Raw genomic sequence first — 115,343 nt, 5'->3', positions numbered from 1 at the left:
TGCCGGTAGGGCAGCAACCAGTAACAGTCCAATTAATGCCATTTCACGGCGCTTCAGCGCGTTCTCCAGCTGATGCGTGCGGCGGGCGTAGATAAACACCAGCAGACCCGGTGCGTACAGCACTACTGACAGCAGCAGATGCATCGGCCCGGAAGCATACAACAACCACAGGCCGTAAATACAGGCTCCGACACCCACGACATAATGCGCCGGGCGTGTGGCAATTTTTAACAGATACGCACCCACTAAGAAATAGGGTACCAGAATCATCTCCGAGGCGATGGTCAGCAGGGTGTTATAGTCTGAACCTGTGAGCCAGATCAGCACCAGACAGACCTGAACGCTGATGTTGGTCAGCCAGAGCGATGCCGACGGCGCGCTGTTTTGGTTTTGACGGGCGAACAGACGTGGAAACGCCTTGTGCGTCGCGGCCAGGAAAGGCACTTCAGCCGCCATGATGGTCCAGCTCAGGTAAGCGCCGCAGACGGAGACGATTAGCCCTGCGGCAATCACCACGTCGCCCCAGGGGCCGAGCATTTTCACCATCAGGCCCGCCATTGACGGGTTACGCATTTCAGCCAGTTCAGGACGCGCCACCACGCCCAGCGACAGCAGCGTGACCAGCAGATAGACCCCCAGCGCGGCCAGAACGGCCAGCAGCGTGGCGCGGCCCACGTCGCGTTTATTCCTGGCCCGGGCAGAAACCACGACCGCGCCTTCAACGCCGATGAACACCCACAGGGTAATCAGCATCGTGTTTTTCACCTGCTCCCAGACGGGAACGCCCAGCGCAACGCCGCTGAAATCAAGCTTAAACACGTCCATACGGAACGCAATGAAGGCCAGAACGATAAACAGGCCGAGCGGAACCAGCTTCGCGAGCGTCGCCACCAGGTTGATGCTGGCGGCCGTTTGTACGCCACGCAACACCAGCCAGTGGACGAACCACAGCAACACCGAGGCGCCCACTATAGACTGCCAGGTATTTCCGTCGCCAAAGAGGCGCAGCTCAGGCGTATCGGTAAAGAAACTGAGCGCCGAGAAGACGATCACCAGGTAGGAGACGTTGGCGATAACGGCACATAGCCAGTATCCCCACGCGGAACAGAAGCCAATCAGCTCGCCGAAACCTTCACGCGCATAGGTGAAAATGCCGCCGTCCAGATCCGGGCGAATGCGGGTGAGCAGCAGCATCGCGAAGGCCAGCAGCAGTATGCCGACGCCCGTAATGCCCCAGCCAATGATGAGCGCGGAAGGGCTGGCAACGGCCGCCATATTTTGCGGCAAACTGAATACGCCTGCACCCAGCATTGAGCTTAAAACGAGTGCAGTCAGAGCACTCAGGCCAAGTTTCTTTTCCATTGGCTTCCTGTTATGAAAGGTCAAAATCCAGAATAATTATTTCGCTCAGGCGCATAAAAATGGTGGATCACACTAAGGCGCGGGATTTTACGGAGTGTAACGAATGCATGCAATGACGTGAGCCAGAAATTCAAAAAAAGTAACAAAAAAAGGCGGCATTGCGCCGCCTTTCGTCAACGATTTTGTTACTTGTACAGATCGGCGCTGATGGTCACGTTGTTACCACGTTCCTGCCACTGGCGGGTGATGTGGTAGTACTTCGCCCCTTTCTTCGCCGCACGCTTCGCGACCTGGTAAGAGACTTCCGTCATGTTGCCGTAGTTGCCGGTAAACTTGATGCTGTCGAACGGCACCATCTGCGCTGCAGTGGCGTTGTTCAGCTCTTCAATTTTGGTACCGTCCGGCAGCGTAACGGAGTAACGGCCACCTTTCGTGGACTGCGTTTCGAAGAAACGGCCCACTTCAGCGCTTGGGGCTGCCGTCGTTGCTACGCCTGGAATTTCAACTTTCTTCGCTTCTTCGCCGCCTTTTGCTATTGCCGCGCGACCTGCTTCTGAATTCGCCGGGATGGCATCCGGGCTCTGCAGAACACGTTTTTTCGCATCTTTTTTATAGATGAACGCGGTAATACGCTGGTTGCCACCCTGGTTAGCATCGACCTGACGCACGATGAAGAAAGAGTAGGCCCCTTTCTCTTTCGCGGCTTTGGTGATGGCATCGTTCACTTCAGGCTGGCTGCGATAGAAGCCCTGAACGGTGACGGTGTCGTATGGTTCCAGCTCAATCGCCTGATCTTTCGGCAGTTCAACAACACCGTTGATCACGCGGTTTTTCGGTGCGTCAGCTTTTGGCGCATTGTCTTTGAACAGCGCGATCGTCACGCGCAGGTTACCGCTGTTGCCGTAATCGGACTGGTCAACGACATAAAACGAGGCCGCCCCGTTTTTATCAGCGGCTTTTGATGCAGCGGCGACGGCGTCGCCAATAGAATTATAACGACCCACAATGACCGTATGGTCAAAAGGTTTTAACGCTGCCGCTTGCTCCGGCGTTAACTCTGTTGCGGCATTCGCAGACAGGGCGGTCGCGGAAAGAAGTGCGGACGCCAGGAGTGTGTTCTTAAGCTTCATAAAAATGATCCTTCGCCTTGCGCAAACCATGTACTGGTATTGTTGTTAATTTGAGACGGTCCCGATTATTGCATTTAAAACCCGTCGCTGTCTGCGCCATTTTTCACTGCCTGTGCTTACTGAATCACCGAATTCGATAACATTTAGTGATATGTTGAAAAAACAGGCGTTTGACAAGTAAAACTGATAAAGCATATGACTTTTACAAGTTAATTTAATGTTAACAAGTTGTTCTGTTATGGCGCTATATCATGTTTTTACCGCTTCGCTTGCGCGATTTATCGGTTCTGGCAGTGAATTTAAGGTAAATATCACTGTCAGTGACGCCGATCGCTTATTTTTCACAGATAAAGTAAGAAATAGTGTTTTCTGGCGGTAGATCACGGGCGCTATTTTCAGTAGGTTATAGACAGTTTGTTACTGTTTTATTTTCCGGGGTTAATCATCTCTCGTCGCTCGCGCGATGGCGAAAATTGATACAAACCGCGGGCATTTATCGATAAACCATCATCAAAAACCGATGGAAGGGAAAACTATGCGTATTGGGGTACCAAAAGAACGGTTAGCCAATGAAACCCGCGTAGCGGCAACACCGAAAACGGTGGAGCAACTGCTTAAACTGGGTTTTACGGTCGCGGTTGAAAGCGGCGCGGGCAAACTGGCGAGTTTCGATGACGAGGCCTTTATCCAGGCTGGCGCGGAAGTGGTCGACGGTGCTGACGTCTGGCAGTCGCCGGTGATTCTGAAGGTCAACGCACCAGAAGAGAGTGAGATTGCGCTGCTGAATCCGGGAACGACCCTGGTGAGCTTCATCTGGCCTGCGCAAAACCCGGAGCTGATGGAGAAGCTGGCGGCCCGTGGCGTGACCGTGATGGCAATGGACTCCGTGCCGCGCATTTCGCGCGCGCAGTCGCTGGATGCCTTAAGCTCCATGGCAAACATTGCTGGCTACCGCGCCATTGTTGAAGCGGCCCACGAGTTTGGTCGCTTTTTTACCGGTCAAATCACCGCCGCGGGTAAAGTCCCTCCGGCGAAAGTGATGGTGATTGGCGCAGGCGTGGCGGGCCTTGCCGCAATCGGTGCGGCAAACAGCCTGGGCGCTATCGTACGCGCCTTTGACACCCGTCCTGAAGTAAAAGAACAGGTCCAGAGTATGGGCGCCGAATTCCTTGAGCTGGACTTCAAGGAAGAAGCAGGCAGCGGCGATGGTTACGCGAAGGTAATGTCCGAAGCCTTCATCAAAGCCGAAATGGAACTCTTCGCCGCTCAGGCGAAAGATGTCGACATTATTGTCACCACCGCGCTTATCCCGGGTAAACCGGCGCCGAAGCTGATCACCCGTGAGATGGTTGACTCCATGAAGCCGGGCAGCGTGATTGTCGACCTGGCCGCCCAAAACGGCGGTAACTGTGAATATACCGTTCCAAATCAGGTAACCACGACCGCTAACGGCGTGAAGGTGATCGGCTATACCGATCTGCCGGGCCGTCTGCCAACGCAGTCTTCTCAGCTCTACGGCACTAACCTCGTTAACCTGCTGAAGCTGCTTTGCAAAGAGAAAGACGGCAACGTCACCGTTGATTTCGACGATGTGGTGGTGCGCGGCGTCACGGTGGTCCGTGAAGGTGAAATTACCTGGCCTGCGCCGCCTATTCAGGTTTCTGCTCAGCCTCAGGCGGCAACGAAAGCGGCACCTGAGCCAAAAGAACCTGCCAAACCCGCTTCTCCATGGCGCAAATACGCGATCATGGCGCTGGTGATTATTCTGTTCGGCTGGCTGGCTGACGTTGCGCCAAAAGAGTTCCTCGGCCACTTTACCGTCTTCGCGCTCTCCTGCGTCGTGGGCTACTACGTGGTGTGGAACGTCTCCCATGCGCTGCATACGCCGCTGATGTCGGTAACCAACGCCATCTCCGGGATCATCGTGGTGGGGGCGTTACTGCAGATTGGTCACGGCGGCTGGATCAGCTTCCTGAGCTTTATCGCGGTGCTGATCGCCAGTATCAATATTTTCGGTGGTTTCACCGTGACTCAGCGCATGCTGAAAATGTTTCGTAAAGGCTAAGGGGTAGCATATGTCTGGAGGATTAGTGACAGCTGCATACATTGTTGCTGCAATCCTGTTTATTTTCAGTCTGGCGGGGCTTTCCAAACACGAAACGTCTCAGCAGGGTAATAACTTTGGTATCGCCGGGATGGCGATTGCGCTGATTGCCACCATCTTCGGGCCGGATACCGGCAACGTGGCGTGGATCCTGGTGGCGATGATCATCGGCGGCGCGATTGGTATTCGCCTGGCAAAACGCGTTGAAATGACCGAGATGCCGGAGCTGGTTGCTATCCTGCACAGCTTCGTGGGTCTGGCGGCGGTGCTGGTGGGCTTCAACAGCTACCTGTATCACGAGCCGGGTCTGGAACCGATTCTGGTGAACATCCACCTGACGGAAGTGTTCCTCGGTATCTTCATCGGTGCGGTGACCTTCACCGGCTCTATTGTGGCGTTCGGCAAACTGCGCGGGAAGATCTCCTCTAAACCGCTGATGCTGCCAAACCGTCATAAGCTGAACCTCGCGGCGCTGGTTGTGTCGTTTGTTCTGCTGGTGGTCTTCGTGCGTACCGAAAGCGTGGGCCTGCAGGTACTGGCGTTGCTGGTAATGACCATCATCGCGCTGGCGTTCGGCTGGCACCTGGTGGCGTCCATCGGCGGTGCGGATATGCCGGTGGTTGTCTCGATGCTGAACTCCTACTCCGGTTGGGCGGCAGCGGCGGCAGGCTTTATGCTGAGCAACGACCTGCTGATCGTCACCGGTGCGCTGGTGGGTTCTTCCGGTGCGATACTGTCTTACATCATGTGTAAGGCGATGAACCGCTCGTTCATCAGCGTTATCGCCGGTGGTTTCGGGACCGATGGGTCTTCTTCCAGTGCGGATGAAGAAGTGGGTGAGCACCGCGAAATTTCTGCGGAAGATACCGCAGACATGCTGAAAAACTCGCACTCCGTGATCATCACTCCGGGCTACGGCATGGCGGTGGCGCAGGCGCAGTATCCGGTTGCGGAAATCACCGAGAAGCTGCGCGCGCGGGGCATCAAGGTTCGGTTTGGTATTCACCCGGTGGCAGGGCGTCTGCCAGGCCACATGAACGTACTGCTGGCGGAAGCGAAAGTGCCATACGACATCGTGCTGGAAATGGATGAGATCAACGATGATTTCGCCGACACCGACACCGTGCTGGTCATTGGTGCTAACGACACCGTTAACCCTGCTGCACAGGACGACCCGGGTAGCCCAATCGCCGGTATGCCTGTTCTGGAAGTGTGGAAGGCGCAGAACGTGATCGTCTTCAAACGCTCCATGAATACCGGCTATGCCGGGGTTCAGAACCCGCTGTTCTTCAAAGAGAACACCCACATGCTGTTCGGCGATGCTAAAGCCAGCGTGGATGCGATTCTGAAATCACTGTAAGTTGCGTTGAAACGAAAAAACCGCCGAATTCGGCGGTTTTTTTATTGCCGGGTGGCGCTGACGCTTACCCGGCCTACGGTTTTGTAGGCCCGGCAAGCCTGCGCCGCCGGGCGTCAGGCGTTAATCGTCTTCAGGATCGTCCAGCTCAACCGGCGTCTGATACTCATCCGGCTTAATGACCAGCAGGTCGCAGCGCAGATGGTCGATCACCTGTTCGGCGGTATTGCCGAGGAAGGCGGCAGAAATACCGGTTCGGCCAATGGTGCCCAGCACCACAATCCCCGCCTGCAGGTGTTCCGCCAGGTCCGGGATCACCTCTTCAGGCAGGCCTTTTTCCACGTGGGTCATTTTCTCATCGATGCTGAATTTCTGGCGCAGCGCTTTCATGGCCAGCAGATGCTGACCGCGGATCGCGTCGTTGTACACGCTCGGGTCAAATTCAGGCAGCTCAATGGCAATGTTAATCGGGGTGACCGGATAGGCGCCTACCAGATGCACTTCGGTATGATTCACCTGGTCAGCAAGCTGGATGGTCTCCTTCACCAGCTTCTCGTTCAGCGAATTGTGGTAATCCTCTTCGCTCGCGAGGTTTACCGCCACAACGGCTTTCCCGCCTTCAGGCCATGGCTGGTCTTTCACCATCCAGACCGGGCAAGGGCATTTGCGCAGCAAGTGCCAGTCGGTCGGAGTGAAGATCACGGATTCCAGCTTGTCGTGCTGGTGCGCCATCTTCAGCAGCAGGTCGTGCCCACCGGCGACAATTTCCTGGATGATGGCTTCGAAAGGTCGGTTATGCCAGACCACTTTAATATCAATGGGCACGCCCGCTTCCAGGTAATACTTCGCCTGTTCACGGATCCACGCGGTACGCTGGCTGATGACGCCCTGACGCATAGCGGTGCGCTCGTCAGGCGACAGAAGGGTGGTCATCTCATACGAGAAGTCATAGATCGGCAAAAACGCTTTGATTTTGCCACCAATCCGTTGATGTAAATACACAGCACGTCGTAATGCCGGCTGATCGTCCTGATTCGGATCGATAGCTACCAGCATGTTTTGATACTTGGCCATACAGGTCTCCTTACTACTGTCACCACAGTCTGTAATTAAAAGAGTAACCTATATATCCTGAATGAAACAGAGGGGAGGTTTTGCCAGATCAATAATTCATGAAAATTTATCAGAGGAAAAGTACCGTCGTCGTCACCGCGATAAACGCAATAAACAGCAGCACCATCACCGCTATCGCAAAGGTCGTGGAGTCCTGGACGTAGGTTTTTTCTTCCCCCTTCATCGGACCGACAAGCATGATCCAGATGAAGATAAAGGTCACAGAGGCAATCACGACTGAAACGAAAAACAAACTTTCTCTCAATTCATAACCTCAACGAGAACCTTTCGGGCGCTGTGTGGGGACGTGCTACGGTGAAAATTTCTTGAAACGGAAGTGATTATACCAGACCAATAAATCACAAGAATTTATGGTCTGGTCATCAACATGCGGAGAGTTACGCCACGTTGCGGGCGTGCCCGGCAAGAACGGCAAGCGCTTCACCGTTTTCGATAGTGATGTATTTACCTTTAACGGCCAGCATCCCGCTTTTCTGGAAACGGCCCAGCAGACGGCTGATGGTTTCCACGGTCAGGCCCAGGTAGTTGCCGATATCGCCACGCGTCATCGTCAGACGGAATTCACGCGGCGAGAAGCCACGCTCGGCGAAGCGGCGGGAGAGGTTGTAGATAAACGCGGCCAGGCGCTCTTCTGCGTTCTTTTTAGAAAGCAGCAGAATCATGTCCTGATCGCCTTTGATCTCACCGCTCATCAGACGCATCATCTGCTGACGCAGGTTAGGCATCTTACCGGACAGATCGTCCAGGGTTTCAAACGGGATTTCGCAAACCATTGAGGTTTCGAGTGCCTGAGCAAAGCTCGGGTGATGGCCCGTGCCGATGGCATCAAAGCCCACCAGGTCGCCCGCCAGGTGGAAGCCGGTGATCTGCTCATCACCCTGTTCGGTGATGGTGTAGCTCTTGATGGTGCCAGAACGGATAGCATAGAGCGATTTCAGTTCGTCTCCCGCTTTAAACAGCGTCTGCCCTTTCTGAATAGGCTTTTTGCGCTCGATGATATTATCAAGCTGATCGAGTTCATGCTCATTCAGGGTAAACGGGATACAGAGCTGGCTGATGCTGCAATCCTGGCAATGGATAGCACAACCGCCAGACTGAATGCGTCGTATAATTCGCTTTTCCGGGATCATAGGTTTGCTCAAGCCTTAATTGATATTGGTCAATTTTAACATCTTTTTGGTAAGTACGTAAGCCTGACAAACCCTCAATAAGGACAAGAGACGGCAACGTGTCGCCATCTTCTTGAAATTCCACAGCTTGATTATGGATTTTTAGCCTAACCGGTAGAAAATTAAGCACAAAAAGCCTGGGAGCTAGAGCAGGAGATACCCTTCGTGACGCAGCAACCACTCTTTGCGCTGCACGCCGCCGGCATAGCCTGTCATGGTGCCGTTGCGGCCAATGACGCGATGGCACGGCACCACGATGCTGACCGGGTTAGAGCCGTTAGCGGCACCCACCGCGCGTGCGGCGCCTGCGCGGCCTAGCTGTTCCGCGAGCTGGCCGTAATGCATCACCTGCCCGCAGGGAATGGCCCGCAGCGCCTGCCACACTTCGCGCTGAAAAGGGGTGCCTGCCGTGGCGGTTGGCAGAGTATCGATGATGCTGAGATCGCCTTCGAAGTAGGCCGCAAGCTTGTCGCTCAGCCCGCCCGGGTTGGTGGCGCGGATACGTTCATACCCCTGCGCGCGGTAGTGAACATTGAGCAGTTCTTCCATCCGGTCGCTGTGCTCTTCCCATTCGACGGCGCGCAGGCAGAACTGCTCGTCCGCGATCACCCACAGCGGCCCGAGCGGCGTCGCAATCTTATCTTCGAGTAATCTCAGCATCCTCATTCCTTTAGTTCAGCCTCGGGTAAATCCCCGGCCCAATCGGCAGGCCGACAAGATACCATGCCACCAGCATCACCAGCCATACCCCTAAAAAGATAAGCGGGTAGGGTAAAACCAGCGAATAGTAGGTACCCAGTTTGGCCTCGGGTTTATAGCGCTGCAGGAAGCCTAAAAACAGCGGAACAAACGGCGAAACCGGCGCCAGCGGAATCACCGAGGAGTCCGCGATGCGGAACAGGATCTGGGCAAACGCAGGATGAAAACCCAGCATCATAAACATCGGTACGAAGATCGGGGCCAGAATCGACCAGATGGCGGAGCCGCTGGCGATAAACATGCACAGCAGGGATGACAGCAGCGCCAGGCCGACAAACGCCGGTACGCCGCTTAGCCCGGCCGCCTCCAGCGCGTCGGTCAGGCCCACGGCCATAAACTTGCCCATGTTGCTCCAGTTAAACATCGCCACAAACTGCGCCAGCGGGAACACCATCACGATAAATCCCGCCATCTCTTTCATCGGCTCGATCATCAGCTGCGGCAGATCGCCCTGACGGCGGATCTTACCGGTCGCGATACCGTAGGCGAGCGAAACGACAAAGAAGAAGAGGATAATCAGCGGCACGATGCCCTGAATAAACGGCGACGGCAGGACGGTATGTTTAACCGGATCGCGCAAGATGCCGTTTTCCGGCACCACCATCAGCGCCACCAGCGCGATAAAGGCCAGCGAGACAACGCCCGCCACGCGCAGGCCGAAGCGCTGCTCTTTGCTCAGGGTTTCCAGCTTTTCATCGCTACGGCCTTCCCATTTACCCAGCCGCGGCTCGATGATTTTATCGGTAATCAGCCCGCCGACAATCGTCAGGACAATCACTGAGCTCGCCATAAAGTACCAGTTGTCGATCACGCTGACGTGCATGGCCGCATCAATGGTCTTCGCCGCCTCCGTGCTGATGCCAGAGAGCAGCACGTCGGTGGTGACGATCAGCAGGTTAGCGGTAAATCCGCAGCCCACGCCCGCAATCGCCGACAGCAGGCCCGCCACGGGATGACGCCCGACGGCGAGGAAAATCAGCGCCCCCATCGGCGGCATGATCACCAGCGCGGCGTCGGAGGAGATATGGCTGAAGAAGGCGATAAACAGCACCATATAGCTCGCGTAACGCGCGCTGACGTGAGAAGCCATCTTCACCATTAATGCGGGCAGCAAGCCCACGCGTTCAGCCAGCCCGGCGCCCAAAACCAGCGCCAGAATGGCGCCCAGCGGGGCGAAGCCGCTGAAGTTTTTGATGACGTTGGGTAAAAACCAGTGCAGCCCGTCAACGCTGAGCAGGTTTTTCACCGCCACCAGGCTGCCGTCGGCCGGGCTGCGCACGCTCACGTCAAAGGCGGAGAGCACGGCGGTGGCGACCATTAAAATCACAATCAGATAGATAAACAGCAGGAAAGGGTGCGGCACTTTATTGCCGATCCTTTCAACCCAGCCATAGAGCTTACCGGATGGGGAATGCGAAGGTATGGATGACATACTCATGGGCGTTCCTCGGGAGTGTTGTGTTGTTGTGTTGTTGTGTTGTGTTTTTTTATTTTAAAGGTGACGGTGTCACGCCCTGTGGGATCGGACACACGTACGGTTTTTCTTGTATTTGTTGTTCGAACTCTTCACGGCATTTTTTCAGCAGCGCCGCGTCCTGCAGCAGATTGAGCGCGGTTGCGCCCATCACTTTTCCGGCCAGCCGCATGCCTTTGTGGGCAATGGAGGTACGGCCCTGCGCCACCAGTTGCCAGGTGTGCAGCGGCGTGCCGACGGTAAAGCAGGGGCTGAAGCACTGGGCGACCGGCATTTTCCAGCTGACGTCGCCCACGTCGGTTGAACCCGCCAGCACGTTGTCGGTGATGGCATAGGGCGCGACTTCATCCACCAGCAGTGTCTCTTGATGACGCCGGGCAAAGGCTTTACCCGCGTCACCGCCCGTCGCGGCAATATTTTTCAGGCTGTTTTGCAGATCGTTGGGCGTCAGGGTGGCGCGGATTTCGCGGGCGAAAGCGCGTTCTTCCTCCGTCCAGAGCGGCGTGCCGTAGTGCTGCAACGCGCGATACATCGCCGCTTCAAGCGTGCGGTTCGGCAGGTAGCTGGAGCAGGCTTTATCAAAGCGGCACTCGACGGTGGTTTCAGTCATCATCGCCGCGCCCTGGGCGATTTTTTCGATGCGTTCGTAGATCTGCTGCGCATCGGCCATCTCCGGGGCGCGGATCAGGTACAGCACCTCCGCCTGCGCCTGCACCACGTTGGGCGAAATCCCGCCGGTGTCGGTGATGGCGTAATGGACGCGCGCTTTCTCAATGATGTGTTCGTTAAGGAAGTTGGTGCCGGTGGTCATCAGCGTCACGGCGTCGAGCGCGCTGCGTCCCAGATGGGGGGAGTTGGCCGCGTGTGCCGCCACGCCGTGAAAACGCCAGGCGGCCTGAATATTCGCCAGCGTGCTGACGTTAAACATCCCGGCGAAGGCTTCCGGATGCCAGGTGACGGCGGCATCAACGTCATCAAACAGACCTTCGCGCACCATAAAGGTTTTCCCGGAGCCACCTTCCTCGCCGGGACAGCCATAAAAACGCACCGTTCCGCTGCCGCCGTGCTGCTCCAGCCAGCTTTTCGCCGCCACCGCGCCCGCAAGCGCTGCGGTGCCTAAGAGGTTATGCCCGCAGCCGTGGCCGTTGGCTCCCGGCGTGTCGGATTGCGCCGTCGCGCAGTGCGCCTGCTGGCTTAGCCCGGCCAGCGCGTCGTATTCGCCCAGCAGGGCGATGACCGGTTTCCCGCTGCCGAAGCTGGCGATAAAGGCATTTGGAATACCGCCGGCCTCGCGCGTCAGCGTGAAGCCCTCGGCCTCAAGCTCGCTGGCCAGCCGCTCGGCGGACCGGAACTCTTCAAAGCGGGTTTCAGGACGATCCCAGATCGCGTCGGCAATATCGGTTAACGTCCGACATCGCGTGTCGATCGCATCGGCAATAAAATCGTAGTTCTCCTGCATTACACACCTCGCGTCCACGGGAAATTGAGCGCAGTTCGCGCCAGCGTTTCAATGGCAATCGCCATGACCTGCTCATCGAAGTCGAATTTTTCGTTGTGATGTCCGGCGCTCAAATCCGTGCCGAACACCATATAGGACGCCATGCCGCCGTTCTCCTGCACGCGGGCCATCATCAGCGTGGCGTCTTCGGAACCCGCTGGCGCTTTCACCTTGTCGATGGCGTGAATAACCCCGGAAACCTGGCTCGCCTGTTCGCGCAGGTAATCCACCCACGCCGGTGTCGGCGCGCTGGACGTCGCGGCACCCATCAGGCGCATCTCAGCGCGCACGCCGTAGAGCGCCGCTGCGCCGGTAATGACCGCCTGCGCGCGTTCAAAGACGTACTGATTAATCGCTTCGCTTTCACCGCGGGTTTCAACCTTTATCAGGGCATTGGCGGGCACTACGTTGCGTCCGCTGCCCGCCTGCATCACCCCGACGTTCACCCGGGAGGCGCCGTCGCTGTGCGGGGCGATGCTGTGCAGGGCGAGGGCGGCCTGCGCGGCGGCGAGCAGGGCGTTACGTCCGTCCTCCGGCTTACCGCCCGCGTGTGCGGCAACGCCGGTAAAGTTCACGTCGAACTTGGTGGTGGCCATAAAGTTATCGCTGCCGCAAATCACCGTTCCGGCAGGGACGCCGGTACCAATATGGATGGCCGTAAAATAGTCCACGTCGTCCAGCGCCCCGGCGGCAACCATGGCGCGCGCCCCGCGAGTGCCTTCTTCGGCTGGCTGGAAGATCAGCTTGATGGTGCCGTTGAGCTGTGCGTCATTCTGCTTAAGCACCTGCGCCAGCCCCAGACCAATAGCGGTGTGGCCGTCGTGCGCGCAGGCGTGCATCATGCCCGCGTTGCAGGAGGCAAACCCGTCGCGGAACGGGCGATGGCTTTCATCCAGCGCTTCGCTTAAGTCAAGGGCATCCATGTCGACGCGAAACGCCAGGGTCGGTCCAGGGCGGCCGGTATTGAGGGTCGCCACAATGCCGGTAAACCCGCCTTCAAACGGCGCCAGCCATTTCTCAGGCGCGCCCTGCGCGCCCGCGCGGGCAAACTCTTGCGCCAGGGTAGCGGCATCGGGCAGCCCCATCCGGCTTTCGGCATCGACGACGTCGCGGCCCATCGCCAGTTCGTAGCCCAGCGAGTCGAGGATTTCCGCGACTTTCGCGGCCGTTCGAAACTCTACCCAGCCGGATTCCGCAAAATGGTGAAAATCGCGACGCCATGCGCTCAGCTGCGGGGATAGTGTCTGGATGTACTGCGCCAGTGTGTCCATATCTGTTCCTGTCATCATTAAAATATGTGAACTGCTTCACGCTGTGATAGATTTTACTTATCACTAACCGATTTTTCACAGTTTTAACCGTTCAGGAATTACCCTCGCACATCCCTTTCCATTAAAGTAGATGACAGTTTCTTTACTCTGATAAACAACGGTTATCGGTCGGGCTATGACATTCCAGATTAAATTTCATCAAATCCGGGCGTTTGTTGAGGTAGCGCGTCAGGGCAGCATTCGCGGTGCCAGCAGGACGCTGAATCTTTCCCAGCCGGCGAAATCCATCAAAGAGCTGGAGGAGGGCATGGCGGCGCAGCTTTTCGTGCGCAGGAGTAAGGGCGTCGCGTTGACCGAATGCGGTGAGGGTTTTTACCAGCGCGCCAGGTTGATTCTGGAAGAGCTGCGCGCGGCGCAGGATGACATCCGTCAACGGCAGGGGGAGCTGGCCGGGCAGATCAACATCGGGATGGGGGCCAGCGTTTCACGCACGCTGATGCCCGCCGTTATCACCCGCTTTCATGCGCAGCATCCGCAGGTCAAGGTGCGGATTATGGAAGGGCAGCTGGTATCGATGATCAATGAATTACGCCAGGGCGAGCTGGACTTCACCATCAACACCTATTATCAGGGACCTTACGACCAGGAATTTACGTTTGAAAAGCTCTTCGAAAAACCGTTTGCGGTATTTTGTCGGGAGGGGCATCCGGCAATGGGGGCAACGTCAATTAATGAACTCCTGCATTATAACTGGACAATGCCGACGCCGCGGGGAAGTTATTATAAGCAATTAGAGGAGGTATTTAGCAATCGTTCGCAAATACCGCGAATTGGTGTGGTTTGCGAAACATTTTCTTCCTGTATTAGCCTGGTCGCGCAAAGTGATTTTTTAAGCATATTACCGCAGGAGCTAGGCTGTGACCCGCTGCTGGCGCACCGTCTGGTCATGCTGCCGGTTGTCGAATCGCTTCCTAAAGCAACCTATTATTTAATTCAGCGCCGTGATTCACGTCAGACGCCCCTTGCTGAGTCATTAATTACGCAGTTCAGAAGGGAAGCGAGAAAAATAATCGTCGCGTGAAATGCAGATTAAAAAAACAGGATCTGCCCGACATCAGACAGACCCTATAGTACACACAGCAGTGCGTCCTTTCGCCAATCCTGGGTATTATTTCCATGAGGCAGGTATATTTAGGTATAACACCTTTTCTGAAAAATGAAAGGCGGGCGAGTGATTGATTTCACGAAATTTTAACATAAATCACGTATTTTACCTTTGCTGAAATTTTAGTTAAGTCTGATTTAAATCTATTTAATAATTACTATATATATTCATCAGGTTAATATTATTGCCGCGCATTGCCCCGTAACGGTGATTGAGGCCGGTCTCTGGCGCAGGTATAGTACAGTCCTCAGATGTAGCCGGAGGATGTCCATGAACCCTGACGACAAATCATTTTTTCTTGACGCCATGGAAGATGTCCAGCCCCTGAAGCGCTGCGCGGATATTCACTGGCAGCTCAGCCGCAATACGCGGACGCGCGAGGAAGTGGATAGCGAACAGCTGGATAACTTCCTGACGCTGGATTTTCTTGACATGCTTCCCCTGGAAGAACCGCTGGCGTTCCAGCGCGAAGGGGTACAGCAGGGCGTTATCGATAAGCTGCGCTCGGGGAAATATGCCCGCCAGGCCAGCTTAAACCTCCTGCGCCAGCCCGCCGAACGCTGCCGTCAGATGCTCTATTCTTTTATTCGCCAGGCCGGACGCGACGGGTTACGCAATCTGATCATCATTCACGGGAAAGGGCGCGAGCAGAACTCGCATCCCAACGTGGTGCGCAGTTATCTGGCGCGCTGGTTAACGGAGTTCGAGGAAGTGCAGGCCTTCTGCGTGGCGCTGCCGCATCACGGCGGCAGCGGGGCATGTTATGTTTCACTGCGAAAATCGGATGGGGCAAAACGGGAAAACTGGGAGCGGCACGCCAAGCGCAGCCGCTAGCGGGCGATCTCCTCGCCCGCCGGTGACTCAGAACGTTTCCCAGTTGCTGTCGGTGGCGGCGGTTGTCGTCGCCGGGCGCAGCAGCTGTGGCGTTTTCAGACTGGCGGGGCGTGGGGCGACCGCTTTTTCTTTGCCGTTCAGACGAAACGCCGCTACCGCCTGGCGCAGCTGCTCGGACTGATCTTCCAGTGCCGCAGCCGCCGTGGCGGACTCCTGCACCAGCGCGGCGTTTTGCTGCGTCACGCTGTCCATCTGCGAAACGGCCAGGCTCACCTGCTCAATACCGCGGCTCTGCTCGTCAGAGGCTGATGAAATCTCACCCATGATATCGGTCACGCGGGTGACGGCGGCGACAATTTCCTTCATGGTGGTGCCAGCCTCGCTAACCTGCTCAGAACCGGTATTCACCCGGCTGACGGAGTTCTCGATAAGCCCTTTGATCTCTTTCGCCGCCTGCGCGCTGCGGCTCGCCAGCGTACGGACTTCACCTGCAACAACCGCAAAACCACGGCCCTGTTCCCCGGCGCGTGCCGCTTCCACCGCGGCGTTAAGCGCCAGAATGTTGGTCTGGAACGCGATGCTGTCGATCACGCCGGTAATATGCGCAATTTGCTGCGAACTGTCGGCGATTTCGTTCATGGTGCGAACCACGTTGTCCACGACGTGACCGCCGCGCGCGGCCGTTTCAGAGGCGTTTTTCGCCAGCAGCGTGGCCTGACGGGCGTTATCGGAGTTCTGTTTAACCGTCGCGGTCAGCTCTTCCATGCTGGCGGCGGTCTCTTCGAGCGAGGCGGCCTGCTGCTCGGTGCGGGCGGAAAGATCGTTGCTTCCCGCGGCAATTTCGCCTGCGCCGGTGTAGATGGAATCCGTACTTCCCCGTACGGCGCTGACGGTGGTCACCAGCGACTGCTGCATCTCATGCAGGCCCGCGGCCAGCTGGCCCATCTCATTGCGACCGGAGATAGCGATCTCCTGCGTCAGGTCACCCCCTGCAATGGCGCGAATATGGTTCATAATGGAGTGGAGGGGTTTTAACAGCAGGTGCTGTAAACCCTGCCAGATGACCACCAGAACCGCGATAACGGCCAGCAGAATCGCCGCCAGCGTCCACTGCATCTGCGTGAAGCTGCTCTGGTTCTCTTCGGTTGCGGCCTTCAGCAGGGTGTTGTTTTCGGCGCGCCAGCGGTTATAAACCGCCTCCATCTCGTCCTGCGCCTGCTGGGCGTCCAGATCGCCATAGGCCTGGTAGTTGTCGGCACGCAGATACTCAATCGATAGGCGCATCACTTCGTGCATCTGGTTCCAGGATTTCTGCATCTCGTCGGTTAATGCTGCCTCCTGGCCGTTAACCTGCGGCAGCTTCTGCCACTCTTTGTTATAGGCTTCGGCTTTTGCCAGCGAGTCGGCTGCGGTGCCAAGCAGCTTATTGATCGCCGCAAGGGAAGCCGGATCGCGCTGGTTTTTCAGGTAGCGGATCGCCACCCGGGTGACGGTGACGCGCGTTTTCACCAGCGTGTTCACGCTGTCGCTCAGGCTTTCCTGCTGGGCATTGAGCACGCCGGAATTCTGGAAGTTATGGCGATCGTTGCTGACGGCAGAGTAGAACAACCCTCCCGTGACAACTTGCAGCAGACAGAATATGGTGAGGGCAAAGATAATACCGGTAATCACGTGCAAATTTTTCAGCATAGCGGTCGTCCGTTAGAAAGGATGCAGAGGTACACCAATACTATCGTCGTATAGAATTTAAACTTTAATTTAACTCGCGCTTAACTAAGGGCTCCGGTGAGGAACCTGTTGTAAATCCGGATCATTTTTATGAGGAAGGTTAACATGAGCAGCATTGATAAAAGCGGGACGTACGCGCTCGGGACGCGGACGGTAAAACGACTGGGCTACGGTGCGATGCAGCTCGCCGGGCCGGGCGTCTTTGGTCCACCGAAGGATAAGCAGGCCGCGCTGGACGTGCTGCGCGAAGCGGTGGCGGCGGGGGTGAACCACATTGATACCAGTGATTTTTATGGTCCCCATGTCACTAACCAGCTGATCCGCGAGGCGCTTCACCCTTACCGGGACGATCTGACGCTTGTCACCAAGATTGGCGCCCGTCGCAACGACAAAGGTGCCTGGCTGCCGGCCTTTTCCGCGCAGGAACTGACCCAGGCGGTGCATGACAACCTGCGTAATCTGCAGCTGGACGTGCTGGACGTGGTGAATCTGCGGATCATGTTTAGCGCACACGGGCCGGCGGAAGGGTCAATTGCTGAACCGCTCTCCACCCTGGCCGAATTACAGCAGCAGGGGCTGGTGCGTCATATTGGCCTGAGCAACGTCACGGCCACCCAGGTTGCGGAAGCCCAGAAAATGGTTCCGGTGGTGTGCGTGCAGAACATGTACAACATTGTGAACCGGGGTGACGACGCGCTGGTGGATCTGCTGGCGCAGCAGGGGATCGCGTATGTGCCGTTCTTCCCATTGGGAGGCTTTACGCCACTGCAATCTTCCGGGCTGAAGGCCGTCGCGGATTCACTGGGCGCAACGCCAATGCAGGTTGCGCTGGCATGGCTGCTGCAGCGTTCCCCGAATATTCTGCTGATCCCAGGCACCTCTTCCGTAGCGCATCTGCGGCAAAACCTCGCGGCGGGGGAGCTGCGTTTGCCGCCTGAAGCACTGGAAACGCTGAATTCGCTGAGGGATTAAAAGTGACACGCGCAAAGCCTGGAGGGTGCTTCCGGCTTTGCGCGCTTAGGCTCCTGTCTGACTTTTCTGCCTGTGAAGCGCTAACGCTTCCGCCACAATCTCCTGCTTGCTCTTACGCGTCTCAAAGGCGGTGGTTCTGATGTACTCCATCAGATCGGGATCGATGCGGGCGCTCAACATCCTGAGATCGGCCTCCTTTGCCAGACCGCGTGCAACACGCTTGTCTGGATAGTCACGGGCGGGCATGGAAAATATTCTCCAGTAAGTCTTGTTAATTCGTTCGGTAAAATATGCTTTTATCTGACTTAAAAGTCAATGTGTAGTTATTTCATAGTGATGTTATTTTTTATAAGTCATAAACCAGATGACTTTTATATGACTTGTGCTGTCAGGCCTGTTAACGGCGGGCAACGTTGCTAAATTAAAACCGCTCAAACTTCAACGCGTTTGGGTTCGCCTTTGGAAATGACCTTGATCCTTGTCCATAATCCGTAATACTGTATTTATATACAGTATCTGGCGAGAAAGGCATTATGGACACTCTCTTTTCTTATCACCCAAAACAAGACATTGAATTACCTTTGTTTTTAGAACGCGTTGCCTGTGGTTTCCCCAGCCCGGCGCAGGATTATGTGGAGGATCGTCTCGATCTTAACCGGCTGGCAGTCAGACACCCCAGTGCGACCTATTTTATCAAGGTGAGCGGAGACTCCATGATTGGGGCGGGGATCGGCGATGGCGATCTGCTGGTGGTCGATCGTTCGTTAAATGCCGAACACGGTGATATCGTCGTGGCGTCGGTCGCCGGTGAGTTTACGGTGAAAGAGCTACAGACCCGTCCGGTTCTGAGACTTCTGCCGCATAATGCCCGCTATCAGCCGATTACCTTTCAGTCCGAAGAGGAGCTGCAGATCTTCGGCGTCGTCACCCACACGCTCAAAACGCATAAACATGTTCGCGCTGGTTGATGTGAATAGCTTTTACGCCTCCTGCGAGCGGGTCTTCCGCCCCGATCTGCAGGGGAAACCCATCGTGGTGGTGTCCAATAACGACGGCTGCATTATTTCGCTGTCGCGGGAGGCAAAGCAGTTCGGCATAAAAATGGGTGAGCCGTATTTTAAATTCAAAGAAAAGCTATATCCGTCAAAAGTTTACGTCTTTAGCTCGAACTATGCGCTGTATGCCGATCTCAGCAGTCGGGTCATGCAGACGCTGACCGATCTCGCCCCGGCAATAGAGATTTACTCCATCGATGAAGCGTTCGTGAACGTTTCAGGGGTCAGCCACTGCCTGTCGCTGGAAGCGTTCGGTCACCAGATGCGCACAGAGGTCTTTAAAAATACGGGCCTAACCGTTGGCGTCGGTATTGCCCCGACCAAAACCCTTGCAAAGCTGGCCAACTATGCGGCGAAACGCTGGGCCAGCACGGGCGGCGTGGTCGATCTCTCAGGCCGCGAGCGGCAGCGTAAGCTGCTGGAAAAGGTTCCGGTAGAGGAGGTGTGGGGCGTAGGGCGGCGCATCACGAAAAAGCTCAACGCTATGGGCATTACCACGGCGCTGGAGCTGGCGGAAGCGTCATCCTGGGTCATCCGCAAACATTTCAACGTGGTACTGGAACGTACGGCCCGCGAGCTGCGCGGTGAGCCCTGTCTTGATCTGGAGGAGTTCACCCCCACCAAGCAGCAAATCATCTGTAGCCGTTCGTTTGGACACCGTATTACCCAATATGAAGAGATGCACCAGGCTATTTGCGCCTACGCGGAACGCGCTGCGGAAAAACTGCGCGGCGAGCATCAATACTGTCGTTTTATCAGCGTATTTGTGCGCACCAGCCCGCACGCGGATAACGAAATTTATTACGGCAATCAGGCTTCTGTCACCCTGATGACGCCCACCAATGACTCGCGCGATATCATCCGCGCCGCCACGGAGGCGCTGGGGCGTATATGGCTCGACGGCTATCGCTATATGAAAGCCGGGGTCATGCTGGCGGACTTTTTCAGCAGCGGCGTCGCCCAGCTTAATTTGTTTGACGATAATCGCCTGCGCGCCAACAGCGCGGCGCTGATGGAGATGATGGACAGCGTAAATCATTCCGGTAAAGGGAAGATATGGTTCGCCGGGCAGGGTATTGAGAAATCCTGGGCGATGAAGCGTGAGATGCTGTCACCGGCCTATACGACGCGGTACGCCGATTTGCCGGTGGCGAAGTAGAGGATGGTTGCGTTATTTCTTTTGCACCAACCAGGTTGCCGCAGCCGCCAGCGCGCCGATCAGCGGCATTTCGCCCGCTCCGGCCAGGAAGTTATAGCGATCGATCTCATTATTTTTACGGATATCCGCAAGGCGGGTAAGCGCCTCTTTTTCATCCGCTGCGCCAATCTCCTCAAACTGTTTTTCAAACCCCTGAGCGATGAGCTGAGCGGCCGCATCGGTGTTTGCGCTCTCGATCGCAATCAGGTTCGGGCCTTTTTGGAAAAAACGGTAATCCGGCATAAGTGCTCCAGAAAGAGGAGGATACGGTAAAAACACTCTATTCCTGGCGGTTAAAAAATGCACGTGATTTACTGCGGAAACAATCAGTTTTTCTTCAGTATTTCAGGCAGTAACTGCTCGATCACGCTGACGACCTTTCTGACGCGCTGCGGAATAAAGCGGGCATCAGGATAGACGGCGTAGAGGAAGCGATCGGGTAACCGCCAGTCGGGCAGCACCGGTACCAGCGTGCCCGCCTGCAGCGCCCTGGCCACGAGCGGTCGCTGCATGCCGCCGATACCGATGCCTGATTCCAGCGCCTGCAGCAGCGCGTCGCTGGTGTTGGCACGGAAAACGGTATTCACGTTGACCTCGACCGTTTCCTCGTCGGAAATCAGGCGCAGGGGGGCATCCAGCGGAATACCGCTGAACCGTACGTGTGGCAGCGTCGCCAGCTCGCTGACGGCGTGTACCGCCTGAAAACCGGGAGCGGCAAACAGCGCGGCTTCAATACGCGCCAGCACGCGAGCCGCGTGCGCCTGCGGAGGCTCGCTGCCCAGCCGTATCGCGACATCCACGCCCTCCGTCACCAGATCGGCAAGGCGGTCATCCAGGGAAATCATCAGCTGCAGTTCGGGATGCAGGTGCTGCAGCGCCTGCAGATGCGGCAAAAAAATCTGCCCCAGGCCGCTCGGCAACTGGACATGGACGCGTCCCTGAACGCGATGGTCGGCAGGATGTAAACGCCTCTCCGCTTCCCCCATGGCGTCCAGCACAAGCTGCATATCTCGCCGGTAACGTTCACCCTGTTCGGTCAGCCTCATCGTACGCGTTGTACGGTGCAGCAGCACCACACCCAACGCGTCCTCAAGCGCCGCGATCTGTTGACTGACGGCGGACTGCTTAATGCCGGTCTGACGGGCGGCCGCCGAAAACGAGCCCGCTTCAGCGACGCGTAGAAAGGTCGAAATGGCGGTGAGCTTATTATTCATTTAATGATTCTGCTTATAAGTGCCATCGGTTTCAGGGGATATCTCCAGAAAAAATAATAGATCACACTGCGTCTGTCACCCTTTCCGGAGAAACACCATGAATAAGATGCAGCAACACAACGTCGCCCTGGTCGCGGGCGCTAGCGGCATTGTCGGCAGACAGCTGGTCAATACGCTCCTGCACCATCAGTGGGAGGTGATCGGCCTCAGTCGCCGCGAGGTAACCCATCCGGACGGCATTCCCGTGGTGAACGTCGATTTACTGGATGCTAAGGATACCGCAAGGGCGCTGCACGACCTTAACGGTGTCACCCACATCTTTTACAGCGCCTGGGCGAATGCGGCGAACTGGACGGACATGGTTGAGCCGAACGTCACCATGCTGCGTAATCTGGTCAGCACCCTCGAAAAAACGGCGCCTTTGCAGACGGTAAGCCTGATGCAGGGGTACAAAGTCTATGGTGCGCATCTGGGACCGTTTAAAACCCCGGCGCGGGAAAGCGATCCCGGCGTGCCGGGTGCCGAATTTAACGCCGCGCAGCTCGCGTGGCTCAGCCAGTTTCAGCGGGGGAAAGGCTGGCACTGGAATGCCATCAGGCCGGGCGTGGTGGGGAGCCCGGTACCGGGTAATGCCATGAACCTTGCGCTCAGCATCGCCCTGTACGCCTCCCTGTGCAGGGCGCTGGGGTTACCGCTGCGTTTTCCCGGTTCGGAACAGGCCTGGCACAGCATCGTTGACCATACCGACGCCGGGCTGCTGGCCGAGGCCACGGTGTGGGCCGCCGAGTCACCTGCGGCACAGAATCAGGCCTTCAACGTAAACAATGGCGATATCTGGCGCTGGAGCGAGCTGTGGCCGCGCATCGCACGCTGGTTTGAACTGGACCCTGCGCCGCCGGTGAGGCTGTCATTTCATCAGCTGTTTAACGACTATCGCGGCGTATGGCGCGAGCTTGCCGAAGAGCGGCTGGCGGAAGCGGATATTTTGCAGCTGAGCGACGGGCATTTTGCCGATTTTGTCTTTGGCTGGAATTACGACATGTTTGGTGACGGGAGCAAACTGCGCAGGGCGGGCTTTACGCAAATGCAGGCGACCGATGAGATGTTTTTCAGCCTGTTCGCGCAGCTGAGAGCCGCGCGGATTATTCCCTGATGAACCTGGGCGTCCTGGTGCAGACCAGGACGCCGGGTGCTTACTCAACCGTTAACGCATTAACAACCTCGGCCACGCTTTTCACGCTGCGGATGTTCCCAATCCCCGTGCCGAGCGCGATATAGCCCTCATCGGTATTATCTTCCAGCATGCCAAGACGCAGGCCTCGTAATCCCCCCATCGCCTTGCCCAGCGCTTCGTTGCTTGCGCCTGCTTTATCCATCGACGCCAGTTTTTCCGCCAGCTTGCCGGGAAGAGCGCGGTAGTAATGGGGCACGGTGCGGAAAAGCAGCAAATCGAGGCCGTTGGCGGCAACAATTTTCTCTTTGACGCTCTGCGGCACGCGGCTTTCTTCCGTGCTGATAAACACTGAACCGGCAAACACGCCTTCCGCGCCCAATGCATGGGCCGCTCTGGCGGTGCGGTTATCGGTAATGCCGCCCGCGGCCATCACCGGAATGTGCTTCACGGCATCGGCAATCAGCGGCACGATGGAAAAGGTGCCAAGCGCCGTTGCGGGTAACGTTCCACCCTCATCAAAACCGGTGGCGACGATAATGTCAGCCCCCATTTCTTCTGCGAGGCAGGTGTTCTCCGGCGTTGGGTTGATGTCGCGGTAGATAATGGCGATACCCGCCTCTTTTAACTCACGGAACAGGGCGGGAATAATGCTGCCTTCCCCGTAGCCCGTATACACCACGGCCCTGACGCCTTCGTCTTTCACCACCTGAAGAATAGGTCCTGTCCAGACGTCATTAACGGCCGTGGGGATCAGGTTCACGCCAAACGGTTTCTCGGTCAGCCGTTTGGTTTTACGAATTTCTTCGCGCATTTTTTCGGCGGTCTCTTCCGGCGTGGAGACCGCGGTGTCGGCGGTTAAACCGGCATTGGGCCCCAGCACGCCGAGCCCTCCGGCATTGCTGACCGCAGCAACTAAACGGGCATCCGTGAGCCAGGATAACGGCCCCTGAATAACAGGTTTTTCGATGCCCAGGATCTGACAAATACGGTTATTTTTCATAGCAGACTCTCCCTTACGTTTGAATGGGGAAGAGTGTAGGGCGCAGGATTGTTAGGAAAAATAGCCAAAAATATTCATCACTGTTATAAAATTAATAATAATATTATCCTGCTCGCGGCAAAAGCATACCTTATGCAAATAAACCTCTTTGAATCTATTCGAATTTTTATTGAAATTGTTGAGTCAGGCAGTCTTAGCCAGGCGGCGGAGAATCTGCAGATCCATCGTCCGGCAGTCACCAAAGCGTTACAGCTTCTGGAGCAGCACAGCGGCACGCGACTACTGCAGCGCACAACGCGTCGGATTAGCCTGACCCCGGATGGGGAAGCGTTTTATCGCCGGAGTAAACCCCTGCTGGCGCAGGCGGACGAATTACTGGAGTCGTTTGGTACGGACCGGGCAATACACGGCCAGCTGCGTGTGGATATGCCGGTCTCTTTTGCCACGCTGCGGGTGATACCTAATCTGCCTGATTTTTATCGTCAGCATCCTGAGATCGACATCATTCTGAGCAGCTCTGACCGCCGTCGGGATATGCTGCGGGATGGCCTGGACTGCGTGCTGCGGGTGGGAGAGCTGGACGACGGCGAGTATATCGCGCGTAAAATCGGGAACATCAAAATCACGACCTGCGCCAGCCCGGCCTGGCTGGCAAAGCACGGTACGCCAGAAACGCCGGATGATTTACGCGAACATCAGGCCATCAACTGGATTAATAACCGCAGCAGACAAATTCATCCGTGGACGTTTACCACGCCAGAAGGCATCGCGGAAATTACCCTGCCCGGTAAGCTTGTCGTGGATAACTCCGAAGCCTACATCGCGGCAGGTCTGGCCGGACTGGGGTTAATGCAGGGGATGAATCTCTTTCTCCAGCCTTACATTGACCGCGGTCTTCTGGTTGAAGTCCTGCCGGACTATCGCTCGCCGGACCGCAAGCTGTCACTGCTCTATCCACACCGCCACCTCTCCCGCAAGGTGCGGGTCTTTACCGAGTGGCTGGAGAGTCTGGTGTGAAAGCGGCCAGCTCGTGACACAGCGCGCCAATCTGTTCTACGGCGTTCAGCAGGCGGGGCGTGGGTTCGTTTGCGCAGTTCAGCCGCAGAAAGTGCGTTAACTCTGCGGCAGGTGAAAACAGGGGGCCAGGGCTGACGCCAATGCCCAGCGCCAGCGCGCGACGGTGCACCTCCAGCGCGTTGACCCGCTGAGGCAGTTCAACCCATAGCAGGAAACCGGCAGCGGGCACGTTAACGCGCGTACCGGACGGAAAGCTCGCCTTGACCTGCGCCACGACGGCGTGAACGCCCTCTGCGATCCGGCGCTTCAGCCGTCGCAGATGGCGATCGTAGTCGCCGCTCGCCAGAACCTCGCTCGTCGCCGCTTCCAGCAGCGGGGCGCCAGCCCATTCTCCGGCCATGCGGGCCTGTAAGACCTGCGGGGTGTAGCGTCCGGCGGCGATCCAGCCGATTCGCCATCCGGGCGCAAGCGTTTTGGACAGGGAACTGCAGTAAATCACATTCCCGCTCTGGTCGAACGCCTTGCAGGCCGGAGGGCGTTGCCCCTCGCCGACCAGGTCACCGTAGACATCGTCCTCAATCAAAGGAATTTCAGCCTCTTCAAGCAGGGCAACCAGTTCCTGCTTGCGCGCGACGGGCATGCTGGCACCCAAAGGGTTTTGCACGGTGGGCGAGGCCAGAACGGCCGCAGGGCGGTGGCAGCGAATGGCGTCCGCCAGCGGTTCCAGCAGCAGGCCTTCCACAGGGTCGGTGGGGATCGCTAACGCCTTCAGGCCTAAATCCTCCAGCAGCAGGAGCGTACCAAAGTAGGCTGGCTGCTCAATCGCCACGACGTCACCCGGCTGGCACACGGCCCGAAGGGCCAGGCGCAGCGCCTGCGTCGCGCCTGCGGTAATAATGAGATCATCCGCGCCGAACCGGGCTCCCCACTGTGCAGAGCGCGCGGCAATCTTGCTTCGCAAATCCCGCCTTCCCGGAGGCAGGCTGTAGCTCTGTCCATGCGCGTCCAGACGACGGCCCGCAGAGTGCAACGCCCGCTGCAGGGCATCTCCCGGCAGCCACGCGGGATCGGGCAGGGCGGCGCCCAGCGGGATCAGCCGGGCTTCTGCACTGCTGAACAGCGACCGGGCCACGGCGGACATTGTGACGGGGACCGGGCCCGGCGTGGAGCGCGCGGGCTCTACGCGCGGTGGCTGGCTGGTCTGACGGATGTAATAGCCTGAACGCGGGCGCGCAACGATCAGCCCTTCAGCCTCAAGGCAGCGAAGGGCCTCCAGCGCCGTCGGAAGGCTAACGCGCTCGCGTTCGGCCAGTTTGCGCGCGGAGATCATCCTGTCACCGGCGCGCAGCGCGCCGGACGTAATGGTAAGACGCAGCATATCCGCAATACGGCGATAGTGAGGAGAGGACTGGGACGGGGCAGACATGGGTAACTGTTCAGGCTAATTTTCGATAAAACTGACTATACAGCCATTGATGCGCGCCATCTATAGTGTCCGGCATGTTCAGGACAAGGAGGCATTATGCAAAGCGATAACTTCAACATTTCCACCTATTTCAAACGCATAAACTATACCGGACCGGCGGGTGCCGATACGGCCACCCTGCATGCGCTCATGCGCCATCAGCTCTTTTCCGTTCCCTTTGAGAATCTGGACGTACAGGCGGGCAAAGTTGTCTCGCTGGCGCCAGACGATATCGCCGATAAGGTGTTAACGCAGGGGCGCGGCGGCTACTGCTATGAGGTAAACGGGCTTTTTGCCATGGCGCTGGAGGCGTTAGGGATCCCTTACCGTTTCGTGGCGGCGCGCCCGATGTTCTACCCCGCGCGGCGGCCGAAAACCCACATGGCGATCGTCGCTGAGGTAGATAGCCGACAGTGGCTTTGCGACCTCGGTTTCGGCAGCTACGGTATTCGTGCGCCGATGGCGCTGGACACGCTTGATGTTGAGATCGTACAGGATTTCGACACGTACCGACTGAGCCGCAGCGCGGAGGGTGAGTATTTGCTTGAGGCGAAGGTGGAGGGAGAGTGGGCCCGGCAGTACGGCTTTGATCTCACCCCTCAGGAATGGATTGATTTCGTTCCGGCCAACTACCTTAACTCCACGCACCCGGATGCCATCTTTGTGCAGAAGCGGGTGGTGGTGCAGCACGGCCCGGAAGGACGCCAGATTTTGCTGGGCGATGTGCTGAAAACCATCACGGCGAACGGCACTGAAACGCGGAAACTGGCGGAGGATGAAATCCGCCATGTCCTGAAGGACCGTTTTGCGCTGACCGCCGCGTAATCTGCCGGGAAACGGTGGAGCCTCAGCGCAGTCCGTCTTCTGCGGCGTTGCGCTGAGCTCCCCACTGTAACAGCAGGCTAAACGACGCGGGTAACACGGTCAGCGTCACCAGCGTCGCGACCAGCAGCCCGCCGATAATGGCATAGGCCATTGGCCCCCAGAAGACCTGATGAGAGATCGGGATCATGCCCAGAATGGCGGCGCAGGCGGTCAGAGAGATGGGTCTGGCCCGGTGTTCCGCGGCCGCCATAATGGCGGCATCGTTTGCCATCCCCTGAGCAAGATTGCTGTCAACTTCGCTAATCAGTATCACCGCGTTGCGCACGATCATCCCCGCCAGGGCGATGACGCCCAGCAGCGCGACAAACCCCATCGGCGTGCCGCCGGGCAGCATAGCCAGCACGATCCCCGGCAGGCCAAACGGGGCCATCAGGAGGGCCAGCAGCATCCGGGAATATCGCCGCAGCTGAAGCATCAGCAGCAACAGCATGAGGACCAGCGTTACCGGAAGAACGGTAAAGACGGAGCTGTTCCCCTTGTCCGATTCGGCAACCGCGCCGCCCTCTTCAATGCTGTAACCTGCGGGCAGGCTCGCGCGCAGCTTGTCGACCGCCGGACGCAGCGCCGCGGATACCGCTTCAGCCTTCAGCCCGGGGGCAAGATCCGTTTGCACCGTGATAAAGGGCACGCGCTGGCGACGCCAGATGACCGGATCGTCCACGCCCCAGACCGGCGTCGCGACGGCGCTGAGCGGAATTTTTTTACCGTCATTCCCCTGAATCGTGAGCGAGGAGAGGGTGGCGGTGCTGTGACGTGCATCGTCCGTGGCCCGCAGCACCACGTCGACAAGGCGGTCGTTATCCCTGATGGAGGTGACAACGCTGCCGGACCAGACGGTGTTCAGCGTGCGGGCGAGGCTTTCTGACGATATTCCCGCCGCCCTGGCCGCCGTCTGATTCACCTTAAGGGTGATGACCCTCTCCGGCTCTCCGGCCGTCTGGTTAACGTCGCGTGAGAACGGAGACCGGCCAATCGCGTCCGTGAGACGGTTCGCCAATGCCCGGACCTGCAGATAATCAGGCCCGCTCACCCGGTATTTGATGGGCCAGCCGACGGGCGGCCCCAGCTCAAGGGGCGACACGCGCGTGATAATGTCGCTAAACTGCGTCGCCAGGAGCCTGTTGAGCTGCGCATGCAGACGATCCCGCGCCTCAAGATCCTTAGCCACCACGACCATCTGGGCGATATTTTCATTTTCCAGCAGCACGTCCATCGGCAGGTAAAAACGGATGGCGCCCGACCCGACATACGTCGAATAGCGATCGATGTTGCCGTTGCCGGCCAGCGCCTTTTCCAGCTTTTCCACCTCTCCTAGCGTTTCCGGCTGCGACGCGTTGGCCGGAAGCGTCAGGCTGACCAGCAGCTCTGGCCGATCCGAGGCGGGGAAAAACTCGCCCTGCATAAACGTCGTGCCGTACGCTGACAGCCCCAGCGCGGAAAGGGCGAGCAGCACGGTAGCGACTCGGTGACGCAGCGCCAGGCGTAAAAGGCGTCCGTACCCGCGCACGATCCTGCCGGGTCCCGCCGCGTGATGTCTGACTTTTTCCGGCAGCAGCCACGTGCCCGTCAGCGGCGAAAACAGGATCGCGACGGCCCAGGAGCAGAGCAGGGCAATGAGCACCACCGCAAACAGGGAAAAGCAGTATTCACCGGCGCTGGAGGCCGCAAAACCAACGGGAATAAAGCCGGCAATCATCACCAGAGTACCGGTGAGCATCGGGAAGGCCGTCGTTTTGAACGCATGCGTGGCCGCGTGCCGACGGGAATCCCCCGCTTCCAGCCGGGAGACCATCGTTTCGACGGCGATCATGGCGTCATCCACCAGCAGGCCCAGGGCAATGATCAGCGCCCCTAGCGAGATACGCTGAAGGCCAATACCGGCGAGCATCATGCCGGCAAACGTCATGGCGAGCACCAGCGGAATGGCCGTCGCCACCACCAGTCCGGCCCGTAACCCCAGCGAGACAAATGAAACCGCCAGCACGATAACAACGGCTTCGATAAGCACCCGGATAAACCCGCTTACCGCGTCACTGACCACCGCTGACTGATCGGCGACTTTCACCATCTCGATACCGTGCGGCAGCCCGGCGCTGAGGGCCGCCATTCTGGCATTCAGCGCAGCGCCGAAACGCAGCATGTTGCCCGTTGGCGCCATCGACACCGCCAGCCCGATAGCCGGTTTGCCGTTCACCCGGTAGGCCGGGGCCGGTGGCTCGGCGATTTCCCGGGTGACGGTGGCAATGTCGGTCAGCGGAATATAGCGATTGTTCACGTGCAGCGTGACGGCGCGTAAGCTCTCCTCGGTCGTGAGCGCTCCGCTGACCTTGATCGCCATGTTCTCTTTTTCGGTACGCATCGTTCCTGCCGGGACAACCGCATTTTGCGCCCGGAGGGCGTCGGCAACCGCCTGAATATCGAGCCCCATGCCGGCCAGGCGTGCCGGAGAAAAGGCGAGAACCCACTGCTCCTGCTGTTCGCCCAGCAGGGTGGTTTTGCCTATATCCGGCAGGGACATCAGCTCTCGACTAATTGTTTCTGCGCGATCCCGCACCTCCCGCAGGGTAAAACCTTCGGGAATAAAGGCGTAAATTGTGCCGAACGTGTCGTCAAACTCGTCGTCCACGGCAGGACCCTGCACCCCTTCGGGCAGGGACGGCGCGATGTCCTGCATTTTTTTGCGAACCTGATACCAGATATCCGGCACGCGTTGCGGGGGCGTATCGTCACGGAGGTTGACGTGGATAACGGTGCGTCCGGCCCGGGTTTCACTTTCGAGATAGTCCAGCCAGGGCGTTTCCTGCAGCTTTTTTTCAAGCGTATCGGTCAGCAGGCGGGTGGTATCCGCCACGGAGGCTCCCGGCCACTGCGCGGAGACGACGGCCGTTTTAATGGTAAAAGCCGGATCTTCGTTACGCGGCAGCTTCTCATAGCAGAACACGCCCATCGCAATCACCAGCAGCATGAAAAAGCTGACCATCTGCTGGTTCTTCAGCGCCCAGGCGGAGAGGTTAAATTTGGCTTGCGGTACTGTGTTCATGGCTGAACCTCTCCGGCAACCACCGGCTCGCCGGAACGTAATGTGCTCACGCCCGCCGTAATCACCCTGTCGCCCGGCTCAAGGCCGGAGGCAATCATGACGGAGGTGGCCGTATAGCTCGCGGGCACCACCGCGCGCAGCTGCGCCCGCGACTGCGGGGTAATCACAAAAACGGCCGGTTTGTCGCCGACGCGGGTCAGCGCCGAGGCGGGAAGGGTGTAGCCGCGCGGGGCTGACGATGGCAACGTGACGGTTACGCTGGCGCCCAGCGCCATGGCCGCCGGCGGGTTTTGCAGGGTGGCCCTGACGCGCCAGGTGCGGGTTTGAGGATCGGCCTGCGGCGTGATATCCCGCAGCGCGGCAGACGCCTGCACCGACGGATCGCTGAGGAGGGAAACCCGCAACTCCGCCTTATCCAGAGGCGGGATCGCATCCGGAGTGGCAATATCAAACGCCACGTCGCGGGCTTCACCCGTTGCCAGCGTCAGCACGGACTGACCGTCGCTGACAACCTGCCCCGCAGAAGCGTTCACGGCGGTGATGACGCCCGCCTGCGGCGCGATCAGGCGCGTCCAGCCGAGGCTTTCGCGGGCATTTCGCCACGCGGCCTCGCTGCTTTTTAAGCGCGCGCGGGCGACAAGCCAGTCCGCACGGGCGCTGTCGAGCTGCGTGCGGGCTATCGCGCCCGTTGGCATGAGCTTTTGCATTCGACTGACGTTAAGCGCGGCGACCTGCGCCGAGGCTTTAGCACCTTCATAGTCGGCCGCCGCGCCGTCGAGCTGGTTTTGCCCGGTCGTGTTGTCAAGCGTGGCCAGCAGCTGTCCGGCAGTGACCCGATCGCCAATATCAACGCTGCGCGTCAGTATTCGGCCCCCGGTCCGAAAGCTCAGGGTCGTTTCATCGCGGGCATGGATCTCACCGGTTCTTTCCAGCGCGGGAATGGTTTGGGCGGTGCCAACGACGACGTAGCGTACCGCTCGCGCAGGGTCGGGCTTATTTTCGTGTTTATCACCGCAGCCGGTCAGCGGAAAAATCGCCAGCGCAAGCAGGGCCAGGGGAAGAAAATGCAGCCAGGAAAGGGTGCGCGCCACGCCGTACAAATGATGCAGGCAGTGGCGGAGGGAGAGAAAAAATTCGTCTGACATAACGCCGCTCCATAAAGGGAATGGCGTTATTAAATGCGCGCTACGTCGAGAAAGATTCGATGTTCTGTCAAGGCTTTATCAAGAGTGAAGATTTTCATTACCGGACGGATGCCAGGGCAATAAAATGCGCACGGCGAGGCCGCCGGTTTCCGGTAATGACGCGCTAATCTCACCCCCATGCGCCTCGCAAATCGCCCGGGCGATGGATAAACCGAGGCCGCTGCCGCCGGAATGCCGCGCGCGGGACTGCTCCTCGCGGCTAAAGCGTTTAAACATTTCCGGTAAGAACTGGGGCGATACCCCCGGCCCGTCATCGGTAAATTCGAGGGTGTAGCGCCCGATGGCGTAGTGCAGCGCCACCTCGAGGTGGCCGCCCTCGCGTCCGTAACGTAGCGCATTTTCCATGAGGATCGTAACGACCTGTCCAAGACGGAACGCATCGCCTCTGAAGGGGCTGGTGCGCGGGTTGCGAAGCGTTATCCGGAAATGATGCGCGTCAGCCTGGGGCATGATCCAGGCAGCCCGCTCCTGAATCAGCTCATCCAGACAAAACGGCTGGTCCTCCAGCACGAGGTTACCCGCGTCGGCGAGCGAGAGAAGGTGAAGCTCATCGGTGAGGCGGTTGAGGTGCTGGAGCTGTTTCATCACCATGCCGAGCTGCGCAGGGCTGGCGTCAAACACGCCGTCTAACATGCCCTGCAGACGCCCGATGGCGGCCGTCAGGGGCGAGCGCAGCTCGTGCGCCATCGCAACGTGCGAGGCGCGGAGCTCTTTTTCATAGCGGGCGAGTTGTCCCGTCATGGAGTTAAAGTCGGTCGCAAAGCTGACCATTTCAGCCGGCGCATCCTTGATAAGTTCCGCCTGGCGGCCAAACTCCCCGTCGGCGACATCCTTTGCCGCATCGCGAAGGCGGCTGAACTGCAGCGCCAGCGGCCGGGCGTGTTTGAGCCCCATCACCACGATAAACGGGATCATCACCAGCACCAGCAGGGCCACCGTGGCCCAGTCGGCTGAGGCGATAGACGGCGTGGAATAGCTCAGGCCCCACCAAGTGTCCACAATCGAGTGGAAGCGGGCCGGATTGGCCTGCGGGTTCTGGCTGAGCGTCAGAAACTCCTGCCGGACCGCCGCTGGCATTTTGCCCATTATCCAGTAGTTCTGTACCGCATAGCGCAGCCACATGCAGGTGGCAATGACGATCACGCTGCCGATAGCCAGCGCCAGGATGCGCGCGCAAATCCAGCGCCACAGAGAGGAGTGCTGATTTTTAATCATGGCTGTCTGAACCTGTAACCCACGCCGCGAACGTTGATCAGCACGCCGGAGATCCCCGCCGCTTCCAGTTTTTTACGCAGGTTATAAATATGGGTGTCCACCACGCGCTCCAGCGCCTCGCTTTCCGGCAGACAGTGCTCCAGTAAATACTGGCGGGAGAACGGGTGCGCCGGAGAACGCAGCAGCGTTGCCAGAAGCGAGAATTCCGTTGGCGTAAGATCGAGCATCACGGGCGCGTCGCCGCCGTTATCCACGCTCGCCACAATGGCGGCCACGTCCACCTCGAGCGTTTGCCAGCGAAGGATCGCTTCGTCCGTCTCTTTTTTACTGCTGCGCCGCAGCACCGCCTGCACCCGAGCTACCACTTCCCCCGGATGATAAGGCTTCACAACGTAATCATCGGCACCGTACCGCAGGGCACCAATACGGTCGGGGGTATCCCCCATGGCCGTGACCATGATCACCGGCACATCGCTTTTACGACGCAGGCCAGCCAGCACCTCGGTGCCGTTAAGCCCCGGCAGCATCACGTCCAGCAGGATGAGGTCGGGCTTCCACCGCTGCGCCATATCCAGTCCGGAATGACCGTCTCCGGTAATGGTCACGTCGTAATTTTCCCGCCGTAAATAGGCCTCGAGCACGCCGGCCGCATCGGCGTCATCTTCAATAATCAGCACTCTTCTGGACAACATCCGTTCACCTTGACCATTTCTTAACACTATCCCGACGATTCATTGATTCAGCCAAATCATACTGCGCCCACATTGTGTGGCCGCCCCCGTATCAGGAGGCGCCAGCGTCCGTATGGAGAGCAGTATGATAGCGATAAAAAAAGTCCTGTATATGTCCGTCCCGCTTCTGATGGCCGTGGCTTCCGGCGCGCAGGCGGATGATGGCTCCGCGTCCGATTCCTTAACCGTCGGGCTGGGGGGACAGTATGCCCCACGTTACTCAGGCTCAGACAAGCAGGTGTGGCAGGTGGTTCCGGTGCTGCAGGGTCGTAAAGGCGCTTTCTTTATTGATGCGCAAAAAGGGGTGGGATATGACCTGCAAAAAGACAGCGGCTGGTATTTCGAACACACGCTGGGCTACGACTTCGGAAGGGCTGATAAAAATTCTGGCTGGCGTGAGGGCGCAAACAATCTGAAAGGAATGGGGGACATTGATGCCACCCTGAATACCGGCCTTGCCGTCGGCTGGCAGGCCACGCCATGGCTGAGTATGGAAGGCAAAGCGACGCTGCCGTTAACGGACAGCCAGGGGGGAAGCTATCAGGCTTCCGTTACGCTAATCCCGGTACAAAATAATCAGGACACGGTCGCCTTTCAGTCTGCGGCCCTGTTTGGCGACAGCCGTTATCTGAATACCTGGTATGGGGTCAGCGAGCAGCAGAGCCGCCGCACCGGCTATCGCCGCTATGCTGCGCCGGGAGGATTCTATGGCGTCGACACCAGCCTGACCTGGAGCCATCAGTTCGATGCCCACTGGGGAACGGTTCTGAGCGCGGACTATACCTGGCTGGGCGACCATGCGAATAACAGCCCGATCGTGATGCGGCGCAATGAGGGGGCTGCAACCGCCGCTATCACCTGGACATTTTAACCAGGGAGAGGGTCAGTCAAAGAGTCCCTTAATAAGCATCCAGAAAAGTGAGAGCACGCAGAGGAGTTGTACCGTTCGCAATGACCACAGCTGAAAACGCCATTGATATAGCTCCCGGGCATCGGCTTCTGCAATCGGGCCAGCGGCATCAGCAGCTTTTTTCCCTGGGCGGCGCAGAAAATCATGGCACAGCCAGACCAGAAGTATGAGGCAAAGTATTCTCGTGAAAAGTAAACCGTAGGCGGTATAAAACATATCCCAGTAGCAGCGGAGGGTGTCCATGGCCTTTATCCTTTCCTGAGCCGCCCATACGGCAGGTATGGGCGGTGAAAGATTATTTCTTCTTATCCATCATCGCTTTTAAATCGGCAAACGGGTTAAACGTGGCGACGCCTACGTCTTTTTGCGCGTCTTCCCCGGCGACCACGGTGGTGCCGTACTGATCCGCTTCGGTGTATTTCGAATGTTCGTGGTCGTGGCAAAACAGGCACAACAGCTCCCAGTTGCTGCCATCTTCCGGGTTGTTGGTATGGTCGTGATCGATATGATGAACCGTGAGTTCACGCAGATTGGAATAGACAAACTCGCGCGAGCAGCGTCCGCAGACCCAGGGATAGATTTTTAATGCTTTTTCGCGATAGCCGCTTTCCAGCCGCGCGTAGTTTTTGGGGATCAAAGCCATTGCCGGTTTTACCTGTGATAAAAATAGTTTGCCAATATAGCCCATCGGGTGCCGTAAAGGTAAACGCCATTGCTCCGTTAGAGTGAAAATGCGCCTTCAAGCGTAATCACACATTTTCCCCCTACGCGAACCACCGCCTTTCCTGACGAGGCATCGTATCCCGCGAACAGCACGCTTGCTCGCCCCATATCAACGCCCTGACTGACGTTAAGGTTAAGCGTCGTTTTATTGCGGTGCAACGCCAGCAGCGCCGTTGTAGCGGCGGTCGCGCTACCTGTTGCAGGATCTTCTGTCATGCGGGGAGTAAACATGCGGGCCTGCATATCGTGAGGTTCATCGGGATCCGTATCCAGGGTATAGGCATAGAGGGAAACCGCGCCATCCAGCGGTAACGTTGCGCGAAAACCCTGTAAATTCGGCACGCACCGACGAAGCGCCTCGCGAGAAGCCAGCTCGGCTATCAGGAAGGGCAGACCTACCGACGCGACAACAGGCATATGTACCGCGGTACGGATATCTTCTGCGTTCAGGGATAAGCAGGCAGCCACGCTTTCCGGGCTTACTTCAGAGCGGCAGGAGAGTGCCTCAGGCACCAGGAGTTCTGCGCCAGTCACGGTATCGTTGTCACGCAGCAGGCGTACTGGCACCAGACCGGCTATTTCCTCGAAGTGCAGCGTTTCAGGCAGGGGCTGATGATTCATCGCGGCGTGATAGGCCAGCACGTACGCAGTTCCAACATTCGGGTGCCCGGCGAAGGGGATCTCGCGCGAGGGCGTAAAAATTCGCACGCGTGCCGTACTGGAGGGATTGTCTGGCGGCAGAACGAACGTGGTTTCGCTGTAGCCAAATTCAACGGCGACCTGCTGCATTTGTGCTTTGCTCATACCCTCCGCATCGAGTACGACGGCGACAGGGTTACCCTGAAACGGGGTGTCAGTAAAAACATCCGCAACAACATAGCGTCTCTTCATTTTCTGTCCGGTGTAAAAATCCTGACATAGAGTAGTAACGTTAAATCAAACCGATAACCAGCCGTTTTTTACCTGACGGACCTGAAAAAAATTCAATCAATTTATTTGAATTATTCCGTTAAATAAACGGCATTTATTCTTACCGGGTAATGCGTAAAGTGTATAGAACGCAAAGCATTATCAGGACACATGGTTATGAAAAAGATCGGGTTTTTATCCTTTGGTCACTGGACGCCTTCACCGCAGTCCGGCACGCGCTCGGCGGCAGACACGCTGCTGCAGTCCATTGATTTAGCCGTGGCGGCTGAAGAGCTGGGGGCAGACGGCGCCTATTTCCGCGTGCACCATTTCGCCCGACAGCTGAGCTCGCCGTTTCCTCTGCTGGCGGCCATTGGCGCAAAAACGAAAACCATCGAAATCGGTACCGGCGTAATTGACATGCGCTATGAAAACCCGATGTACATGGCCGAAGACGCGGGCGCGGCGGATCTGATTTCCGGCGGTCGTTTGCAGCTTGGCATCAGCCGCGGCTCGCCGGAGCAGGTCATTGATGGCTGGCGTCATTTCGGCTATGTCCCGCAGGAAGGGGAAGACGAATCGGATATGGCGCGCCGTCATACCGAGGTGCTGCTTGAGGTGCTGCGCGGTGAAGGGTTTGCCAAACCCAATCCGCAGCCTATGTTCCCGAATCCGCCGGGGCTGCTGCGCCTGGAGCCGTATTCTGAAGGGCTGCGCGAGCGTATCTGGTGGGGCGCCGGTTCGAATGCGACGGCCGTATGGGCCGCAAAGCTGGGAATGAACCTGCAAAGTTCAACCCTGAAGGACGATGAAACCGGCGAGCCGTTCCATATTCAGCAGGCAAAACAGATCCGCGCGTACCGTCAGGCCTGGAAAGAGGCAGGGCATACGCGCCAGCCGCGGGTGTCGGTCAGCCGCAGCATTTTTGCGCTAATGGACGACCGCGACCGGATGTATTTCGGTGCCAGCCGCAACGACAGCGATAGCGTGGGCTACCTTGATGAGAAAACGCGCGCGATCTTCGGGCGCAGCTATGCGGCGGAGCCGGACAAGCTGATTGAACAGCTGAAAAAGGACGACGCGATTGCCGAAGCCGATACGTTATTACTGACCGTGCCGAACCAGCTCGGTGTGGATTACAATGCGCACGTAATTGAATCCATTCTCAAACACGTCGCACCGGCAATGGGCTGGCGCGAGTAGTTGGCACGCAAGGATAGCGCGTGGCGTGATTCTCAATCTGTAACTATCCGGGCGCTTATCGCGAAGACTGGAGGGGCAATACGTCCCTCCTGTCAGCGCTATTTGTGGCTCATATCGCTCAGCAGCACGGCGATAGTTTGCCCGCCCGCCGTCTGTTCCAGGGCAATCTTGACGATAATGGTTAGCGGGACGGAGAGCAGCATCCCAACGGGCCCGAGAAGCCAGCCCCAGAAAATCAGGGACAAAAAGACCACCAGCGTGGAGAGTCCCAGCCCCCGACCCATCATGCGTGGCTCAAGAATATTACCGAACACCAGGTTGATGACCAGATAGCCGGCCAGCAGGATCAGCGCGTCATAAAGCCCGCTGAAAACCAGCACCTGGAGGATAGGGGGGATCGCCGCCAGCACGGAGCCGATGTTGGGAATATAGTTAAGCGCAAACGCCAGTAACCCCCAGACAAACGCAAAGCGAACGTCCAGCGCCAGAAGCATTCCCCAGACAACACCGCCCGTGACCAGGCTAATCGCCGTTTTCAGCACCAGATAGCGGGAGACGCTGTCCAGCGCGCGTTGGATCGCTCCCATTCCTTCAACCGGACGGACCATCATCTGCTGCAGCTTTGCCGGCAGCTGCGGCACCTCCAGCAGCATAAACACCACCGTTAAAAACAGCAGGAAAATGGAGGTCATGGCATTGGAAAGCTGCGCCAGCAGGCTGGTGACGATCGTCATGGCCGCGTTGGGGTCGATATATTTCAGGAGTTCCTCAACCGAGACTTCGATACCCGCGCGCTGCAGCCAGGGTTCCAGCTGCAGCAGCGGTATCGCCAGCGAAGAGCGGTACTTCGGCAGAGTTCGCGCCAGTTCATTGAGCGAGGTCCCCAGATACGCCACCAGCAAGACCATCGCCACAATGATGATGCTGATAAGCAGCGTAATCGCCAGCACGCGCGGGATGCGTAGCCGCGTCATGCGCTGCACCAGCGGGTTAAGGATCACCGCAACAAACAGGGCCAGAATAAAAGGCACAATAATGTCAGCGGCAAAACGAACGCCCGTCAGTATGATCACCAGCATGCCCAGCATGATGACAATTTTTAACCCGTTCAGGGTAATAATGGGTTTAGCCATGGTGACTCCGAATTTTTCTTTATATTTATAATAAAGGTGAAAGGCGTTGCAATAAACTAACCAAAATCAAACGGTATGGGTAAAGAATTGCAAAGACTTTGAGTAAAATCCTGGCTTATGGTACAAATCTGGTGTGTTTAACTACCGAGGACAATTTTCATCCGCAAAGACGAGAAGCAACAACGCGGATAATTGTAATTTTATGGACAATATGTTCAGGACGTACTCTTCAAACAATACCGCTGTATACTCCACCTCCTTCTGCCTGCTTTCTGGTGAGCAACACTGGCGCACCGCACTATAGTCACGTCTTCTGCCTGAGCTGGCGCTAAGCGCTTAGCTATCTGATTTCAATTCGTTTTTTTTTGGGTTTGCTGCACGCAGTGAGCCATGATGGATTATATTCTCAAGCAGGAGAAAAACATGTTTTACTGGATCCTATTAGCGCTGGCTATCATCGCTGAAATTACCGGCACGCTGTCTATGAAATGGGCAAGCGTCAGCGATGGCAATACCGGTTTTATTTTGATGCTGGTGATGATTTCGCTTTCTTATATTTTCCTCTCGTTTGCGGTGAAAAAAATTGCGCTGGGCGTCGCGTATGCACTGTGGGAAGGGATCGGTATTTTGTTGATTACGCTGTTCAGCGTGCTGATATTTGACGAAACATTAACAACAATGAAGGTCGCCGGATTAACGACGCTGGTCGCGGGTATTGTGCTGATTAAATCGGGTACCCGTAAGCCTGGCAAACAGCAGAAGGAGCAGAACCATGCAACAGTTTGAGTGGGTTCATGCGGCATGGCTGGGGCTCGCCATCGTGCTGGAGATTCTGGCGAACGTTCTGCTGAAATTCTCGGATGGTTTTCGCCGTAAACTCTACGGCCTGATGTCGATTGCCGCGGTTCTGGGGGCGTTCAGCGCGCTGTCCCAGGCGGTAAAAGGGATCGATCTTTCGGTGGCCTATGCGCTGTGGGGCGGTTTTGGTATCGCCGCTACCCTGGCCGCTGGCTGGGTACTCTTCGGCCAGCGCTTAAACAACAAGGGCTGGATGGGGCTCATCTTGCTGCTTGCCGGCATGATCATGATAAAACTCGCCTGACAGACCTCTCGCCATGATTTACAGGCAGCGAAATTCGCTGCCTGTATTACGCTTAGAAAAGCAAAACATGAAGAGGATGGCTGATGTATCGCACATTAAGCTGGCGCAATATTCCCAATGCGAGAACGTTGTTTGCCCTGGTCTTCATGGCGGGCATCGGCTTAATCATCTCCATCGTCGCACTGCTCTATCTATCCCTGCATCTTATCAGCACGAAAACCAATGAAATTGATGAACACCGCACGGCGCTTTCCGTGCAGGGGTCTATTCAGACATCGGTTAACCGCGTCTCCTCTCTGGTGCTTGATAACGCCGTCTGGGACGATGCGGTGCGGGAGGCCTACCGTCCCACGCTCGATACCGACTGGCTGTACAACACCTGGGGTACGGGCTTTAAAATCAATAACCTCTATGACGGCACCTTCATGCTGGATGAGCATTTCAACGTCCTCTGGGGATCGTTTCAAAGCCGGCCCTTTAACGAAAAAAACCTCGACTTCTTTGGTAAAGGCCTCAAAGCGCTTATCGACCAGCACGGGCGCGAGCTTGCGGGCGAAAAAAATATCTATGCGGGGATCAGCCAGACGCGCAACGGCGTGGCCTTTGTCGGCATTGGGCTGATTCGCCCGATGGTCGGCAGCTTACAGGTCCACGACGGAACGCGCCGCTATCTGGTGATTACCCGCCATCTGAATGCCAGAATATTATCCGACCTGGGCGGCACCTTTCAGATCGATAACCTCCATTTTACCCCAGGCAAAATCAACGATCGCAGTATGCCGCTGCACAGTGCGGCAGGGGAGTTAGTCGGATATCTGAACTGGCAGGCGCGGCTCCCGGGCGCACAGGCCGCCCGGGCGGCATCGTCTGATATCAGGCAGATTGTGGTGCTGGTGTCGGGGCTGATTCTGCTCTTCATTCTGGTGAGCAGCGTGGGGCTGTACAAACTCGCGCGCGGCGAAAGCCAGGCGCGTCTGGTTGCAAGAACGGACTGGCTAAGCCATCTGCCGAACCGGCGCGCGCTTATCGAGACGCTTGATCGGGTGCGTTTACGCGGCGATACCGACGTCAAAAGCGTGGTGTTTATCGATCTGGACGGTTTTAAAGATGTGAATGACATCTACGGCCACAGCGTGGGTGACGACCTCATCGTGGCGATAGCAAAAACGCTGAATGAACGCGTGCCGCCGGGCGGGATGCTGGCGCGCATGGGCGGGGATGAGTTTGCCATGACCATCGGTGGAGATGATGCAGAGGCGCAGGCTACCGCCTTTGCCGTTTCCGTGCTGGATTTTCTCACCACCCCGGTTCAGCTGGGGGAACGCACCATCCATATCGGTGCCAGCATCGGCATCGCCAGCGGAACCCTGACGGAATGCAACAGTTCCGAACTGTTTCGCCGTGCCGATATTGCCATGTATCACGCCAAAATGAGCGGGAAAGGGCGTATTACCCACTACGACGCGGAGCTGAACAGCGTCCGGGAACGCAAGCTGGCGATTGAAAATCAGATCCGCAGCGGTCTGGAGCGCGATGAGTTTGAGGTCTGGTATCAGCCGATCGTTGACGCCCGCAGTCAGACAATGAGCAGCGTCGAAGCGCTGGTCCGCTGGCCACGTCGCCCGGAGGGGCCGCTGGGTCCGGATACCTTTATCGCCATTGCGGAGACCAGCGGTCTGATTTACAAGCTGGGTCAGTTCGTATTGCAGCGAGCATGTGAGGATCTACAGCCGTACGGTGAATTAAAGCTCTCCGTGAATATCTCCCCCGCGCAATTTCGCGATCCTGCCTTCGAAGAAAAAGTGGCCAGCGTGCTGGAGAGCACCCGTTTCCCGGCCAACCGGCTGCAGCTTGAGGTTACGGAGTCGTATGTACTGGAAAATCCGGAGCGAGCCCGCATGGCGATAGCGAATCTTAAAGCGCTGGGTACGGCGGTGGCGCTGGATGACTTTGGCACCGGCTATTCCAGCATTGGCTATTTGCGGCGTTTTAACTTCGACACCATCAAGATCGATAAATCCCTGGCCGGGCTGGTGGATAACGATGAACAGGCGGCCGCGCTGGTGAGCGGTACGGTGCGGATCGCCAATGCGCTGGGCATGGCGGTGGTGGCAGAAGGGGTGGAAACCGAGAAGCAAATGAAACTGCTGCGGCTGGCTGGCTGCGATCAACTGCAGGGTTTTTGGTTCAGCCAGCCGATGCCAATTGAGTCAATCAAAGCGTTACGTAAGGTCAGACGCTGCTGATTTACTGCTGCGCCAGCGTTTCCAGCTGGTCGCGGAAACCGGTAACGGACAAGGCGCGGTTATCGGCGCGCCACCGGTCTTTTGCCGCCGGCGCAGAGCTCTGGACACCAATCAACTGCCAGCCATTGTCGGTTTTCAGCATCAGCGGCGAACCACTGTCACCCGGCAACGTATCGCACTGATGCGAGAGTACGCTGGTTTGCGCCCAGCCCGTCACAATACAGTCGCTGTGCGTATAAAGCGTATCCAGATGATCGACAGGATAGCCTGACTGCGTCACCTTTCGGTCGGCGGCTTTCAGCGCGGCGGTGAGAGCGGCCTTGTCGCCGTCAAATAACGGTAGAGGCGTAATGCCCGAAGGCGGGTAGCGTAAAACGATCAGGCCAAAATCCCATGAGGCGGCCGCCGGTGGCACGATCCAGCCGTCGCCATCCGGCTTCAGGCGTTTGCCGAGAGACGGATCGACCCGTCCTTCAATGCCGTGGATTTCATAGCGCCAGGTCCCTTTTTGCGACACAAACCGCAAGGCAACCGCTTTATCCGGCTTGCCGTTTGGCGGCGTTAACAGGCAGTGACCTGCCGTCAGGGCAAGCTGCGGGGTGATCAGCGTCGCGGTGCATAAGTTACCGCTGGCGGTTTCCAGTTGACCTATAGCATCCCAGGGGGCCTGGGTGGGATCGGCGACGCGCGTACGATCGTCATGACCGAAAAAAAGCGTCTTTAGCTCTTTCGCGCTAATGGTGTCATCACCGCCATCATCCGCATGTGAGAATCCAGAAAAAAGACCAAACGTTCCCAGTAACAACACAACAGATTTACGCATATTACACTCTGGTGGGGGTAATTATGATTATTAAAAGTGAACCCTATGAAAATACTATAGACGGGACAGCGCTAAAGTGGGAGTAAAATCAGCGTGCTACAATCAGGAAAGATAAAAATGGCTGGCGATGAGCGCGCATAAAATAAGCAGGATAAGAATCAGCTCAAACCGATAGCGTCGCAGCATACGCCCTCCGGAAATAAAAAAACGGCGCGGAACCTGTTCCGGTTCAGCGCCGGTTTACCAACGTGCCCCGAAGGGCACGGTTAAGCTTGTACTCTTACGCAGCTGGCTGTGCAGCTGGTTTAGCAGCTTCGTGTTTTACTGCTTTTTTGTGATGCTTTTTAGCAGCCTGAGCTTTCTGTTCTACAGCCGGTTTGGTCGCTTTTTTGTGGTGCTTTTTAGCAGCCTGCGCTTTCTGCTCTACAGCCGGTTTAGCGGCTTTTTGGTGGTGCTTTTTAGCAGCCTGCGCTTTCTGTTCTACAGCCGGTTTAGCGGCTTTCTTGTGGTGCTTTTTGGCAGCCTGAGCTTTCTGCTCGGTTGGTGCTGCGGTTGCTGGTGCAGCGGCTTCTTTTTTCGCTGCAGCTTTGTGATGTTTCTTATGGTGAACCGCTTTTGCTGGCGCAGCGGTGGTGGTTGCAGCAGGCGCGGCAGCCGGTGCGGCAGTTGCGGTAGTGTCAGCAGCAAATGCAGCAGAAGACAGACCCATAGCAGCGGCAACAACCAGAGCTAATACTTTATTCATTCTCATACCCTCGAATTTGGTTTTTCATTTAACCCCACTGCGGGGCCGTTGAAATAACTATATCCCTGTAAATTCGAGGTTTCCGTGAGTGATTGGTATCGGTGTGTAACGGAATGTACAGAGGGGAGGAAAGTGTACGAACAGGCCAAACGCCGCTGCTCGTACGGGCCTCTGTTATTTGTTCAGTGTGGCCAGAATAGCCGCCGGAGACTGGCTGCCTATAATCGACCGTGATTCAGGCTCGATCACCACCATTACCGGGGTGATGCTAATGCCCAGTCGTTCTGCCAGTGCAGATTGCCGTGCGATCAGATCGGAGCAGGCTGTGGTGGTGTCGTTATCCGGTAAAAATCCTGCCATCGCTTGTTGCAGGCTTTTGACCTTATCGGTTGAACACCAGACGCGCCCCATATCTTCAATTACCGAGTCGCGAATGGCGTTGGGCGCAACGGTCAGAAACGACATCGTCAAACCGGCATCCGTATATTGCTTAACGTTTTTCACTACGTTGCTGCAGTAAATGCACTGATTATCAATAAACACCAGCAGCTTATATTTTTCAGCAGGAGCCTGAAACGTGATGGGCTGGAGGTCTGCAAGAGAGCGGGTAATATCGTTGAACGCGTCTTGCGGGGTAGTATCCGTGGCTGCGAAAGTACTTAAACTGGTCGCACACAGAATGGCTAACATCGTTTTCATTATGCCTTTCATCATTCATCCCTTTATTTTTTTAATCCTGACCTGATGGCAGTCTAATTGTGTCGGAAGGACACGCATTCATACACCCGACACAATCATGACAACATGTGCTAAATCATATTCTTATTGAAAAGGGTGAGAAGAGTGCCGGAGCAGGCTCCGGCAGAGGGATTAAAGATAACGGGAGGTCAGATGTTCGCGGAAGTAACGGATATTCAGATCTTCGCCCGTCGCCTGGGTGATTAATTGCGACGTGCTGAAGCGGCTGCCGTGCTGCCAGATGTTCTGACGCAGCCACTCAAAGAGTGCGGAAAAATCGCCTTCAGCGATGGAGGCCTGCAGACCCGGCAGTGCGGTTCGGGCGGTATGGAACAGCTGCGCGGCGTACATAGCGCCAAGGGTGTATGACGGGAAGTAACCAAAACCGCCGTCGGTCCAGTGGATGTCCTGCATACAGCCGTTGCGGTAGTTGTCTTTGGTGGATAATCCGAGCCAGGCCTGCATTTTCTCGTCCCACAGGGCGGGAATATCGTCCACCTCGATCTCGCCGTTGATCAGCGCACGCTCAATCTCATAGCGCAGCACCACGTGTGCCGGGTAGCTCACTTCGTCCGCATCGACGCGGATATAGCCAGGCTTCACGCGCTGGTTCCAGGCAATGAAGTTCTCTTCGCTGAACGCCGCCTGGCTGCCAAAGCGGGCGTGTACCGCAGGGAGAAGATGCCTGAGGAAGGCTTCACTGCGCCCCAACTGCATTTCAAAGAACAGGCTCTGTGACTCATGGATCGCGGTTGAGCGCGCCAGGGCAACCGGCTGTCCTGCCCACGCGCGCGGCAGGTTTTGTTCGTAGCGGGCGTGTCCAGTTTCGTGGATCACGCCAAACAGCGCGCTGAGCAGCTCATCTTCGTCATAGCGCGTGGTGATGCGCACGTCTTCCGGGACGCCGCCGCAGAATGGGTGTGCGCTCACGTCCAGGCGACCGCCGTTAAAATCGAAGCCAAGCATCTTCATGGCTTCCAGGCCCAGCTCACGCTGTGTTGCCGTCGGGAAGGGGCCTTGCGGCGGAATAAACGACCGTTGAGCCTGCTTTTCCACCACGTTTGCCAGCAGGTCCGGGAGCCAGGATTTCATATCGCCGAACAGAACGTCCAGACGCGCGCTGGTCATGTCGGGTTCAAAAATGTCCAGCAGCGCGTCGTACGGCGTACAGCCTTTGGCTTCGGCCCGCAGGCGAGCCTCTTCGCGGCTGAGTTTGACCACCTCTTTCAGGTTGGCGGAAAAACCCTGCCAGTCGTTAGCGGGGCGCTGAGTACGCCAGGCGTGTTCACACTTGCTGCCCGCCAGGGATTTGGCTTCCACCAGCGATTCCGGCAGCAGAGTGGCCTGCTGGTAGTGGCGCGTCATTTCGCGCAGGTTGGCCTGTTCGACATCATTCGGATCTTCACCTGCCGCCGCCGCTAACAGGTCGCCGACTTTTTTATCGGTCAGGATCTGATGCTGCAGGACGCTCATCTCCGCGAGTGCTTCACCGCGCGCGGCGCTGCCGCCCGGCGGCATCATCGTGAACATGTCCCAGCTGGCGATGGAGGAGAGGTGGGAGAAGCGGGAGAGACGTTGGAATGTGCGGGTGAGTGCTTGATAAGCCGATGATTTTTCCATTCTTGTTCTTCCTTATCGTTTTGGGAGTATTGAGGGAGTGTATCGCGAATTATGGAGGATTAGTGCACTTTTGATGCAAGGGGCGCGAAGCCCCTTATTAGTCAGTCGTAGAGCCACTTTCCTGCTTTTGCCGACTCTGCAAACATTCTTACGGTCAACGGTATGCGGGTTGCCTCAATTCCTTCCCGCTTTAACCTGAACCAGCGCTTTAACAAGGGCGTATTCTGCCAGGGAAAATAGCGAGACCAATCCACACCAGACAAATCGACGTTGAACTCTTTCTCGTATCGGGTTAATGCATCGTGTAGGTCATCGCCCGGTGAATCGAATAAATCAGAATCCAGTTCCAGGGGAACTTCTTTCCAGTCGTTATCCAGATAACCAGGAATTTCATCCCGAAACATAAATAACACGTCGTCTACGATGCTCATTAGAAAGATGTCCACGCTATGCGGTCTTTTGGTCGTGCAATCAAATTGTATTTCTCTCGTGTACGCGTTGAAACTCGATGAAGAGTCAGTGCAAGTGAGGCCCATCCAAGCCAGGGGATATACCGACCAATTACCGCTGCGAGTTTGTTAGTTGGCTGCATCCTGACTCCCACGGGAGTGGGAATTTTAATCCCGAAAGGAAGACGAGCGTCCCGTAAAATTATTCGCGCGTACTTAGAAACAACGCTTGTCCCCAGGATAGCGCCTTCAGGTTTTGCCCGAGTACTTAGCCACGGTTGTCCGCCCAAAATAGCCGCGCCTGAAACGGCATCTATCCCCAACTCCATACAAAACTCCTCAAGAAAAATGATCTCAAGTAACTCGCCCGGAGTAACGTCTGAATGACCTCTGTAGAAATAGGTTCCGTTAATCTCTTCCGTAGTATCCATACCAGTACCCCAGTTACGCTGTCGCCCGTTCATTCCATGCGTCAGAGAAAATGATATTGCCGTCGTTATGTTTCCACGTAATTTTCTCATAGCGCAATTCAACCGTTTCGAGGTGGTTGTTATTATTGTCGCCCGGCGCAGCCATTGCAGGTGATACTGAAACAATCCGCACGCCTTCCAGAAGAATATTGAAATACTCCGCTTCAAGACCTGCGTCATTAATCTTGTAGAATTTAAGTTCGGCTTTTTGCAGAGCCTGACCTGTCGCGACCGCTTTGTAGAGATAGGGTGATGAGTAATCAAATTCCTTTACGATCATCATTGGGGAGTGGATGCGTTTACCCGTAGGTTTACCCGTCAGGTTATCGGTTGGCGTCGAAAGATTGTGGTGAAATCCTTTGAACTCAATGCTGTATTCCCTGTGCTGCACATCACAACCGCCTTTGATAAGCGCACCACCGTCATCGAACAACCACATATTGCCTGGAATGGCCATTTTAAAATCCCTCTTTTCATACGATGAAGTCGATGAGCTTACAGAGAGAGGGAAGAGAGCTGAATGCACAAAATGGTTATAAAGAATTCGTTTTACTTAATACTGAATTAAGTTTAGCTAACATGAGAAACGCGCCCCCGTACATTAGCTGATATGCGGGGGATAGCGTTTGTTTATTTCAAACGCTGATGCAGGCTTCTCCCCACCAGCAGCGCCGCGCACAGCATCAGCGCGATAAACCCGCCCACGCCGTTCCAGCCGTAGTTATGCCAGAACACGCCGCCGAGGGTCCCGGCGATGCTGGAGCCCAGGTAATAGCTGAACAGATACAGCGATGATGCCTGGCCTTTGGCGCGACGCGCGCGCGGGCCAATCCAGCTGCTGGCGACCGAGTGGGCGGCGAAGAACCCGGCGGAGAAGAGCAGCATCCCGGTAAAGATGAACCACAGCGAGGATAATAGCGTCAGCAGCAGGCCGAGTAACATCACGCCCGTGAATACCAGCAGTACCGGCCCGCGTCCATAGCGTGCGGTCATCGCCCCGGCTTTCGGTGAGCTCCACGTGCCGGTGAGATAGGCCACAGAAAGCAAACCGACAACGGCCTGATTCAGATGCCACGGCGAGAGCATCAGGCGGTAGCCAATATAGTTAAACAGCGTGACGAAGGCACCCATCAGCAGGAATCCCATCAGAAACAGTCGCGGGAGCCCTTTGTCGCGCCAGTGCAGGCGGAAGTTGATAAACAGCGTTTTCGGGCGCAGCGATGTCGGGCGGAAATGACGCGATTCCGGCAGAATTTTCCAGAACATCAGGGCTGATGCCAGCGCAAAACATCCGATTACCGCCAGCGCAATACGCCAGTTAAAGAAGTCCGTAAACACCCCGCTCAGCAGGCGTCCGCTCATTCCGCCAATCGAGTTCCCGCTGATGTAAAGCCCCATAGAGAAAGCAACAAAGCTCGGGTGGATCTCCTCGCTGAGGTAGGTCATCCCGACCGCCGCCACGCCGCTGAGCGAGAGCCCAATCAGCGCGCGCATCACCAGAATACCGTGCCAGCTGGTCATCATGGTCGAGAGTAACGTACAGACCGACGCCAGCATCAGCGCGGTTACCATCACCGGTTTACGGCCAATGGCGTCGGACAGCGGCCCGGTAAAGAGCAGGCCTATCGCCAGCATGCCGGTAGAAACAGAGAGCGAAACGCTGCTGCTGGCAGGCGATACGCCAAACTCATGAGAGAGAACGGGCAGGATCGGCTGAACGCAATAGAGCAGGGCGAAGGTCGCCAGACCGGCGGAAAAGAGCGCCAGCGTGACGCGCATAAATTGGGGGGTACCACGTTTAATGAACTGGACCGGCTGCGGTGCTGCGGGTAAATCATTGATATCGCTGGCCGGATCGATATCAATAGTCGTTGTACGGCTCACACAATTTCCTTGCTTAAACATCCCCGTGATTTCTGGTGACGGGTATGACCACCTGTTCAGGGTAGGAAAATGTAAATATTCTGTCTAATATATTAATAATCTCAAATGATACTTTAAAAATATGAATATCGAGCTGCGTCATCTTCGCTACTTTGTCGCCGTCGCCGAGGAGCTGCATTTTGGCCGCGCGGCGGCACGGCTGAATATCTCTCAGCCACCGTTAAGCCAGCAGATTCAGATCCTGGAGCAGCAGGTCGGGGCGCGCCTTCTGGCCCGCACCAACCGCAGCGTGAGCCTGACGGCGGCGGGTAAGCAGTTCCTGATCGACAGCCGACAAATTCTGAGCATGGTCGATGACGCCGCCGCCCGTGCTGAACGGCTCTATCTCGGGGAAGCCGGAGAGCTTCGGATCGGGTTTACCTCGTCCGCGCCGTTTATCAGCGCCGTCTCGGAGACCCTTTCGTCATTTCGTCGCCACTTTCCGGATGTTCACATTCAGACGCGCGAAATCAACACCCGCGAGCAGATTGCGCCGCTGAATGAGGGTTCGCTGGATCTGGGGCTGATGCGTAACACCCAGCTGCCGGACACGCTGGCGTGGGAGGTGATCCTGCGCGAACCGCTGATGGCTATGATCCCGCACGATCACCCGCTGGCGTCGCGTCCGTCGGTTTCGCTGGCAGAGCTGGCAAAAGAGCCGTTTGTCTTTTTTGACCCGCAGGTCGGGACGGGCCTGTATGACGATATCCTGGGGTTGATGCGCCGCTACGATCTTGCCCCGGTCATCACCCAGGAAGTAGGGGAAGCGATGACCATCATCGGCCTGGTCGCGGCCGGTCTGGGCGTGTCTATTCTTCCGGCCTCCTTTAAGCGGGTGCAACTGCGCGAAATGCGCTGGGTGACCATCGCCGAAGAGGATGCCGTTTCCGAAATGTGGCTGGTGTGGTCAAAACACCGTGAACAGAGCCATGCCGCACAGCGCTTCAAACAGCAGCTAATGAGCGCCTCTGCCGGGCGGCATTTTCACGTAAAAGAGGGTAAAAATGTGCGGTAAATCACATGGCTAAGTAAATATTTGACGACGGCCATGCAAGTGCTTCACCATAGCAAACAGTTTATTTCGAAGCTCGAAAATAAGGGAGTACGAGGTGGTTGCTGATAGTCAGCCAGGGCATATCGATCAGATTAAGCAGACCAACGCTGGCGCGGTGTATCGCCTGATTGATCAGCTTGGTCCGGTTTCGCGTATCGATCTTTCGCGCCTGGCACAACTGGCACCTGCCAGTATCACCAAGATTGTCCGCGAGATGCTGGAAGCGCACCTGGTTCAGGAGACGGAAATTCAGGAGCCGGGCAGCCGCGGCCGTCCGGCAGTCGGGCTGGTGGTTGAAACGGAAGCGTGGCACTACCTGTCACTGCGCATCAGCCGGGGGGAGATCTTCCTTGCGCTGCGCGACCTGAGTAGCAAGCTGGTGGTGGAAGACCGTCTTGAACTGCCGCTCAACGCGGAGGAACCGCTCCTCGACGCGATTGTCTCGCATATCGATCACTTCTTTATCCGCCATCAGCAGCGGCTTGAACGCTTAACCGCGATTGCCATCACCATGCCGGGCATTATTGATACCGAAAACGGTATTGTTCACCGCATGCCGTTTTACGACGATGTCAAAGAGATGCCACTGGGCGAGGTGCTGAAAAACCATACCGGCGTACCGGTCTATATCCAGCATGACATCAGCGCCTGGACAATGGCGGAAGCGCTGTTTGGCGCGTCGCGCGGCGCGCGGGATGTGATTCAGGTGGTCATCGACCATAACGTCGGGGCGGGCGTGATTACCGACGGACGTCTTCTCCACGCCGGGAGCAGTAGCCTGGTGGAAATCGGTCATACCCAGGTCGACCCGTACGGCAAGCGCTGCTACTGCGGAAACCACGGCTGTCTGGAGACCATTGCCAGCGTGGAAAGCGTGCTGGAGCTTGCGCAGGTCCGGCTCAGCCAGTCCATGAGCTCCTCGCTGCACGGACAACCCCTGACGGTGGATTCCCTCTGCGCCGCCGCGCGCCAGGGCGATTTGCTGGCGAAGGACATTATTACCGGCGTGGGGAATAACGTTGGCCGTATACTGGCCATTATGGTGAACCTCTTCAATCCGCAAAAAATCCTTATTGGCTCACCGCTGAGCCAGGCGGCGGAGATCCTCTTCCCGGCGATTTCGGCCTGCATCCATCAGCAGTCGCTTCCCGCCTACAGCAAAAATATTGCGGTAGAAAGCACCCAGTTTTCCAACCAGGGAACCATGGCCGGCGCGGCGCTGGTCAAAGATGCCATGTATAACGGCTCGCTGTTGATCCGCCTGCTGCAGGGTTAACTCTTTTCCGCAGATGTAAGAAAAATTGCGCTATCTCAAGCCGGGTAGCGCACGCATCCCGTAGACTTCCTCCACTGAATTATTTACCTGGTTTATATTTTCGAAGCATACCCAAGAGGTGGAGTGAGTCATGCTTAAGCGTTTCTTTGTTACTGGTACTGATACCTCTGTCGGCAAGACCGTCGTATCCCGCGCATTGCTGCAGGCGCTGGCAGCAAGCGGTAAACGCGTGGCAGGGTACAAACCGGTCGCAAAAGGCAGTAAAGAGACGCCAGAGGGATTGCGTAATAAAGACGCCCTGGTGCTGCAAAGCGTCTCGTCGCTGGAACTGCCTTATCACGCGGTCAATCCCATTGCGTTAAGCGAAGAGGAGAGCAGCGTAGCGCACAGCGGCCTGATTAATTATCCCCTGTTGTCCGACGGCCTGGCGAACCTGAGCGAAAAGGTGGACCACGTGGTGGTGGAAGGGACGGGCGGCTGGCGCAGCCTGATGAATGATTTGCGCCCGCTGTCTGAATGGGTCGTACAGGAACAGCTTCCGGTGGTAATGGTGGTGGGTATCCAGGAAGGGTGCATCAACCACGCGCTGCTGACGGCGCAGGCGATCGCCAATGATGGCCTGCCGCTGATTGGCTGGGTGGCAAACCGCATTAACCCGGGCCTGGCGCACTACGCCGAGATCATCGACGTGCTGAGCAAAAAGCTGCCCGGGCCGCTGGTGGGTGAACTGCCTTATCTGCCCCGCGCCGAGCAGCGCGAGCTAGCGCAGTACATCGATCTCTCTGCCCTCGGTGGCGTGTTGACCGTAGACCGAGTCGTGGCGTAACGTCCGCGACAGCACGGACGCCACCACGCAGGCGACCAGCAGGCCGGGCAGTAAAAAATACTGCCCGGTCATTTCACAGACCATCAGCGCCGACATAATGGGCGCATGCGTGGTGGCGGCAAGTAGCGTTGCCATCCCCGCCAGCCCCAGCAAAATCGCCGTCTCAGAGCCCGGTAGCCACAGCGCGAAAAGCTGCGCGAACAGCATTCCTGTTGCCATACCGACAAACAGCGTAGGCGTAAACACCCCACCGGGCGCGCCCGATCCGCTGCTCGCCAGTACCGCCAGCAGTTTACAGATGAACACCCCGGCAATCACCGACAGCAGCGGCGGGGCGAGCAGAAAAGCCTGAACCACGCTGTAGCCATTCCCCCACACCTTCGGCGTGAGAAGAGACAGCAGCCCGACGATCGCACCGCCCAGCGCTAATTGCCACGGCGGCGAAAGCTTGAGGCGCAGGAAAAGCCCGTGGCTGACGTCCATCAGCCACATCAGCAGCGGTCCGCAGAGGCCCGCCACCAGCCCCATCGCGACGAGAAGAGCATAATCGGCCGCGGTAAGGAGGCCGCCCAGATGGACCGCGTAGAGCGTACCCGCGCCCGGAGCCAGGAGCTGAGTGGTGAGAAGCGCCACCACCGCCGCAATCACCACGGGGCCGAGCGAGGCCAGCATCAGCGTGCCAAACAGAATTTCCGCGATGAACAGGCTTCCGGCTAAGGGCGCGTGATAGGCGCTGGCCATCCCGGCGGCGGCACCGCAGGCTATCCATAATTTCCATTCGGATTTGGGCGTAAAGCGCCGGGCGAAAAGGGAGGCGGCGAGGGCGGCAAGCAGGATCATCGCCCCTTCACGCCCGATGGCGCTTCCGCTGGCCACGACCAGCAGCGAGGCAAGGGATTTCACAAGGCTGGCGCCGTAGTCAAACTGGCCGTCTCCGGTCTCCAGCGCTTCCATGTAATCGGTGGGGGCATGAGGCCGCTGCGCGGTCAGACGCTGCCATCCCCAGAGCAGCAGTCCGGCAGCCAGCCCACCCAGCGCTGGCGTCAATGCGCGTCGCCAGGGCGAGAGCGACGCGGCCGCATTCACCAGGCTGCCGCTGTCGTTGCTGAGAAGCAGCCACTCCAGCAGGTACATGCTGTGGCGGAATACCGCAACGGCGAGCGCGGCCAGCACGCCGGTGACGGTGGCAATCAGCAGGCGACGAAACATCGCGCGGATATCGGGGTAGGTATGAAGACGTTGCATGGGTCGCGTTTTAACGGGGACGATACGATATTGTGGCGGGAAATCGCGGGGTTAGCAAAAGGTCTGCGTGCGAAAAAGCCGGGCGATGCCCGGCCAGAAAGGTTAGCTGTCGCTATGAATATTCAGCGCCCGGCGCGTGCGTCCGGAGCTCAGGTACTCGGCAATATAGTCCTGCGAAATCTCGCCGTTGTAGCGACCGTCCTCATCAACAATCGGCATCCAGCTGGTATTACTCTCATACAGACGTGAAAGCACCACGCGCAGGTTGTCTTCCGCCTTGCCGGTCATGCGGAACGGATGGAGAATGTCGGCGCAGGTACCGCTGGCGTTACGCGCTTCGCGACGCTTCACAAAGCCCAGCGGTTTGCCGTGCTCGTCAACCACCGTAACGGCCCGAATGTCATTATCATCCATGGTCGCAAAGGCTTCGGGAAGCGGAGTAGAGCCCCGCACCGTAATGGTCGGCTGCTGGTCAGTCACGTCGCCCGCCGATACCAGCAGCAGGCGCTTCAGCGTCCGGTCCTGACCGACAAACGAGCCGACAAACTCATTCGCCGGTTTCGCCAGCAGCTCATCCGGGCTGGCGCACTGCACGATTTTCCCCTGACGGAACACCGCAATACGGTCGCCGAGCTTCAGGGCTTCGTCGATATCGTGGCTGACCAGCATGACGGTTTTTTTCAGCTTGCGCTGCATCTCCAGGAACTGGTTCTGGATCACCTCGCGGTTGATCGGGTCCACCGCGCCGAAGGGTTCATCCATCAGCAGTACCGGAGGATCCGCCGCCAGGGCGCGGATGACGCCGATACGCTGCTGCTGGCCGCCGGACATCTCGCGCGGGTAGCGGTTGAGGAACTTATGCGGATCCATCGCCACCATATCCATCAGCTCTTCGGCGCGGGTTTTGCAGCGCGCTTTATCCCAGCCCAGCATGCGCGGCACGACGGTGATGTTCTCTTCGATGGTCATGTTAGGGAACAGGCCAATCTGCTGGATAACGTAGCCAATGTTGCGGCGCAGGGTGACGGTGTCCATCCCGCTGGTGTCTTCACCGTTGATCAGGATTGTCCCGCTGCTTGGGGTAATGAGGCGGTTAATCATCTTCAGGGTGGTGGTCTTCCCGCAGCCGGAGGGGCCGAGCAGGACGCACATTTCCCCTTCGGGTACGGTCAGGTTAACGTTGTCGACGGCCTTAAAGGACTGGCCGTGCTTCTGTGAAAATTGTTTGGTGAGGTTTTCCAGTTTTATCATTATCGAATCCCCTTTGGAGTCAGAACCACCTGCAGACGGTGCAGCAGCCAGTCGAGCACAATCGCTAAAAGACAAATCATCAGCGCGCCCGCAATCAACATGCGAATATCGCTTCCGCCAATGCCGTTGAGCAGCAGCAGGCCCAGCCCGCCCGCGCCGATTACGGCGGCAATCGCCATCACGCCGATATTCATCACCACTGCGGTGCGGATCCCGCCGAAAATCACCGGCAGCGCCATCGGGATTTCAACCCAGCGCAGACGCTGCCAGAAGGTCATGCCGATGCCGCGTCCGGCTTCGCGCAGGCCCGGCGGCAGGCTGTCGAGCGCCGTATGGGTATTACGCACAATCGGCAGCAGCGAGTAGAGAAATACCGCCGTAATTGCGGGCAGGGCGCCAATACCCTGACCGATCAGCGAAAACAGCGGGATCATCAGGCCAAACAGGGCGATGGACGGAATGGTCAGCACGATGGTTGCAATCCCCAGCACCGGCGTTGCCAGCCACTTATGGCGGACAATCAGAATCCCCAGCGGTACGCCGATGATGATGGCTAAACCTACGGCCAGCGCCACCAGCCACAGGTGCTGAAGGGTGAGGGTTAAGAGGTAATCCCAGTTGTCCAGAATGTAGTGAATCGTCTCCATAGCGCCTCCTACAGCAGCTGTTTGCTACGCAGGAAATCGCGGGCGACCTGCTGCGGTGACTGATGGTCGATATCCACCTTCTTGTTCAGCTCGGTGATAACGTCGTTGTTGAGCTGCGCCGAGAGGGTGTTGAGCGCCTCTTCCAGACCGGGGTTGGCCTCCAGCGTGTCCTTACGCACCACCGGCGTCACCGCGTAGCTCGGGAAGAAGCCTTTATCGTCTTCCAGCACCTTGAGGTCGAAGCCTTTCACGCGCCCGTCGGTGGTGTAAATCAGGCCGGCGTCAACGAAGCCGTCGCGCACCGCGTTATAGACCAGACCGGGGTCCATCTGACGGATTTGCGGGCGGTCCAGATCCATCTTGTAGGCTGCCTGCAGCGGCTTCATGCCGTCGCTGCGCCCGGCAAATTCCAGGTCTAATCCCAGCAGCCAGTTTTTGTCCGGGTTGGTTTTACGGATCTGCTCAATCTTCGCCACCATCTCTGACATGGTGTTGATGTGTTCCGCCTCGGCGCGCTTGCGCTGCATGGCGAAAGCGTAGGTGTTGTTCATATCGGCGGGCTTGAGCCAGACCAGACCGTGCTTTGCGTCCAGGCGTTTCACCGTCTCGTAAGACTCCTGCGGCGACATGCGCTGGTTGATATGGTTAAAGATAATCAAGGACGTGCCGGTGTACTCCCAGGTCATGTCAATCTGCTTGTTGATCATCGCGTTGCGGGAGATCACCGTGGCAATGTTGGTTTGCGGCTGGACCTGAAAACCTTTCTTATGCAGGTACTGCACGGTCATCGCCGAGAGAATATGCTGCTCGGTAAAGCTCTTGGTCGCCAGAATCAGCGGGGCCGCCATCGCCTGGCTGGTGAACAGCGCCGCGGCACACAGCGCCGTCAGGCCGGAAAACAGTCTCATAGAAGCTCCTTGTTATAGTTATCGAGCGAGATGGGGACTCATTACGCGACCCAGCGCCGCCAGCAGGGTATCGAGGATCAGGGCGAACAGGGCGGTGGCCGCCGCGCCGAGGATCAGGGTCGGGAAATCGTTCAGGTAGATACCGGGGAAAATCAGCTCGCCGTAGCTGCTGGCCCCAATCAGGAACGCCAGCGGCGCGGTACCGACGTTAATGGCGGTGGCGATGCGGATCCCCGAGAGCATGACCGGCCAGGCGGCTGGCAGCTCAACCTGACGCAGAAGCTGCCATTTGGTCATCCCGATGCCGTTTGCCGCTTCCAGCAGCGACGGCGGTACCGAGCACAGCCCGGCGTAGGTATTGCGCACGATTGGCAGCAGCGAGGCGAGGAACAGGGCGATGATGGCGGGCGTATCGCCAATGCCAATCACCACCATCGCCAGCGCCAGTACGGCCAGCGGCGGGAGCGTGTTGCCGACGTTAAAAATTTGCATCACATATTCGGCGATACCCCGCGCGGCCGGGCGGCTCAGCAGAATGCCGGCTGGAATACCGACCAGCAGGGCAAAAAGCATCGATGAGAAAACCAGAATCATGTGCTGTTGCCCGAGATAAACCAGGTCAACCTGGCGCGCCCTTATCGTTTCCAGCCCGATGCCCCAGACGAGGAGGGCGAGGACCACGATAATGGCGCCGACAAACAGCAGCGAACGTTTGAGTAATGGGTGCATTGCGGTGTGTCTCCCTGTGCGCATGCGTTATAGCAACCACCGGTTGCCTGTTGTTATGCCATGTTTCGGCAGGGGTATTTCACCTATAGCAAGCGTTTGGGAAGGGTTCCAGCGAAGGGGTAAAATCAGTAACCCTATGAAAACAGTGACAACCTTGGGTTAGGCCTTATGGCATAAGGGCTGATTGAGGGTCAGACAGAATAGTCCTAAAGCGAATTTTTAGATGTGACGGTGTCACATCTAAGGAGCTCATACGCCGGATATCGGTCATTAACTTCAGAGAGAGGCACGAACCCGTCGAACCCGCGTCGAGACGGTGATAATTGAAACGATAGCGACCACGGCGAGCATCAACCCGAGTGCCAGCATGGCGTTAACCCCGATCCATCTGAACAGCAGCAGCCCCGCGATACCGCCCGAAATAAACGAGAAAAGGGTGGTTAAGTGGGTTGTCAGCTGGCTTTTTTGCGCCGCCGTATCTTTGGAGTAATCCCTGCGCAGCATCGCCACCAGTACCGAGGCCAGGGATATCCCCGCGTCCGTCAGCGTGCCGGTAATGTGCGTTGATCTCACCCGCCCGCCGGAAAGCTGCGTGGAGGTGGAGTTATGAATGCCCATTAGTCCGCACAGAAAAAGAATAATCACGCGGTTGCTGGTGAGGGCATGAAAATACATCTCGTAGAAGGAGACGCCGGTCAGTAATAACCCTTCGACAAACAGGATCTGGCAAAAAACCAGCCTGACGTTATGAATAATGCCCCATATCACAATCATGCGCGCAATAATGGCGCCTGCGACAAAAGAGAGAATAATCGAGCCGAAGAAAATCATATCGCTCAGATCGGTGGAAGAGACTTCGCTCGATAACTGTGAGGTGTTGCCGGTCATGTGTGAGGGGAAAAAACCAAATGCCCCGAGAGCGATGGCATTCAGCAAACCTGCCGAGGTCGCCAGCCAGAGAGCAAGCCGGCGATCCTCCTTATGCGTTCGTTCTTTCTTGAGTCTAATCAGCAAGAATACCTCCAGATTGAGCTTTGCCTGAATATTCAGGCTAGCAAAGCGGCGCATCGGGCTGTCCAGGATATGGCTTAATTATTATTCCCTCTGACGACTTTCAGGGTTTAGTAATTAATTAAAATATCCTTACTCAAAATGGGGTCGAGAATACTTTAAATCATGCCGTTATTTCCGTGACGCAAAAACGCCGGTCGCTGGTTAAGGCGTTCAAACCAGGCCTCGATCGCGGGCACGTCGGGCTTATCAAAGGGCGTCATTTTCCAGCGATTCACCGACAGCCCAAGCACCACGTCCGCAAGGGTAAACGTCTCGCCCGCCGCAAAGGCGCCGGTGCGCTGCAGCTGGATTTCCAGGATGGTGATGCAGTGGTTCCACTCTTTTATTCCCGCCGCAATACGTTCAGGATCGTTAAAGTCCGGGTTTTTACGCCCCAGCGCCGGGAAGACATAGCGCCAGGCGTTGTTAAATTCGGTCGCCTGCCAGTCCATCCAACGCTCGACGTTGGCGCAGGCCTGCGGTTCTGCGGGCAGCAGATCGTGACGTCCGGCCTTGCGCGCCAGGTAACGGCAGATGGCGTTGGATTCCCACAGCACGAAATCGTCATCGATCAGCACCGGCACCATGGCGTTGGGATTCAGCGCGCGGAAGGCCTCCGTTTCCGTTGAGGCAAAACCGCTGCCGTAATCTTCCTGTAGATATTCGAGGCCTGCTTCTTCGCAGGTCCAGAGCACTTTACGCACGTTGATGGAAGTGGTTTTGCCGAGGATGGTGATCATTGCGCAGGTGTCCTTTAGAGGATTGAATTGTCTAAAAACAATACACCAGTTGCTCGGGGAAGGTTGGGGCAAATTTTGGTGGGATGTACAGTCTTACCCAATCGACCACTTCCGGCGATGCCGATCTTTTTGCCGTCGCTGACAACTGCCCCGCGCTCATACCGCAGGAGTTGTCGATGGTACCAAACCAGCGACCATCGTTTTCCTGCCAAAAAATATAAATCCCGCGCAGGGAATTCCAAAAAATGATTTCTGTGCAATTGACATCCTTTATTGGACACAAAACCGCTCCAATATTTCCGCATATTTATCTAATATCAATCTATATGGAATTATATTTATAAATGATACGATGTTACAGCAAAAAATAACAGAAATTATACTTTATGAACCTCGGCCACTGTTTCGCAATGCGGCTAAAAACAGCATCCAGGCCGTCAATGGCTCTCTGTTAGTGATTGAACAAGACGCTCTCATAGAGGAGGTGTCTCCTTTTAATGATCAAACGTCTTTATTCGCTGCAGGCGTTAGTGGTGCCGGTGAAGAAATATATTCTCTATTACGGATAATTCATCATCTGATAATGCAGGGAAAAGAAATTATCGTCTGGGTCGCAAAACGGGATGTCCTGCTTATCAGACTGATGTACGAGCTTGGTGTACAGACGCTTCTCTGCGAAAATTATTTGGATGAAGAACTCGCTAAGCGTATTTTATCCAAAAATTTCAGTTCAGGATATTTACCTTTACGCTCCCCGCTAATAAATAACATGAATAGAAAAAATAGGCTCACACACTCTGAACTGAATATTCTTATCGACTGCGCCCGAGGTCTGAGTGCCTATGAGATCGCCAGTCTGCGCCATATGGGATATAAAACGGTCTTCACCCATAAACAAAACATCCGGTTACGTCTGAGCCTGCAAAAGTCAGCCAGTTGGCTGGATCTGCTTAACCGTTTGGATCAGATTTATTCAGTCTGAACATCTGGAGAACTATGTTTACTTTTACTGTTTGTTCCCGTGTGGTTCATCCGACTCTAATGAGCGGGTTTATATCCAGCCTGAAGGCTTTTCGCGAACAAAACCCTGACTGGAAATATGAACTTACACGGCAGGATAACGCGCATCTGACTTTGCTTGATTTTACCGCATATGACACGCTTACTGATATCTCCTCCGCGGAGTACGAAAGTCTCTGCCGGTCAGGTGAAGGAACTGCTCTGGTTATGCTCTCTGCATGTCAGGAGAAGCTGGCACATCAGCTCATGAGGTCATACCGGTGTTCACTGCTTTGTGTGGATGAACGTCTGCTTGAACTGCGTGAGCTAATAAAACACAGTATGAAAAAACAACGTTATATCAGTGCTCACTTCCTGCGACTGCAGGAGCAGGAAAATAATATAACCGACGGTATGATATTTACCGATGCAGAAAAAAAGGTACTTATTGGCCTGAAAAGCGGTAAAACCGGGATTGAATTATCACGTGAAATGTTTCGAAGTCAGAAAACGATCAGTACCCATAAGCGAAAGATTATGTTTAAGCTGGGGGTCAAGAATGATCTGCAACTGCGCAAAGCGATACAAAAGCTCCAGCCGCCGCTGTGATGCGGCAGCTGTTCTTACGTCAGGTAATTTATCCCCCGGTATTCTTTTTCAGATATAACGGCCCTGTGTTAATTATCCGTTAAAGCGTTTAATATTTTTCAGGCAGTTTATTAATTTTTATCAGAATACCTCGATTGATCTCAATATAACCACCGATACGCAAATCGCCCAGTATTTTCATAACACGACTGCGTGAAAGTCGGGTTTTTTCGAGAATATAATCACTGACGTTGACATGACCACTCAGCGCTTCATCTTCATTCATCAGGGCAATCAAATTCAGTCGTATCAACTCATAGGTGGAGAGCCCGACGGATGAGTAGTGGGCGACCAGCAGTTGCCGGACGGCATACATATAACAGTATGCGGCCTCTTTCCATAATCCCTTCGTACTGATGACGTCAAGCATCTCTTTTGTGGGCAGGATCTCATAGCTAACATTTCTGTAGGCCTTTATAAAAATGTCGGCGTTGGTGTCAATTAATTCGTTCATGCCAGTAATCATTGGGGCTTTGATGTATTTGATTAGAAGCCGATCGCTGCTTCGGTATATCGCAACGACTCCCTCATGCAGGATAAACGTTACTGGCTCGGTTTTTTTCTCCAGCGAAATGAGCTGGCGTGGCTTACCACTCTGGATCCGCCTGGTGTCAGAGGCTGCCTCGATCAGGGTATTGAAATGTGTTTCAGGTTTCATACTTATGGCTACCAAAAAAATTATAATTGTTAATGTATGATAGAAGAGTTTGTTGAAAAGATGATAAAAATTCCGAATCAGAACGTATCGATACAATCAGTCAGGAGGTTGATAAGGCTCTGAACAGAATATGGGGTTGGAGGATTAGCTTCATCTGGACATCCTTGTGAGAAAAAACAAACATGAAACCGCCTTCCGATAGCGGTTTTGCGTACGCAGCTCGTCCTCAGTTGTATGCAAATGACATGGTAATAACAGGACTGATTGTACCGGGTATGTTGCCAGAGGCCATACTCAAAGTATGTGTATGGATTTTAAACGTCGGCGTGCCAACTGCTGAGGCAGTATCGATAATCCCTGTTTTCCCGCCGCTGTAGGCCTCATAAGAAAGTCCTTCAAACCGCTCGCCTGTAACATGCCACTTGAGTTTATCGCTCTGTTTTTCAACGTGGGCATCTTTTAGCGCGTCAGCGCGATAGATGGGTTTGATACTGGTCGCGGCGGCAATCTGTAGCGTCTTATTTTCCTTAGACGCAAACGGAATCGCCTTGACGCGAAGCCAGTACATCGACTCTTTATCCTGGGAAAGCGTGCCTGCAATAACAAGGCGCTTTAGGTTCTCTTTACCGCCTTCCTGGTGACAGAAGGGAAGAATGATGAGGTGCGGGGATTTGTGCACGTCGTTGTTAAGATTTTTCACTACCGCCTCAATTAAATACGGTGCACTGAATGGGTTGCGCACGATTACTGAAACTTCTTTTTTTGCTGCTTTATCTAAAAAACGGGTGCCGCGGAAATTGACAGTGTCGGAGGTATTATGAATGAGGGCAATTGCAACGCAGCCAGTTAATATAGGTAATGTGGCTTTCAATCCTGACTCCACAATAATTAATTGAAACAAACTCCGTAATATTATTATCTGGAGCTCCTTGCAGATCTTAAAAGATGATACTGGCGAAGATAAAAAAAGTCTTTTTTTGTAAGTCCTTAAAAGGATTGTGTTCTAATTGTTACATCAGATAAAATTTCTTTATTTGTCCACTATTATCATAAAACCGTGTTTATGAACCAACCTGATGTATCTGCAGGCAGGGCTCTTTGGTTGCTGGATTGCAATGGGTTTCTGAGGTGAGGGCGGCAGGGGCGGGGGGGAAAGCTGACTGCGCAGAAACGCGTTACCTTTTGTGCCATGCTAAAGCCTTTGTAATATGAAGTTATCCTTGCAGGCTTTTCGTAAAAAAAAACCGGGCATAACATTATGCCCGGTTTTCGCTCCTGTCATTAAATTACCAGGTGTAGCTGACACCGGCATTCAGCTGCCATGGAGACTCGTAGTGATCCTGACCTTTGGCATAGTTCGCCCCGGCCCATCCGCTCAGGTTTTTGCTGAGCTTCACATCCGCGCCCAGGCCAACGATGCCGCGTGAACCGTCGGTGCTGTCGTTGATTTTTTCGCCGTTGATGTCCATGGTGTTGCTGTTCTCGGTTTCACCCGCAACGGCCAGATGCACATACGGACGGACCTCGGTGCCATTGTTCAGCGCCATCGCCGTACCGACATTCACACCGCCTTCCAGACCCAGTGAGGTGCTGCCGTCATCTTTCGTGTGCAGGCCATTTTTCAGCTTGTAGTCGACGCTGTTATAGCGGGCATAAGAAATCTGGGCATAAGGTTCGATATACCAGGCATTAAACTGCTTGTGGTAGCCCGTTTTGAAAGCTCCGCCGAAGCCATTGTTGTTATAGTCGCCGGTGGTATGACCGCCGTCCAGAGACGTCACGCTGATGTCGTTTTTCAGGTGCGTACCCTTGATGCTGGCATCAAAGAACAGACCGTTGTTCAGGCGCAGTGAGGTATACAGTGAAGCGCCGTAGCTGTCGACATCTGTGCCTGCACTGCCGCCGTCATGCATGTTCACATCCGAATACCCGCGGGTGGCGGCAAAACCGAACAGCAGGTTGCCCGGAGCGATATCGACACGCTTGTCGGCACCTAACATAAAGCCGTTGTTGGTCTGATCGTAGGCAGAACTGGTCTGCTCGACCTGCTGACGGTGGTAGCCGCCGTAGTAGCTGCCCCAGGCGTTCACCGTGCCGTCGCTGCTGCCGGTGAGGCGCTCGTTATCCAGACGGCGGTTCAGCACATCCAGTTCGTCGCTCCAGATGCTCATCGCTGCCGCACGGGTATTCACCACAGCCTGCGCGGCGGTTGAGAGCGTGCGCGAGTCCGGGTTCGGGTTCGGGTTCGGGTTCGGGCCAGGGGCCGGTTCTGGCGTCGGTTCTGGCGTCGGTTCTGGCGTCGGTTCTGGCGTAATGTTATCGAGGATCACGCTGGTTGACCCGTCTGCGTTAGCCACGCTGCGTGATTCGTAACGGTAAACCCCGACATCGCTTTGCATGGAGTTGAAGGTCGCACCGGAACCGTCCGTCACCTGCACAATGGTGTTGCCGGTCATATCGCCCGCTGCACCGCTGGAGCTGGAGGTGACGCCGGCATTGAAGCTGCCGGTGGCCTTGTCGGCGGTAAGCACATAGGCTGAACCGGTTTCCGCGTTATACGTGGAGTAAATGGTGGACGCTGTCGGGCTGGCTGCCGCCAGCAGCGTGGTCGGTGCGGTGTCGGAAAGATTTGCGGTGTGGATATTCCCGCCGTCCATCACGATGGTGCTGCCACCGGTCAGGCTGATGGCATCAACATCCGTGGCCGCGTTGTTGATCCAGGTTGAGCCGTTGCTGATATCCAGCGCCAGCGCGCCGGTACCGGTTTTCCCGGCGCTACCGTTCCAGGTTGAGCTGTCGATGTTCACCGACTGGTCAGCACCTGAAGAGGTGGTGATGGCGCCGGAAAGGGTAGAACCGCTGAAACCGACCGTATCCACTGCGCTGGTACCGGAAATCTTCAGCAGATTGGTTTTGCCGGTCACCGTGGAGTCTTTCACGCTAACGGTGGAGCCTATGGTATTCCCTTTAAGGATAATGGCGCTATCACCTTCTATAGTTGACCCTGCGCTTGAATTTAACGTGTAACCGCCACTCAGAGCAACACCATTGCCGGTCGAGGAGCTTACCGAGGAGCTATCAATATTGATGATATTATTTTCATTGCTGGCATCATCAGTGTAGATCCCATAATTAACACCGTTTACTGTTGTGCCATTAGACAGCGTTACGTTGGTATTTTTACTACCGTACATTACAAGGCCTTCATTACCACTATTTACAGTAGTGTTAGAAATGTTGTAAGTATCTCCGTTATTTCCTATCAATCTTAATCCAGTCTTAGCCGCAGAAATGGTTGAGTCCGCAATATCTATTGCGCCGGAATAACCACTACTGGTCATGATGCCTTGACCGTCCGATTTAATCGTGCTGTTAGTTATATGGACAAGGCTACTCCCTTCGCTAATGTATACTGCTTTGTCATCATTACTGCCACCATTAGCCTCAATCAAGGAATTAGAGATATCAACATTACTGCCACTTTTACCCGATGTTTCCCAGACATAGACACCGAATCCCCCACCCTTGATGGTTGAGTTTTCAACCTTCAGATTCGCGTTAGCCTGACCATTAACATTATTACGGACGACTAAACCGGTTTCCACGCCTTCTACATACGCATTGTCCGTGACGTTAACCGTAGCCCCTATGGAGTTGGCAACAACTATACCAATTTTTCCACCAGAAATAGTGGTCCCTGCGCCGCTGACATTCAGTGTTGCGCCTTTCGTAGGATCTGTAAGATTAATGGTTACACCATTTTTATCCGGGGTATTACTTATTTTGCTACCGCCATTGATATTGGCAGTGACACCAGCAGTGTCTATCAGCACGCCATCAGTAACATTTTGACCGGTAACATCGGTATCGGCACTGATGGTTTGTGCAGATGCGCAGGAACCCCAGGAATAAAGGGCGCCTAAAATAACAATATTAATTGCCTTGATTTTTGGTTTAAAAGTATTTGGAGACTGCTGTTTTGCGTTTGCCATAATGCACCATAGATAATATTTCGCCATAAAAATGGCACCGATATATTGCGGCGAGCAATATTAATTGCGGCCAACTAAAAAGTTGACAAATTTTACTTACAATTAAAAAGAAACACTCAGAAAAAAAGTCCACTTTAGTACTTTTTCCCCTAAAAGGTCAGGTGATTGTTACAAGCGACTGATAGGGTTGTCGTTTTTTTGACGTTATTACCCTGGGTTTATCCAGGTAACAGGATTGCACTCTAATGCGAAAGTGATGTTAAATTTTTTTTAATAAAAAGAAAGTAAAAAGAAAAAAGTTGCTCAGAATAAACTGATTAGCATCTATTATTACAGAGCGCATAACAGGATCTATTATTAACCCGGACAGCTGCGATAGAGCTGATTTGGCACCTAACGCGCTAAACGCCGGGCGCTCTCATTAAGCGATTGAACACACAGTGCAAAGTGGGCAGCAGTAGAAAAAATGTCTGCTTTGAACGAAAAGTTGACGTGTAAGCTGGCGTCCTGTCCTCTCGGGAGAGACGGGATGCAGAGCGCGTCGCCATGCCCTGTGGTAGAGGTATTCTCGCCCTGGCCGAGCGGGTGGGGTTTCATATTCCGGTTTTGTCCTCACCCGCCATCCCGTTTTAGCGTGTTACAGGGCTGAGACGAGGTTTATGAAGAGGCAATTTTTGAATCACAGATCCTGATGATTTTCGCCTTCATTTCCTGGCGCACGTCATCTCCTTATTTATGTTCTGAATATGAAACAATGACATCGTTACCCTCAACCAGCAGCGGAACCCTGCAGACAGCTAAAAAAGCCGTAAGCAGTTATCTGCTTACGGCGCCGGGATCGGAGATGATTTTTCTGACAATCAGGCCGCTTTCACGGCCCTGATTTTTTTCATGTCAGCCGCATCGGATTCTGTTTTATCCGTTGCAGCTGGCGCATTGAGATCGGGAAGCTTGCTGGTACGCAGAATATGCTGCACCGTCTCTTTCTGCTCGGCGAGATACAGGCCAAGATTTTCAGCCTGCGTTTCATCCATCTGCATTCCGCTTTGCAACAGCCAGTCGGTGAACGCGTCTGCCATATCGAGCAGCTTGTCGTGAGCGTCAGCCTCTTTCTTACTGGCAAATGTCATTTTCTCTTCACCTTTTCTTACGACAACAAATTTTGTTTCAACAGCCATCGTGCACCTCGCTATACTGTATTTATATACAGTATAGCAGCTACCGATCGACGTTGCAGCAAAATATGCATCACTGGCAAAGCTGCTGCGATTCCGGGCGCCCCATACTCCGCCGCCACGCCCCGGGCGCCTGACCATACTGACGCTTAAAGCTGCGGTTGAAGGACTGCTGGGAGTCGAAGCCCAGCGCGATCGCCACGTTCAGAATCGGTTCATCGCTGCGCGTTAAGCGCTCAACCGATTTTTGCAGCTTTTGCGCGCGGATATACCCGGCGAGGGGATAGCCCGTATGCTCTTTGAACAGGCGCTGGAGGTGCCATTTTGAGTAGCCGGATCGCCTGGCAACGGACTCAATGTCCAGACGGCTATCCAGGTTGTTGTCGATCCAGTCGAGTAAATCATGCATAAATGCGCCAGTGTTCATCTGGTTACCCCCACGCGGCCTGTCAAAAGGTATCTTTATCTGTTGCATTAAAAGGTGGCGCGTTTTTGTATTAATTGCAAGTTTTATTGTTGCATTTAAATCCCTGACCGTAACGGGTCTTTTCACATCCGCTCAAATAGCACATAAAGTGCAACAATTATTCTTGCACTTAGTTAAGCGCCTTCCTACAATCGCCGCGATAGTGTATTCGCAACTGTTACAGTTTTGTGGCGATGAACGACACAAATGGCCTTAAGACAGCCACCGGACAAAGGAAGTGGCGCAGTGCCTCCTGCTGCGTCTTGCCCGGCGGCGACAATTACCGGAATAAAAATAATGAGCCTGCAAAAAACCTGGGGTAACTTTCATCTGAACGCGCTGGGGGTCATGTTGCTCTCCGTGCTGCTCGTCGGATGCGACAACAGCGTCGCGCAAAACGCCGCGCCGCCTGCGCCCGCCGTCAGCGCTGCTGACGTGGTGGTGAAATCCATTAGCCAGTGGGATAGCTTTAACGGCCGGATTGAAGCGGTGGAGAGCGTTCAGCTCCGTCCGCGCGTGTCCGGCTACATTGATAAAGTGAATTACACCGACGGCCAGGAAGTGAAGAAGGGTGAGGTGCTGTTCACGATTGATGACCGAACCTATCGCGCGGCGCTGGAACAGGCGCAGGCGAACCTGGCGAGAGCTAAAACGCAGGCCAGCCTGGCGCAAAGTGAGGCTAACCGTACCGATAAGCTGGTCAATACTAACGTTGTTTCCCGTGAAGAGTGGGAGCAGCGTCGTTCGGCCGCCACTCAGGCGCAGGCTGATATTCGTGCCGCGCAGGCGGCAGTGGACGCCGCGCAGCTCAACCTGGACTTCACCAAAGTCACCGCGCCTATCGACGGTCGCGCCAGCCGGGCGCTGATCACCAGCGGCAACCTGGTGACAGCGGGCGACACCGCCAGCGTTCTTACCACTCTGGTCTCGCAGAAGACGGTTTACGTCTACTTTGACGTGGACGAGTCGACCTACCTTCACTACCAGAATCTGGCCCGCAGCGGGCAGGGGGCGTCCAGCAATCACACGGCGCTTCCGGTTGAGATTGGCCTGACGGGCGAGGAGGGCTATCCCCATCAGGGCAAGGTGGACTTCCTTGATAATCAGCTGACGCCGAGTACCGGCACCATCCGCATGCGCGCGCTGCTGGATAACGCCCAGCGTCAGTTCACGCCGGGACTTTTTGCCCGCGTCCGCCTGCCGGGCAGCGCGGAGTTCAAAGCCACGCTTATCGACGACAAAGCGGTGCTGACCGATCAGGATCGTAAGTACGTTTATATCGTCGATAAAGAGGGGAAAGCGCAGCGCCGTGACATTACGCCGGGCCGTCTGGCAGACGGTTTACGCATCGTGCGGCAGGGGCTGAACCCTGGCGATAAAGTCATCGTCGAGGGTTTACAAAAAGTGTTTATGCCGGGTATGCCGGTTAACGCGAAAACCGTTGCCATGACCGCCACCAGCGCCCTCAACTGATCCCTTGACCTGAGAATCCATCCATGGACTTTTCCCGCTTTTTCATCGACAGGCCGATTTTTGCCGCGGTGCTGTCGATTCTGATTTTTATCACAGGGTTAATCGCCATCCCGCTGCTGCCGGTGAGCGAATATCCTGACGTCGTGCCGCCAAGCGTGCAGGTGCGCGCGGAGTACCCGGGCGCCAACCCGAAAGTGATTGCCGAGACGGTGGCAACGCCGCTGGAAGAGGCGATCAACGGCGTTGAGAACATGATGTACATGAAGTCCGTCGCGGGCTCCGACGGCGTGCTGGTCACCACCGTCACCTTCCGTCCGGGAACCGACCCGGATCAGGCGCAGGTGCAGGTGCAAAACCGCGTCGCGCAGGCCGAAGCGCGTCTGCCGGAAGACGTCCGGCGCCTGGGCATTACCACACAGAAACAGTCCCCGACGCTAACGCTGGTGGTGCATCTGTTTTCGCCCAACGGTAAGTACGACTCCCTGTATATGCGTAACTACGCCACGCTGAAGGTGAAGGACGAGCTGGCGCGCCTGCCCGGCGTCGGCCAGATCCAGATTTTCGGCTCGGGTGAATACGCGATGCGCGTCTGGCTGGATCCCAACAAGGTGGCGGCCCGAGGGCTGACCGCGTCGGACGTGGTGACGGCGATGCAGGAGCAGAACGTACAGGTATCCGCCGGGCAGCTTGGCGCCGAGCCGCTGCCGAAAGAGAGCGATTTCCTGATCTCCATTAACGCCCAGGGGCGTCTGCATACCGAAGAAGAGTTCGGCAATATTGTCCTGAAAACGACGCAGGACGGTACGGTCGTCCGCCTGCGCGACGTGGCGCGTATCGAAATGGGGTCCGGCAGCTATGCGCTGCGTTCCCAGCTGAACAATAAAGACGCGGTCGGGATTGGTATCTTCCAGTCGCCGGGGGCGAACGCCATTGATTTGTCTAACGCGGTGCGCGCGAAAATGGACGAACTGTCCACGCGCTTCCCGGCGGACATGAAATGGGCGGCACCTTACGATCCGACCGTTTTCGTGCGCGACTCCATCCGTGCGGTCGTGCAAACGCTGCTGGAAGCGGTGGTGCTGGTAGTGCTGGTGGTGATCCTGTTCCTGCAAACCTGGCGCGCGTCGATCATTCCGCTGATCGCGGTGCCGGTTTCGGTGGTGGGTACCTTCAGCATTCTCTACCTGCTCGGCTTCTCGCTGAATACCCTGAGTTTGTTCGGGCTGGTGCTGGCCATCGGCATCGTGGTGGACGACGCCATCGTGGTGGTGGAAAACGTCGAGCGAAACATAGAAGAGGGGCTTGCTCCGCTTGCGGCGGCGCATCAGGCGATGCGCGAAGTGTCCGGGCCGATCATCGCGATTGCGCTGGTGCTGTGCGCGGTGTTTGTGCCGATGGCGTTTCTCTCGGGCGTTACCGGTCAGTTCTACAAGCAGTTTGCGGTGACGATCGCGATTTCCACGGTCATCTCCGCCATTAACTCGCTGACGCTCTCTCCGGCGCTGGCGGCACTGCTGTTAAAACCGCACGGCGCGCCGAAAGATTTCCCGACCCGGCTTATCGATCGTCTGTTCGGCTGGATTTTCCGTCCGTTTAACCGCTTTTTCCACCGCAGCTCGAACGGCTATCAGGGGCTGGTGGGCAAAACGCTGGGACGGCGCGGCTCGGTATTTGTGGTGTATCTGCTGCTGCTCTGTGCCGCAGGCGTGATGTTTAAAGCGGTGCCCGGCGGGTTTATTCCTACGCAGGACAAGCTGTATCTGATTGGCGGCGTGAAAATGCCGGAAGGTTCGTCGCTGGCGCGCACCGACGCGGTGATCCGCAAAATGAGCGAAATCGGGATGAATACCGAAGGGGTGGATTACGCGGTTGCGTTCCCGGGGCTGAACGCGCTGCAGTTCACCAATACGCCGAATACCGGGACGGTCTTCTTTGGCCTGAAGCCGTTCGACCAGCGCAAACATACTGCGGCGGAAATAAACGCGGAGATTAACGCGAAAATCGCGCAAATTCAGGAAGGTTTTGGCTTCTCCATCCTGCCGCCGCCGATTTTAGGGCTGGGTCAGGGGTCGGGCTATTCTCTGTACATCCAGGACCGCGGCGGTCTGGGGTATGGCGCGCTGCAAAACGCGGTGAACACCATGTCCGGCGCGATTATGCAGACCCCGGGAATGCACTTCCCGATCTCAACCTACCAGGCTAACGTTCCGCAGCTGGACGTGCAGGTCGACCGTGACAAGGCGAAAGCGCAGGGCGTATCGCTGACCGATCTTTTCGGTACGCTGCAAACCTATCTGGGCTCGTCGTACGTGAATGACTTCAACCAGTTCGGTCGTACCTGGCGCGTGATGGCGCAGGCCGACGGGCAGTTCCGCGACAGCGTTGAAGATATTGCGAATCTGCGCACCCGTAATAGTCAGGGCGAAATGGTGCCGATTGGCAGCATGGTGAAAATCACGACCACCTACGGCCCGGATCCGGTGATCCGCTACAATGGCTACCCGGCGGCGGATCTGATTGGCGATGCCGACCCGCGCGTGCTCTCGTCCTCGCAGGCGATGACGCAGCTGGATGCCATGTCTAAGCAGATCCTGCCAAACGGGATGAACATTGAATGGACGGACCTGAGCTTCCAGCAGGCGACGCAGGGCAACACGGCGCTGATCGTCTTCCCGGTCGCGGTGCTACTGGCGTTCCTGGTCCTGGCGGCGCTGTATGAAAGCTGGACGCTGCCGCTGGCGGTGATCCTCATCGTGCCGATGACCATGCTCTCCGCGCTGTTTGGCGTCTGGCTGACCGGTGGCGATAACAACGTCTTCGTGCAGGTGGGGCTGGTGGTGCTGATGGGGCTGGCGTGTAAAAACGCGATTCTTATCGTGGAGTTTGCCCGCGAGCTGGAAATTCAGGGCAAAGGCATTATGGAAGCCGCGCTGGAGGCGTGCCGCCTGCGTTTACGTCCGATTGTGATGACCTCCATCGCCTTTATTGCCGGGACTATTCCGCTGATCCTCGGCCACGGCGCGGGCGCAGAAGTGCGCGGCGTCACCGGGATCACGGTCTTCTCCGGGATGCTGGGCGTGACGCTGTTTGGTCTGTTCCTGACGCCGGTGTTTTACGTGACGCTGCGTAAGTTCGTGACGCGCGGGAAAAAAGAGGAAAGGGACGTTCTGCCCGCGTAGGAACGCTGCAGATAATAAAAAACCGCCTTCATTGTGAAGGCGGTTTTTTTACATCTGAATGTAGGCCGGGTTAGCGCAGCGCCACCCGGCAAGTTCGCTAAGACGTTTTTTGATACTGGGCAATAAGGTCCGGGAGCGGATCCCATCCGCTGCTATCGGCGTTTTTGACCGCTTCAAGGGCGCTGGCCACGGTATGGCGGGCCAGTACCGCTAACGAAGCCTCCTCGGCTTCTTCGGATATCGATTTGAAGTACCAGCAGGCGTTAGCGCTGACCACGCAGCGGGCCGGCACGTCAGGGCGCGACGCCCACAGCTTTTTATCTTCGATAACCGAAAGGTAGATGTCGCGCAGGGTGATCTCTTCCGGCGGGCGACCAAGATGAATTGAGCCGTTACGGCCAAGCGTTGAGACGATAATGCCGTCACGCGTCAGCGGAACCATCAATTTGCGGATGAAGCTCGGGTTCGCTTCCAGGCCGTAGGCCAGAATCGCACTCGTGGAACGTTCACCCAATTGCTCCGCCATCGCTACGCTGAGAACCATCTGCAAAGCTGTCGGGAAGCGGTAATCTAACATTTTTCTGTCCTGGGTTGCGGTGAATCTTGTTCTTTTTGGCACCGCAGAGGTGAATAAGCAATAAACAACAATATAACAAATACGGTAATTATTTTGAAGCAATCTGCGGCATTTGCGATCGAACCCCCTGTTCTGATTTAGCAAAACGTGCGGTTCGGGAAGTCAACCGTCACCATCAGGCCACCTTCAGCGGAAGTACTCAGGTTTACGCTGCTGTTGTGTTGCTGCGCCACCGCTTTGACGATGGCAAGCCCCAGCCCGCTCCCGCTTTGCACCTGATTGGGGTCACGGAAAAACCGGTCGAACACGCGCTCGCGCAGTTCAACCGGAATACCGGGCCCTGCATCTGAAACGCGAAGCCGCGCGAAGCCATCTGCTATGCAGACATCGACCTGAATCCGCCCGCGCTCGGGACTGTACTTCACGGCGTTCTCAATGAGGTTATCAATAAGCGACACCAGGCGTTCCCTGACGCCGGGGATCCAGATGTCATCCTCGGCGAAGAATTCCAGCTCAATCCTGCGCGCAGACGCCAGCGGTTCCAGCTCGGCCATTCGCTCCTGGATGAGCGTCGTCAGCGGCACGGTCTCCATTTCCGTATCAATGCGCGCTTCGCTGTGCATCATCAGCAGCAGCTGGTTGACGAGACGCGCTGCCCGGCTGTTGCTGCGAATCACCCCCGCAAGCAGTTCCTGCTGGCTCTCGCTAATGACCCAGGACTGCAGCGCTTCCACGTTGATGCGCATCGCCGCGAGGGGCGTACGCAACTCGTGCGCGGCATCCGCAATGAAAACCCGTTCCCTTTCCGCGCTTTCACGCACCCTGGCAAGGAAGTCATTGATCGCATCCGCCATCTGGCGAAGCTCCCTGTGTCCGGGAACGGCTTTTAAAGGGGAGAGATCGTCAGGCGTGCGTAACGTAATTTCATTGACCACCTTGTTCCAGGGGCGCATCGCAATGCGGATTGACAGCCACGCGGGAAACAGAAGAAAAGGGAAGCAGACCAGCAGCGGCATGATGTAGTAGCCGCGCGAGTTCAGGTAGATAAAGAAGTTCCAGCCGCCGGCCGGGGTGAAAAGGGTGACCTCCACGTCGGAATGAGCGGATTTAAGGGTTCGGCTGGTCCAGGTACGACCATCGCTCTGAACACGCTGCATTTCCCCAAACCGGGTGTTGGTTACCCCCGTTGGCGCATCAGGCGATGAAAAAATAATCGCGTTATTTTTGCGCACGATGAAGTTGATTGACAGCGCGGGGTCTTCGCCGCCGCCATAGCCTTCACGGAGCGCCTTGCTAAAGGCTTCCAGCACCGCGGTGCGATCCTGCGGGTGTTCGTCCATCCGCTCGACCAGGGTAAAAAGGGTGTCGTAGGTATGACTGCCCGTAAGGATGGGAGGGCTGCGCAGGTCCTCCCACAGAATAAAGGTTAAAAATAGACACCACAGCAGGGTAAGCAGCAGCAGCTGGGCGATAATAATTCGCCGTACCAGCGTTGGGCGTCTCAGGTGGTACCAGACGTTTTGCATTACCCTGTCACCTTCTGGACTGAGACGGTATCAATGACATACCCGACGCCCCGCACTGTTCGCACATAGCCGTCGCCGATTTTTCGCCGCAAATTTCCCATATGCACATCGAGCGCATTGCTGAGGTTCTCTTTGTTGCCGAATATCCGTTCTTCCAGAAACCGTCGCGTAATCACGCGGTCAGCGCGCAGCATCAGCGTTTCCAGCAGCGCATATTCACTCGCCGTCAGGTCTACGTGGCGCGCGCTCACCGTCACGCGACGCGTTGGAACATGAAGCGATAAGCCTCGGATTTCTATCGCCTCATTTTCGAAACCGTAGCTGCGCCGCGCCAGGGCTCTCACCCGCGCCAGCAGCTCGGCGAGAATAAATGGCTTGACGAGATAGTCGTCTGCACCCGCATCCAGCCCGCACAGCCGATCCTGCAGCGTGCCTCGCGCCGTCAGAATGATGACCGGGATCCCCTTAAGCTGCTGACGCAAACGCGCCATCAGGCTCATGCCGTCACCGTCGGGCAGCCCCAGGTCGAGCAAAATAAGTTCCGGCACGCAGACGTCCAGCTGATGCAGCGCATCCTCTTTGCGGCGAACCCATATGACGTCAAACCCTTGATCGGAGAGGGCGATACGTACGCCGTTGCCGAGATCCAGGTCGTCTTCGATTAGTAGAATTTTCACACTGGTAACTGTATCAACCGTGAATGAAGAACTTCTTAAGAAAAAAACGGTATCAGGAAACCTGCCCGGTTTACAGCGTCTGCTCGCGCTTCAGTGTTTCTTCATGTTCGGCTCATAAGAACCTTAGGGTCGGTATTCAAAATGGGCGTTCTGGCGGTTAACCGCATGCATCGTCATCATTTGAATCCAGAAGGGCTTCTTTAATGAGAAACATCGAACTGCGTCATACGTTCCCCCATTTACTTCCGGGCCGCAGCCTGAAAAACATCGTGCCGGGCGTCGTTCTGGCGTTACTGGCTACGCCCGTACTGGCGGCAGAACAGAGCCAGGGTAACGTCTTAACCCTGGGGGGCGGCGTGGACGTCGCGTCGCGCTACTCGGGTTCTGATAAAACCCGCGTCAGTGCGGCTCAGGTGGTGGAGTACGCCATGGCAAACGGCTTTTTTATCGGCACCACGAGAGGGATCGGTTACGGCAACAACATCGGCAACCTGGATTACAGCGCCGCGCTGAGCTATCGAGTTGGCCGTAAAGATAAAGACGTGAGCAGCGATTCGATCAGCTCCGGCAGCGACGAGCTGCGAGGAATGGGCGAGATAAAAGGCTCGGCAATCGTTGTGCCAGGGCTTGAGTACAGGGTGACCGACTGGCTTCACCTGCAGCTGCAGGCAGAGGTTCCGGTTTCTGAGAGGGACAACGGTGAAGCGATTCATTTCGGCATTTCCAGCCCGTTCTATACCTCACCCAAAAATGAGGTGACGCTGGCGCTGACCGGCAGCTGGGGATCCGACAAGTATATGCAGACCTACTATGGGGTCAGCGCCGCTCAGTCGAGCGCATCGGGCTTTGCCCGACATGACGCCGGAGCCGGTATTTATGCCTGGACGATGAATCTTGACTGGACCCACAGGCTCACCTCGCGCTGGAGCGTCCTTGCCTCAGCGGGCGTGACGCAGCTGACGGGGGATGCGGGTGATAGCCCCATTGTGCAACGCAAAACATCGCCCACGGGGAGTTTGAAGGTGACGTACAGTTTTTGATGTTGGCTGCGGTGGCTTAACGTTTTGAGCAGGCACTTGCGGTAATTAAAGCCGCTCCGGTTGAGATGGCGGGGCGGTTCCCTTTGCAGACAGTGACAGCACTGCACACGTGGTTGACGGATTTATCTAAAGCTCCATTGTGCCGTAATGACAAACACGGAAGGTATGATAATGCCCACATCCATTCCAAAATAAGACGTAAAATTATACTGGAACCCATGATATATATAGGGCGAAAATCCTATCCCTGTTGCTTTTTTAAAATCATGGTATGAACCATGGTCACCACAATCATCGAAAGTATCAAAGAAAAATTCACCTACATATCCATAGATTCCTTTAAAAACCCAACCGTTATCCCATCCAGCCCAGTCTCTTCTTACGCCGGCAGCCAGGCATCTGTCATTAAAGCTGTTTTTCATTGTCCCTAGCACAAGACTGTATTTCGACGTATCCGATAATTTCCTCTCCACGGATATGAACTTATTTTCAAAGTTCTCCGTGTATTGTCCTCGATTATGCGTCAGATGATAAACGTATGAGCCGGTGTTTATTGAATACAGATTTATTTCATCTGCAGAGCAATACAACGTAAAAAGATAAAAACTTCCGCACCACAGCCATGTGGGGCATCTTTTCCGAACTGTCTGCTTATGTGGAATATTATCCATATTCGCTCACTTTGGCTAACGTACTGAAATTATAAGGACTGTTTTCGGTCTTCAGCTGGATAAATTTTAGCATACATACCAAAACTCGAGATATTCACGTCACGGATTGGGGGCTGAAATTACGATAGGACATGTTCTGCGAACCCTTACCTCACGCGCTTACAGGAGTGAAAATCAGCCTTTTACCGCCACTAAAATCATAACCTCAGAGGTATAATCGCTGTTCAGAAAACGGCAAAGAGGATGTGACAAGCTGCTGACTTATATCACTATAGGTACAAAGGATCTTCAGCGCGCCGCGGCGTTTTATGACGCGATTTTTAACGTGCTTGGCTATTCACGTTTGCCTGCCTGGACAGAGAACTGGGCAATGTGGGGAGATGAAAATAATCCAGATGAAGGGTTTAGCTTCTGCATTTGTCCTCCGTTTGACCGACAACCCGCAACGGCGGGAAACGGGACAATGTTCGCATTCCGTGCAGCTAACGCGGAGCTTGTCAGACGTTTCCATGCAGCAGGCCTTCTTGCGGGAGGGAGGAGTGAAGGCATGCCCGGGACACGAACCGCATACGGCCCCGATTTTTATGTTGCCTATCTGCGCGATCCTGACGGGCATAAGCTGGCATGCGTTTGTCAGCATTATTCTCCTGAAGCCGATACGTTCTCAGACGAAGAATAGTCACAAGCGGTCGTTTTTGAACTATGTTTAACACCAGTCAGAATAATAAATAGTTGAACTGTTATTAGATTCTGAACAGTGGCGGCCTTAATCCGGAGCATTTGAAAGCCAGAACCTCACTGAGAAGTGTGCCAGCATGACGTGGCTAATATTCCTATCCGGAGAACAACGTGTTCGGAAAACAATTGTTAAACTACATGCCAGGTTTACAAACTTTGTTAGCCTACGATAAAAGCTGGCTAAAAAATGATGTTAAAGCCGGGTTATCCGTTGCGGCTGTAGCGCTTCCGGTGGCTATTGCTTATGCTGAATTGGCGGGTGTTGGGGCAATAGTGGGGCTCTATTCCTGCGTTTTACCGATGATAGCGTATGCACTCTTTGGTTCTTCACGTCAGCTTATTGTGGGCCCTGATGCCACGACCTGCGCGGTTATTGCGGCCGTCGTGTTTCCTCTTTCTGCAGGTAATCCCGAACTGCACTGGCAGCTGACCATTATCATGACGTTGATGATGGGCGGGTGGTGTCTGCTTGCCAGTAAATTCCGCCTGGGCGCACTTGCCGATCTGCTTTCACATCCCATCCTTACGGGTTTGCTTAATGGCGTTGCCGTGACGATTATTGTTGGGCAATTAGGCAAGGTGTTGGGGATAAAACTCGACGAAGCGCAGGTTATTGAGAAAATAATGGCCTTGCCAGGACGTCTTTCAGACAGCCATTTATTAACCGTTGGGATATCGCTTTTAACGTTAATTATTTTAATGGCGATCAAAACGTATCGCAGCCACTGGCCAGCACCGTTGATTGCCATTGTGATGACAACGTTACTGGTATGGGCGACATCTGCGCAACAGTACGGTATTGCCACTATTGGGGGGGAAGGCTTCCAGCCTGGTTTACCCGTCGTTAACTGGGGCGCGTTCCAGCCCGGTCCGATGCGTGATTTAGTGATCCCGGCGCTGAACCTGGCGTTGGTCAGTTTTGTCAGCCTGATGCTGACCGCCCGCAGTTTCGCCGCGAAAAATGGCTATGAAATTAATGCTGATGCAGAGTTCCGGGCGCTGGGTATTGCAAACCTCATGTCGGGATTATCTCAGGGGTTTGCTATCAGTGGTGCCGATTCCCGTACCGCGGTTAATGATTCAGTGGGTGGGAAAAGTCAGCTGGTTTCCATCGTCGCAGCCTTACTCATCGGTATCGTAGTGGTGTTTTTCACTCAGCCATTACAATTTATTCCGGTATCTGCATTAGGAATTGTTCTGATGTACGCATCCTGGTCATTAATTGATCTGCGCGGGTTGTGGAATCTGAGGCGAAGAAATAAACAGGCATTTCGCCTGGCCTTTTTCACGTTTGGCTGTGTGTTAATTATCGGCGTTATCCAGGGGATCGGCCTTGCGGTGTTGCTTGGCCTGTTACAGTTCCTGCGTACGGTGTTTCGTCCCTCTGAGCACTTACTGGGAACTGACGACGATGGCATGATTCACTCATTAGGTAATACAACCGATATTAAAATGGTCCCGGGCGTGCTGATGTATCGATTTAACTCACCGTTGACCTATTTTAACGTGGCTTATTTTAAACGCCGGGTATTGAACCTGGTTGATGGTGCAGCAGTACAGCCTAAATGGGTGGTCATTGATGCCGTTGCTTGCTTCACCTATTCAGATATCAGCGTTCTGGCAACCATAAATGAGTTAAAGCGCGATCTGAAAGGTCGAGAGATTACGTTAATCCTTGCGGGCAGAAAAACGGAATTAACGCGCTGGTTTAAAGATAGCCGGCCAACGATGAATGATGATGACATGATTCTGGCGCCAGACCTCTATCTGGCACTTCGGTTCATTCAAAGCAAGGAGAGTGCGAGTGAATCAGGTGGCGAGGTATAAGCTAAAGGCTTGCCCGCCACCCGCGAGCAAGCCACACCCTTAGCGATACAGCGTCTTTTCCGTAACCGGAATAAGCAGCCCGGATCGCCAGTCCGCGAGCGTCAGCTGCGCAAGCCTGCCCAGCGCGGTATAAAACGGATGCCCGGCGTTGTCGACAAACACCGACAGGAAGCGGGTGCTCCACGGCAGCAGGTGCCACGCCAGAAGCCGATCGCACTCCGCTTCGCGGTCGTTCTCGGCCAGCCACGCTGCGAGCAGCAGCAAAGCACCGAAATGATCTTCCGGCTCATTCTGCTGCATCTCAAACGCGATATTGTTCTCCCGCATCCACTGGCGCAGCGCGAGGGTCGAGTCGCCAAACAATACGGATTCACGGTCCAGCCAGACGGAACCCCACGGCGGAGCGGGCAGGGCATACGGACCAATAAACAGCCGTTGCCAGGCGTCCGCCAGCGACTCATCGGAAGATGAAGCAAACGTATCGGCAACGGGCTGCAGCGTTTCCGAAGGCAGGGGCCAGTCCTGAACCCATTCGCCAGCGGTGAGCGCTTTCACCAGCGGCGCGGCCTGCTCGCTGTCGGGAGCGAAATAAAACAGCGCGCCCAGCACCCGGGCGCTGAACGCGAACGATTCACGATGTGAGACGTCTTTCATTAAACTTTCCTTGCTCGCGCGGATGACGCCCGCGCGACTGTGTTAACCGATAATAGTGACCACAGAATAAACCAGGGTCTCGCGTTTCACCCTCTACACCTTCTCAATCTGCACCAGATTGGTGTGCTGCGGGTTGCCTTTTGCCAGCGGAGAAGGTCGATGGGTCGTCAGCGTGTTGATGCATGAGCCGTGATCGATACGATCGCCATTCATATTGGCATCATGCCACGCTCCCTGGCCCATGGCGCTCACGCCGGGCATGATGCGTGGCGTGACTTTCGCTTCAATTCGCACCTCGCCGCGATCGTTAAATACGCGCACCGTATCGCCGTTCTTGATGCCGCGTTTTGCAGCATCGACAGGATTAAGCCACACCTCCTGGCGACAGGCCGCTTTCAGCACGTCGACGTTACCGTAGCTCGAGTGGGTACGGGCCTTGAAGTGGAAGCCGAACAGCTGCAGCGGGAACTGCGCGCGCTCGGGCGCATCCCAGCCGTCAAAGGTCGACGCGTAGACGGGCAGAGGGCTGATGGTCTCATCTTTTTCCAGCTCCCAGGTAGCCGCAATCTCCGCCAGCTTGCTGGAGTAAATCTCAATCTTGCCCGATGGCGTTTTCAGCGGATGGGCTTCCGGGTTCTCGCGGAATTTTTTATAGGCCACAAAGTGTCCGTTCGGATCTTTACGCTTATAAATGCCCATTTTTTTCAGCTCGTCATAGGACGGAAGCTTAGGGTCTTTCTCGAGCATTTTGGCATACAGGAACTGCAACCACTGTTCCTGCGTGCGTCCTTCGGTGAATTTCTGAAGGATATCCGGCCCGAGGCGTTTCGCCACTTCGCTCATCATCCAGTAGATCGGCTTACGCTCGAACTTCGGCGCGGTCACGGGCTGGAGGAAAATCAGATAGCCCAAGTTCCCGGCGTAATCGTTAGGAATAATGTCTTCCTGCTCGACGGTCATCAGGTCCGGCAACACGATATCGGCGTACTTCGCTGACGAGGTCATGAAGTTGTCGATGACGACGATCGTTTCGCATTTACTTTCGTCCTGCAGGATCTCGTGAGTTTTATTGATATCAGAGTGCTGGTTGATGATGGTGTTGCCCGCATAGTTCCAGATGAACTTAATCGGCACGTCCAGCTTATCCTTACCGCGCACGCCGTCGCGCAGGGCGGTCATCTCCGGTCCGCGGGCGATGGCGTCCGTCCAGCTGAAGCAGGAGATTTGCGTTTTGACCGGGTTATCCGGTATCGGCATACGGTCGATGGTAATGGTGTAGGTCGACTCGCGCGCGCCGCTGTTACCGCCGTTGATGCCGACGTTTCCGGTGAGGATTGGCAGCATGGCGATGGCGCGGGACGTCAGCTCGCCGTTCGCCTGGCGCTGTGGTCCCCAGCCCTGGCAGATATAGGCCGGTTTCGCGGAGCCGATTTCACGAGCAAGTTTGATGATGCGATCCGCGGGAATGCCGGTGATGCGTGAGGCCCACTTCGGCGTTTTCGCCGTGTTGTCATCGCCCTGGCCGAGAATGTACGCTTTGTAGTGGCCGTTAGCGGGCGCGCCTTCCGGCAGCGTTTTTTCGTCATAGCCCACGCAGTATTTATCCAGAAACGGCTGGTCGACCAGGTTTTCGTCGATCAATACCCACGCGATTCCCGCCACCAGCGCGGCATCGGTACCCGGACGGATCGGGATCCATTCATCTTCGCGTCCGGCTGCCGTATCGGTATAGCGCGGGTCGATGACGATCATGCGCGCATTGGATCGCTCGCGGGCCTGCTCCAGATAATAGGTGATCCCACCGCCGCTCATGCGGGTTTCCGCCGGGTTATTGCCGAACATCACCACCAGTTTGCTGTTTTCAATATCCGAGGTGCTGTTGCCATCGTTGCTGCCGTAGGTGTAGGGCATCGCGCAGGCGATTTGCGCCGTGCTGTAGGTGCCGTAGTGGCTCAGGAAACCGCCGTAGCAGTTCATCAGGCGCGCCACCAGCGAAGCGTAAGGGGAGGAGCGGGTGATATTGCCGCCGACAATCCCGGAGGAGTAGTTGATATACACCGCTTCGTTGCCGTATTTGCTGACCACGTTTTTAAGGCTGGCGGTGATGGCGTCCAGCGCTTCATCCCATGTGATGCGCTCGAACTTGCCTTCACCGCGTTTGCCCACGCGTTTCATCGGGTAGTTGAGACGGTCAGGATGATTGATTCGACGGCGAATTGAACGTCCGCGCAGGCAGGCGCGCACCTGATGGTTACCGTAAATATCCTCGCCGGTGTTATCGGTTTCGACCCAGTACACTTCGTCGTCGCGGACGTGCAGACGCAGCGCGCAGCGGCTGCCGCAGTTGACCGAGCAGGCGCCCCACACCACTTTATCTTCAGCAGGCTGAACGGCGTTCTTCACCGCCGCGGCGGCGCTTTTTAAGCCGAAAGGAAGTGAGATCCCACCGGCGGCCAGCGCCAGAGACCCTATTGCCGTAGATTTCACGAGAGTTCGACGGCTAATTCCGCCGTGATGTTCAGTATCGGACATGGCTCACCCCATCATTATAATTACGTATTATTTTTCCCGAAATGATAACCGGGCTAATGATGGGGTGAGTGTTACTGATTTGGGGGTATTAAATCTTAATCCTCATCAAATCAAAGGGGATTGAGGGTAAATTACTGCGCTTCAGCAGCCCCGTTGCCTGTGCGGGTGTACAAAATTTTAAAGGTGTCGTTGGCGCAGTGGCCTACCACCTGAGTGCCCGCCTGGTCAGCCTGATCGTTTGGCACAATGCTCAGCGTAAAACCTGATTCAGGCACGCCGTTGTTGATAATTTTCTGCTGAATGTCGCTTTTCACGCGCTCGCAGGAATCCGGTGCCGCCAGCGCGGCCGTTGAGGCACTCATTAACAGCAGGGCGGTAATCCAGGGTAACCGTTTCATCTGTAGCTCCTTTTCTCTGTGTAGAGATTAATTTTAGCAGGCTTCGTGTAAACAACTGTATTTGCTAATATGATTGGGAATAATCTCCCTGTACGGTAATAAATGTGAAGAAATACGCAGCGATAACGCTACTGGCAGCAACACTGGTGGGGTGCGACAACAGCTCCGCGCCGCTGTCGTTTACGCCCGAGATGGCGAGTTTCTCGAACGAATTTGATTTTGATCCGCTGCGCGGCCCGGTGAAAGACTTCACCCAGACGCTGCTCAACGAGAAGGGCGAAGTGTCCAAACGGGTGACCGGCACCGTGTCGGCGGAAGGGTGTTTCGATACCCTGGAACTGCACGACCTGGAGGCCAATACCGGCGTGGCGCTGGTGCTGGATGCCAATTACTACCTTGATGCGGAAACCCAGCAGCGAAAAGTGAAGCTGCAGGGGAAATGCCAGCTGGCCGAACTGCCGTCAGCCGGGATAACGTGGGATACCGACGACAACGGTTTTGTGGTGGCGGCGCACGGCAAAGAGATGGAAGTGAAGTATCGCTACGATGCGGATGGCTACCCGCTGGGCAAAACCACCGTCTCGGGGGATCAGCATCTGTCCGTCCAGTCGACGCCGTCTAAAGACGTTCGCAAAAGAATGGATTACTCGGCAGTGAGCATGTTGAATGATAAGCCGCTGGGCAACGTGAAGCAGAGCTGCGACTACGATCGACACAATAATCCGGTGAGCTGCGACCTGACGATCACGGACGATAGCGTCAAACCTGCCGTTGAGCACAAATACACCATCAAAAACACGATTGAATACTACTGAGAGTAAAACCGCGCAGGTTACTGCGCGGTCGGTTTCAGCAGGCTGGCGCCTGACGGCTTGTGCCCGGCAAGATGCTGATGCTGGAAGATGCACATGCGAATGGTATTGCGGTATTCGCCGTTGATAAAGAACTCGTGAATCAGCTCGCCTTCCACCATAAAGCCCAGCTTGCGGTAGATATGGATCGCTTTCTCGTTCTCTTTATCCACAATCAGGTAAAGCTTGTAGAGATTCAGAACGTTGAATCCGTAATCCATTGCCAGCTTCGCTGCCCGTGAGGCAAGGCCTTTTCCCTGATGCTCAGGGGAAATAATGATCTGAAACTCCGCCCGGCGGTGAACATGGTTGATTTCAACCAGCTCCACAAGACCGGCTTTTTCGCCTTCACACTCCACCACAAAACGACGTTCACTCTGATCGTGAATGTGCTTATCGTAGAGATCGGACAGCTCAACAAAAGCCTCGTACGGCTCTTCGAACCAGTAGCGCATCACGCTGGCGTTATTGTCGAGCTGGTGGACGAAGCGCAGGTCTTCACGCTCCAGCGGACGGAGCTTAACGTCGCAGGGCGCCGACATTATGGTGCTACCGTGCGGCCAGTGCGGCGATCCAGGCAGCGCAGGGTGTTTGGCTCCCAGTAGGCGTTGACGTTTGCACTTTGCTGACACTTATCGCGCGCGTCAAAAGCGACATCTTCTTTGTCCCACTCTTTTTCAGCACGTTTGTTGACCTTGTGACGAAGGCTGCGGGTGTCATTCCATTGTTCTTTGTCCATAGCGGCGTTCTGGCGGCTTTGCGCGCTGTCACCAGACTCAATAATGAGCTTGCTGGTTTCCGCTGTCGCAGAGGCGGCAAAGGCGAACGATGACAGCGCCAGCAGGGCTGTCAGACAAAGGCGTTTGCTTAATGTGGTCATAGCGTTTCCTTTTAAACGGGTGCAGATAATCAAGTTACCCCGAACAGATTCTACACCAAAGCGAAAAGACGTCATACCCGCGGTGCAAGTATGGAAAAGTAAAGGATATCATCAGGTATGATGTCTAAATAAATCCTCACCTGACGTGAAATATGCTCAAAACGACGCTGCTTTTTTTTGCCACCGCGCTATGCGAAATCATCGGCTGCTTCCTGCCATGGCTCTGGCTGAAGAAGGGGGGATCCGTATTGCTTCTCATCCCGGCAAGCGTCGCGCTGGCCCTCTTTGTCTGGCTGTTAACGCTGCATCCGGCTGCCAGCGGCCGCGTCTACGCCGCTTACGGTGGCGTCTATGTCTGTACCGCACTGCTGTGGTTACGCGTGGTGGACGGCGTCAAGCTCAGCGCGTACGACTGGGCCGGCGCGCTGATTGCCCTGTGCGGCATGCTGATTATTGTGGCGGGATGGGGGCGGGCCTGAGCCCCCGGTTTTGTGATCGTTAGCGGATTTTATGATTATTATACTTGTATGGTAGTCTGGTTAGTGGGTAAGTTTCCAGCATCACAACGAATGATGTAAGGAAAGGAACTATGAAGATTGTCGCGGCTGACGTGTTTGTTACCTGCCCGGGGCGGAACTTTGTCACCCTTAAAATCACCACCGACGAGGGTATTGTCGGACTCGGTGACGCCACGCTAAACGGGCGTGAACTCTCCGTGGCTTCCTACCTGAAAGACCATCTCTGCCCGCAGCTGATTGGCCGCGATGCGCACCGTATCGAAGACATCTGGCAGTTTTTCTATAAGGGCGCCTACTGGCGTCGCGGCCCGGTCACCATGTCGGCCATCTCCGCCGTGGACATGGCGCTGTGGGACATCAAAGCCAAAGCGGCCAACATGCCGCTCTACCAGCTGCTGGGCGGCGCATCCCGTGAAGGCGTGATGGTTTACTGCCACACGACCGGTCACACCATTGACGACGTGCTGGAAGATTACGCCCGCCATAAAGAGATGGGCTTCAAGGCGATCCGCGTGCAGTGCGGGGTGCCGGGCATGAAAACCACCTACGGGATGGCTAAAGGTAAAGGGCTGGCCTACGAGCCTGCGACCAAAGGCGACTGGCCGGAAGAGCAGCTCTGGTCCACCGAAAAATACCTCGATTTCACACCGAAGCTGTTCGACGCGGTGCGCAGTAAATTCGGCTTCAATGAACATCTTCTGCATGACATGCACCACCGCCTGACGCCAATCGAAGCGGCGCGATTCGGCAAGAGCATCGAGGAATTCCGCATGTTCTGGATGGAAGATCCAACGCCTGCGGAAAACCAGGCCTGCTTCCGCCTCATTCGCCAGCACACCGTCACGCCAATTGCCGTGGGCGAAGTATTCAACAGCATCTGGGACTGCAAGCAGCTCATCGAAGAGCAGCTCATCGACTATATTCGCACCACCATTACCCACGCGGGCGGGATCACCGGGATGCGTCGCATCGCGGACTTTGCCTCGCTCTACCAGGTGCGCACCGGCTCGCACGGCCCGTCGGATCTCTCGCCGGTATGCCACGCCGCCGCGCTGCATTTCGACCTGTGGGTGCCAAACTTTGGCGTCCAGGAATATATGGGCTATTCCGAACAGATGCTGGAAGTCTTCCCGCACAGCTGGCGCTTTGATAACGGCTATATGCATCCGGGCGACAGGCCGGGGCTGGGCATCGAGTTTGATGAAAAACTGGCGGCGAAATACCCGTACGATCCGGCCTATCTGCCGGTGGCCCGTCTTGAGGACGGCACGCTGTGGAACTGGTAAACGAGGAGCGAACGATGAAAAGCGTAGTGATTCAACAGCCGAACGAACTGGTGATTGAAGAGCGGCCACTCCCGGCGCCAGGTGCAGGTGAAGTTCGCGTCAAAATCACGCTGGCGGGGATCTGCGGTTCGGACAGCCACATCTATCGCGGCCATAACCCGTTTGCGAAATATCCACGCACGATCGGCCACGAGTTTTTTGGCGTGATTGACGCCGTAGGCGAGGGGGTCGACAGTGCCCGTCTGGGCCAGCGCGTCTCGGTCGATCCGGTGATCAGCTGCGGACACTGCTATCCGTGTTCCGTCGGAAAACCGAACGTCTGCACCTCGCTGGTGGTGCTGGGCGTACACCGCGACGGGGGCTTCAGCGAATACGCGGCGGTACCCGCTAAAAATGCCTGGCCTATTCCGGATGACATTCCTGATAGGCACGCCGTCATGGTGGAACCCTTCACCATCGCCGCCAACGTGACGGGGCAGGCCAACCCCACCGAGCAGGACGTCGCGCTGATTTACGGCGCAGGGCCGATGGGGCTGGTCACCGTGCAGGCGCTGAAGGGCGTCTATAAGGTGAAGCAGGTTATCGTGGTTGACCGCATCGACGAACGCCTGAAAATGGCCCAGCGCAGCGGCGCGGACTGGGTGTTGAATAACGGCGAGCGGTCGCTGCAGGCCGCGCTGGACGAAAGGGGCATCAAACCGACGTTAATCATTGATGCCGCCTGTCATCCGTCGATTTTGCAGGAAGCGATTACCCTGGCCTCTCCGGCGGCGCGCATCGTGCTGATGGGGTTCTCCAGCGAGCCGAGCCAGATTGTCCAGCAGGGCATCACCGGCAAAGAGCTGGCGATCTTCTCCTCGCGCCTCAATGCCAACAAATTCCCGGTCGTCATCGACTGGCTGAAAAAAGGGCTGATCGACCCGGAAAAACTGATCACTCATGCCTTTGACTATCACCATGTAACAGACGCCATTGAACTGTTTGAGAAAGACCAGCGGCAGTGCTGCAAAGTCTTGCTCACGTTCGGGCAATAATCCTATACGCGGTTAAGAGCCTGCGCAGACAGGCTCTATGTGGTACGCATCTTACCCTTCAGAGATAGCCATTATGACGCAAGCACAACCTCAAAGAACCACCTCCGACCTGGTGAAAGCCGCCGTTTCCGGCTGGCTGGGCACCGCCCTGGAGTTTATGGACTTTCAGCTTTACTCGCTGGGGGCAGCCCTGGTCTTTCACGAGATCTTCTTCCCGGAACAGTCAGCCGCGATGGCGCTGATCCTCGCGATGGGAACCTACGGCGCAGGCTATATCGCACGCATTGTCGGCGCCTTTATCTTTGGAAGGATGGGCGACAGCATTGGTCGTAAGAAGGTGCTGTTTATCACCATCACCATGATGGGGATCTGCACCACGCTGATTGGCGTCCTGCCGACCTACGCGCAGATCGGGATTTTTGCTCCCGTTCTGCTGGTAACGCTGCGTATCATCCAGGGCCTGGGGGCCGGGGCTGAGATTTCCGGGGCCGGGACCATGCTGGCGGAGTACGCGCCGAAAGGGAAACGCGGCATTATCTCCTCGCTGGTGGCGATGGGCACTAACTGCGGAACGCTGAGCGCCACGGCGATCTGGGCAGTGATGTTCTTTGCCCTCGACCGTGAAGAGCTGATTGCCTGGGGCTGGCGCGTGCCGTTCCTCGCCAGCGTCGTGGTGATGATTTTCGCCATCTGGCTGCGAATGAACCTGAAAGAGAGCCCGGTCTTTGAGAAAGTGAACGATGCCCAAACCGTACAGCCGGACACCTCGCTGGGTTCAATGGTGAAAAGTAAATCCTTCTGGCTGGCGACCGGCCTGCGTTTCGGTCAGGCGGGCAACTCGGGTCTGATCCAGACGTTCCTCGCCGGGTATCTGGTCCAGACGCTGCTGTTCGATAAAGCCATCCCGACCGATGCGCTGATGGTAAGCTCCATTCTCGGGTTTATCTCCATTCCGCTGCTGGGCTGGCTTTCCGATAAAGTAGGGCGCCGTCTGCCGTACATTATCCTCAATATCTCCGCCATTCTTCTCGCGTATCCGATGCTGTCGATCATCGTCGATAAGAGCTATGCGCCGGGGACAATTATGCTCTCTATCATCGTTATCCATAACTTCGCCGTACTGGGGCTGTTTGCGCTGGAAAATATCACCATGGCGGAGATGTTTGGCTCGCGAAATCGCTTTACCCGTATGGCTATCTCGAAAGAGGCGGGCGGGCTGGTGGCGGTGGGCTTTGGTCCGGTGCTGGCGGGGATCTTCTGCAACATGACCGGCTCCTGGTGGCCGATTGTCGCCATGCTGGTGGCCTATTCCGTGATTGGGCTGGTCTCGGCGATCCTGATGCCCGAAGTGCGCGACCGTGATTTGAGCGCGGCGCAAGACGCAGCGGAGTCCGCGCCAGAGGAGAGTGTGGGTTACGGCGCGGTCTCCTCGCGACGCTAATGGTTTATAACTTACGTGACCTGTCACATAACTTTATCTTTATGTCACACCACATGAGCAAAAGTTAATATAAATCAAAATCTCAAATGGCAGTATCAGTATGGTTGATGGCAGTTATTTTTTTACCCCAACTGCCATTCTAGTTGGTGTAGTCAGCAGGCGCCGCCGCTTCAGAGGAGCGGCAGCGGTCCACGACTTTCTAATTAACGAGTCTTAATCATGGAAAACACCTTATTACAGGCCAACGCGACGCTGCCTCAGTACGATCGCGACAGCCTTCAACCACGGGTTGTTCATTTGGGTTTTGGCGCCTTTCACCGGGCGCATCAGGCGGTGTACGCCGACATTCTCGCGGCTGAGCACGGCAGCGACTGGGGCTACTGTGAGGTTAACCTGATTGGCGGCGAGCAGCAGATTGCCGATCTGAACGCGCAGGATAATCTTTATACCGTGGCGGAGATGTCTGCCGACGCATGGACATCCCGCGTGGTTGGCGTGGTTAAAAAAGCGCTGCATGCGCAGGTTGACGGGCTGGAAAGCGTGCTGGCGGCGATGTGCGAACCGCAGGTGGCGATTGTCTCGCTGACCATCACCGAGAAAGGGTACTGCCATTCACCGGCGACAGGACAACTGATGCTCGATCACCCGTTTATCGTCGCCGACCTGCAAAACCCGCACCAGCCGAAATCCGCGCCGGGCGTGGTGGTGGAAGCGCTGGCGCGTCGCAAAGCGGCGGGTCTGCCCGCGTTTAGCGTGATGTCCTGCGACAACATGCCGGAGAACGGACACGTGATGCGCAATGTGACCTGCGCGTACGCCCGGGCCGTAGACGGCGAGCTGGCGGACTGGATCGAGGCTAACGTCACCTTCCCGTCAACCATGGTGGATCGTATCGTGCCGGCGGTTACGCCCGATACGCTGGATAAAATTGAGCAGCTGACCGGCGTGCGTGACCCGGCGGCAGTCGCCTGTGAACCGTTCCGCCAGTGGGTGATCGAAGATAACTTTGTGGCAGGACGTCCAGAGTGGGAAAAGGCCGGAGCCGAGCTGGTGTCAGACGTGATCCCGTTTGAAGAGATGAAGCTGCGCATGCTCAACGGCAGCCACTCGTTCCTGGCGTACCTGGGCTATCTGGCCGGTTACCCGCATATCAACGACTGTATGGAAGATGAGAACTACCGCTTCGCCGCGCGCGCGCTGATGCTTAACGAGCAGGCGCCCACGCTGAAAGTGAAGGGCGTTGATTTAGGTCGCTATGCCGATCTCCTGATAGCTCGCTACAGCAACCCGGCCCTGCACCACAGGACATGGCAAATCGCGATGGACGGCAGCCAGAAGCTCCCGCAGCGTATGCTGGACTCCGTGCGCTGGCACCTGGTGCACCAGAAACCTTTCCCGCTGCTGGCGCTGGGGGTGGCTGGCTGGATGCGTTATGTCGGCGGCGTGGACGAGCAGGGTAACGCCATCGACGTGAGCGATCCGCAGCTGGCGGTGATTCAGGCGGCGGTGAACGAAAGTGCGGAAGGCGAAAGCCGGGTCAATGCGCTGCTCGGCATTGAGGCCATCTTTGGTAACGAGTTACCGCAGGAGCCGCGCTTTGTGGCTGCGGTGATGGCCGCGTACCGGTCGTTGCTGCAACAGGGCGCGAAAGCGACCGTCGCGCAGTACGCGTCTCAACGGTAGTTCAGCACATGCCGCCGTGCGCGGCGGCATGTCTGCGCACAGCTTAGTGCATCCCCAGGCGAATCAGCTCAATCGGTTCGAACTTACCTTCGCATCCTTCCACTTCAACCGTTTTGCTGCGGCGCACCTGCGCGGCATCCAGCCCGTCGCTGTGGATCGCTTTAATCACGCCAGTTTTGCCCGTGCCGCTAATCATGACGCGGCTGCCGGTGGTGATTGCATTGCGGTTACGGTCGTATGTCATCATGGTATTTTCTCCTCTCTAACCTGTTCGTTACGGCGCTATTTCGGGTTATGCCGTTCACGGGGCATATAAATACGCCTGTCCGCGCTTCATGTTTTTGTTTTTGATCAAACTCACACTTTTTTCTTTATTTCGTCGGGAGCTGACGGTTCAGGACGGTAATTTACAAAGTGGACCGTTATTTTCATTAATTGATAGTTTCGACAGGGAAGCGTTGAGGGTTGGTTTATATTCCGGATGTCATCCTGTGTGCAGGAAATAACCCTTTCATTGGAATAAGGAGTCAGGCTTATGTATAAGAACATTTTGATGCCTGTAGACGTTTTTGAAATGGATTTGAGCGACAAAGCGGTTCGCCACGCGGCAAGCCTTGCGAAGGCTGAGGGCGCGTCGATCACCCTGGTCAATATTCTGCCTGCCAGCAGCCGGTCTCTGCTGCGCGGTTTCAACGCCGATATAAAAAAGTTTGAAGAGTATATGACCGCAGAATCCGGCAAGAAAATGAACGAGTTAAAAAGACTGTTCGATATTGCCCCTGAGAATATTCACAGCATGGTGCGTTTTGGCAACGTCCGGGATGAAATTATCAAGCTGAGCAAGGAGGGGAAATATGATGCGATTGTCATCGGGTCGAAAAATCCGAGCATCTCCACGCATCTGCTGGGTTCAAATGCGGAATCTATTCTGCGCTACGCCACGATCCCGGTGTTAGTCGTTCGCTAATCACCTCGCCGCACCCGAAAGGGGCGGCGCATATTACTCTTCGCTAAACCACTCGCTATTTTCCTGACGAATAAGCTGCACGGATTCGCTAATTTCCTGCAGATGCAGCGTCATCGCTTTTTCCACACCATCCGGGTCGCGTTTTTCCAGCGCGCTGAAAATATCATGATGCTGTCGGAGCAGCATTTCCGGCGGGGAGACGTGATCGAGGCTCATATAGCGCACGCGGTCAATGGTGGCCTTGATGTTCTCGATGGTGTCCCAGGCCAGCTGACAATCCGCGATCTGCGCCAGCTTCTGGTGGAATTCATCATCAAGCTGGAAGAAATCATTGAGCTGCTTACGGTCAATCGCAATACGCTGCTGGTGCAGGTTCTTCTCCAGCTGGTAACACTGGTTGTCGTTGATAAGCGTTGCGGCGCGGCGCGCCACCGCGCATTCAATGGCCTGGCGAACGAAACAGCCGTTGCGTACCTGAGAGAGTGAAATTTTGTTCACGTAGCTGCCGCGCTGCGGGCGGATCTGAATCAGTCCGTTCTCAGCAAGCTTAATAAAGGCTTCACGTACCGGCTGACGGGAAACGTCAAAACGCACGGAGACCTCTTTTTCAGAAAGCGGCGTTCCCGGTGGGATCAGGCAATGGACAATATCACGTCGCAAAATGCGATAGATTTGCTGGTTAACGGGCTGGGTGGGGTTGAGTTGCGATTCAGCGGCCATGAGTTGTCATTTCTCAGAGAGTTAGCCTGAACATACTACCATTCTTTTATAACCCGAAACAGACCCGGCCCGCAGGCCGGGAAGGGCAGAGTTAGCCACGATGGACGCTAAGTCCGGCAAAACTCTGGCTGACGGGCATCATTTCCACGGTATTGATGTTGACGTGTTTTGGCAGCGTCGCCACCCACCAGACCGTTTCGGTCACATCTTCCGGCGTCAGCGCGTTCGCATTTTCGTAGGTTTTGCCCGCTTTCGCGTCATCGCCTTTGAAACGCACGTTGGAAAACTCGGTGCCGCCCACCAGGCCCGGCTCGATATCGGTAACGCGAATGGCGGTGCCGTGCAGGTCGGTACGCAGGTTAAGGCTGAACTGGCGCACAAACGCTTTCGTCGCGCCATAGACGTTGCCGCCCGCGTAAGGCCAGCTTCCTGCGGTGGAGCCGATGTTGATAATGTGGCCGCGGTTGCGCTCGACCATGCCCGGCAGCACCGCGCGGGTCATATAGACCAGCCCTTTGTTGTTGGTGTCGATCATGTTTTCCCAGTCTTCCACGCTGGCTTTGTGGGCGGGCTCCATGCCCAGCGCCAGACCGGCATTGTTAACCAGCACGTCGATGGCGCGCCACTCGGCGGGCAGGTTGGCAATCATCTCTTCAATGGCCGCGCGGTTACGCACGTCCAGCTGCGCGGTCAGGATGCTGTCGCCTAATTCGTCCTTCAGCTCCTGAAGGCGCTCCTGACGACGGCCCGTGGCAATAACCTTGTGCCCGTTGGCGACGAAGCGACGCGTGATGCTTTCACCAAAACCTGCCGTTGCCCCGGTAACTAAAATAATCATCTCACTGTTCCTCAACGCTTTTTGTGTTGTACTAACATAGCACGGCCGCAGAGGGTGCGTTAAGGCAACATTTGTATGACGGCGTTGCAGGGGATGGCGGCCTGGCCTACTCTGGGAAGATACCCGTACTCAGGAGCGAAAGATGACGGCCGCAAATCCCTTTTTTGACATCAGCCTGCTGCCTTACCAGGCCCCCCATTTTGATGAAATCAACGATAGCCACTATCGCCCGGCCTTCGATGAAGCGCTTCGCCAGAAGCGGGCGGACGTAGACGCCATTGTGTTCCAAACCGCTGCGCCGGACTTCACCAACACCGTGCTGGCGCTGGAGAAAAGCGGCGCTTTGCTCTCGCGCGTCAGCAGCGTGTTCTTCGCTATGACCTCCGCACACACCAATGCGTACCTGCAGGAGCTTGAGGAGCAGTTCTCCACCGAGCTTGCCGCGCTGGCAAACGACATCTGGCTGAATGACACCCTTTTCGCCCGCGTGGAGAGCGTCTGGCAGGACCGTGCCGCGCTGGACGCCGAATCCCGTCGGCTGGTCGAGGAGACGTATCAGCAGTTTATTCTGGCCGGCGCGCGTCTCAATGAAACGGAAAAAGCCGAGCTGAAGGCGCTGAATACCGAGGCGGCGACCCTGACCAGCCAGTTCAATCAGCGTCTGCTGGCTGCCGATAAAACGGGTGGGCTGGTGGTGGATTACGCGCACCAGCTTGACGGGCTCAGCGCCAGCGAGATCGCCGACGCGGCGCAGGCTGCCGCGGATCGAGGGTTAAACGACCGCTGGCTGATCCCGCTTCTGAACACAACTCAGCAGCCCGCGCTTTCCGCGCTGCGCAATCGTCAGACCCGTGAAAATCTGTTCAACGCAGGCTGGACGCGCACCCAGAAAGGGGATGAAAACGACACTCGCGAGCTGATCCTCCGCCTTACGGCGCTGCGCGCCCGGCAGGCCCGCCTGCTGGGATTTGACGATTACGCCAGCTGGAGTATCGCCGACCAGATGGCGAAAACCCCGGACGCCGCGCTGGAATTTATGCGCGGCATTGTGCCCGCCGCCCGCGCCCGGGCAGAGCGCGAGCAGGCCGATATTCAGAAAGTGATTGATGACGAGCAGGGCGGTTTCACCGTACAGGCCTGGGACTGGGCCTTTTATGCCGAGCGCGTGCGTCAGGCAAAATATGCCCTCGATGAATCGCAAATCAAACCCTATTTTGCGCTCAATACCGTTTTGCACGACGGCGTATTCTGGGCCGCAAGCCAGCTGTTTGGCATCCGCTTTGTGGAGCGTTTCGATATTCCGGTGTATCACCCGGACGTCCGCGTCTGGGAAATTTTCGACCACACCGGTGAGGGCATGGCGCTATTTTACGGCGACTTCTTTGCCCGCGATTCCAAGCAGGGCGGGGCCTGGATGGGGAATTTCGTCGAGCAATCCTTCGAGCTTGCTGCCCGTCCGGTGATCTACAACGTCTGTAATTACCAAAAACCGGCTAACGGCGGCGTTGCGCTTCTCTCCTGGGATGACGTGATCACCCTGTTCCACGAGTTTGGCCATACGCTGCACGGTCTGTTTGCCAGCCAGCGTTTCGCCACGCTCTCCGGGACCAATACGCCGCGCGATTTCGTTGAATTCCCGTCGCAGATCAACGAACACTGGGCCAGCCATCCACAGGTATTTACCCACTACGCCCGCCATTACGAAACCGGTGAACCGATGCCGGACGCGCTGCGGGAAAGCATGCTCAACGCGACCCATTTCAACAAGGGTTATGACATGACGGAGCTGCTGGCTGCCGCGCTGCTGGACATGAACTGGCACGGGATTAGCGAAGCCGTTTCGAGCGTAGACGCGTTTGAAGCGGCAGCACTGAAAAAAGAGGGGCTGGATCTGCCCGCCGTACCGCCGCGCTATCGCAGCAGCTATTTTGCCCATATTTTCGGCGGCGGCTACGCGGCGGGATATTACGCCTACCTGTGGACGCAAATGCTGGCGGACGATGGCTATCAGTGGTTTGTCGAACAGGGCGGCCTGACTCGTGAAAACGGGCAAATATTCCGCGAGGCGATTTTGTCCCGTGGTAACAGCACGGATCTGGCAGAACTTTATCGGCAGTGGCGCGGGCACGATCCGAAGATTGAACCGATGCTGGAAAATCGCGGGTTGAGCGAATAGAGCCAGTCTCGTCAGAAAAAAGAACCGGGCTTTACGCCCGGTTTTTTTATAGGCTCCAACGTGCTTGTAACGTCTTCTGCAAAAACTGTTTTAATATGTTTTCTTTATAAATAAAACAGGTGAGATTAAAACTTACTTCGAACAGTATATTTAATTAGCCAAGATTAGGCTTTAAATCAATTAATGGTTAATAGTTTGTTCTGGATTGTAAAAATAAAAATCTTTAGCTTCGGATTTTTAGCTATAAATTTTTGTTATTTTGTGCCGATAAATGAAAGTGGCATAAAAATCGACGCAGTAGCAGTTAAGAAGGCGAAAGATGACCCTACCTCTGAACAATCCGGGCTTCACGGACACCGAGCCTTCTAAAGGCCTGATAAATAAAACCTTTACCTATATTGTAACGTTGTTGATAAGTATTTTTATTGCGGCAATAATTTCCCTGCTAATAATAAAAGATAATGTGAATGAAATCAGCGACAAGCACGATGAATTTTTGTTAAGGAAAGCCCTGGAGACCCGCCAGGAGAGCATGCGAAGTCATTTGAAAGATAATGCCGAGTGGGGAGATGCCTACAAACATCTTCATCTGAACAATGACGTTCACTGGGCATGGGATAAGCAGAACCTGGGTAAGTCCCTGTATGACAACTTTGGCTACGAAGGGGTGTTTGTTCTCTCTCCAGAAGGGAGTACGCGATACAGCGTCGTTGACGGGAAACTGAAGCTGCAGGAGCTGGAGAGCTGGTTAGACAAATCAACCAAAGACCGTTTACTCCATGAGTTGAGTATAAAAAAGGGAGTGCCGGTTTCTGTGCTAGCGCTTATCGATTCCGTGCCGGCCATTGTTTCTGCGCAATGGATAACGACGGGCGATGATGCGAGCGTGCAAACCATGCCCGGAAAACCGTCGACAATGGTGTTTATAGACAAGTTAACGGCTAAAAAACTCCTCACGATTGGGCAGGATGACGGCATCCAGAACGTTCGTACTTCACCTGATACAGCCACTTCTCAAATAAATAATCAGACGGAATTTACCTTAAGCACACAGAATGGAGATGTGAAAATTATCTGGGACGGTGAAAATCCCGGCCAGGCGTTAATAATTTATTTTTTGCCATTACTCATTCTCTCCGTCGTTCTGACGGTATCGATGACGGTTATATTGATGCGCCATATTATGCACAAGGCGAGAATGCTTGACGAAAATACGTTTCTCCTTGAGCAGGCGCGGTTGAATCTTATTACGAGTGAAAAAAGATTCCGGGACGTCAGTGAAACAACCAGCGACTGGTTCTGGGAAACAGATTTATCGTTAAGGATAACGTGGCTATCGGGTCGTTTTTCTACAATAACGGGATATGAAAATAGCAAATGGATAGGCCGCAGGTTGGATGAACTCTTTCCGGCGACAGGCGGATTATCACATGACTGCGCCGGGCAGCGGGATTTAACCGAACGCTTTGAATTTAAAAACTGTCCTTATACTCACGCGCAAAAAAACACGTCATATTGCACGCTTCTGGCAAAGTTTTCTGCTCAGCCTGATGGAACGGTGGTGTTGCGAGGCGCGGCAACCGACGTCTCTCAGGAAGTAGAAGCAACAAAACGCGTGGAGTTCCTGTCACGCCATGATGAATTAACCGGTCTGCCGAACCGGTATCATATTAAGGAATTTCTGGCAGGCCAGTTGGCGAAAGAAGACCTTAACCGTTATCCGTTTGCCATGATTTGCCTTGATTTAGACAAGTTTAAACCCGTCAATGATATTTTCGGGCACTCCACCGGCGATGCCCTGCTTGGCGAGGTCGCTTCACGTCTTAAAAATTGCGTTCGTCGGGGTGATTTTGTCGCACGGCAGGGAGGGGATGAATTTATGCTGCTCCTCGGCAACACCAGCCAGCAAGACCAGATTGAGGAGGTGTGTCGTCGTATCGTGCAAGAACTTAACCGTCCTTTCGCCATTGAGGGCAATGATGTGGCGATAGGCGTAAGCATGGGCATTGCGCTGGCTCCCCGGGATAGCAGCAGCGCAAACGATCTTCTACGCTACGCGGATATTGCGCTGTATCAGGCGAAACAATCCGGCAGAAACCGATGGGTCTATTATCGCCCGGATATGTCGGAAAAGTTGACCGAACGCAGGAAACTGGAATTAGAACTCAAGACCGCGATTCGCGAAGAACAGCTCTACCTGGTTTACCAGCCGCGTTATAACCTCCGGTATTCTAAAATTGAGGCCGTCGAAGCGCTGGTACGCTGGCAGCACCCGGCTCGGGGGACCATAATGCCCGATCAGTTTATCCCGCTGGCAGAAGAAACCGGGCTGATTATTAGCCTGAGCAACTGGGTCATACGCAAAGCCTGTACGGAGACGAAAGACAAATTGCCGGGATTATCGGTCTCCGTCAATATTTCTGCTATCGAATTCCAGGCAAGCGATCTTGCCGAAAGAATAAAAGAGATCCTTCACGAAACGGGGCTTGAATCCAACCGGCTGGAAATTGAAGTCACTGAAAACGTTACGCTTTCCGACCCGGAAAAAACCTTGCAGACCATGAAGTCTCTCAAAAGAATGGGCGTCCGCATTCTGATTGACGATTTCGGTACCGGCTATGCCTCTCTGAGCTATCTGCGGAAGTTTCAGTTTGACGGGCTTAAGCTCGACAAGAGCTTTATTTTTACCCTCGGTGACTCGCCGCAGAACCAGTCAGTCGTGGAGAAAATTATCGACCTGGGAAAAGCCTATTCCATGGCGGTAACCGCAGAAGGGGTGGAGACCGTCGAACAGCTGTCTTTTCTGAAAAAAAATAAATGTGATGAAGTTCAGGGCTACCTGCTTGGAAAACCGGCCGCCATTACGGACTTAAATTTAAACGCCAACAGAGTAAATCTCTAAATCGCGTTTTCACTCAGGAAAGCGCAAATGAAAAACCGGGCTTCTCGCCCGGTTTTTGTTATCCGCTCTCCGTTCGTATCCACGATCGTAAACGCCGCTTTCTATCTTACGACCAGGACAGGGCATTTCGCATGCCGAACCACTGCCGCAGCGTTCGAACCCAACAGATACGTCGATATGTCAGGTTTGTGGGAAGCGATGATAATCAGGTCGGCATCGATCGTGTCAGCGAGCTTAAGGATTTGATCTTTTGGAGAGCCCGTCACGGCGTGAGTCTGTATCTTGTCTGGAGGAATTTTGAATTGCTTAACGATTTCATCCAGCTTCGCTAAGGCCGCGTGCTGGAACTCTTTCAGCTTCGGCATTTCAACCGAATAGGCCAGGCCTAATGATGAATAATACGGAAGCGATGGAATGACGGTAAGAAAGTGAACTTTAGCTGTGTTAAGTGCTGTATGTGCCTGAACGAAGGGGATAACCATGTGCGTCAGGCTATCCTCTGAAATGTCAATTGGAACCAAAATTGAGTTATACATTTGTCCCTCCTGAGTGTTTTTCACACAATTCAGGGTAGACCGTTAATTTCAGGAAAACAGAGAGCAAGCTGTCATAACGGGGACAAATTTCGGTTATGTGATAGGCGTACAGTCGAACCTGCCCTGATCTCGTCAACGTGGCGTGACAACGAACAGGGGCATTCGGGGATGAATCTCTCCGCGTCACGGTCCGTTTTCTGCAAAACGCCAAAGCCTCAACCGGGCGCAAGGCCCGGTACCTTGTTCATATTGCGTGACAGCTGACGGACGCGATAATTTTATTCCCGCCCATATTCCCCATAATCAGATCGAGTAATTTTCGGTATTCCTCCCGGGTCATCACTTCCGCCCGAATTTCAGTTTTACCTTCTGCTTGCGCCGTAGCGGAATAAATCGCTTTCAGACTTAACGTCAACTCTTTCGCCATATTTACGACGCTCTGCCGCACCGCATCTTCATGCTCATCATTGCAGGTGATTTTAAGTACATAGCATTTTTCGCCTTCATGGAGCACAGGCAGTTGATTAATTCGCTGCGCGGCTTCGCGAAGCAATATGTTAGCGCAGAGAATAATTAGGCTGGCCATGGCGGCATTCCAGAACTGGCCTAATCCGCATAGCACGCCAATTCCGGCCGAGCACCACAGCGTTGCGGCGGTGTTTAAACCACGAATATTCATTCCTTCACGCATAATGACGCCAGCGCCAAGAAAGCCGATTCCGGAGACGATCTGCGCTGCGATACGCCCCGGGCTATCAGGAGAAGTCGATACCGAACTTAAAATGAACACTGCCGCACCCGTGGCAACCAGTGCATTGGTACGAAGTCCGGCCATACGCTGGCGCCACTGTCTTTCCGCGCCAATAATTGCGCCCAGCAGCATCGCTGCGAGCAGATGAGAGATATAAGGGAACATCAGCCTGTCGCCTGTTAACGTTATTAAATAATAAGCGTCAGTGCTTTGCTAAGCACATCATAACGCCGTTTAAATGCTAAACGTGTCAGGACGACGGTGGCGGAAAGAGTGAATGTGTAAACATGAACATGCGATGCCCCACAAATTGAGTGGTTTTACTATTTCGGGATACAATCGCTTAAAGAGGATTGCTGCCCACCGTTTCAGGTAAGCAGCGAGGAAATCGCGCTAGCTTACCTTCGTATCAACAATAAAATAACTTTCCAACGAAGGACTCCTGTGAAAATTTATTGCCAGTATAGTCAGGGTCGATAATGAGTAAAGCGAAAAAAAAGCCTCCGTTATGAATTGTTTAAGTTCGCAAGGCATATTTTTTAAGACGTCATCTGATTTTAAAAAATACCCGCTATACTACATTTCCTTTTTTACAGGCGATAACAGACAAAGGCAGGAAGTATGTCTCTTCGTTCGCTGCGGGCATTATGCCTGACAAGTTTTTTCATCGCGGATGTCCGCGATGGCCTCGGTCCTTTTCTCGGTATTTTTCTGACCGAACGCCACTGGGCTCCCGATGATATCGGCATCCTGATGACGGCCGGTGGGCTGGCGGGATTACTGGCCACGCTGCCGGCGGGATTCATCACCGACACCTCACGCAGCAAGCGGACCGTGCTGGCGCTGGTGTGCCTGCTCATCACCCTTAGCACGCTCCTGCTCTGGTTTAGCCAGCAGAGCGCTGTTGTCGCCGTTTCGCAAATTGTCTCCGGCATCTGCGCGGCGTTTGTTGGGCCGCTGATCGCCGGGATTACCCTGGGGCTGACCGGCCAGAGCGGGTTCAGCGCGCAGATGGGCAAAAATGAGGCGTTCAATCACGGCGGCAACTTTGTTACCGCACTGATTGCAGGGGGCATTGCGTGGTACTGGGGCGTCGGCGGGATTTTCCTGCTGATGACCTGTACGACGCTGTTAACGCTCTGTGCGCTGCTTGCCATTCGCAACGGGGATATCGATAACGACGCGGCGAGGGGGCTCTCTTCTTCAGCGAGCCTGCCGGTTCCCGGCTTTGCCGTGCTGATTAAAAACCGGGCGCTGTTAGTGACCGGACTGACGCTGCTGCTGTTTCACCTGGCGAACGCCGCGCTGCTGCCGATGCTGAGCATGAGGGTGGCCGCCGCGCCCGCCTCGATCAACCCCGGTTTGTACGCGGCGGGCACCGTTATCATCTCTCAGGCCGTGATGATCCCCGTTGCCATCTGGGTCGCCCACCGAATAGACCGCTACGGCTACTGGCGCTTAATTATGCTGGCGCTGCTGGTGATGCCGGTGCGCGCAGCGCTGGCGGCGTCTACGGACGCGCCGCTCATGATGATCCCGGTACAAATTCTCGACGGGCTGGCCGCAGGGATCCTGGGCGTCGCGGTACCGTCGTTTATCGTGGTGCTGTTGCGCGGGAGCGGGCACGTCAATGCCGGGCAGAGTGTGGTGATGCTGATGCAGGGGGTTGGGGCATCCATGAGCCCAGCGTTAACCGGCACGATTGCCGGTCATTACTCATTTGCCACGGCATTCAGTGTTCTGAGCGCGATTGCGCTGGTGGCCGTCCTGCTCTGGTGGTGCTTTGCGCACCGGACCTGGGAAACTGACAGTACGCCGGGTGGGGCATAGCCGCCACCCGGCGTCACGCTTACGCCAGTTCGTTAGGGCACGCTTCGCCCTTTTCCAGCTGCTGCAGGTTACCCAGCGTGGTTTCTGAAATGCTGATCAGCGCTTCGGCAGTCAGAAACGCCTGGTGTCCGGTAAACAGCACGTTATGACAGGCTGACAGGCGGCGGAACACGTCGTCCTGGATCACATCATTCGACTTGTCTTCAAAGAACAGATCGCGTTCGTTCTCGTACACGTCCATTCCCAGCGCGCCAATTTTCTGGGTTTTCAGCGCTTCGATAGCGGCCTGAGAGTCAACGAGCCCGCCGCGGCTGGTGTTGATGATCATCACGCCATCTTTCATCTGGTCAAACGCCGCCTGGTTAAGCAGGTGGTAGTTCTCCGGCGTCAGCGGGCAGTGCAGGGAGATCACGTCAGACTGGGAGAACAGGGTCGGCAGGTCGACGTATTCCACGCCCAGCTCCAGCGCAGCGGCGCTCGGGTATGGATCGAACGCCAGCAGACGCATGCCGAAGCCTTTCAGAATGCGCAGGGCGGCGACGCCGATTTTACCGGTGCCGATCACGCCCGCGGTTTTGCCGTACATGGTAAAGCCGGTCAGCCCTTCCAGAGAGAAGTTGGCATCACGGGTACGCTGATAAGCGCGGTGAATACGACGGTTGAGCGACATCATCATGCCAATTGCATGTTCCGCGACCGCTTCCGGGGAGTACGCCGGGACGCGCACCACCCTCAGACCCAGCTCTTTCGCCGCGTCGAGGTCCACGTTATTAAAGCCCGCGCAGCGCAGGGCGATATACTTCACGCCCTGTTTTTTCAACTCTTCCAGCACCGGACGACTGCCGTCGTCGTTAACAAAAATGCAGACGCCTTCACAGCCGTGCGCCGTTTTGGCGGTTTTTTCGGACAGCAGAAAGTCGAAAAATTCAAGCTCAAACCCGTAAGCCTCGTTAACATGTTGCAGATACTTTTTGTCGTACTGCTTTGTGCTATATACCGCGAGTTTCATAAGACTTTCTCCAGTGATTTTGCATTCACGTTAGCATGATTAAAATTATCTTACAATTTCTAAAATATTATTGAATTCAATAAGTTCTATCAATTATTCTAGAGCATCTATCATTAAAAATGGCATTCCCTTCAACTGACTGGCTAAACATGCGACAATGATCGGCACTGCCGGCTTAAATCTTTCGCTAAATCAGGATATTAACTGCCCATGAAGGGTAAATACAAAGCCGCTCTTGCGCTTTTACTGCTGTTCATATTGTTGCCGCTGACGCTGCTGATGACGCTCGCCCAGTGGGTACCGACGCTCGTCGGGATCTGGCTGCCCGTCGGGACGCGCATCGCTTTCGAAGAGAGTCCGAAACTTACCCGCCACGCGCTGGTGATCCCCGATCTTCGCTATCTGGTTGAAGACTGCGAAATTGCCCGCATCGATAACGTGACGCTGTCACATCCGAGCCGCTGGAAGCTGGATATCGGCGCGCTGGATCTTAACTCCGTCTGTCTGAGCAAAATTCCCCAGTCTGCGCCCTCAACGGTCGCCCCCAAAACGCTGGCACAGTGGCAGGCGGTATTACCCAATACCTGGATCACGGTTCACCGTCTGACGCTGTCGCCCTGGCAGCAGTGGCAGGGCGAGCTGCATGCGTCGCTGACGCCGTCCATTCAGGAGATCGCCTATAAAGGCGAGCAGGTCAGCATTAAAGGCACGCTTCGCGGTCAGACGCTCTCGGTCAGCCAGTTCGATGTCCAGCTCCCGGACCAGCCGCAGCCGATTAAGCTGGTGGGCGAGTTTACCTTGCCGCTGGTACCGGATGGCGTGCCGGTGAAGGGCCACGCGGTCGCGACCTTTAACGTGCCACAGTTGACGTCTCTGGTCGATGCCGATCTGGACTGGGAAGACAATCAGGGTCAGCTGGTGGTGATGGCGCGGGATAATCCCGATCCGCTGCTTGACCTGCCGTGGCAGATCACCGCGGAGCAGCTGAACATCAGCGACGGGCGCTGGAACTGGGATCTCTCGGGTATGCCGCTGAGCGGGCGGGTGTCCCTTCGCGCCGACAACTGGCAGCAGGGGCTGGATAAAACCACCCTGACCGGACGGCTGAATATGCTTACCCAGGGTGACGCGGGGAAAGGCAACGCGGTACTGAACATTGGGCCCGGCAGACTCAGCATGGAAAACAGCGACATGCCCCTGCATCTGAGCGGCGAGGCGAAGCAAAACGATCTTATTCTTTACGCCAAATTGCCCGCCACGCTGACCGGCAGCCTGTATGAACCGCAGCTGGCCTTTGAGCCGGGCGCGCTGCTCCGCTCGCGCGGGCGCATCATTGACTCACTCGATATCGATGAAATCCGCTGGCCGCTGGCGGGCGTGAAGCTGACGCAGAAGGGCGTGGACGGTCGTTTACAGGCTATTCTGCGCGCCCATGAAAACCAGATGGGCGATTTTGAACTCCATCTGGACGGTCAGGCCAACGACTTTTTACCTGATAACGGCCTGTGGCAGTGGCGCTACTGGGGGAAAGGCGGTTTCACGCCGATGCATGCCCGCTGGGATGTCGCCGGGAAAGGCGAGTGGCGCGACAATCTTATTGAGCTGACGGCGCTCTCCACCGGTTTTGACAAGCTCCAGTACGGCACGATGGAGGTCAGCAAGCCGCGTCTGGTGCTGGATCAACCGGTGCGTTGGCTGCGTGACCCCGAAAAACCGGCCTTCAGCGGCGCGCTGTCGCTCAACGCCGGGCAAACCCGTTTCTCCGGCGGCAGCGCGTTGCCGCCCTCGGTCCTGACCTTCAGCGTCGACGGCACCGACCCGACCATTTTTCAGTTCAAGGGCGACCTCCATGCGGACAAAATCGGTCCGGTACAGGTGAACGGACGCTGGGATGGCGTGCGCCTTCGCGGGCAGGCCTGGTGGCCAAAACAGTCGCTCACCGTCTTCCAGCCGCTGATCCCGCCGGACTGGAAAATGACGCTGCGCGACGGGGAGCTTTACGCGCAGGTCGCCTTCTCGGCGGCGGCCGATCAGGGCTTTGAGGCCGGTGGGCACGGCGTGCTGAAATCCGGCAGCGCCTGGATGCCGGATAACCAGATTAACGGCGTCGATTTTGTGCTGCCGTTCCGCTTCAGCGAGGGTACCTGGTCTCTCGGCACGCGCGGTCCGGTCACGTTGCGCATAGGCGAAGTGGAAAACCTGGTGACCGCGCGCAACATTACCGCCGATCTACAGGGGGATTATCCCTGGACGGAGGACAATCCGCTGCTTCTCACCAACGTGAAGGTGGAAACCCTCGGCGGGAAGATCACCATGCAGCAGCTGCGGATGCCTCAGCACGATCCGGCCCTGCTGCGCGTGGACAATATCTCTTCGAGCGAGCTGATCAGCGCCGTTAATCCGAAACAGTTTGCCATGTCAGGGCCGGTGAGCGGGGCGCTGCCGTTCTGGCTGGACAATGAAAAATGGATCATTAAAGATGGCTGGCTGACCAACCCGGGGCCAATGACGCTGCGCATCGACAAAGATACGGCCGACGCCATCGTGAAAGATAATATGGTGGCGGGCGCGGCGATTAACTGGCTCCGCTATATGGAAATTTCGCGTTCGTGGACGAAAATCAATTTAGATAATCTGGGTGAATTAACCATGCAGGCGACCATCAAGGGGACCAGCCGGGTGGATGGCAAAAGCAGCTCCGTCAACCTGAACTATACCCATGACGAGAATGTCTTTACCCTCTGGCGCAGCCTGCGCTTTGGGGACAATCTGCAAACCTGGTTTGAGCAACATGCGGCGATACCTGCTCCCCGCAGTTCGACTGGCAAGGAAAGTGAGGAACAACAATGAAAAAGATGGCTGGTGTGCTCACCGTTGCCGTTGCCGCGTTACTGACCGGCTGTACGCCGCGCATTGAAGTCGCTGCGCCAAAGGAGCCGATTACAATTAATATGAATGTCAAAATCGAACATGAAATCCACATTAAGGTCGATAAAGACGTTGAAACCCTGCTGAAATCGCGCAGCGATCTGTTCTGAGGATGCCATGAAACGATTAGCTCTGATTTTACTGGCGCTGGGGATGAACGTGCAGGCGGCTGCGCTGACCTTAAACGATGCCCGGGCGCAGGGGCGCGTGGGGGAAACCCTTAGCGGTTATATTGCCCCGATTCAACAGGATGCGGAAACGCTGGCGCTGGTCAATCGTATCAATGCGGCACGCACGGAAAACTACCAGAAGCTGGCTGACAGCAATAATTTGCCGGTCGATGAGGTGGCCAAAATGGCAGGTCAAAAACTGGTTGCCCGCGCGCAGCCGGGCGAATACGTGAAGGGTATTAACGGAAAATGGCTCAAAAAGTAGCTAGCGGTAGCGCCTGCGGTATTCCCCCGGCGAGACGCCAAAACGCTGCTTAAACGCCGTTGAAAAATGGCTATGGTCGGTGAACCCCCAGCTGTAGCCAATGCCCGCCAGCTTTTCATCATCACCGGCAGCGCGCAGTGCCTGCGCGCAGAGATCCAGACGACGGTTTTTGATGTACTGCGCCACCACCAGCCCCTTCTCGGCAAACATTCGGTAAAGGCTGCGCACGGACATGCCGCTCTCGGCGGCAATCCATTCCGGGCGCAGCGATTCAGACTGAATATGGTCGTCAATCAGCGCCACCACATGCTGGAACTGGCGCTCCTTGCGCGGCTGAATGATTTCACGCTGCTGGAACGCGGGGCGCAGCAGGCAAATCATCGCCTCGAGCGCCGCTTCGCTTTCACGGTCACTCAGGTCGGCATTGCTCATGCTCTCCATCAGCAGGCGATGGCTCAGCTGTACCGTCGGCAAGGTGCGGGAAAGGGCGGTCGCGCAGCTTATCTCCTGGAAACGACACTGCTGCTCAATAATCTGACGGGGAACCAGCAGCGAGATCTGGCGGGATTTTTCCCGCCAGTTGATCGAGCAGGGACGTGACGCGTCAATCAGCGTGATATCACCGGTTCTGAGCAGCGCGCGACGGTCATCCTGCTCAATTTCCGCGCTGCCTTCGAGCTGGAACACAGTATAGAACCAGGCATCATTACTCTGAGCGATCTCCTGACGGGAGCGGAACAGGTTGACGCCGCCTGCGGTCACGGTGCTGAGCTTCAGGCTTCGCGCATAGCTAGTCTCCAGCTCGCCGAAGAATTTCCCCCCGGTGGGCTGCGCGTTAAAATGCCCGCAAACCTGGTTAATTTGCGCCAGCCACTGCTGATACTGTTCCTGCTCGCTTGCACACGCCATCGTTTCTCTCACTGCACCGTCAACGTTTTCGCATTGTTGCATTTGTGTTGCATTTTGTCAGAGCTATGAGGCTGACTATAGGAAAGAACACTCACCGGTAACAGCGATATAAGCGGCAATTATCGCGATTTGCGGAGCCTGTCACAGGTGGCAAAGCGAATGTCACAGAGACAAAAGCGAGAACGCAAAACCCCACTTAGACTGGATGGACACCCTGCGAAGAATAACGAAGGAGTATCCTATGTCTGAATCACTGGTGGCCATTCAGCCTTCCGTACAACAATTTTTAGACCGACAGCATGGCCTGTGGATTGAAGGGCGTCAGGCCGCGTCGGACAGTGAAAAACGGCTGAACGTCTTCAACCCGGCCACGGGCGAGGTCATTGCCTCGACTGCCGATGCCAGCGTCGATGACGTTGACCGTGCCGTCATGTCCGGCTGGCGCGCGTTTGTCGCCCGCAGCTGGGCCGGAAAACTGCCGGCGGAGCGCGAGCGGATCCTGCTTCATTTCGCCGATCTGGTCGAACAGCACAGCGAAGAGCTGGCCCAGCTTGAAACGCTGGAGCAGGGCAAATCCATCAATATTTCCCGCATGTTTGAAGTCGGTTGCACCCTGAACTGGATGCGCTATACCGCCGGACTGACCACCAAAATTTCGGGTAAGACCCTCGACCTTTCCATCCCGCTGCCGCAGGGCGCCCGCTATCAGGCGTGGACGCGTAAGGAGCCGGTTGGCGTGGTGGCCGGGATTGTGCCCTGGAACTTCCCGCTGATGATCGGGATGTGGAAAGTGATGCCTGCGCTGGCCGCGGGCTGCTCTATTGTCATCAAGCCCTCAGAGACCACGCCGCTGACCATGCTGCGCGTGGCGGAACTGGCCAGCGAAGCGGGCATTCCGGACGGAGTGTTCAACGTGGTGACCGGGAGCGGCGCGGTATGCGGCGCAGCGCTGACCTCGCATCCGCATATTGCAAAGGTGAGCTTTACCGGCTCAACGGCGACGGGTAAGCAAATCGCCCGCGCGGCGGCGGACACGCTAACCGGGGTGACTTTGGAGCTGGGCGGGAAAAACCCGGCTATCGTACTGAAAGACGCGGACCCGGCGTGGGTGATCGAAGGCCTGATGACCGGCAGCTTCCTGAACCAGGGGCAGGTGTGCGCGGCGAGCTCGCGCATCTATATTGAAGCGCCGCTGTTTGACACGCTTGTCAGCGGGTTTGAGCAGGCGGTGAAATCCCTGAGCGTCGGGCCGGGCATGTCGCCGGAGGCGTTTATCAACCCGCTGGTGTCGCGCGCGCACTGCGATAAGGTGCAGACCTTCCTTGATGAAGCGAAGTCGCGCAACGCGGAGCTGATCGTCGGTAACCGGGGGCCGGAAGGCAAAGGCTATTACGTTTCGCCTACGCTGGTGGTGAACCCGGATGCCTCACTGCGCCTGACCCGTGAAGAGGTGTTTGGCCCGGTGGTCAACCTGGTACGCGTCGCCGACGGAGAAGAGGCGCTCCAGCTGGCAAACGACAGCGAGTATGGCCTGACGGCCAGCGTCTGGACGCAGAATATCAGCAAGGCGCTGGAATATACCGACCGGCTGCAGGCGGGCACCGTCTGGGTGAACAGCCATACGCTGATTGACGCCAACCTGCCGTTCGGCGGCATGAAGCAGTCCGGCACCGGACGTGACTTTGGTCCGGACTGGCTGGACGGCTGGTGTGAAACCAAATCGGTTTGCGTGCGCTACTAGTAAAAGCAAAAGGCAACCTGGAGGTTGCCTTTTAGTGTTTGTTCCCTCTCCCGTGGGAGAGGGTCAGGGTGAGGGCATCAGGCTGCACCGGGCGAATTTTGTAGGTCGGGTAAGCCGTAGCCGCCACCCGACATGTTTACAGCGACCACCGATCCCGCCCGGCCTCTTTCGCCCGATACAGCGCCGCATCGGCGCGGGCGATGATCTCGGTGCCTGCTAACCCCTCCGCCATGCTCGCAATCCCCATGCTCACGGTGACACGATCGCTAACGGTTGACGCGCTGTGCGGTATAGCTTCTGTACGCAGGCCGTTCTGAATGCGTAAGGCCACCTTTTCTGCGATGTTTTCCGGACAGTTAAACAGGATCACCACAAACTCCTCGCCGCCGTAGCGTGACACCACATCGTCAGGCGTGCGCACCGACTGCTTCAGCACCCGCGCCACGCGGGTCAGGCAGTCGTCACCCGCCTGGTGCCCGTAGGTGTCGTTGTAGCGTTTGAAATAGTCGATATCCAGCATAATCACCGAGAAGGTTTTTTTCTGCTCAACCGCGTTCTCCAGCACCACTTCCATTTTCCGGCGATTGGCGGTTTTGGTTAACGGATCCTGATGCGCCAGCGCATCCAGTCTGGAGATCAGCAGCTGATTTTGCTGATTACGTCGCCAGGCCTCGTCAAACCAGCTCAGCAGGATGAAACGCCCGCAGATCAGGATCAGCGTGAATACGCTCCAGATAGTGGCAAAGCGCAGGTTCAGACCATGATTCAGCACCCAACTGGCAACCGGCAGAGTGAGCCACAGTGGGAGCACGAACGAAAGTAATCCCATCGGGTAAAAATAGAGCGCAGTCAAACCGGACAGTAATAAAATTACGCACAGCGGCCAGACGTGAGGAAGAAGTAGATCGGTGATGAACCAGAAGCTGCACATCGACCAGAAGGTGCTGCAAACAAACAATACCACGCCGATTCCGGCAATGCGCCGCCAGGCCATGATGACCAATGTAACTGACAAAATGATGATGCCCAGCATCGAGGCATCGACAATCCGCGTCAGTTGCCTTGAACCGGGATACAGCATATCGCTGTTCTCCAGCAAAATGTGGCGAAGCAGAATCATCACCGCGAAGCTGATATTCACGAAGGCCAGCCACGGCAGGTTCATCGCCAGCCCGTGCATGACCATAGCATGGCGCGTTGGCCAGGTTGCCCGTTCAAGTGTCGGTTTTTTTCTTTTTTCCATTGACGCTTTTTACCCTTTCTGGCTAACACGTGAAGCAGGAAAGGGCGGACGAACCGCCCTTTTGCGTGCACCGTTACGGTGTCACAATGTTAAACCAGAAATCAAACTTGTCCATATAGCTAAGCATGGCATCAAGTTTCGCGCTGTCGCCAGTAATTTTAATATTTCCGCTGTCCTGAGCCTGTTTCAGCGTCACCTCCTTGAGGATGATTTTATTCAGGGTGTCACGGTTAAGCGTCAGCGTCGCGTCCGCCTCTTTTGCTTCCGCGTTCGCCGTGTGGTTCAGCACGCCGTTTTCCAGCTCGAGTTTGTACTTCCCGCCATCGCTGCCCAGATCGATGTTAAACACCGATTTGGCGTCACCCGCTTTTTGTCCGTTGATATGGACAGCCAGATAGTCAAAGAACATCTCCGGCGTCATCGCGCGCACCGTATCCGGGCTGGCGGTATTCGGCGTTGGCCCTTTCACCACGCCGTTACGCAATTCCTGCGCGCCGGTCAGGTAGAAGTTACGCCACGGGCCGGATTCAGCCTGATAGCCAAGCTGTTCCAGCGCATCCGCTTCCAGGTTGCGCGCCGCCTGGTTGTTCGGATCGGCAAAGACCACTTTGCTCACTACCTGCGCCACCCAGCGGTAGTTACCCTGGTCGAAGTCGGTTTTCGCCTTGCTCAGGATGGCATCCGCGCCGCCCATATACTCCACGAATTTCTTCGCGCCTTCTTCTGGCGGCAGTTCATCCAGCGTCGCCGGGTTGCCGTCAAACCAGCCCAGATACAGCACATAGGTGGCTTTTACGTCATGGCTCACCGAACCGTAATAGCCGCGGTTGGCCCAGGTATGCGCCAGTGAATCCGGGAGCTTGAAGTTCGCGGCGATTTCGTCGCGCGTCAGCCCTTCGTTGGCCATACGCAGCGTCTGGTCGTTGATGTAACGATAGAGATCGCGCTGGCTTTTCAGCAGCTTGACGACGTTTTCGTTGCCCCAGGTCGGCCAGTGGTGCTGCGCCATGATGATTTCAGCTTTGTCACCCCAGCGCACAATCGCCTGGTTGATGTATTTCGACCACGGCAGCGGCTCGCGGATTTTGGCCCCGCGCAGCGAGTAGGTGTTGTGCAGGGTATGGGTCACGTCCTCAGCGGATTCAATCAGTTTTTTCTCTTCGATATACCAGAGCATTTCCGATGGCGCTTCGGATCCCGGTGCGAGCATAAAATCATAGGTCAGGCCGTCGATAACCTCTTTTTGCCCGTCTTTCTCAATGATATTGGTCGGGGCAATCAGCGTCACCGTCCCGGCCGAGGTGGTCGTACCCAGGCCCGCGCCCACCTGACCTTTGGCATCGGGCTTCAGCAGGTTGCCATACATATAGCTGGCGCGGCGGCTCATCACGTTGCCCGCCATGATATTCTCGGCAACGGCCGCTTCCATAAACCCGGCTGGCGCGTAGACCTTCACTTTGCCGGATTTCACGTCGGCTTCATCCACCACGCCGCGCACGCCGCCATAGTGGTCAACGTGGCTGTGGGTATAAATAATGGCGACGACAGGCTTCTTGCCGCGATTTTTAAAATAGAGATCCATCCCGACCTTCGCCGTTTCTGCCGACACCAGCGGGTCAACCACGGTAATACCTTCTTTCCCTTCAATGATGGTCATATTTGACAGGTCAAGATTTCGGATCTGATATACGCCGTCGGTGACTTCAAACAGGCCGCTAATATTAATCAGCTGAGATTGACGCCATAAGCTGGGATTAACGGAGTCCGGTGCTTTATCGCCTTCTTTAATAAATGAATATTGCTGTGGATCCCAGATGACATTCCCTTGTTCCCCTTTGATAATTTCCTGAGGAATCGGTGCAATAAAGCCTTTATGGGCGTTCGTAAAATCGGTGTTGTCGGAGAAAGGAAGCTGATTAAACAGGGCGTTATTGGCTTGTTGCGTTGCAGTCGTGGCATCCTTCGGGGCGTCTGCGGCATACGCGGAACTGACGGAAATAACAAGTCCAGCCAGAGCAAGACTCCTGACGATCAAATTGAATTTCATCCTAAACCTCTCAGTGATGTATTACGTCGCTTGTGGAAAATTCGCGTCCTGGCTGAAAGTGGTTCAAGAAATGCAATGGGAATAAACGAGGTAGAAATAACTATAATCGGGGAGAGGTATTCAGCAAGTAAATAGATGAAAAACCGGGCATTGCGCCCGGTGCGTTATTTATTTCTGTTCGTCTTTCTTTTTCCCTAGCGTTGGCGTCTCGTCAAAGAAGTTCCACGGCTTAAGCAGGGTATGTACCCATTCCGTCGGCATAATCGGCCACTCCTCCGCGCGGGCGACGTGGGTAGTGCCGGTGGTCATCCAGACCACGTCATCCTGACCGTTGAGCGACTCGTTATCCTTGCTGTACTGCCCCAGGCCCGTGTCGTGGATGGAGCGGTTCGGGAATTTCCCTTCCGGGTAGAGCTCATCCGGATGGTAACGGGTCACCCAGAGCTGTTTGTCCATAAAGCTCAGGCGATGATAAATCCACTCGTCCGGGGCAAATTTCGCGCCGGTCGCCACCGGGTGCGTTCCCCCCGCGTAAGGGATAATCTGGTATGAGACCGGGTTGCCCATGCGGTTCTCTTTACTGGTGTTGCTCAGCAGCCGAATGGTGCCCGGGTCGAATTTCTGCGCCGCCTGCTGCTCGGTATCAATATCGTACTGATTGATCTGCATGGTGCTGGTCCGCGGGCCCCCGGCGGTATTCGGCTTCACTTCCGGATCCATCGCCACCAGCTTGTTGTTGATGCCGTCCACGTCCATATCGAGACGGAAGTTGTAGATGTGCTGGTGCGTGGTGCCCACGATGTTATGGTCGATCAGCGTGCCGTATTTGGTGTCGTCTTTGGCGGTGGCGTCGTGCATGGTTTTCGCCTGAACGCCTTTCACTGCTTCGATACCCGTCGCGCCGGCATCAATGCCGATGGTGCCATTTTCATGGAACACCCAGTCGAAGATGTAATCGTAGTTGCCCACGGTACTCACCCAGCGCACCACCAGCTCGCGGCGCTCGGTGCTGACGTTCGGCTGGCCCATCTCCTGATGTTTGTATTCCGGCCCCGCGTAGCGTTCGAAAATGGCGATCGCGCGCGGGATCTCCATCGGCGCGCCGGTGTAATCCGGGATAGTTTCATTGAGCATCACGGCATTGGACGGCACGTCTTTACCGCGCACCAGCGGTGAGGTCAGGGTGCCCATACCGTAGTCGCCGGAGTCGAGATAGGCTTTAAAGTACCAGCCCACGTCCGGATCGCCATAAGGGACGATCATGCCGCCGAGCGACCCCTGATACATCACCTGGCGCTTTTTGCCGTTGTCGTTATAGGTGACGGTTGAAATCATCGGGCCGACGCGGGAGTCCAGGCTCAGGTGGAAATCCCAGTTCTGCCAGTGCACCATATCCCCGGTGATGGTGTAGTTCTTGCCTTCCGGCTCAGTGATGTTGAGCGGTTTTTTCGGCGTCTCCATGCGGTCGCGGCCATCATAGGGACGCGGGGTCATGGGAACCGGAACAACGGCGCCTTCTTCAATCTTCTGGATCTTTTTCTGCTCAAGATCGACAACCGCGACCAGGTTTTCAATCGGGTGCGCCCAGTAGTTGCCGTCGCCCACGTCCAGATAGCTCACCACCTTCAGCAGGCGATCTTCCTGCTTCAGGCCGTCTTTACCGTCGAAATAGCCGACGGTCAACGGCGTGGTAATCACTTTTTTCGGGTCGGTGATGCCGTGTTTTTTAAGCACCTCGGCGAACTCGGTACTTTCGTTGATGATCTGCTGAACCGCGGTGAAATCATCCAGCAGCACCATGCCGTGCGCGTCTTTTACCGGTTCCCAGCGCAGAATTTTTTTATCCTTCAGGTCCACTACGCTTTCGATAACGTGCTTGCCGTCGAGCATGACGATCTTCGCCTGACGCGGGGCATCCACTGCCGTACCGTTAAGCACAAAGTCCCACACTTTGGCTTTCTCAGGCTCTGCCAGGGCGATCTGGGTAAAGCGGGTATTCGGCTTAAAATCCGCAGAGGCTTTCACAATCTCAACGGCCTGCTTAATTTCGTCCGCCGTTAGCGCGTTTAACGGGTGAGGGCGTTTTTCAACCTGGAAGGTCTGGTCAAGGCCGGACTGGAAAACATCGTTGATGAAGGTATCGGAAATAAAGGCTTTCTTGCCTTTCATCACCACCGGCACCTCAAGCCTGAGGGTTTTACCGTTGACGATGGCGGTTTTAGCGCCCGGTTTGACCTTCACAAAGGCACCGTCTTTCGCAATGGTGAACATCTGTGCGTAATCATCCCACTGAACGTCCGCACCAAAGTCCTGCAGCGTTTTGTCCATCGGGACCATATGTGCCTCACTGCCGTGGGCGAAAACAGGGGATTGCCAGGCGCAACACAGCGCAACGGCCATGGCCAGCGCCGTTCTACGGGCAGAAAAAGAAGAATTGCTTCCCATCGTAGACCTCATCTTGTTGTGTTTATTGTATTGTGACAGCCTTATCCTGACAGGCGCCTGAGAAAAGCGTTTGCCTGCATCTGCCAGATTATTTGTCAGCCTTGCCAGGTTAAAAAAAGAGCGGGGATAAATCACAGGCCGGGCCATTTCCTCTCCCCATTGAGGCTGAGGTAACCCCACAAATGATGTCAGCACAGACGGCCCCCTCTCCCTTGAGGGAGAGGGCTGGGGTGAGGGGGAACATACGGCTGTGGAGGTTATTCCGTTCACTTTATGTTGAGGGCCTTGCTGAAGGCCCCCAGTGAATCTGTAAGCAGCGTCAAATTACCGGGAGCCACCAGCCATTGTGGTAAAGGGGAAGGGACGTTAGCTGAATTCGCCCTGCTGGCGCGCCACCAGCGTCAGGATGGAGTAGAGCGCCACGGCCTGCTGGTGCTGGTTGAAGATCTCAACCGCCCACTCCACCACGCCGGTTGGTTTTTCCTCCGCGGTACGCTGTTTCTTCAGCGTTTTACGCTTGCAGGTCAGGCGCACCTGAATGGTATCGCCCGGCTTAACCGGCTCGATAAAACGCAGGTTTTCCATGCCGTAGTTGGCAATAACCGGCCCGACGCCCGCATCAACAAACAGTCCCGCCGCGGCGGAGATCAGGAAGTAGCCGTGCACCACGCGCTCGCCAAAGATCGACTCCGCCGCACCGATCTTGTCCATATGGGCGTAGAAGTGGTCCCCGCTCAGGCAGGCAAAGTTCACAATATCCGCTTCCGTGAGGGTGCGGCGCGGCGTCAGCAGGCTGTCGCCCGGCTGCAGCTCCTCAAAGTATTTGCGGAACGGATGCACGCGGTCTTCCTGCACCGCTGCGCCACGCACCCACTGTTTGCCAATGGCGGCCAGCATCGTCGGGCTGCCCTGAATCGCGGTGCGCTGCAGGTAGTGCTTCACCGCGCGCAGGCCGCCCAGCTCTTCGCCGCCGCCCGCGCGGCCCGGGCCCCCGTGCACCAGCTGAGGCAGCGGGGAGCCGTGGCCGGTAGACTCTTTGGATGATTCCTCGTTAAGGATCTGAATACGCCCGTGGGCGCGCGCCGCACCGGCAATAAACTGGCGGGCAATCGCCGAATCGGCGGTGACCAGCGTACCGGCCAGGCTGCCGCCGCCCGCGCGGGCAAGCTGCATCGCGTGGCGTGCGTTGCGATACGGCATCAGCGTCGCAACCGGGCCGAAGGCTTCGGTGGAGTGCACCGCCGGGGTTTCATCCGGCTGCGGGCAGAACAGCAGGGTCGGCGGGAAGAACGCCCCCGCGGCCTGCAAATCCGCTTTGCCGCCCAGACGGATCTGGCAGCCAGCGGCGATCAGTTGCTCCACTTTCTCCTGCACGTCCGCGCGCTGTTCGGCGTTGACCAGCGCCCCCATCTTCACCCCTTCCTGCGCCGGGTCGCCCACCACCACTTTTTCCAGACGGGCAATCAGCGCCTGGCTCACCGCGTCAATCTGGTTTTGCGGGACGATAATTCGGCGAATGGCCGTACATTTTTGCCCGGCTTTGGCGGTCATCTCGCGGACCACTTCCCGGATGAACAGGGCAAACTCCGGCTGGTCCGGCGTAACGTCTTCCCCCAGCACGCAGCAGTTCAGGGAGTCGGCCTCCATGGTGAACGGAATCGAATTCGCCACGATATTCGGGTGCACGCGCAGGCTTTGCCCGGTGCTGGCGGAGCCGGTAAAGGTCACGACATCCTGGCTGTCGAGCTGGTCGAGCAGATCCCCCGCGCCGCCGCAGATCAGGCTGATGGCGCCGTCCGGCACCAGTCCGCTGTCGACGATGGATTTCACCATCGCCTGCGTCACCTGTGCGGTAGCGGTAGCGGGTTTGATGATGGCGGGCATCCCGGCAAGCCAGGTCGGTGCCAGCTTTTCCAGCATCCCCCAGCAGGGGAAGTTAAAGGCGTTGATGTGAACCGCCACGCCGGATTTGGAGGTGAGAACGTGGCGCGCCGCAAAGCCGCCTTCTTTCGACAGCGGGATTAACTCATCTTCCGGCCACAGGGTGTCATCTGGCAGCTCGCGGCTGCCCAGGCTGGCGTAAGTGAAGAGGGTGCCGATGCCGCCTTCAATATCCACCCAGCTGTCTGCCTTCGTCGCCCCGGTCTGGGCCGACAGGGCATAAAACGTCTCTTTCTCGCTCAGCAGGTGCTTTGCCACCGCCTTCAGCATGGCAGCACGTTCGATAAAGGTCATCTCGTGAAGCGCTTCCCCGCCGCGCTCAATCGCATAGCGACGGGCGGCCGCCATGTCCAGCCCTTCGCTGGTCACGCTCCACAGGGCTTCGCCACTGATGGCGTGATGAATAGTGCGCTCGCGGCCCCGGCCAGACTGCCAGGTACCGGATAAGAAGCTGGCTAACTGCTGCATCGCTTATCTCCAAATGTTACGTAATTTACTCATTAATAGTTTGATCGTGAATCATAAAAATCAAGCTGAGTTTTTAATGAATTGTTAACGTTGTGATCTGGCTGGATGAATCTCATCGCTTGGAGATGCTTTCTGAAAGGCCTGATGCAAAAGCCTTGCGAGCAGCATCACAAAACCAGGAAACAATTCTTGGGGTTATATTTAACCTATGTGTAACTTTTAAAAAACAAAGTGATTCAATATTACGCCTTAATTTGCAAACTAACGAATCATAAAGGTGATGACGTGACGCAAGAACAACGGTTTGAGCAGCGCATAGCGCAGGAGACGGCGATTGAGCCTCAGGACTGGATGCCTGACGCCTACCGTAAGACGTTGATCCGCCAGATTGGTCAGCATGCGCACTCCGAAATTGTCGGCATGCTGCCGGAAGGGAACTGGATCGCCCGCGCGCCGACGCTGCGCCGAAAAGCGATCCTGCTGGCGAAAGTTCAGGACGAAGCCGGGCACGGACTCTATCTCTACAGCGCGGCGGAAACGCTGGGCTGCGCGCGGGAAGACATCTACCAGAAAATGCTCGACGGCAGGATGAAATACTCTTCCATCTTCAACTATCCGACCCTGAGCTGGGCCGATATCGGCGTGATCGGCTGGC

At 56.0% G+C, this 115,343-nt stretch carries 103 protein-coding genes (2 of these 103 cut by a window edge); 40 read left to right on the top strand and 63 right to left on the bottom strand.

Annotated elements, in window-relative coordinates; translation table 11 throughout:
- A protein-coding gene (locus M2422_RS04820) for an amino acid permease (RefSeq protein WP_029740292.1) crosses the window boundary here: on the bottom strand, positions 1-1,362 show its 5' portion. 21 nt of this gene lie to the left of the window's left edge; 1,362 of the gene's 1,383 nt are visible here — the first part of the coding sequence; its start codon is at positions 1,360-1,362; the stop codon falls past the left edge of the window.
- Positions 1,363-1,547: 185 nt separating this feature from the next.
- Positions 1,548-2,492 carry a DUF1471 family protein YdgH gene (gene ydgH, locus M2422_RS04815; RefSeq protein WP_064672369.1) on the bottom strand — a complete coding sequence of 315 codons (945 nt, stop codon included), beginning with the start codon at positions 2,490-2,492 and terminating at the stop codon, positions 1,548-1,550.
- Positions 2,493-3,027: 535 nt separating this feature from the next.
- Between ydgH and pntA the strand changes: the two genes are divergently transcribed.
- Complete coding sequence (pntA, locus tag M2422_RS04810) at positions 3,028-4,557, top strand: Re/Si-specific NAD(P)(+) transhydrogenase subunit alpha (protein WP_023311474.1); 1,530 nt, start codon at positions 3,028-3,030, stop codon at positions 4,555-4,557.
- Between the two features lie 10 nt (positions 4,558-4,567).
- Positions 4,568-5,956, top strand: a complete 1,389-nt coding sequence (gene pntB, locus M2422_RS04805; RefSeq protein ID WP_024909329.1) for a Re/Si-specific NAD(P)(+) transhydrogenase subunit beta — start codon at positions 4,568-4,570, stop codon at positions 5,954-5,956.
- A 120-nt stretch (positions 5,957-6,076) separates the two neighbouring features.
- On the opposite strand, the gene uspE is transcribed toward pntB, so the two are convergent.
- The 7 genes from uspE to M2422_RS04770 all read right to left on the bottom strand — a co-directional run bounded on the left by uspE (position 6,077) and on the right by M2422_RS04770 (position 13,258).
- Entirely contained in the window at positions 6,077-7,027 is a 951-nt protein-coding gene (gene uspE / locus M2422_RS04800) for a universal stress protein UspE (RefSeq protein WP_023335478.1), read from the bottom strand.
- A 109-nt stretch (positions 7,028-7,136) separates the two neighbouring features.
- Positions 7,137-7,319 (bottom strand): hypothetical protein, encoded by a 183-nt coding sequence (locus M2422_RS04795; protein ID WP_014883604.1) that lies wholly within the window; start codon positions 7,317-7,319, stop codon positions 7,137-7,139.
- A gap of 145 nt (positions 7,320-7,464) precedes the next feature.
- Positions 7,465-8,217 (bottom strand): fumarate/nitrate reduction transcriptional regulator Fnr, encoded by a 753-nt coding sequence (fnr, locus tag M2422_RS04790; protein WP_006174991.1) that lies wholly within the window; start codon positions 8,215-8,217, stop codon positions 7,465-7,467.
- A gap of 183 nt (positions 8,218-8,400) precedes the next feature.
- A complete protein-coding gene (gene ogt / locus M2422_RS04785; protein WP_064672370.1) occupies positions 8,401-8,916 on the bottom strand; it encodes a methylated-DNA--[protein]-cysteine S-methyltransferase in 516 nt (171 codons plus the stop codon).
- A 10-nt stretch (positions 8,917-8,926) separates the two neighbouring features.
- The gene (gene abgT, locus M2422_RS04780) at positions 8,927-10,453 is read right to left on the bottom strand and encodes a p-aminobenzoyl-glutamate transporter (RefSeq protein WP_029740288.1); all 1,527 of its coding nucleotides are present in this window, start codon (positions 10,451-10,453) and stop codon (positions 8,927-8,929) included.
- A 49-nt stretch (positions 10,454-10,502) separates the two neighbouring features.
- Positions 10,503-11,948, bottom strand: coding sequence for a M20 family metallopeptidase (locus tag M2422_RS04775; protein ID WP_064672371.1), 1,446 nt, complete (start codon positions 11,946-11,948; stop codon positions 10,503-10,505).
- On the bottom strand, positions 11,948-13,258 hold the full coding sequence (locus M2422_RS04770) for a M20 family metallo-hydrolase (protein WP_064672372.1): 1,311 nt from the start codon (positions 13,256-13,258) through the stop codon (positions 11,948-11,950). Before M2422_RS04770 ends, M2422_RS04775 begins: the two co-directional genes overlap by 1 nt.
- Before the next feature lie 175 nt (positions 13,259-13,433).
- On the opposite strand from M2422_RS04770, the gene M2422_RS04765 reads away from it, so the two are divergent.
- Positions 13,434-14,339, top strand: coding sequence for a LysR family transcriptional regulator (locus tag M2422_RS04765; protein WP_259140126.1), 906 nt, complete (start codon positions 13,434-13,436; stop codon positions 14,337-14,339).
- A gap of 354 nt (positions 14,340-14,693) precedes the next feature.
- Positions 14,694-15,257 carry a DNA endonuclease SmrA gene (gene smrA / locus M2422_RS04760; RefSeq protein ID WP_064672374.1) on the top strand — a complete coding sequence of 188 codons (564 nt, stop codon included), beginning with the start codon at positions 14,694-14,696 and terminating at the stop codon, positions 15,255-15,257.
- A gap of 27 nt (positions 15,258-15,284) precedes the next feature.
- Here the strand turns inward: smrA and M2422_RS04755 are convergent, their stop codons facing one another.
- Positions 15,285-16,946, bottom strand: coding sequence for a methyl-accepting chemotaxis citrate transducer (locus M2422_RS04755; RefSeq protein ID WP_064672375.1), 1,662 nt, complete (start codon positions 16,944-16,946; stop codon positions 15,285-15,287).
- Positions 16,947-17,090: 144 nt separating this feature from the next.
- On the opposite strand from M2422_RS04755, the gene M2422_RS04750 reads away from it, so the two are divergent.
- Positions 17,091-17,957 (top strand): aldo/keto reductase family oxidoreductase, encoded by an 867-nt coding sequence (locus tag M2422_RS04750; RefSeq protein ID WP_048976938.1) that lies wholly within the window; start codon positions 17,091-17,093, stop codon positions 17,955-17,957.
- 45 nt (positions 17,958-18,002) lie between these two features.
- On the opposite strand, the gene M2422_RS04745 is transcribed toward M2422_RS04750, so the two are convergent.
- A complete protein-coding gene (locus M2422_RS04745) occupies positions 18,003-18,203 on the bottom strand; it encodes a hypothetical protein (protein ID WP_023311485.1) in 201 nt (66 codons plus the stop codon).
- A 287-nt stretch (positions 18,204-18,490) separates the two neighbouring features.
- Between M2422_RS04745 and umuD the strand changes: the two genes are divergently transcribed.
- Positions 18,491-18,925, top strand: coding sequence for a translesion error-prone DNA polymerase V autoproteolytic subunit (umuD, locus tag M2422_RS04740; RefSeq protein WP_029740280.1), 435 nt, complete (start codon positions 18,491-18,493; stop codon positions 18,923-18,925).
- Entirely contained in the window at positions 18,909-20,171 is a 1,263-nt protein-coding gene (umuC, locus tag M2422_RS04735) for a translesion error-prone DNA polymerase V subunit UmuC (RefSeq protein ID WP_064672376.1), read from the top strand. The genes umuD and umuC overlap by 17 nt, the downstream gene beginning before the upstream one ends.
- Positions 20,172-20,183: 12 nt before the next feature.
- Here the strand turns inward: umuC and M2422_RS04730 are convergent, their stop codons facing one another.
- Positions 20,184-20,453 (bottom strand): hypothetical protein, encoded by a 270-nt coding sequence (locus M2422_RS04730; RefSeq protein ID WP_045356947.1) that lies wholly within the window; start codon positions 20,451-20,453, stop codon positions 20,184-20,186.
- 83 nt (positions 20,454-20,536) lie between these two features.
- A complete protein-coding gene (locus M2422_RS04725; protein ID WP_259140120.1) occupies positions 20,537-21,424 on the bottom strand; it encodes a LysR family transcriptional regulator in 888 nt (295 codons plus the stop codon).
- A 97-nt stretch (positions 21,425-21,521) separates the two neighbouring features.
- Between M2422_RS04725 and M2422_RS04720 the strand changes: the two genes are divergently transcribed.
- Positions 21,522-22,577, top strand: coding sequence for an SDR family oxidoreductase (locus M2422_RS04720; RefSeq protein ID WP_064672378.1), 1,056 nt, complete (start codon positions 21,522-21,524; stop codon positions 22,575-22,577).
- A 40-nt stretch (positions 22,578-22,617) separates the two neighbouring features.
- Here the strand turns inward: M2422_RS04720 and M2422_RS04715 are convergent, their stop codons facing one another.
- Positions 22,618-23,598 carry a nitronate monooxygenase family protein gene (locus M2422_RS04715; RefSeq protein ID WP_064672379.1) on the bottom strand — a complete coding sequence of 327 codons (981 nt, stop codon included), beginning with the start codon at positions 23,596-23,598 and terminating at the stop codon, positions 22,618-22,620.
- 132 nt (positions 23,599-23,730) lie between these two features.
- Here M2422_RS04715 and M2422_RS04710 point away from each other — a divergent pair, with 132 nt between their 5' ends.
- Positions 23,731-24,615, top strand: a complete 885-nt coding sequence (locus M2422_RS04710; RefSeq protein ID WP_064672935.1) for a LysR family transcriptional regulator — start codon at positions 23,731-23,733, stop codon at positions 24,613-24,615.
- On the opposite strand, the gene M2422_RS04705 is transcribed toward M2422_RS04710, so the two are convergent.
- Positions 24,587-26,041: a PLP-dependent aminotransferase family protein gene (locus M2422_RS04705; RefSeq protein WP_064672380.1), complete on the bottom strand. Its 1,455-nt coding sequence runs from the start codon at positions 26,039-26,041 to the stop codon at positions 24,587-24,589. The two genes, M2422_RS04710 and M2422_RS04705, sit on opposite strands and share 29 nt — an antisense overlap.
- Before the next feature lie 96 nt (positions 26,042-26,137).
- On the opposite strand from M2422_RS04705, the gene M2422_RS04700 reads away from it, so the two are divergent.
- The gene (locus M2422_RS04700) at positions 26,138-26,905 is read left to right on the top strand and encodes an arylamine N-acetyltransferase (RefSeq protein ID WP_064672381.1); all 768 of its coding nucleotides are present in this window, start codon (positions 26,138-26,140) and stop codon (positions 26,903-26,905) included.
- A 22-nt stretch (positions 26,906-26,927) separates the two neighbouring features.
- Here the strand turns inward: M2422_RS04700 and M2422_RS04695 are convergent, their stop codons facing one another.
- From M2422_RS04695 to M2422_RS04680, 4 genes are all read right to left on the bottom strand, one after another.
- Positions 26,928-30,005, bottom strand: coding sequence for an efflux RND transporter permease subunit (locus tag M2422_RS04695; RefSeq protein ID WP_064672382.1), 3,078 nt, complete (start codon positions 30,003-30,005; stop codon positions 26,928-26,930).
- Positions 30,002-31,150, bottom strand: a complete 1,149-nt coding sequence (locus tag M2422_RS04690) for an efflux RND transporter periplasmic adaptor subunit (RefSeq protein WP_064672383.1) — start codon at positions 31,148-31,150, stop codon at positions 30,002-30,004. Before M2422_RS04690 ends, M2422_RS04695 begins: the two co-directional genes overlap by 4 nt.
- A 78-nt stretch (positions 31,151-31,228) precedes the next feature.
- The gene (locus tag M2422_RS04685; protein WP_064672384.1) at positions 31,229-32,425 is read right to left on the bottom strand and encodes a cell wall metabolism sensor histidine kinase WalK; all 1,197 of its coding nucleotides are present in this window, start codon (positions 32,423-32,425) and stop codon (positions 31,229-31,231) included.
- Positions 32,422-33,117: a response regulator gene (locus tag M2422_RS04680; RefSeq protein ID WP_029739347.1), complete on the bottom strand. Its 696-nt coding sequence runs from the start codon at positions 33,115-33,117 to the stop codon at positions 32,422-32,424. Before M2422_RS04680 ends, M2422_RS04685 begins: the two co-directional genes overlap by 4 nt.
- A 124-nt stretch (positions 33,118-33,241) precedes the next feature.
- Here M2422_RS04680 and M2422_RS04675 point away from each other — a divergent pair, with 124 nt between their 5' ends.
- Entirely contained in the window at positions 33,242-34,027 is a 786-nt protein-coding gene (locus tag M2422_RS04675) for a MipA/OmpV family protein (RefSeq protein ID WP_064672385.1), read from the top strand.
- A gap of 12 nt (positions 34,028-34,039) precedes the next feature.
- On the opposite strand, the gene M2422_RS04670 is transcribed toward M2422_RS04675, so the two are convergent.
- The 3 genes from M2422_RS04670 to M2422_RS04660 all read right to left on the bottom strand — a co-directional run bounded on the left by M2422_RS04670 (position 34,040) and on the right by M2422_RS04660 (position 35,680).
- Positions 34,040-34,309 (bottom strand): hypothetical protein, encoded by a 270-nt coding sequence (locus tag M2422_RS04670; protein ID WP_064672386.1) that lies wholly within the window; start codon positions 34,307-34,309, stop codon positions 34,040-34,042.
- Between the two features lie 52 nt (positions 34,310-34,361).
- Positions 34,362-34,709: an HNH nuclease YajD gene (gene yajD / locus M2422_RS04665; RefSeq protein ID WP_003857471.1), complete on the bottom strand. Its 348-nt coding sequence runs from the start codon at positions 34,707-34,709 to the stop codon at positions 34,362-34,364.
- 77 nt (positions 34,710-34,786) lie between these two features.
- Positions 34,787-35,680 (bottom strand): PhzF family phenazine biosynthesis protein, encoded by an 894-nt coding sequence (locus tag M2422_RS04660; RefSeq protein ID WP_064672387.1) that lies wholly within the window; start codon positions 35,678-35,680, stop codon positions 34,787-34,789.
- A 195-nt stretch (positions 35,681-35,875) separates the two neighbouring features.
- Between M2422_RS04660 and M2422_RS04655 the strand changes: the two genes are divergently transcribed.
- Positions 35,876-36,901 carry an LLM class flavin-dependent oxidoreductase gene (locus M2422_RS04655; RefSeq protein WP_032657621.1) on the top strand — a complete coding sequence of 342 codons (1,026 nt, stop codon included), beginning with the start codon at positions 35,876-35,878 and terminating at the stop codon, positions 36,899-36,901.
- A 98-nt stretch (positions 36,902-36,999) separates the two neighbouring features.
- On the opposite strand, the gene M2422_RS04650 is transcribed toward M2422_RS04655, so the two are convergent.
- The gene (locus tag M2422_RS04650) at positions 37,000-38,034 is read right to left on the bottom strand and encodes an AI-2E family transporter (RefSeq protein WP_039262698.1); all 1,035 of its coding nucleotides are present in this window, start codon (positions 38,032-38,034) and stop codon (positions 37,000-37,002) included.
- A 423-nt stretch (positions 38,035-38,457) separates the two neighbouring features.
- On the opposite strand from M2422_RS04650, the gene mdtJ reads away from it, so the two are divergent.
- The 3 genes from mdtJ to M2422_RS04635 all read left to right on the top strand — a co-directional run bounded on the left by mdtJ (position 38,458) and on the right by M2422_RS04635 (position 41,382).
- On the top strand, positions 38,458-38,820 hold the full coding sequence (gene mdtJ / locus M2422_RS04645) for a multidrug/spermidine efflux SMR transporter subunit MdtJ (RefSeq protein WP_029739354.1): 363 nt from the start codon (positions 38,458-38,460) through the stop codon (positions 38,818-38,820).
- Positions 38,807-39,136 carry a multidrug/spermidine efflux SMR transporter subunit MdtI gene (gene mdtI / locus M2422_RS04640; protein ID WP_024909144.1) on the top strand — a complete coding sequence of 110 codons (330 nt, stop codon included), beginning with the start codon at positions 38,807-38,809 and terminating at the stop codon, positions 39,134-39,136. Before mdtJ ends, mdtI begins: the two co-directional genes overlap by 14 nt.
- Positions 39,137-39,219: 83 nt before the next feature.
- Positions 39,220-41,382, top strand: coding sequence for a bifunctional diguanylate cyclase/phosphodiesterase (locus tag M2422_RS04635; protein ID WP_064672388.1), 2,163 nt, complete (start codon positions 39,220-39,222; stop codon positions 41,380-41,382).
- Position 41,383: 1 nt separating this feature from the next.
- Here M2422_RS04635 and M2422_RS04630 read toward each other — a convergent pair whose 3' ends face one another.
- The 8 genes from M2422_RS04630 to M2422_RS04595 form a co-directional block, all read right to left on the bottom strand.
- Entirely contained in the window at positions 41,384-42,205 is an 822-nt protein-coding gene (locus M2422_RS04630; RefSeq protein WP_064672389.1) for a serine protease, read from the bottom strand.
- A 280-nt stretch (positions 42,206-42,485) separates the two neighbouring features.
- Complete coding sequence (gene asr, locus M2422_RS04625; RefSeq protein WP_259140115.1) at positions 42,486-42,950, bottom strand: acid resistance repetitive basic protein Asr; 465 nt, start codon at positions 42,948-42,950, stop codon at positions 42,486-42,488.
- 174 nt (positions 42,951-43,124) lie between these two features.
- Positions 43,125-43,649 carry a thioredoxin fold domain-containing protein gene (locus tag M2422_RS04620; protein WP_226852627.1) on the bottom strand — a complete coding sequence of 175 codons (525 nt, stop codon included), beginning with the start codon at positions 43,647-43,649 and terminating at the stop codon, positions 43,125-43,127.
- Between the two features lie 171 nt (positions 43,650-43,820).
- The gene (locus tag M2422_RS04615; RefSeq protein ID WP_064672391.1) at positions 43,821-45,308 is read right to left on the bottom strand and encodes a carboxypeptidase M32; all 1,488 of its coding nucleotides are present in this window, start codon (positions 45,306-45,308) and stop codon (positions 43,821-43,823) included.
- 101 nt (positions 45,309-45,409) lie between these two features.
- Positions 45,410-45,739: a DUF1493 family protein gene (locus M2422_RS04610; RefSeq protein ID WP_064672392.1), complete on the bottom strand. Its 330-nt coding sequence runs from the start codon at positions 45,737-45,739 to the stop codon at positions 45,410-45,412.
- The gene (locus M2422_RS04605) at positions 45,739-46,188 is read right to left on the bottom strand and encodes an STM2901 family protein (protein WP_064672393.1); all 450 of its coding nucleotides are present in this window, start codon (positions 46,186-46,188) and stop codon (positions 45,739-45,741) included. Before M2422_RS04605 ends, M2422_RS04610 begins: the two co-directional genes overlap by 1 nt.
- Positions 46,189-46,201: 13 nt before the next feature.
- Positions 46,202-46,684: a type VI secretion system tube protein TssD gene (locus tag M2422_RS04600; RefSeq protein WP_047742055.1), complete on the bottom strand. Its 483-nt coding sequence runs from the start codon at positions 46,682-46,684 to the stop codon at positions 46,202-46,204.
- 173 nt (positions 46,685-46,857) lie between these two features.
- Positions 46,858-48,111 carry an MFS transporter gene (locus tag M2422_RS04595; protein WP_219939561.1) on the bottom strand — a complete coding sequence of 418 codons (1,254 nt, stop codon included), beginning with the start codon at positions 48,109-48,111 and terminating at the stop codon, positions 46,858-46,860.
- Positions 48,112-48,232: 121 nt separating this feature from the next.
- Here M2422_RS04595 and M2422_RS04590 point away from each other — a divergent pair, with 121 nt between their 5' ends.
- From M2422_RS04590 to bioD, 3 genes are all read left to right on the top strand, one after another.
- Positions 48,233-49,165: a LysR family transcriptional regulator gene (locus M2422_RS04590; protein WP_064672395.1), complete on the top strand. Its 933-nt coding sequence runs from the start codon at positions 48,233-48,235 to the stop codon at positions 49,163-49,165.
- Positions 49,166-49,259: 94 nt separating this feature from the next.
- Positions 49,260-50,480 (top strand): sugar metabolism global transcriptional regulator Mlc, encoded by a 1,221-nt coding sequence (gene mlc, locus M2422_RS04585; protein ID WP_023311510.1) that lies wholly within the window; start codon positions 49,260-49,262, stop codon positions 50,478-50,480.
- Between the two features lie 130 nt (positions 50,481-50,610).
- Complete coding sequence (gene bioD / locus M2422_RS04580) at positions 50,611-51,306, top strand: dethiobiotin synthase (protein ID WP_023311511.1); 696 nt, start codon at positions 50,611-50,613, stop codon at positions 51,304-51,306.
- Here bioD and clcB read toward each other — a convergent pair.
- The 7 genes from clcB to M2422_RS04545 all read right to left on the bottom strand — a co-directional run bounded on the left by clcB (position 51,241) and on the right by M2422_RS04545 (position 57,879).
- The gene (gene clcB, locus M2422_RS04575; protein ID WP_259140112.1) at positions 51,241-52,551 is read right to left on the bottom strand and encodes a voltage-gated ClC-type chloride channel ClcB; all 1,311 of its coding nucleotides are present in this window, start codon (positions 52,549-52,551) and stop codon (positions 51,241-51,243) included. The genes bioD and clcB overlap by 66 nt on opposite strands.
- A 102-nt stretch (positions 52,552-52,653) precedes the next feature.
- Positions 52,654-53,802, bottom strand: coding sequence for an osmoprotectant ABC transporter ATP-binding protein OsmV (gene osmV / locus M2422_RS04570; RefSeq protein ID WP_064672397.1), 1,149 nt, complete (start codon positions 53,800-53,802; stop codon positions 52,654-52,656).
- Positions 53,802-54,449 carry an osmoprotectant ABC transporter permease OsmW gene (gene osmW / locus M2422_RS04565; RefSeq protein ID WP_006808875.1) on the bottom strand — a complete coding sequence of 216 codons (648 nt, stop codon included), beginning with the start codon at positions 54,447-54,449 and terminating at the stop codon, positions 53,802-53,804. Before osmW ends, osmV begins: the two co-directional genes overlap by 1 nt.
- A gap of 8 nt (positions 54,450-54,457) precedes the next feature.
- Positions 54,458-55,357, bottom strand: coding sequence for an osmoprotectant ABC transporter substrate-binding protein OsmX (gene osmX, locus M2422_RS04560; RefSeq protein WP_064672398.1), 900 nt, complete (start codon positions 55,355-55,357; stop codon positions 54,458-54,460).
- Positions 55,358-55,375: 18 nt separating this feature from the next.
- Positions 55,376-56,086, bottom strand: coding sequence for an osmoprotectant ABC transporter permease OsmY (gene osmY / locus M2422_RS04555; protein ID WP_064672399.1), 711 nt, complete (start codon positions 56,084-56,086; stop codon positions 55,376-55,378).
- A 276-nt stretch (positions 56,087-56,362) separates the two neighbouring features.
- The gene (locus tag M2422_RS04550) at positions 56,363-57,154 is read right to left on the bottom strand and encodes a YoaK family protein (protein WP_074399119.1); all 792 of its coding nucleotides are present in this window, start codon (positions 57,152-57,154) and stop codon (positions 56,363-56,365) included.
- Between the two features lie 101 nt (positions 57,155-57,255).
- Positions 57,256-57,879, bottom strand: coding sequence for a glutathione S-transferase family protein (locus M2422_RS04545; RefSeq protein WP_064672400.1), 624 nt, complete (start codon positions 57,877-57,879; stop codon positions 57,256-57,258).
- 352 nt (positions 57,880-58,231) lie between these two features.
- On the opposite strand from M2422_RS04545, the gene M2422_RS04540 reads away from it, so the two are divergent.
- Together M2422_RS04540 and M2422_RS04535 are read left to right on the top strand one after the other, a co-directional pair.
- The gene (locus M2422_RS04540; RefSeq protein WP_259140103.1) at positions 58,232-58,861 is read left to right on the top strand and encodes a hypothetical protein; all 630 of its coding nucleotides are present in this window, start codon (positions 58,232-58,234) and stop codon (positions 58,859-58,861) included.
- A 14-nt stretch (positions 58,862-58,875) separates the two neighbouring features.
- On the top strand, positions 58,876-59,487 hold the full coding sequence (locus tag M2422_RS04535) for a helix-turn-helix transcriptional regulator (protein WP_081273700.1): 612 nt from the start codon (positions 58,876-58,878) through the stop codon (positions 59,485-59,487).
- Positions 59,488-59,575: 88 nt separating this feature from the next.
- On the opposite strand, the gene M2422_RS04530 is transcribed toward M2422_RS04535, so the two are convergent.
- From M2422_RS04530 to M2422_RS04510, 5 genes are all read right to left on the bottom strand, one after another.
- Positions 59,576-60,184, bottom strand: coding sequence for a helix-turn-helix domain-containing protein (locus tag M2422_RS04530; RefSeq protein WP_050595278.1), 609 nt, complete (start codon positions 60,182-60,184; stop codon positions 59,576-59,578).
- A 226-nt stretch (positions 60,185-60,410) separates the two neighbouring features.
- Positions 60,411-61,055: a molecular chaperone gene (locus M2422_RS04525; RefSeq protein ID WP_196767422.1), complete on the bottom strand. Its 645-nt coding sequence runs from the start codon at positions 61,053-61,055 to the stop codon at positions 60,411-60,413.
- Positions 61,056-61,470: 415 nt separating this feature from the next.
- Positions 61,471-63,378 carry an autotransporter outer membrane beta-barrel domain-containing protein gene (locus tag M2422_RS04520; protein WP_259140102.1) on the bottom strand — a complete coding sequence of 636 codons (1,908 nt, stop codon included), beginning with the start codon at positions 63,376-63,378 and terminating at the stop codon, positions 61,471-61,473.
- 1,658 nt (positions 63,379-65,036) lie between these two features.
- Entirely contained in the window at positions 65,037-65,354 is a 318-nt protein-coding gene (locus tag M2422_RS04515) for a YebG family protein (RefSeq protein ID WP_064672404.1), read from the bottom strand.
- Positions 65,355-65,424: 70 nt separating this feature from the next.
- Complete coding sequence (locus M2422_RS04510) at positions 65,425-65,778, bottom strand: helix-turn-helix domain-containing protein (RefSeq protein WP_064672405.1); 354 nt, start codon at positions 65,776-65,778, stop codon at positions 65,425-65,427.
- 336 nt (positions 65,779-66,114) lie between these two features.
- On the opposite strand from M2422_RS04510, the gene M2422_RS04505 reads away from it, so the two are divergent.
- Both M2422_RS04505 and oqxB read left to right on the top strand, forming a co-directional pair.
- Positions 66,115-67,290 carry an efflux RND transporter periplasmic adaptor subunit gene (locus M2422_RS04505; RefSeq protein ID WP_023335530.1) on the top strand — a complete coding sequence of 392 codons (1,176 nt, stop codon included), beginning with the start codon at positions 66,115-66,117 and terminating at the stop codon, positions 67,288-67,290.
- A gap of 23 nt (positions 67,291-67,313) precedes the next feature.
- The gene (oqxB, locus tag M2422_RS04500; RefSeq protein ID WP_047061712.1) at positions 67,314-70,469 is read left to right on the top strand and encodes a multidrug efflux RND transporter permease subunit OqxB; all 3,156 of its coding nucleotides are present in this window, start codon (positions 67,314-67,316) and stop codon (positions 70,467-70,469) included.
- Between the two features lie 97 nt (positions 70,470-70,566).
- Here the strand turns inward: oqxB and M2422_RS04495 are convergent, their stop codons facing one another.
- The 3 genes from M2422_RS04495 to M2422_RS04485 all read right to left on the bottom strand — a co-directional run bounded on the left by M2422_RS04495 (position 70,567) and on the right by M2422_RS04485 (position 73,249).
- Complete coding sequence (locus M2422_RS04495; protein WP_029739386.1) at positions 70,567-71,046, bottom strand: Rrf2 family transcriptional regulator; 480 nt, start codon at positions 71,044-71,046, stop codon at positions 70,567-70,569.
- Between the two features lie 137 nt (positions 71,047-71,183).
- A complete protein-coding gene (locus M2422_RS04490) occupies positions 71,184-72,572 on the bottom strand; it encodes a HAMP domain-containing sensor histidine kinase (RefSeq protein WP_064672406.1) in 1,389 nt (462 codons plus the stop codon).
- On the bottom strand, positions 72,572-73,249 hold the full coding sequence (locus M2422_RS04485) for a response regulator transcription factor (protein WP_048980503.1): 678 nt from the start codon (positions 73,247-73,249) through the stop codon (positions 72,572-72,574). Before M2422_RS04485 ends, M2422_RS04490 begins: the two co-directional genes overlap by 1 nt.
- Positions 73,250-73,452: 203 nt before the next feature.
- Between M2422_RS04485 and M2422_RS04480 the strand changes: the two genes are divergently transcribed.
- A complete protein-coding gene (locus M2422_RS04480; protein ID WP_064672407.1) occupies positions 73,453-74,289 on the top strand; it encodes a MipA/OmpV family protein in 837 nt (278 codons plus the stop codon).
- A 122-nt stretch (positions 74,290-74,411) separates the two neighbouring features.
- On the opposite strand, the gene M2422_RS04475 is transcribed toward M2422_RS04480, so the two are convergent.
- The gene (locus M2422_RS04475) at positions 74,412-74,960 is read right to left on the bottom strand and encodes a hypothetical protein (protein ID WP_231113485.1); all 549 of its coding nucleotides are present in this window, start codon (positions 74,958-74,960) and stop codon (positions 74,412-74,414) included.
- A gap of 253 nt (positions 74,961-75,213) precedes the next feature.
- Between M2422_RS04475 and M2422_RS23870 the strand changes: the two genes are divergently transcribed.
- Together M2422_RS23870 and M2422_RS04470 are read left to right on the top strand one after the other, a co-directional pair.
- The gene (locus M2422_RS23870) at positions 75,214-75,639 is read left to right on the top strand and encodes a VOC family protein (RefSeq protein ID WP_074399120.1); all 426 of its coding nucleotides are present in this window, start codon (positions 75,214-75,216) and stop codon (positions 75,637-75,639) included.
- Positions 75,640-75,809: 170 nt separating this feature from the next.
- A complete protein-coding gene (locus M2422_RS04470; protein ID WP_064672409.1) occupies positions 75,810-77,525 on the top strand; it encodes a SulP family inorganic anion transporter in 1,716 nt (571 codons plus the stop codon).
- A gap of 39 nt (positions 77,526-77,564) precedes the next feature.
- Here the strand turns inward: M2422_RS04470 and dmsD are convergent, their stop codons facing one another.
- The 3 genes from dmsD to M2422_RS04455 all read right to left on the bottom strand — a co-directional run bounded on the left by dmsD (position 77,565) and on the right by M2422_RS04455 (position 81,109).
- Positions 77,565-78,179 carry a Tat proofreading chaperone DmsD gene (dmsD, locus tag M2422_RS04465; protein WP_064672410.1) on the bottom strand — a complete coding sequence of 205 codons (615 nt, stop codon included), beginning with the start codon at positions 78,177-78,179 and terminating at the stop codon, positions 77,565-77,567.
- Positions 78,180-78,272: 93 nt separating this feature from the next.
- Positions 78,273-80,711 carry a selenate/tellurate reductase subunit YnfE gene (gene ynfE / locus M2422_RS04460; protein ID WP_064672411.1) on the bottom strand — a complete coding sequence of 813 codons (2,439 nt, stop codon included), beginning with the start codon at positions 80,709-80,711 and terminating at the stop codon, positions 78,273-78,275.
- A gap of 131 nt (positions 80,712-80,842) precedes the next feature.
- Positions 80,843-81,109 (bottom strand): DUF1161 domain-containing protein, encoded by a 267-nt coding sequence (locus M2422_RS04455; protein ID WP_029739394.1) that lies wholly within the window; start codon positions 81,107-81,109, stop codon positions 80,843-80,845.
- A 104-nt stretch (positions 81,110-81,213) separates the two neighbouring features.
- Here M2422_RS04455 and M2422_RS04450 point away from each other — a divergent pair, with 104 nt between their 5' ends.
- The gene (locus M2422_RS04450; protein ID WP_033145401.1) at positions 81,214-81,924 is read left to right on the top strand and encodes a YnfC family lipoprotein; all 711 of its coding nucleotides are present in this window, start codon (positions 81,214-81,216) and stop codon (positions 81,922-81,924) included.
- Positions 81,925-81,941: 17 nt separating this feature from the next.
- Here M2422_RS04450 and speG read toward each other — a convergent pair whose 3' ends face one another.
- Together speG and M2422_RS04440 are read right to left on the bottom strand one after the other, a co-directional pair.
- The gene (gene speG / locus M2422_RS04445; protein WP_023311549.1) at positions 81,942-82,502 is read right to left on the bottom strand and encodes a spermidine N1-acetyltransferase; all 561 of its coding nucleotides are present in this window, start codon (positions 82,500-82,502) and stop codon (positions 81,942-81,944) included.
- Complete coding sequence (locus M2422_RS04440) at positions 82,502-82,840, bottom strand: DUF1283 family protein (protein WP_023311550.1); 339 nt, start codon at positions 82,838-82,840, stop codon at positions 82,502-82,504. Before M2422_RS04440 ends, speG begins: the two co-directional genes overlap by 1 nt.
- Positions 82,841-82,992: 152 nt before the next feature.
- Between M2422_RS04440 and M2422_RS04435 the strand changes: the two genes are divergently transcribed.
- The 5 genes from M2422_RS04435 (at position 82,993) to M2422_RS04415 (ending at position 88,802) form a co-directional block, all read left to right on the top strand.
- Positions 82,993-83,319, top strand: coding sequence for a YnfA family protein (locus tag M2422_RS04435; RefSeq protein WP_021241222.1), 327 nt, complete (start codon positions 82,993-82,995; stop codon positions 83,317-83,319).
- 110 nt (positions 83,320-83,429) lie between these two features.
- Complete coding sequence (gene manD, locus M2422_RS04430) at positions 83,430-84,644, top strand: D-mannonate dehydratase ManD (protein ID WP_032657497.1); 1,215 nt, start codon at positions 83,430-83,432, stop codon at positions 84,642-84,644.
- A 14-nt stretch (positions 84,645-84,658) separates the two neighbouring features.
- On the top strand, positions 84,659-85,678 hold the full coding sequence (locus M2422_RS04425; protein WP_064672412.1) for a Zn-dependent oxidoreductase: 1,020 nt from the start codon (positions 84,659-84,661) through the stop codon (positions 85,676-85,678).
- A 73-nt stretch (positions 85,679-85,751) separates the two neighbouring features.
- Positions 85,752-87,119, top strand: a complete 1,368-nt coding sequence (locus tag M2422_RS04420) for an MFS transporter (RefSeq protein ID WP_064672413.1) — start codon at positions 85,752-85,754, stop codon at positions 87,117-87,119.
- 219 nt (positions 87,120-87,338) lie between these two features.
- Positions 87,339-88,802: a mannitol dehydrogenase family protein gene (locus M2422_RS04415; protein WP_064672414.1), complete on the top strand. Its 1,464-nt coding sequence runs from the start codon at positions 87,339-87,341 to the stop codon at positions 88,800-88,802.
- 43 nt (positions 88,803-88,845) lie between these two features.
- Here the strand turns inward: M2422_RS04415 and ydfZ are convergent, their stop codons facing one another.
- Positions 88,846-89,049 carry a putative selenium delivery protein YdfZ gene (gene ydfZ / locus M2422_RS04410; RefSeq protein WP_014883679.1) on the bottom strand — a complete coding sequence of 68 codons (204 nt, stop codon included), beginning with the start codon at positions 89,047-89,049 and terminating at the stop codon, positions 88,846-88,848.
- A 288-nt stretch (positions 89,050-89,337) separates the two neighbouring features.
- Between ydfZ and M2422_RS04405 the strand changes: the two genes are divergently transcribed.
- Positions 89,338-89,769: a universal stress protein gene (locus M2422_RS04405; RefSeq protein WP_033145406.1), complete on the top strand. Its 432-nt coding sequence runs from the start codon at positions 89,338-89,340 to the stop codon at positions 89,767-89,769.
- Between the two features lie 33 nt (positions 89,770-89,802).
- Here M2422_RS04405 and M2422_RS04400 read toward each other — a convergent pair whose 3' ends face one another.
- Positions 89,803-90,489: a GntR family transcriptional regulator gene (locus M2422_RS04400; protein ID WP_058840691.1), complete on the bottom strand. Its 687-nt coding sequence runs from the start codon at positions 90,487-90,489 to the stop codon at positions 89,803-89,805.
- 91 nt (positions 90,490-90,580) lie between these two features.
- A complete protein-coding gene (gene ydfG, locus M2422_RS04395; RefSeq protein WP_023311558.1) occupies positions 90,581-91,327 on the bottom strand; it encodes a bifunctional NADP-dependent 3-hydroxy acid dehydrogenase/3-hydroxypropionate dehydrogenase YdfG in 747 nt (248 codons plus the stop codon).
- A 142-nt stretch (positions 91,328-91,469) separates the two neighbouring features.
- On the opposite strand from ydfG, the gene dcp reads away from it, so the two are divergent.
- Both dcp and M2422_RS04385 read left to right on the top strand, forming a co-directional pair.
- Positions 91,470-93,503, top strand: a complete 2,034-nt coding sequence (gene dcp, locus M2422_RS04390) for a peptidyl-dipeptidase Dcp (RefSeq protein ID WP_064672415.1) — start codon at positions 91,470-91,472, stop codon at positions 93,501-93,503.
- Between the two features lie 319 nt (positions 93,504-93,822).
- Positions 93,823-96,405: an EAL domain-containing protein gene (locus M2422_RS04385; RefSeq protein ID WP_064672416.1), complete on the top strand. Its 2,583-nt coding sequence runs from the start codon at positions 93,823-93,825 to the stop codon at positions 96,403-96,405.
- A 101-nt stretch (positions 96,406-96,506) separates the two neighbouring features.
- On the opposite strand, the gene uspF is transcribed toward M2422_RS04385, so the two are convergent.
- Positions 96,507-96,941, bottom strand: a complete 435-nt coding sequence (gene uspF / locus M2422_RS04380) for a universal stress protein UspF (protein ID WP_023292544.1) — start codon at positions 96,939-96,941, stop codon at positions 96,507-96,509.
- A 244-nt stretch (positions 96,942-97,185) separates the two neighbouring features.
- Positions 97,186-97,857 (bottom strand): MgtC family protein, encoded by a 672-nt coding sequence (locus M2422_RS04375; RefSeq protein WP_033145409.1) that lies wholly within the window; start codon positions 97,855-97,857, stop codon positions 97,186-97,188.
- Between the two features lie 456 nt (positions 97,858-98,313).
- On the opposite strand from M2422_RS04375, the gene M2422_RS04370 reads away from it, so the two are divergent.
- Positions 98,314-99,522 (top strand): MFS transporter, encoded by a 1,209-nt coding sequence (locus M2422_RS04370; protein ID WP_064672417.1) that lies wholly within the window; start codon positions 98,314-98,316, stop codon positions 99,520-99,522.
- A gap of 19 nt (positions 99,523-99,541) precedes the next feature.
- Here M2422_RS04370 and M2422_RS04365 read toward each other — a convergent pair whose 3' ends face one another.
- Complete coding sequence (locus M2422_RS04365; protein ID WP_058840686.1) at positions 99,542-100,531, bottom strand: 2-hydroxyacid dehydrogenase; 990 nt, start codon at positions 100,529-100,531, stop codon at positions 99,542-99,544.
- Positions 100,532-100,741: 210 nt separating this feature from the next.
- On the opposite strand from M2422_RS04365, the gene M2422_RS04360 reads away from it, so the two are divergent.
- From M2422_RS04360 to M2422_RS04350, 3 genes are read left to right on the top strand one after another with little or no spacing between them, the layout of a single operon-like run.
- Positions 100,742-103,381: a YdbH family protein gene (locus M2422_RS04360; protein ID WP_064672418.1), complete on the top strand. Its 2,640-nt coding sequence runs from the start codon at positions 100,742-100,744 to the stop codon at positions 103,379-103,381.
- Positions 103,378-103,569, top strand: a complete 192-nt coding sequence (locus tag M2422_RS04355) for a YnbE family lipoprotein (protein ID WP_014169918.1) — start codon at positions 103,378-103,380, stop codon at positions 103,567-103,569. The genes M2422_RS04360 and M2422_RS04355 overlap by 4 nt, the downstream gene beginning before the upstream one ends.
- Before the next feature lie 7 nt (positions 103,570-103,576).
- Positions 103,577-103,894: a YdbL family protein gene (locus M2422_RS04350; RefSeq protein WP_064672419.1), complete on the top strand. Its 318-nt coding sequence runs from the start codon at positions 103,577-103,579 to the stop codon at positions 103,892-103,894.
- Here the strand turns inward: M2422_RS04350 and feaR are convergent, their stop codons facing one another.
- Positions 103,895-104,803, bottom strand: coding sequence for a transcriptional regulator FeaR (gene feaR, locus M2422_RS04345; protein WP_064672420.1), 909 nt, complete (start codon positions 104,801-104,803; stop codon positions 103,895-103,897). It abuts the gene before it with no gap.
- A 241-nt stretch (positions 104,804-105,044) separates the two neighbouring features.
- Between feaR and M2422_RS04340 the strand changes: the two genes are divergently transcribed.
- Positions 105,045-106,544 (top strand): aldehyde dehydrogenase family protein, encoded by a 1,500-nt coding sequence (locus tag M2422_RS04340; RefSeq protein WP_064672421.1) that lies wholly within the window; start codon positions 105,045-105,047, stop codon positions 106,542-106,544.
- A gap of 136 nt (positions 106,545-106,680) precedes the next feature.
- On the opposite strand, the gene M2422_RS04335 is transcribed toward M2422_RS04340, so the two are convergent.
- The 4 genes from M2422_RS04335 to paaZ all read right to left on the bottom strand — a co-directional run bounded on the left by M2422_RS04335 (position 106,681) and on the right by paaZ (position 114,688).
- Positions 106,681-107,787: a GGDEF domain-containing protein gene (locus M2422_RS04335; RefSeq protein ID WP_064672422.1), complete on the bottom strand. Its 1,107-nt coding sequence runs from the start codon at positions 107,785-107,787 to the stop codon at positions 106,681-106,683.
- Between the two features lie 73 nt (positions 107,788-107,860).
- Positions 107,861-109,834, bottom strand: coding sequence for an alkyl/aryl-sulfatase (locus tag M2422_RS04330; RefSeq protein ID WP_033145418.1), 1,974 nt, complete (start codon positions 109,832-109,834; stop codon positions 107,861-107,863).
- 168 nt (positions 109,835-110,002) lie between these two features.
- Positions 110,003-112,279, bottom strand: coding sequence for a primary-amine oxidase (gene tynA / locus M2422_RS04325; RefSeq protein WP_064672423.1), 2,277 nt, complete (start codon positions 112,277-112,279; stop codon positions 110,003-110,005).
- Positions 112,280-112,645: 366 nt separating this feature from the next.
- On the bottom strand, positions 112,646-114,688 hold the full coding sequence (gene paaZ / locus M2422_RS04320; protein ID WP_064672424.1) for a phenylacetic acid degradation bifunctional protein PaaZ: 2,043 nt from the start codon (positions 114,686-114,688) through the stop codon (positions 112,646-112,648).
- Positions 114,689-114,973: 285 nt separating this feature from the next.
- Here paaZ and paaA point away from each other — a divergent pair, with 285 nt between their 5' ends.
- Positions 114,974-115,343, top strand: the 5' end (the start) of a protein-coding gene (gene paaA, locus M2422_RS04315) for a 1,2-phenylacetyl-CoA epoxidase subunit PaaA (RefSeq protein WP_047061739.1). 560 nt of this gene lie beyond the right edge of the window; the window shows 370 of its 930 coding nt (coding positions 1-370); its start codon is at positions 114,974-114,976; the stop codon falls past the right edge of the window.

The organism is Enterobacter sp. SLBN-59 (assembly GCF_024807915.1).
GTDB classification, from domain to species: Bacteria; Pseudomonadota; Gammaproteobacteria; order Enterobacterales; family Enterobacteriaceae; genus Enterobacter; species Enterobacter asburiae_B.
Note: the sequence above shows the minus strand (reverse complement) of the source record. Positions and strands in the feature narration are given on the sequence as shown.

Bases quoted from the DNA above. Each gene is read 5' to 3' on its own strand.
- ydgH (WP_064672369.1), bottom strand. From the start codon at position 2,492: ATGAAGCTTAAGAACACACTCCTGGCGTCCGCACTTCTTTCCGCGACC.
- pntA (WP_023311474.1), top strand. From the start codon at position 3,028: ATGCGTATTGGGGTACCAAAAGAACGGTTAGCCAATGAAACCCGCGTA.
- pntB (WP_024909329.1), top strand. From the start codon at position 4,568: ATGTCTGGAGGATTAGTGACAGCTGCATACATTGTTGCTGCAATCCTG.
- uspE (WP_023335478.1), bottom strand. From the start codon at position 7,027: ATGGCCAAGTATCAAAACATGCTGGTAGCTATCGATCCGAATCAGGAC.
- fnr (WP_006174991.1), bottom strand. From the start codon at position 8,217: ATGATCCCGGAAAAGCGAATTATACGACGCATTCAGTCTGGCGGTTGT.
- ogt (WP_064672370.1), bottom strand. From the start codon at position 8,916: ATGCTGAGATTACTCGAAGATAAGATTGCGACGCCGCTCGGGCCGCTG.
- abgT (WP_029740288.1), bottom strand. From the start codon at position 10,453: ATGAGTATGTCATCCATACCTTCGCATTCCCCATCCGGTAAGCTCTAT.
- M2422_RS04775 (WP_064672371.1), bottom strand. From the start codon at position 11,948: ATGCAGGAGAACTACGATTTTATTGCCGATGCGATCGACACGCGATGT.
- M2422_RS04770 (WP_064672372.1), bottom strand. From the start codon at position 13,258: ATGGACACACTGGCGCAGTACATCCAGACACTATCCCCGCAGCTGAGC.
- M2422_RS04765 (WP_259140126.1), top strand. From the start codon at position 13,434: ATGACATTCCAGATTAAATTTCATCAAATCCGGGCGTTTGTTGAGGTA.
- smrA (WP_064672374.1), top strand. From the start codon at position 14,694: ATGAACCCTGACGACAAATCATTTTTTCTTGACGCCATGGAAGATGTC.
- M2422_RS04755 (WP_064672375.1), bottom strand. From the start codon at position 16,946: ATGCTGAAAAATTTGCACGTGATTACCGGTATTATCTTTGCCCTCACC.
- M2422_RS04750 (WP_048976938.1), top strand. From the start codon at position 17,091: ATGAGCAGCATTGATAAAAGCGGGACGTACGCGCTCGGGACGCGGACG.
- M2422_RS04745 (WP_023311485.1), bottom strand. From the start codon at position 18,203: ATGCCCGCCCGTGACTATCCAGACAAGCGTGTTGCACGCGGTCTGGCA.
- umuD (WP_029740280.1), top strand. From the start codon at position 18,491: ATGGACACTCTCTTTTCTTATCACCCAAAACAAGACATTGAATTACCT.
- umuC (WP_064672376.1), top strand. From the start codon at position 18,909: ATGTTCGCGCTGGTTGATGTGAATAGCTTTTACGCCTCCTGCGAGCGG.
- M2422_RS04730 (WP_045356947.1), bottom strand. From the start codon at position 20,453: ATGCCGGATTACCGTTTTTTCCAAAAAGGCCCGAACCTGATTGCGATC.
- M2422_RS04725 (WP_259140120.1), bottom strand. From the start codon at position 21,424: ATGAATAATAAGCTCACCGCCATTTCGACCTTTCTACGCGTCGCTGAA.
- M2422_RS04720 (WP_064672378.1), top strand. From the start codon at position 21,522: ATGAATAAGATGCAGCAACACAACGTCGCCCTGGTCGCGGGCGCTAGC.
- M2422_RS04715 (WP_064672379.1), bottom strand. From the start codon at position 23,598: ATGAAAAATAACCGTATTTGTCAGATCCTGGGCATCGAAAAACCTGTT.
- M2422_RS04710 (WP_064672935.1), top strand. From the start codon at position 23,731: ATGCAAATAAACCTCTTTGAATCTATTCGAATTTTTATTGAAATTGTT.
- M2422_RS04705 (WP_064672380.1), bottom strand. From the start codon at position 26,041: ATGTCTGCCCCGTCCCAGTCCTCTCCTCACTATCGCCGTATTGCGGAT.
- M2422_RS04700 (WP_064672381.1), top strand. From the start codon at position 26,138: ATGCAAAGCGATAACTTCAACATTTCCACCTATTTCAAACGCATAAAC.
- M2422_RS04695 (WP_064672382.1), bottom strand. From the start codon at position 30,005: ATGAACACAGTACCGCAAGCCAAATTTAACCTCTCCGCCTGGGCGCTG.
- M2422_RS04690 (WP_064672383.1), bottom strand. From the start codon at position 31,150: ATGTCAGACGAATTTTTTCTCTCCCTCCGCCACTGCCTGCATCATTTG.
- M2422_RS04685 (WP_064672384.1), bottom strand. From the start codon at position 32,425: ATGATTAAAAATCAGCACTCCTCTCTGTGGCGCTGGATTTGCGCGCGC.
- M2422_RS04680 (WP_029739347.1), bottom strand. From the start codon at position 33,117: ATGTTGTCCAGAAGAGTGCTGATTATTGAAGATGACGCCGATGCGGCC.
- M2422_RS04675 (WP_064672385.1), top strand. From the start codon at position 33,242: ATGATAGCGATAAAAAAAGTCCTGTATATGTCCGTCCCGCTTCTGATG.
- M2422_RS04670 (WP_064672386.1), bottom strand. From the start codon at position 34,309: ATGGACACCCTCCGCTGCTACTGGGATATGTTTTATACCGCCTACGGT.
- yajD (WP_003857471.1), bottom strand. From the start codon at position 34,709: ATGGCTTTGATCCCCAAAAACTACGCGCGGCTGGAAAGCGGCTATCGC.
- M2422_RS04660 (WP_064672387.1), bottom strand. From the start codon at position 35,680: ATGAAGAGACGCTATGTTGTTGCGGATGTTTTTACTGACACCCCGTTT.
- M2422_RS04655 (WP_032657621.1), top strand. From the start codon at position 35,876: ATGAAAAAGATCGGGTTTTTATCCTTTGGTCACTGGACGCCTTCACCG.
- M2422_RS04650 (WP_039262698.1), bottom strand. From the start codon at position 38,034: ATGGCTAAACCCATTATTACCCTGAACGGGTTAAAAATTGTCATCATG.
- mdtJ (WP_029739354.1), top strand. From the start codon at position 38,458: ATGTTTTACTGGATCCTATTAGCGCTGGCTATCATCGCTGAAATTACC.
- mdtI (WP_024909144.1), top strand. From the start codon at position 38,807: ATGCAACAGTTTGAGTGGGTTCATGCGGCATGGCTGGGGCTCGCCATC.
- M2422_RS04635 (WP_064672388.1), top strand. From the start codon at position 39,220: ATGTATCGCACATTAAGCTGGCGCAATATTCCCAATGCGAGAACGTTG.
- M2422_RS04630 (WP_064672389.1), bottom strand. From the start codon at position 42,205: ATGCGTAAATCTGTTGTGTTGTTACTGGGAACGTTTGGTCTTTTTTCT.
- asr (WP_259140115.1), bottom strand. From the start codon at position 42,950: ATGAATAAAGTATTAGCTCTGGTTGTTGCCGCTGCTATGGGTCTGTCT.
- M2422_RS04620 (WP_226852627.1), bottom strand. From the start codon at position 43,649: ATGAAAACGATGTTAGCCATTCTGTGTGCGACCAGTTTAAGTACTTTC.
- M2422_RS04615 (WP_064672391.1), bottom strand. From the start codon at position 45,308: ATGGAAAAATCATCGGCTTATCAAGCACTCACCCGCACATTCCAACGT.
- M2422_RS04610 (WP_064672392.1), bottom strand. From the start codon at position 45,739: ATGAGCATCGTAGACGACGTGTTATTTATGTTTCGGGATGAAATTCCT.
- M2422_RS04605 (WP_064672393.1), bottom strand. From the start codon at position 46,188: ATGGATACTACGGAAGAGATTAACGGAACCTATTTCTACAGAGGTCAT.
- M2422_RS04600 (WP_047742055.1), bottom strand. From the start codon at position 46,684: ATGGCCATTCCAGGCAATATGTGGTTGTTCGATGACGGTGGTGCGCTT.
- M2422_RS04590 (WP_064672395.1), top strand. From the start codon at position 48,233: ATGAATATCGAGCTGCGTCATCTTCGCTACTTTGTCGCCGTCGCCGAG.
- bioD (WP_023311511.1), top strand. From the start codon at position 50,611: ATGCTTAAGCGTTTCTTTGTTACTGGTACTGATACCTCTGTCGGCAAG.
- clcB (WP_259140112.1), bottom strand. From the start codon at position 52,551: ATGCAACGTCTTCATACCTACCCCGATATCCGCGCGATGTTTCGTCGC.
- osmV (WP_064672397.1), bottom strand. From the start codon at position 53,802: ATGATAAAACTGGAAAACCTCACCAAACAATTTTCACAGAAGCACGGC.
- osmW (WP_006808875.1), bottom strand. From the start codon at position 54,449: ATGGAGACGATTCACTACATTCTGGACAACTGGGATTACCTCTTAACC.
- osmX (WP_064672398.1), bottom strand. From the start codon at position 55,357: ATGAGACTGTTTTCCGGCCTGACGGCGCTGTGTGCCGCGGCGCTGTTC.
- osmY (WP_064672399.1), bottom strand. From the start codon at position 56,086: ATGCACCCATTACTCAAACGTTCGCTGCTGTTTGTCGGCGCCATTATC.
- M2422_RS04550 (WP_074399119.1), bottom strand. From the start codon at position 57,154: ATGCGCCGCTTTGCTAGCCTGAATATTCAGGCAAAGCTCAATCTGGAG.
- M2422_RS04545 (WP_064672400.1), bottom strand. From the start codon at position 57,879: ATGATCACCATCCTCGGCAAAACCACTTCCATCAACGTGCGTAAAGTG.
- M2422_RS04540 (WP_259140103.1), top strand. From the start codon at position 58,232: ATGTTACAGCAAAAAATAACAGAAATTATACTTTATGAACCTCGGCCA.
- M2422_RS04535 (WP_081273700.1), top strand. From the start codon at position 58,876: ATGTTTACTTTTACTGTTTGTTCCCGTGTGGTTCATCCGACTCTAATG.
- M2422_RS04530 (WP_050595278.1), bottom strand. From the start codon at position 60,184: ATGAAACCTGAAACACATTTCAATACCCTGATCGAGGCAGCCTCTGAC.
- M2422_RS04520 (WP_259140102.1), bottom strand. From the start codon at position 63,378: ATGTACGGTAGTAAAAATACCAACGTAACGCTGTCTAATGGCACAACA.
- M2422_RS04515 (WP_064672404.1), bottom strand. From the start codon at position 65,354: ATGGCTGTTGAAACAAAATTTGTTGTCGTAAGAAAAGGTGAAGAGAAA.
- M2422_RS04510 (WP_064672405.1), bottom strand. From the start codon at position 65,778: ATGAACACTGGCGCATTTATGCATGATTTACTCGACTGGATCGACAAC.
- M2422_RS04505 (WP_023335530.1), top strand. From the start codon at position 66,115: ATGAGCCTGCAAAAAACCTGGGGTAACTTTCATCTGAACGCGCTGGGG.
- oqxB (WP_047061712.1), top strand. From the start codon at position 67,314: ATGGACTTTTCCCGCTTTTTCATCGACAGGCCGATTTTTGCCGCGGTG.
- M2422_RS04495 (WP_029739386.1), bottom strand. From the start codon at position 71,046: ATGTTAGATTACCGCTTCCCGACAGCTTTGCAGATGGTTCTCAGCGTA.
- M2422_RS04490 (WP_064672406.1), bottom strand. From the start codon at position 72,572: ATGCAAAACGTCTGGTACCACCTGAGACGCCCAACGCTGGTACGGCGA.
- M2422_RS04480 (WP_064672407.1), top strand. From the start codon at position 73,453: ATGAGAAACATCGAACTGCGTCATACGTTCCCCCATTTACTTCCGGGC.
- M2422_RS04475 (WP_231113485.1), bottom strand. From the start codon at position 74,960: ATGGATAATATTCCACATAAGCAGACAGTTCGGAAAAGATGCCCCACA.
- dmsD (WP_064672410.1), bottom strand. From the start codon at position 78,179: ATGAAAGACGTCTCACATCGTGAATCGTTCGCGTTCAGCGCCCGGGTG.
- ynfE (WP_064672411.1), bottom strand. From the start codon at position 80,711: ATGTCCGATACTGAACATCACGGCGGAATTAGCCGTCGAACTCTCGTG.
- M2422_RS04455 (WP_029739394.1), bottom strand. From the start codon at position 81,109: ATGAAACGGTTACCCTGGATTACCGCCCTGCTGTTAATGAGTGCCTCA.
- speG (WP_023311549.1), bottom strand. From the start codon at position 82,502: ATGTCGGCGCCCTGCGACGTTAAGCTCCGTCCGCTGGAGCGTGAAGAC.
- M2422_RS04440 (WP_023311550.1), bottom strand. From the start codon at position 82,840: ATGACCACATTAAGCAAACGCCTTTGTCTGACAGCCCTGCTGGCGCTG.
- M2422_RS04435 (WP_021241222.1), top strand. From the start codon at position 82,993: ATGCTCAAAACGACGCTGCTTTTTTTTGCCACCGCGCTATGCGAAATC.
- manD (WP_032657497.1), top strand. From the start codon at position 83,430: ATGAAGATTGTCGCGGCTGACGTGTTTGTTACCTGCCCGGGGCGGAAC.
- M2422_RS04425 (WP_064672412.1), top strand. From the start codon at position 84,659: ATGAAAAGCGTAGTGATTCAACAGCCGAACGAACTGGTGATTGAAGAG.
- M2422_RS04420 (WP_064672413.1), top strand. From the start codon at position 85,752: ATGACGCAAGCACAACCTCAAAGAACCACCTCCGACCTGGTGAAAGCC.
- M2422_RS04415 (WP_064672414.1), top strand. From the start codon at position 87,339: ATGGAAAACACCTTATTACAGGCCAACGCGACGCTGCCTCAGTACGAT.
- ydfZ (WP_014883679.1), bottom strand. From the start codon at position 89,049: ATGATGACATACGACCGTAACCGCAATGCAATCACCACCGGCAGCCGC.
- M2422_RS04405 (WP_033145406.1), top strand. From the start codon at position 89,338: ATGTATAAGAACATTTTGATGCCTGTAGACGTTTTTGAAATGGATTTG.
- M2422_RS04400 (WP_058840691.1), bottom strand. From the start codon at position 90,489: ATGGCCGCTGAATCGCAACTCAACCCCACCCAGCCCGTTAACCAGCAA.
- ydfG (WP_023311558.1), bottom strand. From the start codon at position 91,327: ATGATTATTTTAGTTACCGGGGCAACGGCAGGTTTTGGTGAAAGCATC.
- dcp (WP_064672415.1), top strand. From the start codon at position 91,470: ATGACGGCCGCAAATCCCTTTTTTGACATCAGCCTGCTGCCTTACCAG.
- M2422_RS04385 (WP_064672416.1), top strand. From the start codon at position 93,823: ATGACCCTACCTCTGAACAATCCGGGCTTCACGGACACCGAGCCTTCT.
- uspF (WP_023292544.1), bottom strand. From the start codon at position 96,941: ATGTATAACTCAATTTTGGTTCCAATTGACATTTCAGAGGATAGCCTG.
- M2422_RS04375 (WP_033145409.1), bottom strand. From the start codon at position 97,857: ATGTTCCCTTATATCTCTCATCTGCTCGCAGCGATGCTGCTGGGCGCA.
- M2422_RS04370 (WP_064672417.1), top strand. From the start codon at position 98,314: ATGTCTCTTCGTTCGCTGCGGGCATTATGCCTGACAAGTTTTTTCATC.
- M2422_RS04365 (WP_058840686.1), bottom strand. From the start codon at position 100,531: ATGAAACTCGCGGTATATAGCACAAAGCAGTACGACAAAAAGTATCTG.
- M2422_RS04360 (WP_064672418.1), top strand. From the start codon at position 100,742: ATGAAGGGTAAATACAAAGCCGCTCTTGCGCTTTTACTGCTGTTCATA.
- M2422_RS04355 (WP_014169918.1), top strand. From the start codon at position 103,378: ATGAAAAAGATGGCTGGTGTGCTCACCGTTGCCGTTGCCGCGTTACTG.
- M2422_RS04350 (WP_064672419.1), top strand. From the start codon at position 103,577: ATGAAACGATTAGCTCTGATTTTACTGGCGCTGGGGATGAACGTGCAG.
- feaR (WP_064672420.1), bottom strand. From the start codon at position 104,803: ATGGCGTGTGCAAGCGAGCAGGAACAGTATCAGCAGTGGCTGGCGCAA.
- M2422_RS04340 (WP_064672421.1), top strand. From the start codon at position 105,045: ATGTCTGAATCACTGGTGGCCATTCAGCCTTCCGTACAACAATTTTTA.
- M2422_RS04335 (WP_064672422.1), bottom strand. From the start codon at position 107,787: ATGGAAAAAAGAAAAAAACCGACACTTGAACGGGCAACCTGGCCAACG.
- M2422_RS04330 (WP_033145418.1), bottom strand. From the start codon at position 109,834: ATGAAATTCAATTTGATCGTCAGGAGTCTTGCTCTGGCTGGACTTGTT.
- tynA (WP_064672423.1), bottom strand. From the start codon at position 112,279: ATGGGAAGCAATTCTTCTTTTTCTGCCCGTAGAACGGCGCTGGCCATG.
- paaZ (WP_064672424.1), bottom strand. From the start codon at position 114,688: ATGCAGCAGTTAGCCAGCTTCTTATCCGGTACCTGGCAGTCTGGCCGG.